This is a genomic window from Rhodanobacter sp. Root627 (assembly GCF_001427835.1).
GTDB lineage: Bacteria > Pseudomonadota > Gammaproteobacteria > Xanthomonadales > Rhodanobacteraceae > Rhodanobacter > Rhodanobacter ginsenosidimutans.
Window position 1 is genome coordinate 114,144 of the sequence record NZ_LMGW01000002.1, and the last position, 112,240, is coordinate 226,383.

The 112,240-nt window shown below is 66.7% G+C and carries 108 protein-coding genes (1 of these 108 running past the window's edge); 51 read left to right on the forward strand and 57 right to left on the reverse strand.

The genetic code is table 11. The features are described from left to right. From ASD68_RS07910 to rapA, 3 genes are all read left to right on the forward strand, one after another. Positions 1-1,739, forward strand: partial view of a catecholate siderophore receptor Fiu gene (locus ASD68_RS07910; RefSeq protein WP_056605472.1) — the 3' portion only. Its footprint begins 589 nt before the window's first position; 1,739 of the gene's 2,328 nt are visible here — the last part of the coding sequence; its start codon lies beyond the left edge, outside the window; the stop codon is at positions 1,737-1,739. A gap of 189 nt (positions 1,740-1,928) precedes the next feature. Further along, positions 1,929-2,609, forward strand: coding sequence for a Fe2+-dependent dioxygenase (locus tag ASD68_RS07915; RefSeq protein ID WP_056605475.1), 681 nt, complete (start codon positions 1,929-1,931; stop codon positions 2,607-2,609). A 103-nt stretch (positions 2,610-2,712) separates the two neighbouring features. Continuing rightward, on the forward strand, positions 2,713-5,553 hold the full coding sequence (gene rapA / locus ASD68_RS07920) for an RNA polymerase-associated protein RapA (RefSeq protein ID WP_056605477.1): 2,841 nt from the start codon (positions 2,713-2,715) through the stop codon (positions 5,551-5,553). Between the two features lie 102 nt (positions 5,554-5,655). On the opposite strand, the gene ASD68_RS07925 is transcribed toward rapA, so the two are convergent. The 4 genes from ASD68_RS07925 to ASD68_RS07940 all read right to left on the reverse strand — a co-directional run bounded on the left by ASD68_RS07925 (position 5,656) and on the right by ASD68_RS07940 (position 9,661). Then, on the reverse strand, positions 5,656-6,300 hold the full coding sequence (locus ASD68_RS07925) for a rhomboid family intramembrane serine protease (protein WP_056605480.1): 645 nt from the start codon (positions 6,298-6,300) through the stop codon (positions 5,656-5,658). 172 nt (positions 6,301-6,472) lie between these two features. Beyond that, positions 6,473-7,177: a C40 family peptidase gene (locus ASD68_RS07930; protein ID WP_056605483.1), complete on the reverse strand. Its 705-nt coding sequence runs from the start codon at positions 7,175-7,177 to the stop codon at positions 6,473-6,475. A 216-nt stretch (positions 7,178-7,393) separates the two neighbouring features. Next, positions 7,394-8,113 (reverse strand): YggS family pyridoxal phosphate-dependent enzyme, encoded by a 720-nt coding sequence (locus ASD68_RS07935; protein WP_056605486.1) that lies wholly within the window; start codon positions 8,111-8,113, stop codon positions 7,394-7,396. A 93-nt stretch (positions 8,114-8,206) separates the two neighbouring features. Further along, positions 8,207-9,661 (reverse strand): M20 family metallopeptidase, encoded by a 1,455-nt coding sequence (locus ASD68_RS07940; RefSeq protein WP_056605489.1) that lies wholly within the window; start codon positions 9,659-9,661, stop codon positions 8,207-8,209. A gap of 498 nt (positions 9,662-10,159) precedes the next feature. Between ASD68_RS07940 and ASD68_RS07945 the strand changes: the two genes are divergently transcribed. From ASD68_RS07945 to ASD68_RS07955, 3 genes are all read left to right on the forward strand, one after another. Further along, on the forward strand, positions 10,160-10,474 hold the full coding sequence (locus ASD68_RS07945; RefSeq protein ID WP_056605492.1) for a helix-hairpin-helix domain-containing protein: 315 nt from the start codon (positions 10,160-10,162) through the stop codon (positions 10,472-10,474). 163 nt (positions 10,475-10,637) lie between these two features. Beyond that, positions 10,638-11,123: an SET domain-containing protein gene (locus ASD68_RS07950; RefSeq protein WP_056605495.1), complete on the forward strand. Its 486-nt coding sequence runs from the start codon at positions 10,638-10,640 to the stop codon at positions 11,121-11,123. Then, positions 11,116-11,655, forward strand: coding sequence for a GNAT family N-acetyltransferase (locus ASD68_RS07955; RefSeq protein ID WP_056081356.1), 540 nt, complete (start codon positions 11,116-11,118; stop codon positions 11,653-11,655). Before ASD68_RS07950 ends, ASD68_RS07955 begins: the two co-directional genes overlap by 8 nt. Before the next feature lie 12 nt (positions 11,656-11,667). Here the strand turns inward: ASD68_RS07955 and ASD68_RS07960 are convergent, their stop codons facing one another. From ASD68_RS07960 to ASD68_RS07980, 5 genes are read right to left on the reverse strand one after another with little or no spacing between them, the layout of a single operon-like run. Continuing rightward, entirely contained in the window at positions 11,668-13,332 is a 1,665-nt protein-coding gene (locus ASD68_RS07960) for a sulfite reductase subunit alpha (RefSeq protein WP_056605498.1), read from the reverse strand. Next, on the reverse strand, positions 13,329-14,363 hold the full coding sequence (locus ASD68_RS07965) for an FAD:protein FMN transferase (RefSeq protein ID WP_056605501.1): 1,035 nt from the start codon (positions 14,361-14,363) through the stop codon (positions 13,329-13,331). The genes ASD68_RS07960 and ASD68_RS07965 overlap by 4 nt, the downstream gene beginning before the upstream one ends. Positions 14,364-14,366: 3 nt before the next feature. Continuing rightward, positions 14,367-15,179: a DUF4198 domain-containing protein gene (locus tag ASD68_RS07970; protein WP_056605504.1), complete on the reverse strand. Its 813-nt coding sequence runs from the start codon at positions 15,177-15,179 to the stop codon at positions 14,367-14,369. A gap of 24 nt (positions 15,180-15,203) precedes the next feature. After that, positions 15,204-15,719, reverse strand: coding sequence for a DUF2271 domain-containing protein (locus tag ASD68_RS07975; RefSeq protein ID WP_056607387.1), 516 nt, complete (start codon positions 15,717-15,719; stop codon positions 15,204-15,206). A gap of 14 nt (positions 15,720-15,733) precedes the next feature. Then, the gene (locus ASD68_RS07980; RefSeq protein WP_056605507.1) at positions 15,734-16,378 is read right to left on the reverse strand and encodes a PepSY-associated TM helix domain-containing protein; all 645 of its coding nucleotides are present in this window, start codon (positions 16,376-16,378) and stop codon (positions 15,734-15,736) included. Positions 16,379-16,562: 184 nt separating this feature from the next. Here ASD68_RS07980 and ASD68_RS17270 point away from each other — a divergent pair, with 184 nt between their 5' ends. The 4 genes from ASD68_RS17270 (at position 16,563) to ASD68_RS08000 (ending at position 22,926) form a co-directional block, all read left to right on the forward strand. Beyond that, the gene (locus ASD68_RS17270; RefSeq protein ID WP_235578682.1) at positions 16,563-17,105 is read left to right on the forward strand and encodes a response regulator; all 543 of its coding nucleotides are present in this window, start codon (positions 16,563-16,565) and stop codon (positions 17,103-17,105) included. A gap of 318 nt (positions 17,106-17,423) precedes the next feature. Beyond that, positions 17,424-18,749, forward strand: coding sequence for a TolC family protein (locus tag ASD68_RS07990; protein WP_200945392.1), 1,326 nt, complete (start codon positions 17,424-17,426; stop codon positions 18,747-18,749). Then, positions 18,746-19,864 (forward strand): efflux RND transporter periplasmic adaptor subunit, encoded by a 1,119-nt coding sequence (locus ASD68_RS07995; protein WP_056605513.1) that lies wholly within the window; start codon positions 18,746-18,748, stop codon positions 19,862-19,864. Before ASD68_RS07990 ends, ASD68_RS07995 begins: the two co-directional genes overlap by 4 nt. Continuing rightward, positions 19,861-22,926: an efflux RND transporter permease subunit gene (locus ASD68_RS08000; RefSeq protein ID WP_056605516.1), complete on the forward strand. Its 3,066-nt coding sequence runs from the start codon at positions 19,861-19,863 to the stop codon at positions 22,924-22,926. The genes ASD68_RS07995 and ASD68_RS08000 overlap by 4 nt, the downstream gene beginning before the upstream one ends. 99 nt (positions 22,927-23,025) lie before the next feature. On the opposite strand, the gene ASD68_RS08005 is transcribed toward ASD68_RS08000, so the two are convergent. From ASD68_RS08005 to ASD68_RS08015, 3 genes are all read right to left on the reverse strand, one after another. Next, positions 23,026-24,192, reverse strand: a complete 1,167-nt coding sequence (locus ASD68_RS08005) for a glycosyltransferase family 9 protein (protein ID WP_056605518.1) — start codon at positions 24,190-24,192, stop codon at positions 23,026-23,028. Positions 24,193-24,299: 107 nt separating this feature from the next. Then, the gene (locus ASD68_RS08010; protein WP_200945357.1) at positions 24,300-24,629 is read right to left on the reverse strand and encodes a non-heme iron oxygenase ferredoxin subunit; all 330 of its coding nucleotides are present in this window, start codon (positions 24,627-24,629) and stop codon (positions 24,300-24,302) included. Further along, positions 24,626-25,174 (reverse strand): GNAT family N-acetyltransferase, encoded by a 549-nt coding sequence (locus ASD68_RS08015; RefSeq protein ID WP_056607393.1) that lies wholly within the window; start codon positions 25,172-25,174, stop codon positions 24,626-24,628. The genes ASD68_RS08010 and ASD68_RS08015 overlap by 4 nt, the downstream gene beginning before the upstream one ends. 136 nt (positions 25,175-25,310) lie before the next feature. On the opposite strand from ASD68_RS08015, the gene ASD68_RS08020 reads away from it, so the two are divergent. Beyond that, positions 25,311-27,347: a M13 family metallopeptidase gene (locus ASD68_RS08020; RefSeq protein ID WP_056605521.1), complete on the forward strand. Its 2,037-nt coding sequence runs from the start codon at positions 25,311-25,313 to the stop codon at positions 27,345-27,347. Positions 27,348-27,604: 257 nt separating this feature from the next. Here the strand turns inward: ASD68_RS08020 and panE are convergent, their stop codons facing one another. Beyond that, positions 27,605-28,540 (reverse strand): 2-dehydropantoate 2-reductase, encoded by a 936-nt coding sequence (panE, locus tag ASD68_RS08025; protein ID WP_056605524.1) that lies wholly within the window; start codon positions 28,538-28,540, stop codon positions 27,605-27,607. A 545-nt stretch (positions 28,541-29,085) separates the two neighbouring features. Between panE and ASD68_RS08030 the strand changes: the two genes are divergently transcribed. From ASD68_RS08030 to ASD68_RS08050, 5 genes are all read left to right on the forward strand, one after another. Then, complete coding sequence (locus tag ASD68_RS08030) at positions 29,086-29,625, forward strand: spore coat U domain-containing protein (protein ID WP_056605527.1); 540 nt, start codon at positions 29,086-29,088, stop codon at positions 29,623-29,625. A 4-nt stretch (positions 29,626-29,629) separates the two neighbouring features. Continuing rightward, positions 29,630-30,352 (forward strand): fimbria/pilus periplasmic chaperone, encoded by a 723-nt coding sequence (locus ASD68_RS08035; protein ID WP_056605530.1) that lies wholly within the window; start codon positions 29,630-29,632, stop codon positions 30,350-30,352. Between the two features lie 168 nt (positions 30,353-30,520). Beyond that, on the forward strand, positions 30,521-33,676 hold the full coding sequence (locus ASD68_RS08040; RefSeq protein ID WP_162247412.1) for a fimbria/pilus outer membrane usher protein: 3,156 nt from the start codon (positions 30,521-30,523) through the stop codon (positions 33,674-33,676). A 68-nt stretch (positions 33,677-33,744) separates the two neighbouring features. After that, a complete protein-coding gene (locus ASD68_RS08045; protein WP_235578683.1) occupies positions 33,745-34,146 on the forward strand; it encodes a spore coat U domain-containing protein in 402 nt (133 codons plus the stop codon). A 95-nt stretch (positions 34,147-34,241) separates the two neighbouring features. After that, positions 34,242-34,979, forward strand: a complete 738-nt coding sequence (locus ASD68_RS08050) for a DNA-formamidopyrimidine glycosylase family protein (protein ID WP_056605540.1) — start codon at positions 34,242-34,244, stop codon at positions 34,977-34,979. On the opposite strand, the gene ASD68_RS08055 is transcribed toward ASD68_RS08050, so the two are convergent. From ASD68_RS08055 to ASD68_RS08080, 6 genes are all read right to left on the reverse strand, one after another. Further along, positions 34,964-36,376, reverse strand: a complete 1,413-nt coding sequence (locus tag ASD68_RS08055; protein WP_056605542.1) for a pyridoxal-dependent decarboxylase — start codon at positions 36,374-36,376, stop codon at positions 34,964-34,966. The two genes, ASD68_RS08050 and ASD68_RS08055, sit on opposite strands and share 16 nt — an antisense overlap. 46 nt (positions 36,377-36,422) lie before the next feature. Continuing rightward, on the reverse strand, positions 36,423-37,667 hold the full coding sequence (locus tag ASD68_RS08060; RefSeq protein WP_056605544.1) for a cysteine desulfurase: 1,245 nt from the start codon (positions 37,665-37,667) through the stop codon (positions 36,423-36,425). Between the two features lie 136 nt (positions 37,668-37,803). Continuing rightward, a complete protein-coding gene (sufD, locus tag ASD68_RS08065; RefSeq protein ID WP_056605547.1) occupies positions 37,804-39,108 on the reverse strand; it encodes a Fe-S cluster assembly protein SufD in 1,305 nt (434 codons plus the stop codon). After that, positions 39,105-39,869 carry a Fe-S cluster assembly ATPase SufC gene (gene sufC / locus ASD68_RS08070; protein ID WP_056605550.1) on the reverse strand — a complete coding sequence of 255 codons (765 nt, stop codon included), beginning with the start codon at positions 39,867-39,869 and terminating at the stop codon, positions 39,105-39,107. The genes sufD and sufC overlap by 4 nt, the downstream gene beginning before the upstream one ends. 140 nt (positions 39,870-40,009) lie before the next feature. Beyond that, a complete protein-coding gene (gene sufB / locus ASD68_RS08075) occupies positions 40,010-41,476 on the reverse strand; it encodes a Fe-S cluster assembly protein SufB (RefSeq protein ID WP_156458369.1) in 1,467 nt (488 codons plus the stop codon). A gap of 8 nt (positions 41,477-41,484) precedes the next feature. Continuing rightward, the gene (locus ASD68_RS08080) at positions 41,485-41,961 is read right to left on the reverse strand and encodes an SUF system Fe-S cluster assembly regulator (RefSeq protein ID WP_056605557.1); all 477 of its coding nucleotides are present in this window, start codon (positions 41,959-41,961) and stop codon (positions 41,485-41,487) included. A gap of 228 nt (positions 41,962-42,189) precedes the next feature. On the opposite strand from ASD68_RS08080, the gene ASD68_RS08085 reads away from it, so the two are divergent. The 4 genes from ASD68_RS08085 (at position 42,190) to murU (ending at position 45,741) form a co-directional block, all read left to right on the forward strand. After that, entirely contained in the window at positions 42,190-42,528 is a 339-nt protein-coding gene (locus ASD68_RS08085; protein WP_007082881.1) for a P-II family nitrogen regulator, read from the forward strand. Positions 42,529-42,583: 55 nt separating this feature from the next. Further along, on the forward strand, positions 42,584-43,882 hold the full coding sequence (locus ASD68_RS08090; RefSeq protein WP_082520187.1) for an ammonium transporter: 1,299 nt from the start codon (positions 42,584-42,586) through the stop codon (positions 43,880-43,882). Between the two features lie 111 nt (positions 43,883-43,993). After that, positions 43,994-45,040, forward strand: a complete 1,047-nt coding sequence (locus ASD68_RS08095) for a phosphotransferase (protein ID WP_056605560.1) — start codon at positions 43,994-43,996, stop codon at positions 45,038-45,040. After that, complete coding sequence (gene murU, locus ASD68_RS08100; protein WP_056605563.1) at positions 45,037-45,741, forward strand: N-acetylmuramate alpha-1-phosphate uridylyltransferase MurU; 705 nt, start codon at positions 45,037-45,039, stop codon at positions 45,739-45,741. Before ASD68_RS08095 ends, murU begins: the two co-directional genes overlap by 4 nt. A 971-nt stretch (positions 45,742-46,712) precedes the next feature. On the opposite strand, the gene ASD68_RS08105 is transcribed toward murU, so the two are convergent. Continuing rightward, positions 46,713-47,198 carry a peptidylprolyl isomerase gene (locus tag ASD68_RS08105; protein ID WP_056081423.1) on the reverse strand — a complete coding sequence of 162 codons (486 nt, stop codon included), beginning with the start codon at positions 47,196-47,198 and terminating at the stop codon, positions 46,713-46,715. Between the two features lie 186 nt (positions 47,199-47,384). On the opposite strand from ASD68_RS08105, the gene ASD68_RS08110 reads away from it, so the two are divergent. Together ASD68_RS08110 and ASD68_RS08115 are read left to right on the forward strand one after the other, a co-directional pair. Next, complete coding sequence (locus ASD68_RS08110; RefSeq protein ID WP_056605566.1) at positions 47,385-48,065, forward strand: class I SAM-dependent methyltransferase; 681 nt, start codon at positions 47,385-47,387, stop codon at positions 48,063-48,065. Between the two features lie 117 nt (positions 48,066-48,182). Next, on the forward strand, positions 48,183-49,499 hold the full coding sequence (locus ASD68_RS08115; RefSeq protein ID WP_056605569.1) for a DEAD/DEAH box helicase: 1,317 nt from the start codon (positions 48,183-48,185) through the stop codon (positions 49,497-49,499). 88 nt (positions 49,500-49,587) lie between these two features. On the opposite strand, the gene fghA is transcribed toward ASD68_RS08115, so the two are convergent. Next, a complete protein-coding gene (gene fghA / locus ASD68_RS08120) occupies positions 49,588-50,430 on the reverse strand; it encodes an S-formylglutathione hydrolase (protein WP_056605572.1) in 843 nt (280 codons plus the stop codon). Between the two features lie 155 nt (positions 50,431-50,585). On the opposite strand from fghA, the gene ASD68_RS08125 reads away from it, so the two are divergent. Next, positions 50,586-52,454: a DEAD/DEAH box helicase gene (locus ASD68_RS08125; protein WP_056605575.1), complete on the forward strand. Its 1,869-nt coding sequence runs from the start codon at positions 50,586-50,588 to the stop codon at positions 52,452-52,454. Between the two features lie 102 nt (positions 52,455-52,556). Here ASD68_RS08125 and ASD68_RS08130 read toward each other — a convergent pair whose 3' ends face one another. The 6 genes from ASD68_RS08130 to ASD68_RS08155 form a co-directional block, all read right to left on the reverse strand. Further along, on the reverse strand, positions 52,557-52,943 hold the full coding sequence (locus tag ASD68_RS08130; RefSeq protein ID WP_056607395.1) for a YkgJ family cysteine cluster protein: 387 nt from the start codon (positions 52,941-52,943) through the stop codon (positions 52,557-52,559). A gap of 89 nt (positions 52,944-53,032) precedes the next feature. Further along, the gene (arsB, locus tag ASD68_RS08135; protein WP_056605578.1) at positions 53,033-54,127 is read right to left on the reverse strand and encodes an ACR3 family arsenite efflux transporter; all 1,095 of its coding nucleotides are present in this window, start codon (positions 54,125-54,127) and stop codon (positions 53,033-53,035) included. Next, positions 54,124-54,627: an arsenate reductase ArsC gene (locus ASD68_RS08140; RefSeq protein ID WP_056607397.1), complete on the reverse strand. Its 504-nt coding sequence runs from the start codon at positions 54,625-54,627 to the stop codon at positions 54,124-54,126. Before ASD68_RS08140 ends, arsB begins: the two co-directional genes overlap by 4 nt. Beyond that, a complete protein-coding gene (locus ASD68_RS08145) occupies positions 54,627-55,097 on the reverse strand; it encodes an ArsI/CadI family heavy metal resistance metalloenzyme (protein ID WP_056605581.1) in 471 nt (156 codons plus the stop codon). Before ASD68_RS08145 ends, ASD68_RS08140 begins: the two co-directional genes overlap by 1 nt. Further along, a complete protein-coding gene (locus ASD68_RS08150; RefSeq protein WP_235578684.1) occupies positions 55,094-55,501 on the reverse strand; it encodes a metalloregulator ArsR/SmtB family transcription factor in 408 nt (135 codons plus the stop codon). The genes ASD68_RS08145 and ASD68_RS08150 overlap by 4 nt, the downstream gene beginning before the upstream one ends. A 151-nt stretch (positions 55,502-55,652) precedes the next feature. Then, positions 55,653-56,513: a neutral zinc metallopeptidase gene (locus ASD68_RS08155; RefSeq protein ID WP_056081454.1), complete on the reverse strand. Its 861-nt coding sequence runs from the start codon at positions 56,511-56,513 to the stop codon at positions 55,653-55,655. 128 nt (positions 56,514-56,641) lie between these two features. Between ASD68_RS08155 and ASD68_RS08160 the strand changes: the two genes are divergently transcribed. After that, the gene (locus ASD68_RS08160; RefSeq protein ID WP_056605586.1) at positions 56,642-57,034 is read left to right on the forward strand and encodes an MAPEG family protein; all 393 of its coding nucleotides are present in this window, start codon (positions 56,642-56,644) and stop codon (positions 57,032-57,034) included. 43 nt (positions 57,035-57,077) lie between these two features. Then, positions 57,078-57,920: a CPBP family intramembrane glutamic endopeptidase gene (locus ASD68_RS08165; protein WP_056605589.1), complete on the forward strand. Its 843-nt coding sequence runs from the start codon at positions 57,078-57,080 to the stop codon at positions 57,918-57,920. On the opposite strand, the gene ASD68_RS08170 is transcribed toward ASD68_RS08165, so the two are convergent. The 7 genes from ASD68_RS08170 to ASD68_RS08200 form a co-directional block, all read right to left on the reverse strand. Then, complete coding sequence (locus ASD68_RS08170) at positions 57,904-58,473, reverse strand: Maf family protein (protein ID WP_056605592.1); 570 nt, start codon at positions 58,471-58,473, stop codon at positions 57,904-57,906. The genes ASD68_RS08165 and ASD68_RS08170 overlap by 17 nt on opposite strands. A 3-nt stretch (positions 58,474-58,476) precedes the next feature. Next, positions 58,477-58,926, reverse strand: coding sequence for a GNAT family N-acetyltransferase (locus ASD68_RS08175; RefSeq protein WP_056081464.1), 450 nt, complete (start codon positions 58,924-58,926; stop codon positions 58,477-58,479). Between the two features lie 122 nt (positions 58,927-59,048). After that, entirely contained in the window at positions 59,049-59,519 is a 471-nt protein-coding gene (gene rlmH, locus ASD68_RS08180) for a 23S rRNA (pseudouridine(1915)-N(3))-methyltransferase RlmH (protein WP_056607399.1), read from the reverse strand. A gap of 250 nt (positions 59,520-59,769) precedes the next feature. Next, on the reverse strand, positions 59,770-60,159 hold the full coding sequence (gene rsfS, locus ASD68_RS08185) for a ribosome silencing factor (RefSeq protein WP_082520188.1): 390 nt from the start codon (positions 60,157-60,159) through the stop codon (positions 59,770-59,772). A 193-nt stretch (positions 60,160-60,352) separates the two neighbouring features. Continuing rightward, complete coding sequence (locus ASD68_RS08190) at positions 60,353-60,757, reverse strand: pentapeptide MXKDX repeat protein (protein WP_235578685.1); 405 nt, start codon at positions 60,755-60,757, stop codon at positions 60,353-60,355. Between the two features lie 7 nt (positions 60,758-60,764). Then, a complete protein-coding gene (locus ASD68_RS08195; protein ID WP_056083992.1) occupies positions 60,765-61,418 on the reverse strand; it encodes an NrsF family protein in 654 nt (217 codons plus the stop codon). Between the two features lie 5 nt (positions 61,419-61,423). Then, positions 61,424-62,008, reverse strand: coding sequence for a sigma-70 family RNA polymerase sigma factor (locus ASD68_RS08200; protein ID WP_200945358.1), 585 nt, complete (start codon positions 62,006-62,008; stop codon positions 61,424-61,426). A 202-nt stretch (positions 62,009-62,210) separates the two neighbouring features. Here ASD68_RS08200 and ASD68_RS08205 point away from each other — a divergent pair, with 202 nt between their 5' ends. From ASD68_RS08205 to ASD68_RS08230, 6 genes are all read left to right on the forward strand, one after another. After that, the gene (locus ASD68_RS08205) at positions 62,211-63,932 is read left to right on the forward strand and encodes a cytochrome c biogenesis protein DipZ (RefSeq protein ID WP_056605599.1); all 1,722 of its coding nucleotides are present in this window, start codon (positions 62,211-62,213) and stop codon (positions 63,930-63,932) included. 130 nt (positions 63,933-64,062) lie between these two features. Then, positions 64,063-64,662: a peptide-methionine (R)-S-oxide reductase MsrB gene (gene msrB / locus ASD68_RS08210; protein ID WP_056605601.1), complete on the forward strand. Its 600-nt coding sequence runs from the start codon at positions 64,063-64,065 to the stop codon at positions 64,660-64,662. Positions 64,663-64,957: 295 nt separating this feature from the next. After that, positions 64,958-67,126 carry a TonB-dependent siderophore receptor gene (locus ASD68_RS08215; protein ID WP_056605604.1) on the forward strand — a complete coding sequence of 723 codons (2,169 nt, stop codon included), beginning with the start codon at positions 64,958-64,960 and terminating at the stop codon, positions 67,124-67,126. A gap of 9 nt (positions 67,127-67,135) precedes the next feature. After that, positions 67,136-67,423: a hypothetical protein gene (locus ASD68_RS08220; protein ID WP_056605607.1), complete on the forward strand. Its 288-nt coding sequence runs from the start codon at positions 67,136-67,138 to the stop codon at positions 67,421-67,423. A 43-nt stretch (positions 67,424-67,466) separates the two neighbouring features. Next, the gene (locus ASD68_RS08225; protein ID WP_056081482.1) at positions 67,467-67,730 is read left to right on the forward strand and encodes a hypothetical protein; all 264 of its coding nucleotides are present in this window, start codon (positions 67,467-67,469) and stop codon (positions 67,728-67,730) included. A gap of 24 nt (positions 67,731-67,754) precedes the next feature. Further along, on the forward strand, positions 67,755-69,317 hold the full coding sequence (locus tag ASD68_RS08230; RefSeq protein WP_056605610.1) for a PepSY-associated TM helix domain-containing protein: 1,563 nt from the start codon (positions 67,755-67,757) through the stop codon (positions 69,315-69,317). A 7-nt stretch (positions 69,318-69,324) separates the two neighbouring features. Here ASD68_RS08230 and nadD read toward each other — a convergent pair whose 3' ends face one another. The 8 genes from nadD to ASD68_RS08270 form a co-directional block, all read right to left on the reverse strand. Further along, positions 69,325-69,957: a nicotinate-nucleotide adenylyltransferase gene (gene nadD, locus ASD68_RS08235; RefSeq protein WP_056605613.1), complete on the reverse strand. Its 633-nt coding sequence runs from the start codon at positions 69,955-69,957 to the stop codon at positions 69,325-69,327. Between the two features lie 7 nt (positions 69,958-69,964). After that, on the reverse strand, positions 69,965-70,975 hold the full coding sequence (gene holA, locus ASD68_RS08240; RefSeq protein WP_056605616.1) for a DNA polymerase III subunit delta: 1,011 nt from the start codon (positions 70,973-70,975) through the stop codon (positions 69,965-69,967). Then, positions 70,975-71,520: an LPS assembly lipoprotein LptE gene (gene lptE / locus ASD68_RS08245; protein ID WP_056607402.1), complete on the reverse strand. Its 546-nt coding sequence runs from the start codon at positions 71,518-71,520 to the stop codon at positions 70,975-70,977. The genes holA and lptE overlap by 1 nt, the downstream gene beginning before the upstream one ends. A 4-nt stretch (positions 71,521-71,524) precedes the next feature. Beyond that, positions 71,525-74,299, reverse strand: coding sequence for a leucine--tRNA ligase (leuS, locus tag ASD68_RS08250; RefSeq protein ID WP_156458370.1), 2,775 nt, complete (start codon positions 74,297-74,299; stop codon positions 71,525-71,527). Between the two features lie 105 nt (positions 74,300-74,404). Then, complete coding sequence (locus ASD68_RS08255; protein ID WP_056605619.1) at positions 74,405-75,016, reverse strand: PqiC family protein; 612 nt, start codon at positions 75,014-75,016, stop codon at positions 74,405-74,407. Next, complete coding sequence (locus tag ASD68_RS08260; protein WP_056605622.1) at positions 75,013-76,713, reverse strand: MlaD family protein; 1,701 nt, start codon at positions 76,711-76,713, stop codon at positions 75,013-75,015. The genes ASD68_RS08255 and ASD68_RS08260 overlap by 4 nt, the downstream gene beginning before the upstream one ends. Continuing rightward, the gene (locus tag ASD68_RS08265; RefSeq protein WP_056081515.1) at positions 76,706-77,344 is read right to left on the reverse strand and encodes a paraquat-inducible protein A; all 639 of its coding nucleotides are present in this window, start codon (positions 77,342-77,344) and stop codon (positions 76,706-76,708) included. The genes ASD68_RS08260 and ASD68_RS08265 overlap by 8 nt, the downstream gene beginning before the upstream one ends. Next, positions 77,341-77,952, reverse strand: coding sequence for a paraquat-inducible protein A (locus tag ASD68_RS08270; protein WP_056081519.1), 612 nt, complete (start codon positions 77,950-77,952; stop codon positions 77,341-77,343). The genes ASD68_RS08265 and ASD68_RS08270 overlap by 4 nt, the downstream gene beginning before the upstream one ends. A 143-nt stretch (positions 77,953-78,095) precedes the next feature. On the opposite strand from ASD68_RS08270, the gene trxA reads away from it, so the two are divergent. Then, the gene (gene trxA / locus ASD68_RS08275; protein WP_056605625.1) at positions 78,096-78,959 is read left to right on the forward strand and encodes a thioredoxin; all 864 of its coding nucleotides are present in this window, start codon (positions 78,096-78,098) and stop codon (positions 78,957-78,959) included. Positions 78,960-79,150: 191 nt separating this feature from the next. Continuing rightward, positions 79,151-79,603, forward strand: a complete 453-nt coding sequence (locus tag ASD68_RS08280) for a DUF4442 domain-containing protein (protein ID WP_056605628.1) — start codon at positions 79,151-79,153, stop codon at positions 79,601-79,603. 156 nt (positions 79,604-79,759) lie between these two features. Here ASD68_RS08280 and ASD68_RS08285 read toward each other — a convergent pair whose 3' ends face one another. The 6 genes from ASD68_RS08285 to ASD68_RS08310 form a co-directional block, all read right to left on the reverse strand. Beyond that, on the reverse strand, positions 79,760-80,782 hold the full coding sequence (locus ASD68_RS08285) for a LacI family DNA-binding transcriptional regulator (protein ID WP_056081527.1): 1,023 nt from the start codon (positions 80,780-80,782) through the stop codon (positions 79,760-79,762). A gap of 111 nt (positions 80,783-80,893) precedes the next feature. After that, positions 80,894-82,711 carry a DNA helicase RecQ gene (gene recQ / locus ASD68_RS08290; protein ID WP_056081530.1) on the reverse strand — a complete coding sequence of 606 codons (1,818 nt, stop codon included), beginning with the start codon at positions 82,709-82,711 and terminating at the stop codon, positions 80,894-80,896. A 99-nt stretch (positions 82,712-82,810) separates the two neighbouring features. After that, a complete protein-coding gene (locus tag ASD68_RS08295) occupies positions 82,811-84,781 on the reverse strand; it encodes a hypothetical protein (protein WP_056605632.1) in 1,971 nt (656 codons plus the stop codon). Beyond that, positions 84,778-85,389 carry a hypothetical protein gene (locus ASD68_RS16600; RefSeq protein WP_235578686.1) on the reverse strand — a complete coding sequence of 204 codons (612 nt, stop codon included), beginning with the start codon at positions 85,387-85,389 and terminating at the stop codon, positions 84,778-84,780. The genes ASD68_RS08295 and ASD68_RS16600 overlap by 4 nt, the downstream gene beginning before the upstream one ends. A gap of 71 nt (positions 85,390-85,460) precedes the next feature. Then, entirely contained in the window at positions 85,461-87,257 is a 1,797-nt protein-coding gene (locus ASD68_RS08305) for a type IV secretory system conjugative DNA transfer family protein (RefSeq protein WP_056605638.1), read from the reverse strand. 130 nt (positions 87,258-87,387) lie between these two features. Continuing rightward, positions 87,388-87,729 carry an MGMT family protein gene (locus ASD68_RS08310; RefSeq protein ID WP_056605641.1) on the reverse strand — a complete coding sequence of 114 codons (342 nt, stop codon included), beginning with the start codon at positions 87,727-87,729 and terminating at the stop codon, positions 87,388-87,390. Between the two features lie 68 nt (positions 87,730-87,797). Here ASD68_RS08310 and ASD68_RS08315 point away from each other — a divergent pair, with 68 nt between their 5' ends. Then, entirely contained in the window at positions 87,798-88,202 is a 405-nt protein-coding gene (locus tag ASD68_RS08315; protein ID WP_007082579.1) for a hypothetical protein, read from the forward strand. 6 nt (positions 88,203-88,208) lie between these two features. On the opposite strand, the gene ASD68_RS08320 is transcribed toward ASD68_RS08315, so the two are convergent. Then, positions 88,209-89,321, reverse strand: a complete 1,113-nt coding sequence (locus ASD68_RS08320) for an inorganic phosphate transporter (RefSeq protein ID WP_056081545.1) — start codon at positions 89,319-89,321, stop codon at positions 88,209-88,211. An 85-nt stretch (positions 89,322-89,406) separates the two neighbouring features. Then, complete coding sequence (locus tag ASD68_RS08325; protein WP_007082581.1) at positions 89,407-90,036, reverse strand: hypothetical protein; 630 nt, start codon at positions 90,034-90,036, stop codon at positions 89,407-89,409. Positions 90,037-90,172: 136 nt separating this feature from the next. On the opposite strand from ASD68_RS08325, the gene ASD68_RS08330 reads away from it, so the two are divergent. After that, positions 90,173-91,492, forward strand: coding sequence for a hemolysin family protein (locus ASD68_RS08330; protein WP_056081549.1), 1,320 nt, complete (start codon positions 90,173-90,175; stop codon positions 91,490-91,492). A gap of 221 nt (positions 91,493-91,713) precedes the next feature. Here the strand turns inward: ASD68_RS08330 and ASD68_RS08335 are convergent, their stop codons facing one another. Continuing rightward, positions 91,714-92,478, reverse strand: coding sequence for an RNA methyltransferase (locus ASD68_RS08335; RefSeq protein ID WP_056081551.1), 765 nt, complete (start codon positions 92,476-92,478; stop codon positions 91,714-91,716). A 182-nt stretch (positions 92,479-92,660) separates the two neighbouring features. Between ASD68_RS08335 and ASD68_RS08340 the strand changes: the two genes are divergently transcribed. Beyond that, entirely contained in the window at positions 92,661-93,464 is an 804-nt protein-coding gene (locus ASD68_RS08340; RefSeq protein ID WP_056081554.1) for an inositol monophosphatase family protein, read from the forward strand. 73 nt (positions 93,465-93,537) lie between these two features. Here ASD68_RS08340 and hda read toward each other — a convergent pair whose 3' ends face one another. The 3 genes from hda to ASD68_RS08355 are packed head-to-tail and all read right to left on the reverse strand — an operon-like array spanning position 93,538 to position 96,412. After that, positions 93,538-94,239, reverse strand: coding sequence for a DnaA regulatory inactivator Hda (hda, locus tag ASD68_RS08345; RefSeq protein WP_056605644.1), 702 nt, complete (start codon positions 94,237-94,239; stop codon positions 93,538-93,540). After that, positions 94,236-95,399: an AI-2E family transporter gene (locus tag ASD68_RS08350; protein ID WP_056607406.1), complete on the reverse strand. Its 1,164-nt coding sequence runs from the start codon at positions 95,397-95,399 to the stop codon at positions 94,236-94,238. The genes hda and ASD68_RS08350 overlap by 4 nt, the downstream gene beginning before the upstream one ends. A gap of 29 nt (positions 95,400-95,428) precedes the next feature. Next, the gene (locus tag ASD68_RS08355) at positions 95,429-96,412 is read right to left on the reverse strand and encodes a DUF2066 domain-containing protein (RefSeq protein WP_056605647.1); all 984 of its coding nucleotides are present in this window, start codon (positions 96,410-96,412) and stop codon (positions 95,429-95,431) included. A gap of 158 nt (positions 96,413-96,570) precedes the next feature. Here ASD68_RS08355 and purM point away from each other — a divergent pair, with 158 nt between their 5' ends. From purM to ASD68_RS08370, 3 genes are read left to right on the forward strand one after another with little or no spacing between them, the layout of a single operon-like run. After that, the gene (purM, locus tag ASD68_RS08360; protein ID WP_056605650.1) at positions 96,571-97,605 is read left to right on the forward strand and encodes a phosphoribosylformylglycinamidine cyclo-ligase; all 1,035 of its coding nucleotides are present in this window, start codon (positions 96,571-96,573) and stop codon (positions 97,603-97,605) included. 54 nt (positions 97,606-97,659) lie between these two features. Next, complete coding sequence (gene purN, locus ASD68_RS08365; RefSeq protein WP_056607409.1) at positions 97,660-98,328, forward strand: phosphoribosylglycinamide formyltransferase; 669 nt, start codon at positions 97,660-97,662, stop codon at positions 98,326-98,328. Between the two features lie 35 nt (positions 98,329-98,363). After that, on the forward strand, positions 98,364-99,077 hold the full coding sequence (locus tag ASD68_RS08370) for a DUF3108 domain-containing protein (RefSeq protein WP_056081566.1): 714 nt from the start codon (positions 98,364-98,366) through the stop codon (positions 99,075-99,077). Between the two features lie 120 nt (positions 99,078-99,197). On the opposite strand, the gene murA is transcribed toward ASD68_RS08370, so the two are convergent. Together murA and ASD68_RS08380 are read right to left on the reverse strand one after the other, a co-directional pair. Beyond that, positions 99,198-100,457 carry a UDP-N-acetylglucosamine 1-carboxyvinyltransferase gene (gene murA, locus ASD68_RS08375; RefSeq protein ID WP_056081568.1) on the reverse strand — a complete coding sequence of 420 codons (1,260 nt, stop codon included), beginning with the start codon at positions 100,455-100,457 and terminating at the stop codon, positions 99,198-99,200. Between the two features lie 39 nt (positions 100,458-100,496). Continuing rightward, positions 100,497-100,733, reverse strand: a complete 237-nt coding sequence (locus ASD68_RS08380; RefSeq protein WP_056605653.1) for a BolA/IbaG family iron-sulfur metabolism protein — start codon at positions 100,731-100,733, stop codon at positions 100,497-100,499. A 177-nt stretch (positions 100,734-100,910) separates the two neighbouring features. Between ASD68_RS08380 and ASD68_RS08385 the strand changes: the two genes are divergently transcribed. From ASD68_RS08385 to ptsP, 12 genes are all read left to right on the forward strand, one after another. Continuing rightward, positions 100,911-101,921 (forward strand): KpsF/GutQ family sugar-phosphate isomerase, encoded by a 1,011-nt coding sequence (locus tag ASD68_RS08385; protein ID WP_056081574.1) that lies wholly within the window; start codon positions 100,911-100,913, stop codon positions 101,919-101,921. A 38-nt stretch (positions 101,922-101,959) separates the two neighbouring features. Then, the gene (locus tag ASD68_RS08390) at positions 101,960-102,508 is read left to right on the forward strand and encodes an HAD-IIIA family hydrolase (protein ID WP_056081578.1); all 549 of its coding nucleotides are present in this window, start codon (positions 101,960-101,962) and stop codon (positions 102,506-102,508) included. After that, complete coding sequence (gene lptC / locus ASD68_RS08395) at positions 102,505-103,101, forward strand: LPS export ABC transporter periplasmic protein LptC (RefSeq protein ID WP_056605656.1); 597 nt, start codon at positions 102,505-102,507, stop codon at positions 103,099-103,101. The genes ASD68_RS08390 and lptC overlap by 4 nt, the downstream gene beginning before the upstream one ends. Further along, a complete protein-coding gene (lptA, locus tag ASD68_RS08400; RefSeq protein ID WP_056605659.1) occupies positions 103,064-103,687 on the forward strand; it encodes a lipopolysaccharide transport periplasmic protein LptA in 624 nt (207 codons plus the stop codon). The genes lptC and lptA overlap by 38 nt, the downstream gene beginning before the upstream one ends. A gap of 3 nt (positions 103,688-103,690) precedes the next feature. Next, entirely contained in the window at positions 103,691-104,410 is a 720-nt protein-coding gene (gene lptB / locus ASD68_RS08405; RefSeq protein WP_056081587.1) for an LPS export ABC transporter ATP-binding protein, read from the forward strand. Positions 104,411-104,510: 100 nt separating this feature from the next. Then, entirely contained in the window at positions 104,511-105,971 is a 1,461-nt protein-coding gene (locus ASD68_RS08410) for an RNA polymerase factor sigma-54 (protein ID WP_056081590.1), read from the forward strand. Between the two features lie 138 nt (positions 105,972-106,109). Continuing rightward, positions 106,110-106,433, forward strand: a complete 324-nt coding sequence (gene raiA / locus ASD68_RS08415; RefSeq protein WP_056081593.1) for a ribosome-associated translation inhibitor RaiA — start codon at positions 106,110-106,112, stop codon at positions 106,431-106,433. A 253-nt stretch (positions 106,434-106,686) separates the two neighbouring features. Continuing rightward, a complete protein-coding gene (gene hprK, locus ASD68_RS08420; RefSeq protein WP_056605662.1) occupies positions 106,687-107,637 on the forward strand; it encodes an HPr(Ser) kinase/phosphatase in 951 nt (316 codons plus the stop codon). A gap of 4 nt (positions 107,638-107,641) precedes the next feature. Continuing rightward, positions 107,642-108,547: an RNase adapter RapZ gene (gene rapZ / locus ASD68_RS08425; RefSeq protein ID WP_056081598.1), complete on the forward strand. Its 906-nt coding sequence runs from the start codon at positions 107,642-107,644 to the stop codon at positions 108,545-108,547. Positions 108,548-108,620: 73 nt separating this feature from the next. Then, on the forward strand, positions 108,621-109,013 hold the full coding sequence (locus tag ASD68_RS08430) for a PTS fructose transporter subunit IIA (RefSeq protein WP_007082602.1): 393 nt from the start codon (positions 108,621-108,623) through the stop codon (positions 109,011-109,013). An 8-nt stretch (positions 109,014-109,021) separates the two neighbouring features. Next, the gene (locus ASD68_RS08435) at positions 109,022-109,291 is read left to right on the forward strand and encodes an HPr family phosphocarrier protein (RefSeq protein WP_056081601.1); all 270 of its coding nucleotides are present in this window, start codon (positions 109,022-109,024) and stop codon (positions 109,289-109,291) included. A 144-nt stretch (positions 109,292-109,435) separates the two neighbouring features. Continuing rightward, positions 109,436-111,175 carry a phosphoenolpyruvate--protein phosphotransferase gene (gene ptsP / locus ASD68_RS08440; RefSeq protein ID WP_056605664.1) on the forward strand — a complete coding sequence of 580 codons (1,740 nt, stop codon included), beginning with the start codon at positions 109,436-109,438 and terminating at the stop codon, positions 111,173-111,175. A gap of 146 nt (positions 111,176-111,321) precedes the next feature. On the opposite strand, the gene ASD68_RS08445 is transcribed toward ptsP, so the two are convergent. Next, positions 111,322-112,206 (reverse strand): LysR family transcriptional regulator, encoded by an 885-nt coding sequence (locus ASD68_RS08445; protein WP_056607410.1) that lies wholly within the window; start codon positions 112,204-112,206, stop codon positions 111,322-111,324. Between the last annotated feature and the right edge of the window lie 34 nt (positions 112,207-112,240).

The window sequence follows — 112,240 nt, forward strand, 5'->3', positions numbered from 1 at the left end:
TCTCCGGCTCGGTGTCCTACGGCGACGCCAACCGCAAGCGCGTCACCGCCGACTGGAACCAGGCGATCGGCGAACACGCCGGTTTTCGCCTCAACGTGCTGGGCCAGGATGGCGGCGTCAGCGGCCGTGACGGCGTCCAGGACAACCGCTGGGGCGTCGCACCATCGCTGGCCTTCGGCCTGGGCACGCCCACCCGCGTCTACCTGAACCTGCTGCACGTGAAGCAGAACAACGTGCCCGACGGCGGCGTGGCGACCATCGGCCTGCCCGGTTACCGCAGCCCCGATCCGGACGCCCGGCCGTGGCTGGACAACGCGCCACGCGTCGACCCGGAGAATTTCTACGGCACCGATGCCGACCACGACCACGTCAAGGCCGACATGGCGACGGTGCGCGTCGAGCACGATTTCGCCAACGGCGCCACGCTGCACAACACCACCCGCTGGGGAAGGACGCATCAGGACTATTTGCTGACCTCCTTCATGTACAGCACCGCCAACTTGGTCACGCCCGACCCGGCTGATCCATCCACCTGGACCGTGGCGCGCAGCAACCCCACGTTCAAGGACAACACCAACACCATCCTCACCAACCAGACCAATGTCACGGCGACGTTCCACACCGGCGCGGTGGAGCACGCGCTCAGCACCGGCATCGAGCTGACCCGCGAAAAACTGTCGACCACCGGCATCGCCGTGCTCAACGGCAGCACCTGGACGCCGGCGAACATCTATCACCCCACGCCGCACGCCACCGGCCTGGCCTGGGGCCGCAACAACGCCGACAGTAACGGCAAGACCACCACCGAAGCGGCGTATGCGTTCGATACCCTGAAGTTCGGCGAACAGTGGCTGCTCACCGGCGGCCTGCGCCTGGACCATTACAAGACCGAATTCACCAGCCGCGTGCCGTGCGGTGGCCGCCGCGGACCGGACTGCGGGGCGCTTGCCACAGGCACCGCGGTGCCTGGCGTCAACGCCACCGTTTCGGACAACCTGCTCAACTGGAAGCTGGGCGTGGTGTACAAGCCCGCCGCCAACGGCAGCATCTACGCCGATTACGCGGTGTCCGCCCAGCCGCCCGGCGGCGCGCAGCTGCAGCTGAGCTCATCGGCCAACAGCGCCGACAACCCCGCGTTCGATCCGCAGAAGGCGCGCACCGCCGAACTCGGCACCAAGTGGGATCTGCTGGGCGAAAACCTGCTGGTCAGCGCGGCCGTCTATCGCACGGAAGTCAGCAACGATATCGCCCAGGGCGATGACGGGCTGTACTACCAGACGGCGAAGAAGCGCGTCAGCGGCGTGGAGCTCACCGCGGTGGGCAAGCTGACCGAGCGCTGGTCGGTCAGCACCGGCTTCACCACCATGGACACCAAGGTACTCAAGGGCACGGTGGTTTCGCAGGACGGCTCCGACGATCTGGCGTACACCCCGAAGTATGCGTTCACCGCCTGGACCACCTACCAGTTGCCGTTCGGCCTCTCCCTCGCCGGCGGCGCGCGTTACGCGGGCCAGTTGAAGCGCGGCACCGATGGCGCCGTGGGCACGCCCAACTACACCAAGTCGTATACCGTCTTCGATGCGATGGCCGGCTACACGATCAACAAGCATTTCGACCTGCAGTTGAACGTCTACAATCTGTTCGACAAGACCTATGTGTCGGCCATCAACAAGAGCGGTTACCGCTATACGCCCGGCACGCCGCGATCGGCGATGCTGACGGCCAATTTCCGGTTTTGATGAAGGCCGGGCGTTGAACGGGGAGAATCCTTTCAAGCCGTTCACCCTGAGCGTAGCCGCGCAGCGGCGAAGTCGAAGGGGCTCCAGCACCAGGCTTCGACTCCGCCGCTACGCGGCTACGCCCAGCCCGAACGGTTGAGCGATACGCTTCTTCCCGATTCCCGTTCCTGCTCACCGACGGAACCGCCCATGCTCCTGCACATCCCCGCCGTTCTCGCACCCGATCAGATCACCCGACTGCGGGCCGCGCTGAGTACCGCCGACTGGGTCGACGGCCGCGAGACGGTGGGCGCGCAGGGCGCGAAGGTGAAGCGCAACCGGCAATTGCCCGATGGCTCGCCGCTGCGGCGGCAACTGGGCCGCGTCGTGCTCGATGCGCTGGCGAAGCACCCGCTCTATCACGCCGCCGCGCTGCCGTTGCGCACGCTGGCGCCGCGCTTCAACCGCTACGAGGGCGGCGGCGAATACGGTTTCCATGTGGACGGCGCGGTGATGGCGCTGGATGGTGAGGGCGCGCAGATTCGCAGCGATGTTTCCTGCACGCTGTTTCTCAACGACCCGCAGGAGTACGACGGCGGCGAGCTGATCGTCAGCGACACCTACGGCGAGCACGAGGTGAAGCTGCCCGCGGGCGACCTCATCGTCTACCCCTCGAGCAGCCTGCACCGCGTGGCGCCCGTCACGCGTGGCGCGCGCATCGCCTCGTTTTTCTGGGTGCAAAGCCTGATCCGCGACGACAGCCGCCGTCGCCTGCTGTTCGAGCTGGACGGCTCGATCCAGGCACTGACCGCCAGCGGCGCCGACGCCACCGCCGTGCTGCAACTGACCGGCATCTACCACAACTTGCTCCGCCAATGGGCCGAGACCTGAGCAACCAGGACGTGCGACATCGCGCCGATCCGCATCACAACGGTTCCCAGCAGGGACCGCGCGGCGGATAATCGTCGGCCCTCGAATGCAACACGGCGGCGCAATGTTCGTACCTGGTCAACGCTGGATATCCTCTGCCGAACCCGAATTGGGCCTGGGCACCGTCTTGCGCGTCGAAGGACGCGGCGTACAGGTGCTGTTTGCCAAGGCCGGGGTGCTGCGTCCGTACGCGATCGACTCGGCGCCGCTGTTACGGGCGGAGTTTCGCGCCGGGCAGCGGGTGGCCGGCAAGGGCATCGCGTTTCTGGTCGAGCGGGTGGAAATCCGCGACGAGTTGCTGATCTACCGCGGCGAAGGCCGCGAACTGGAAGAAGGCCAGCTCGACGACGAGCAGAGCGTGAGCCAGGCCGATGATCGCCTGATCGGCGGACGCACCGACCCGGTGGCGCAGTTCGAGCTGCGGCTTGACGGCATGCAACGGCGCGCGCTGGCGCGCCGTTCACCCAGTTGGGGCCTGGCCGCCGCCCGCATCGGGCTGGTGCCGCACCAGTTGCGCGTGGCCGGCATCGCTTCGGCACGACGCCCGCCGCGCGTGCTGCTGGCCGACGAAGTGGGCCTGGGCAAGACCATCGAGGCGGGCATGATCATCGCCCGCCAGCTCGCCACCGGCCGCGCCTCGCGTGTGCTGTTGCTGCTGCCCGACACGCTGGTCTACCAGTGGTTCGTGGAGTTGCTGCGTCGCTTCAACCTCAGCTTTGCGATCTACGACGAGGAGCGTTGCGAGGCACTCGAACAAGCGGGCGAACACGGCAATCCGTTCGAGGACGAGCAACTGGTGATCGCCGATTTCGGCTTTCTGGAAAACTCGCCCAAGTACGCCCAGCAGTTGCTTGAGGCGCCGTGGGATCTGCTGGTGGTGGACGAAGCGCACCATCTGGCGTGGTCGCCCACGGAGGCCAGCCCGCGCTACACGATGGTGGAAAAACTTGCAGCGGTGATCCCCGGCGTGATCCTGCTCACCGCCACGCCGGAGCAGCTCGGCCGCAGCGGCCACTTCGCCCGGCTGCGTCTGCTCGACCCGCAGCGCTACCACGATCTGGACGGCTATCTGGCCGAATCGGACAGCTACCAGGCACTGTCGAAAGTGGCCGACCGCCTGCTCGACGGCGAGCCGCTGGACGACAACCAGCGCGCCGCCCTGGCCGACGCCTTCCGTGGCGACGGCGCACTCACCGCGCTGCTGGCCGACTCGACCAAGCCGGCCAACGCGCGTGAGCTGCTGGCCGCGCTGATCGACCGCCACGGCACCGGCCGCGCGATGTTCCGCAACAACCGCGCTGGCGTGGGCGGCTTTCCGCAGCGCGCGCCGGTATGGCACCTGCTGGATGCGGACGATATCGACGAGGCCACCCGGCAATCGCTGCTGGCCGAATTCCACGCCGACATCCAGCAGCCGGCCGGATTGATCGAGGTGGATTACAGCGCCGACCCGCGCGTGGATGCGCTGATCGCCCTGCTCGACGCGCACCCGCAGGACAAGTTCCTGCTGATCTGCCGCAGCCAGGCCAAGGTGCTGGCGCTGGAGGAAGTGCTGCGTATGCGCAGCGGCGTAGGCCTGGCGCGTTTCCACGAGGGCCTGGGCATCGTGCAGCGCGACCGCAATGCGGCGTTCTTCGCGCAGCCCGACGGCGCGCGACTGCTGCTGTGTTCGGAGATCGGCTCGGAAGGACGCAACTTCCAGTTCGCCCATCGGCTGGTGCTGTGGGATCTGCCGCTGGACCCGGACCTGCTGGAACAGCGCATCGGCCGGCTCGACCGCATCGGCCAGCAGCACGACATCGCCATCCATGTCATCGCCGTGGCCGACAGCGCCCAGCACATGCTGGCGCGCTGGTATGACGAGGGCGTGGACGCGTTCCGCCACAGCCCCGCCGACGGCCGCGAACTGCTGCGCCGCTATGGCGCGACGCTGACCGAACTGGCCGAGGAGCATGCCCGCGGCGACGACAACCGCGACCAGGAATTCGAGGCGCTGCTGGCCGAAACCCGCGCCAGCCACGAGGAGCTGGCCGAGCTGATCCGCGGCGGCCGCGACCACCTGCTGGAACTGGCCGCCAGCCGCGACCTGCACGCCGACGAATTGCAGCAGGCATTCGCGCGCGAGGACAACGACCCCAGCCGCGACGCCTTCATCCAGCGCCTGTTGGAAGCGTTCGGCATCCACCCCGAGGAGCTGGGTGGCCAGGTGCTGCTGCTCGATCCGCAATACCTGTCCACCGACGCCCTGCCCGGTTTTGCCGAGGGCCCGCAATCCGTCACCTTCAGCCGCGACGTGGCGCTGGCGCGCGAGGAGCTGCCGCTGCTGCGGCTCGACCACCCGCTGGTGGCCGGCGCGCTGGACCTGGCGCTGTCCGGCGAACAGGGCAACGCCGCCTTCATGGTGGACGACGTGCTGCCGCCGCGCACCGCGTTGTTGCAGGCGGTGTTCGTGCTGGAGTGCGTGGCCGACCGCAGGCTGGACGCGGAACGTTTCCTGCCCAGCCTGCCGATCATCGTCACGGTCGACACCAGGCTGGCCGAGCGCGCCGATTTCACCCCCAGCGAAGTGGCCTTGCGCAAGGCCGCCGATCGCAACATCGAGGTGGCGCGCTACCGCAAATTCCTGGGCAAGCTGGTGCCGCCGATGCTGGAGCGCGCCGAAACACTGGCCACCAACCGCGGCCAGTCACGCATTGACGAAGCGCTGGCGCTGGCCACCGAGACGCTCGATGCGGAACTGTCGCGGTTGCTGGCCCTACGTGCGGTGAATCCGTCGGTGAGCGACGCGGAAATCGCCGCCGTTACCGACGAGCGCACCCAGTTGCTGGCCGCGCTGCCGCTGTCGCGGCTGCGCCTGGACGCGGTGCGCTTCGTGGTCAGCGCGGATTTCCTGGCCCTGCGTTGACCTGTGGGAGCGGCTTCAGCCGCGATGCTCTTTCTCAGTGCCTGGAGAAGAGCAAGAGCATCGCGGCTGAAGCCGCTCCCACAAAAAACCGGCCCGGCAACGTCAACGCAGCAGCCTGCCCTTGGGCTTGACCGGCAGCCGCCCGCGCCAGTACTGGATCAACACATAGCCGCCCACCATGCCGCCCAGGTGCGCGAAATGCGCCACGCCGGCCTGGGTGCCGGTGACGCCCATCACCAGTTCCACCAGCGCGTAGCCGATCACGAACAGCCACGCGGGCATCGGTACCGGCAGGAACATCAGCATCACTTTCTCGTGCGGGTACAGCATGCCGAAGGCCAGCAGCAGCCCGAACACCGCGCCTGACGCGCCCAGCGTGGGATAGAAGCCGTGGGTGAACCACTGCACCACGATCAGCTGCGCCACCGCCGCCACGATGGCGCAGACGAAGTAATAGATGACGAAGTTGCGCGCGCCGAAGGTGCGCTCGATGACGCCGCCAAACATGTACAGCGCGATCATGTTGAACAGGATGTGGGTTACGCCGCCATGCATGAATGCATAGGTGATCAGTTGCCACGGCTCGAACCCCTGAATATCCGCATACGGCGACGGACCCATTGGCCACAGCGCTAAATATTGGGTCAATGCCAAGCTGGTGGAATCGTGCGTCAACAACTGCAGCAGGAACACCACGACATTGGCGATCAGCAGGTTGCGGGTGACGGGCGGCAGGTTCAAAGGCATGCGGCGGATTCCAGGAAGCAGGTGGCAAGCATGACAGCAGACGCGCCATGGGCGGCGCGCGCATCAACCCAGTGAGATGGGGCGGCCACGGCGATGGCACAAGCAGCGGGCGGGGCGTGAAAACCAAAAGCCGCCTTGCGGCGGCTTCATGCGGTGCGGCGACAGTGGTGGATCAACCGTTGTGCGCGGCCATCGCCATCGCTTCCGGACGCTTGGCGCCCACGAAACGCTTGGCCCAGTAGCCGGTCTCCAGGCTGGAGATTTCCACCGACTTGCCGGTGGTGGGCGAGTGGATGAAGCGGCCGTCGGAGATGTAGATGCCCACATGCGAGACACGGTGCTTGCCGCTCGTGCGGAAGAACACCAGGTCGCCGGGCTTCATGTCGGCGCGCTTGACCTTCAACCCGGCCAGGAACTGCGCCGCGGAATTGGTCGGCAACTGCATGCCCACCGCGTGGGCAAACACGTAACGCACGAAACCACTGCAATCGAAACCGGTCGAGGGGTCGCGGCCGCCACGTACATAACGGGTATCGCGCAGCTTCATCGCCATCGCGATCAAGGCCTTGCGCAGGTCGGTGACGCCGACGACGTCTTCCGCCTCTTCGTCCGCGGCAGTCGCCATATCCGGCTTGATCGGCTTGACCGGCGCGACGTGGGCCACGTTGCGGTGGGCCAGCAGTGCAGGGAACGCGGCGGCATCGGCGCCGGCCAGGGACACGCTGGCGAAGATCGGCAACGGCGCTACGGCCGGGGCGGCAGCGGTGGTGGCGGGCTGAACATCGATATAGGCGCTATGCGTGACGGCAGCATGCAGCGAACCGCAGAGTGATGCGGCAACAACGGCCGCAGCAACGGTCAATCGGTGGCTTGGCATGCGGGACTATCCCCTTTTGCGGTTCACGGACTGTCACCGAACGGTGTCGATGACGTGACGAAGGGGTGAACTTAGCAAAGGGAGATAGGCCGTATGTTCGATCCGGGTTAACTGAACTCCGTCGTTTCGGGTTTCCGAGACGGCGCGCACAGTTGGAATGGACTGATTCGACAGGGAAAATCGTCGCACGCCGGCTGAGATCTGGGCGAACCGCCTTCAGCCGGCAGCAGGTATGACCGTCGGCTGGGGGCGCTGGCCGAAGATCGCCGTGCCGATCCGTATCTCGGTGGCGCCCTCGGCGATCGCCAGCGGGAAATCGCCGCTCATGCCCATCGACAGCCGCGGCAGATCGTGCCCGCGGGCCGCCGCCTGGTCGCGCAGCTCGCGCAACTGGCGGAAACAGCCGCGAACCACGCGCGGATCGTCGGAATGGGTGGCCAGCGTCATCAGCCCGCGCGGGCGCAGGGTCGGGTAGTCGCGCAAGCTGTCCAGGAACGCCGGCAGCTGCGCTGGCTCCAGCCCGTACTTGCTTTCCTCGGCGGCGGTCTTGACCTGCACCAGCACGTCGATCGCCCGCCCCGCGGCCACCAGTTGCCGGTGCAGCGCCACGGCAAGTTGCGGCCGGTCCAGCGATTGCACTTCGCTGGCCAGCCGCGCCACGTCATGGGCCTTGTTGGTTTGCAGGTGGCCAATCACCACCCACTCGATGCCGCAGCCATCCAGCGCGGCAGCCTTGTCGCGGATTTCCTGCACCCTGTTCTCGCCGAAGCGACGCAAGCCCAGCGCCATCGCGGCGCGAACGGTCTCGGCGTCGAAGGTCTTGCTGACCGGCAGGATCGTCACCCCGGCCGGATCGCGCCCGGCGGCATGGCAGGCTTCGTCCACGCGCCGACGGACGTCGGCCCAGTTGGCGGCGAGATAGGTGGGGTCTGGCAACGTTGGAATCTCCTTTGAAGCGAGGAGTGATGGGTGAGGGAAAGCCGGGTAACGCGTGCCCTCCCTCATTCCCCTTGGCTCACTTCTCCGCCGTCACGCCTTGCCGCCGTTCTCGCCATGCCGCGCCACCACCTCGGCCACCACCATGCTCACCTTCTTGCCGGTGGGGATGTGCAGGAACTCGTTCGGGCCATGCGCGTTGGAGTGCGGCCCCAGCACGCCGGTGATCAGGAACTGCGCCTTGGGGAATTTCTCGCCCAGCATGCCCATGAACGGGATGCTGCCGCCCTCGCCCATGTAGGTGGCGGGCGCGCCGAAGTAGTGCTGCGAGGCGTCGTCCACCGCCTGCTCCAGCCACGGCGACAGCGCCGGCGCGTTCCAGCCGCTGCCGTCCTTCTCCAGGTCGAAGCTGACCTTGGCGCCGTACGGCGGGTCCTTTTCCAGCAGTTGCTTCACGAACTCGCCGGCCTTGGCGCCGCTCAGCGTGGGCGGCACGCGCAGGCTCAGCTTCACCGCGGTCTTCGGGCGCAGCACGTTGCCGGCGCTTTCCAGCGGCGGGATGCCGCCGATGCCGGTGACCGCCAGCTGCGGGCGCCAGGTGCGGTTGAGCACCAGCTCGGACAGGTCGTCGGTGACCGGCTGCATGCCTTCCACCCACGGGAACTTGTTGAAGATTTCCTCGCCCAGCACCTCGGCCGAATGCTTCGCCTGCTCGACGCGATGCGGCGGGATGTCGACGTACAGTTCCTTCGGCTTGATCGCGCCGGTGGACGGGTCCTCCAGCCGCGACAGCAAGTCGCGCAGGATGCGGAAGCTGGACGGCACCACGCCGGAGGCGTCGCCCGAATGCACGCCCTCCTCCAGCACCTGCACGGTGAGGTTGCCGCCGGTCATGCCGCGCAAGGACGTGGTCAGCCACAGCTGGTCATAGTTGCCGCAACCGGAATCCAGGCACACCACCAGCGACGGGCTGCCGATGCGGGCGGCCAGGTGGTCGACGTAATGCGGCAGGTCGTAGCTGCCCGACTCCTCGCAGGCCTCGATCATGATCACGCAGCGGGCGTGGGCAATGCCCTGGTCGTGCAGCGCCAGCAGCGCGGCCAGCGAGCCGAAGATGGCGTAGCCGTCGTCGGCGCCGCCGCGGCCGTACAGCTTGTCGCCCTTGAGCACCGGCGTCCACGGGCCAAGCCCGTCGGCCCAGCCGGTCATTTCCGGTTGCTTGTCGAGGTGGCCGTACAGCATCACGGTGTCGTCGCTTTGGCCGGAGGTCGGCGCGCCGTTCGCACCGCAGGCGGGAATGTCGATGTAGATCAGTGGCGTACGCTTTTCCAGCCGCACCACTTCCAGGGTGGCGCCGGGAAGCTTCTCCAGCTTGGCGCGGGCCCAGGTTTCCATCAGCCGCACCGCCGCATCCATGTGGCCGTGCTCGGCCCACTGCGCGTCGAACATCGGCGACTTGTTGGGAATACGAATGTATTCAACCAACTGCGGCACGATTTCGGCATCCCACAGGTCACCGACGTAGCGGGAAAGGCGGGCAGTATCCATCGCGAAACTCCAACAGCGGCAAATGCGCATTCTATCAGTGGCCCAGGGCAATGCTGACCAAGTATCGCCGCCGTCATGATGACTGGAAGGCCCGCAGGTGGTGTTGCGTGGCGCCGGCAAGACTGGCCGTCTTGTCAAGCCGCGCGGCACCGCCTGCGGGCCTTCCAGTCATCACCTCACCATTTCAGATTCAACAGGTTGAGGCCCATCCTCTCTGTCCGCAGGCCTTCGGTCCGCCGCCTCGACAGACGGCCAGTCTGTCTTCGCCGACGGCCCTGTGCCCTGCGAACAGAGAGGATGGGTGACGGCGGCGATACTTGATCAGCGTTGCCCTAGGTTGCCCCTGCGCCGACGTGTCGTAAGTCATGCCTCACAGTTCTCCACGCATGACGCGCACGGCCTGTCTGCGCGCGGTCCGGCTGTGCCCGCCGCGCGAAGCGGCCAGTGTGGGGAGGCGGCCATCGGCGCCGCCTCGATTCTTTCGCAAGGAGCAAACCCATGATCCGCAAACTCGCCACCCTCGCCTTCGTCGCCCTGGTCTCCCTGCCCGCGCTGGCGTTCGCCGCCACGCCGGTCAATATCAACCAGGCCGACGCACCCACCATTGCCAAGTCGCTGGACGGCATCGGCACTTCGCGCGCCGAGGCCATCGTGGCCTGGCGCGATGCCCACGGCCCGTTCAAGAAGGCGGACGACCTGCGCCACGTCAAGGGCATCGGCAAGGCCACCATCGAGCGCAACCGCGACGCCATCCTGCTGGCCGATACCGCCGCAGCGCCGGCCGTGCACAAGAACGCCACCCGCAAAGAGTGACCCTTTCCTTTGCCCCCTCCCCTGCGTCAGCAAGGGAGGGCTGGGGAGGGGTCGCTCTTGATCTTCCCCTCCGGACCAGGCGCCGCCCCGCTCCCGCCCCCCCAACGTCCACCCATCGCACCGCTGCGCTAAACTCGCGCGCCCTGCTGCCGTTGTACTGGACATGATCCTGCCGCGTTACCACGTTGCCGCCTCCGCCATACCCGGTGCAGGCAAGGGCCTGTTTCTCGATGAACCCGTCGCCGCGGGCCGCGTACTGACCGCGCCCGACGGCATCGACCGCACCTTTCGCCACGCCGAAATCGCCGCCTCACCCGCGCTGAGCGCCCAATGGCACACCAGCGCGCGCTGGTTCGAGGATCGCTACACGCTGTCGCCGGACTGGCCCGACGAGTGCTACATCAACCACAGCTTCGCGCCAAACGGGCTATGGCACCTGGGCTTCGTGTTCGCGCTGGCCGACCTGCCCGCAGGAACCGAGCTGACGGTGGATTACCGCCACCTGCTGCCGCCGGGCCAGAGCGAGGATTTTGCCGATTCGGTGACAGGTGAGATAATTACCGGCTTGCCCTGGCACGAGAGTCTTGCCAGCACTACCCAGGCGCTGGCCCGTTTGCTGGCCGCCACCGACGCTGACCGTGATGTTTGACATTCCTACCCTCCAAACGGCGCGCTTGCGCCTGACCGCGCTCACCGAGCGTCACTTCGACGATTACGCCGCCATGCTGGCCAATCCCGAAAGCACGCGCTGGGTCGGCGACGGCCAACCGCTGGACCGCACCAACGCCTGGCGTTCGCTGGCGATGCTGCTGGGCCACTGGCAGTTGCGCGGTTGCGGCATGTGGGCGCTGGAGCTGAAAAGCACCGGCGAGTTCATCGGCCGCGTGGGTTTCATGTACCCGGAAGGCTGGCCGGATCTGGAGCTGGGCTGGATGCTGAAACCCGAACACCAGCACATGGGTTACGCCACCGAGGCAGGCAACGCCGCGCTGGATTTCGTGTGGAACCGCCTGCACGCGCCGCGGGTGATCAGCCTGGTGCGGATCGGCAACGAAGCCTCCGACCGGCTGGCCGAACGGCTCGGCGGCGAGCATATCGAAGACATGGATTTCTACGGCAGCCACAGCCACGTGTTTGCCTACTACCCGCCCCATCGCGAGCATCGCCGCGCCTACGCGTAAGTGCCGCGCACTTCAGTAAACGTCGCGGCGATAACGGCCTGTTTCGCGCAACTGCTCGACGGCCGTCTCACCCAGCACCTCGCACAACACCGCATCCACCGCCGGCGCCATGCCCTGCAGGCTGCCGCAGACCTGGATCGCCGCCCCGGCCGCCACCCATTCGCGCAACGTGCCCGCCTGCTCATGCAGGCGCCGCTGCACGTAGATGCGCTCGGCCTGTTCGCGCGACCAGGCAAAATCCGCGCGTTCCAGCTGGCCCTGAGCCAGCCAGCGGTTGATCTCGTCACGGTAGGGCAAGTCGTGCGCCTGCTGACGTTCGCCGTACAGCAGCCAGTTGCGGTAGCGGCCTGCATCGATCCGCTCCTTCAGCAACGCGCGCAGGGCGGCCATGCCGGTGCCGTTGCCGATCAGGATCAGCGGCCGCGCATCGGCGGGCGCATGGAAGGCGGCGTTGCGGCGCACGCGCAGGGCGATCTCGCTTCCGATCGGCGCATGCATGGTCAGCCAGCCCGAGCCGATGCCCGGCGTTCCATCCGGCGTGTTCTGCTGGCGCACCAGCAGGTGGATGGCACCATCGGCCGGTACCGAGGCGATCGAATATTCGCGGTGCGGCAACAGTTGCAGCCGGGCCGCCACCGCAGCCTCGTCCAACCCCGTCATCTCGCCGGGCACCGGCAGGCGACAGCGTGCCAGCAGGCTGGACAGGGTCAGTGATTCCTTTCCAAACATCACCATGGCGTTGCCGTCGAGCGCGTGCGCCGACAGCCACTGGACCACGTCGGCGGGCGCATGCCGCGGCCCGATGTCCACCAGGTCGCCAGCCTGCCAAGACACCGCGCCGTGCAGCGGTCGCAAGGCCAGATGGAAGCAGGGGCCGCCCAGGCTGCCGGCATTGAGTAGTTGCCGTTCCGCCAGCTGCCATGGCTGATAGCGCGGCGGCTGCCAATCCGGCAGGTCGCGCACGTCGCACAGCGCGGCCAGATGGTGCTGCCAATGGCGCAGCGCGGCGGCGTCCTCGTCGTCCACTTCCACCGGATCAAACAGCGCCTGCGCGCCGCTGGCCCGCAGCCAGCGCTGCAACTGGCGGCCGAAACCGCAGAACTCGTCGTAGTCGCTGTCGCCCAGCGCCAGCAGGCCGTAACGCACGCCGGCCAGATCCGCCGCGTTCGCCATCGCCTGATGGGCGAAGGCGACGGCCATGTCCGGCGGCTCGCCATCACCGGTGGTACTGACCACGAACAGCGCACGCGAGGTATCGCGCAGGGCCGCCAAGGTCGACGCGTCGATCGCATCCACGCGCGACGGCACGCCCGCCGTCTGCAGGCTTTGCCAGGTTTGTCGCGCCAGTTGCTCGGCCAGGCCGGTCTGGCTGGCGTAGAACACGCGCACCGTATCCGCCGCCGGCGCGGGTGCCGCCGCGGTTTGCGCTGCCGGGGCGGCCGCTACGGTTTCACCGCCTTCGGTCCGTCCGCGGCGGTGACGGAACCAGCCCACCAGCGCCATCCAGCTGCCCAGCAATCCTGCCGCAGCCAGCCAGCAGTGGCGGCCCGGATCGTGCCACTGCACCGCTTCGACGCGGCAGTACCACAGCAGTGCGGCCAGCAGGCCGAACGTCGCCAGCAACATGCCGTTACTGACGGCGGCGAGCCGGCCGAACGTGTCGTGATCGCGTTTCATCGGCGCACCACCGCAGCGAATGCCGGCGACATCCGCTGCACGAAACCATCGGCCGTGCGCACGATCATCAACACGGCCAGGCCGTGCGCCCGCGCGTACGCCATGCCCTTGTCGGCGCCCATCACGCTGAGCGTGGTGCCCAGCGGATCGGCTTGCATGCACTCGTCCGCCAGCACGCTCACCGAAGCCACTTCGTGCGGCACCGGGTAACCGCTGCGCGGATCGATGTGGTGCGAGTAGTAGCGGCCGCCGTCCTCGAACACGTGGCGGTAGTCGCCCGAGGTGGCGATGGCGTGCTCGTCCAGTGCGACGGTGTCGATCAGTTCATCGGCATCGACCACCGCGCCGGCCGCCGCGTCCGGGCGCTCGATGCCCACCCGCCACACGCTGCCGTCCGGCTTGCGTCCATGCGCCCGCAGCTCGCCGCCGACCTCCACCAGATACGCCTCCACGCCCATCCGCTGCAGGTAGCCCGCGACCTGATCCACGCCATAGCCCTTGGCCACCGCGGACAGATCCAGGTACACGCTGCCCGGCTGGCGCACGCGGCGGGTGGCGGGATCGATCTGCACTTTCCACCAGCCCACCCGTGTCTGCGCCGCTGCGATCGCCTGCGCCGTGGGTGGATGACGCGGGCGCTGGTCGGGGCCGAAACCCCACAGGTTCACCAGCGGCCCTACGGTGGGGTCGTAAGCGCCGTCGCTGTCCTTCGCCAGTTGCAGCGCATGCCGCAGCACGGTGAAGAATTCCGGCGGCAGCTGCTGCCAGCTGCCGGCCGGCGCGCGGTTGAAGCGCGACAGGTCGGAGTCCGGCTTGTACGTGCTCATCTGGCCATCCACCCGATCCAGCTCAGCCTGGATGCCCCGCTGCAACACGTCCGTGGCGTGCGTCGGCGACAGCTCCACCAGTACCGACCAGGTGGTGCCCATGGTTCGCCCATGCAGGCGCTGCAGTTCCGCCGCCGCGACGGGTGCGGCCGCAATCAATGCAATGAGGAAAACCAGGCAGGCGAGCAGACGGAACCGCATCATCGATTACTCGGGCAAGACCTCGAGCGTGGCGGTGTACGACAGCCGGCGCTTGCTGGCCTGCTTCACGCCGGCCTTGTCGTCCTGCGTGGCCGCGTTGACCCAATACATGCCCGGGTGCGGCCAGGTCAGCGTGAACCGGCCGTCCGCGCCGGTCTGCGCGGTCATCTCCTCCTGCGCATTGCGGTAGCGGGTGGCGCCGGCGATGGCGCTGACCTTGAGGCCCGCGGCCGGCTTGCCGTCCAGCAGCAACTGGAACGTGGCCGGCTCGCCTTCCACCAGATCGGTAACGCCGGAAACCGGCACCAGTTCCAGCCCCTGCCCGCTGGGCTTCAGCGCGGTGGCGTTGGGCTTGCCGTTGGTGACGAAGGTTTCCACGCGACTGCTGGAGGCGGTGACCTCGACGTCCTTCGCGCCTGCAGGAATCGCCGTGGCCAGCTCAGCGGCATCGCCGCGCCAGCGCTTCTTCTGGCCGTTCAACTCATAACGGGCGAACAGGCCCCGGTTCACCAGCGCCAGCTTGTAGGTGCCTTGCTGGCTCAGCTCGACGTCGAACACGCTGCGGTATTTGCCGGTGGCCGCGTTCTGCGGTTTGGCCGTCTGGCCGTCCGGCGCAGTGATCACCAGCTGCTCCAGCGGAGCCGCGTGGTGATCGGGGAAAAACAGGTCGTTGGAGATCGCCGCGTCCACCGTCACCCACGGGTCGGCACCGGCCACGTTGGTGGCCGAGGGCACCATCCACATCTTGTGCGCCTGGGCCGCCAGCGGCGTGGCGATGGCGGCGGCAAGGACGATCCATTTCAGTGTGCGCTTGTGCATGTTCGCTCCAGGGTTCGGCATGTTCTAGGGGTTGAGGTCGAGACTGACGGCGCCGAGTTCGCTGCTGCCTTGCGCGCTCAGGTGTTGGGTTGCGCTGACCGGCCAGGTGAACGGCAAGCGCACCACTTCGCGACCACCGACTTCGCGCGCGGCCTCGACCACCAGCGTGTAATCGCCCGGCGCCAGCGTGCCCAGCGGCGCCTGGCCGTCGACGAACTTCAGCTGGTACTGTCCGGCCGGCCGGGTGGCGCCGGATACGCCATCGACCGGCAGCGACAGTTCGCGGCCACCGCGTCGCCACCATTGGCGCAGGTCGGGTAGCCACTTGGTGCCGGCGCCTTCCTTGCTGTCTTTCTGTGCGTACCACGCCGCGAGCTGGGCGGCCACGCTGCGGTCGGCGCGCTCGATCCAGATGGCGGCGTAGGGCCGGTGGTACTCGGCCACCTTCTGCTCCGGAATCTGCACGGTAAGGTCCAGCTCGGCCGCCGCCAGCGGCGTGGCCAGCAACAGCGCGAGGGTGCAACACAGCAAACGACGCATGGGCATGAATCCCGTCAGTGAATGAAAAGCAACGCCAGCAACGCGGGCAGCACCAGCCCCAGCGCCACCAGCGGCCAGGTGGATACGCGGCGCGCGGCGTGGAACTTCAGCAGGAACAGCCCGGTGATCGAAAACACCAGGCAGGCCAGCGCGAAGACATCGATGAACCAGCCCCACACCGGCCCGGCATGGCGGCCCTTGTGCAGGTCGTTGAGGTAGGCCACCGCGCCGCGACGGGTCACCTCGAATTCCACCGCGCCGCTGGCGCGATCGATGCTGAGCCAGCCATCGCCGCCGGGGCGCGGCAGCGACAGATAGATCTCGTCCGCCGACCATTCGCCCGCACGGCCGGCAACATGGGCCGACAGGGATTCATCCAGCCAATCGGCCACCGCGTCCGGCAACGGCGCCGCCTTGCGCGCATCCTCACCCGTCACCATCGCCAGCAGCGCCGGCGGCAACGTCGCCGCGCGGTCGACGACCTTCGGCGTGGCCTCGATCTGCCGCGCGTGATTCAGGGTGATGCCGGTCAGCGCGAACAGCAGCAGACCGATCAGGCACAGCGCCGAGCTGATCCAGTGCCATTGATAGAGCTGGCGCATCCAGAACGCACGGCGTTGCGGGCGAATTGAATCGGCAGATGCTTGCAGCTGAGCCATGGTTATCCGTAGTTCGCACACCCGCACTCACGCCGGGAACTGCGGCGAACAGGCAGGGTCAGGATGAGCGCACACTCGCCTCGGGCGAGCGCGCCGACTGGTGCATATTAGACAGTAAATAAGAATCAATCTCAACTTCAAGCGCCCTGAAACAGCCCGTGGTTTCCCACCTTGCGGAGTAACCATGCGAATTCTTCTGGCCGAAGACGATGGCTCCATCGCCGAAGGCATCAGTGCGTCGCTGCGCCATGGCGGCCACACCGTGGATCACGCCGCGCGCGGCAATCTCGCCGATGCGGCGTTGCGCGAGCACGACTACGACCTGGTGGTACTGGACCCGGGCCTGCCCGCGCTCGACGGCAGTGAAGTGTTGCGCCGGTTGCACTGTCGCGGCACCAGCATGCCGGTATTGGTGGTGGCTGCACGCGATGGCCTGGCCGAACGTATCCGCGTGCTCGACCTGGGTGCGGCTCATCTGCAGCAGGTCGACCTGGCCGGCCATGCCTTCGCACGAGCCGATACGGCCGGCGCGCCAGTTCTGCTCCAGCACTTCCCAACCGGGGCGGCCGAAACGATCGAGCAGCGAGTCGATCACATCCTCGACGGAAATGGTGCCGTCGAAATCGCACAGGATGGTCCAGCCGGATACGGGCATCGCGAGCTCACATCGGCAGCAGTCCAGCAAAGCTTAGGAAGGCTGCCTTCCTGCGCCTTTCCTGGTTTCTAAGCCAACGAAAAGCTGGCGCGCGTAGCGTCGCCCGATAGAAACCAGCGGGCTTGCTGGCCGGGAGGGTGTGGACATGCGCGCTGCCAATCCTGTTGTTCGGCCTCGACAATCGCCACTGATCATCGAATGGCTGCCAGGCGGCTTCCAGATCGGCTTCATCCATCATTTCACGTGACCACCAGAATCCGCCCGCCGCACGCCAACCCTCGTCGCACGCGTACCGATCCGGTCGCGACACCCACCGCCGTGCGCCCGCGCCCGGCCGTTCGCAGCCGTTCACTTCGCCACGGCATCCGCATAGGCCTGTTGATCGGCACCATGCTGATCCTGACCGGCTGCGCCACCTACTCCGCACTGCCGCTGGGCGACGGGCACGGCGCCTCCAGCGTGGCGCAACTCACGGCGCCGACGTCGGCGATGCCGCTGCCCGTGCTGTCGACCCATCGCTTCGATCCGTCCGATGGCCTGGATGCAACCGAGCTGGCGATGCTGGCGGTGGCGAACAGCCCGGCGCTGAAACTCCGGCGCGACGAACTGGGGCTGGCCCGCGCGCAGGCGTTCGCGGCCGGCCTGCTGCCCGACCCGCAGCTGAGTCTGGGTGCGGATTTTCCGCAGCACTCCGGGCCGGGCCTGAGCAAGGCATTCAACCTCGGCATCAGCGAGGACATCAGCGCGCTGCTCACGCGCTCCTCGCGCACAGCCGAGGCGCGCAGCCACGTCGAGCAGGTCAACCTGGAGCTGCTGTGGGCGGAATGGCAGACGGTGACGCAGGCGCGCCAGCTGTTCGACCAAGTCGTCGCGTTGCGCGCGCAACAACATCGGTTGCAGCTGGAAGCGGATGCGCTGGCGCCGGTGGACCGCCATGTGCAAATGGCGCTGCAAGAAGGCAACCTCAGCTACGACACGGCCAGCGCCGGGCTCAATGCCGACGCCGACGTGCGCAAACGCCTCGGCGACACGGCAACACAATTGCACCAGGCGCAGAGCGATCTGCACGTGTTGCTGGGGCTGGCCGCCAGCGCGCCGATCGAACTGGTGGAGGGCACCGATCCCGTTCAACCCACTGCCGCGCAAATCCAGCAGGCATTGACCGACCTGCCCGCGCGGCGGCCTGACCTGCTCGCGCTGAAGGCCGGCTATGCGGCGCAAGACGCAGCGCTGCGCGGCGCCATCCTGGCGCAATTCCCCGCGCTTACGCTGGGCTTCAACACCGCACGCGACACCAGCGCCGTGTACACCAAGGGTTTCAGCATCGGCATCAACCTGCCCTTGTTCAACCGCAACCGCGGCAACATCGCGATCGAACGCGCCACCCGCGTGCAGCTGAAGGATGCGTACGACGAGCGCGTGCTCACCGCCCGCAGCGACGTGGCGCGGCTGCAGGCCGACCTGGCCACGCTGGATGCGCAACGCGCGCCACTCGTCGCCCACGTTGGCCAGCTGGACGCGGCGCGGCGCGCAGCCGAAACGGCGTGGCGCGGGCAGTTGCTGGATTGGCCCACCTACCTTGCCATCCGCAGCAACGCGCTCAGCGCCGACCTCGATCTGCTCAGCTTCCGTCAGCAGCGCACCAGCGCTGCCGTTGCACTGCAGGCGCTGCTGGGCAGCGCCGACATTCCCGTCGCCAGGAAATCTTCCCCATGATTCGCCGCTACGTGACCTCATACCTCGGCGCCCTGGCCGTGCTCGGCTTGCTGGCCGGCTGCGACGGTGCCAGCCCACCCCAGCCCACTGACGACAGCAACACGGTGACTGTCACCACCATGACGCCGCGGCAGCAGCTGTTCCACGACACGATCGAGGCCATCGGCACGGCCGTGGGCGATCCGAACCGCGCGCGCACCTTGAGCCTGGCCCATGGCGGCCAGGTCGTCAGCGTGGCCGCCAATGCGGGGCAACGCGTGCAGCGTGGCGCGACACTGTTGACCATCAGTCCCGACCCGACGACGCGCCAGGCCTTCCAGCAGGCGCAGACGGCGCTGGAGCTGGCGCGCGGCGACCTGCAGCGCACCGAAAAACTTGTCGTGCAGCGGCTGGCCACGCAATCCCAGCTGGCCGCCGCCCGCAAGAGCCTGGCTGATGCGCAGGCCGCACTGGAGGCCCAGAAGGCTATCGGCGGCAGCAGCGCCAGCGAAGCGGTAACGGCACCGGCCGACGGCGTGGTGACCGCGTTGCGTGTGGGCCTGGGTGAGCGCGTGGCGGCGAACGCGCCGCTGTTGGATTTCACGCCGGCACACGCCCTGGTGGCGCAACTCGGCGTGCAGCCGCAAAGCGGCGGGAAGCTGAAGGCGGGCATGCCGGTGCAATTGAAGAGCGTCTACGCGCCCGCGGAAACTTTTGTCGGCACGCTGCGCATGGTCGGCCAATCCATCGATCCGCAGAGCCATCTGCTGCCCGCGCAGGTCGAGCTGCCAGCCAGTACGGGCACCAGGCTGCTGGCCGGCACGGCCGTGACTGCGCAGATCGACGCCGGCAATTTCCGCGCATGGGCCGTGCCGCGCAAGGCCGTGCTGCACGACGACCAGGGCGACTATCTGTTTCAGGTGCACGATGGCCACGCCAAGCGCGTCGACGTGACGGTGCGCAGCCCCGATGGCGACACCGTCGGGGTGCAGGGATCGATCGACCCACGTGCGCCGATCGTGGTGCTTGGCGTCTACGAACTCGGTGATGGTGACGCGGTAACGGTCAGCGCGCCGAAGGACGGCGTAGCGGCCGCCGCCATGCAGCCCCCAGCCAGCTCGAGTTCGTCGACGTGAACTTCAGCCTGTGGATGCAGCGGCATCGCCGCTCGTTGCTGTTCCTGGTTTTCATGCTGGCCGTGGGCGGCATCGCCAGCGCGTTCTTCATGCCGGTGGCGCTGTTTCCCGACGTCGCCTTTCCGCGGGTGCAGATGAGCCTCGATGCGGGCGACCGGCCAGCCGACCAGATGGCCATCCAGGTGACCACGCCGGTTGAAGTGGCGGTGCGTCGGGTACGTGGCGTGCGCGATGTGAAGTCCACCACCAGTCGTGGCAGTGCGCAGATCGAGGTCAGTTTCGACTGGGGCTTCGACATGAACGCGGCGCTGCAGGAGATCAACGGCGCCGCCAGCCAGGTGCTGGCGCAGCTGCCCGCCGGCACGCAGCTGACCACCCGGCGGATGGACCCCACCACCTTCCCCGAACTCGGCTTCAGCCTGCGCTCGCACACGCTGTCGCCAAGCGACCTGCATGACCTGGCCCAGTACCAGTTGCGGCCGTTGCTCAGCTCCGTCACCGGTGTGGCGAACGTCGACGTGCAAGGCGGCGCCGCGGCCGAATTCCATGCCGACGTGGACCCACAGAAGTTGCGCGCGCTGGACCTGAGCCTGGCCGACGTGACCACGGCGGTGAGCCACGCGGCCACGATCCAGGCGATGGGCCGCGTGTCGGATCACTACAAGCTGTACCTGCTGCTGGCCGACAACCAACCGACCACGCTTGCCGCGCTGGGCGACATCGTGGTGCGGGCGAACCTGGGTGGCGTCATTCGCCTGAAGGATGTGGCGCGGGTCAGCCTCGGCCATGTGCCGCAGTGGATCCGGGTCAACGCCGACGGCCAGAACGCGGTGCTGCTGCAGGTCTATCAGCAACCCGGCGGTAACAGCGTGCAGATCGCCAGGGACGTGAGGCAGAGGCTGGCCGACTACGCGCCGCAACTGCCCGCGGGCGTGCACATCGCTAACTGGTACGACCAGACCCAGCTGGTGACGGCGGCGGCCGGCAGCGTGCGCGATGCGATCCTGATCGGCATCGTGCTGGCGGGCCTGGTGCTGTTCGTGTTCCTGCGCAACACGCGGGTGATCCTGATCGCGCTGATCGTGGTGCCGGCGGTGCTGGCCATCACCATGCTGCTGCTGTCCGTGCTGGGCATGAGTTTCAACATGATGACCCTGGGCGGCATGGCGGCCGCCGTGGGCCTGATCATCGACGACATCATCGTGATGCTGGAACACATCATGCGCCGGGTTGCCGGCGGTGCCGGCGAGATCCACCAGCGCGTGGCCGAAGCGGCGTGGGAATTCACCCGGCCGCTGAGCGGTTCCAGCGCCGCCACCATCGTGATCTTCCTGCCGCTGGCGTTCCTGACCGGCGTCACCGGCGCGTTCTTCAAGGCGCTGTCGCTGACCATGGCCAGCGCGCTGATCATTTCCTACCTGCTGACCTGGGTGGCGGTGCCACTGCTGGCCGAGCGCTTTCTCGATCGGAAACATCTTGCCGAGCCCACGCAAGACCGATTCGCCCGCCGCATGATGGCCGGCTACCAGAACACGCTGGCGCGCGGGTTGAAGCGGCCGTGGCTGGTGCTGATCATCATCGTCCCGCTGCTCGCGCTTGGCGGCCTGGCTTTCACCCAGGTCGGCTCCGGCTTCATGCCGAAGATGGACGAGGGCGGTTTCATCCTCGATTACCTGTCGCCGCCGGGCACCTCGCTGGAGGAAACCGACCGCCTGCTGCACCAGGTCGAAACCATCATCCGCGCCAATCCCGATGTCGACACCTATTCGCGGCGCACCGGCCTGCAACTCGGCGGCGGCCTGACCGAAGCGAACACCGGTGATTTCTTCGTGCGCCTGAAAAACGGCGCGCGGCCCTCGACCGAGCAGGTGATGGAAACGGTACGCAGCCAGATAGATAAGCAGGTGCCGGGGCTGGACGTCGACGTGGCGCAGTTGATGGAGGACCTGATCGGCGACCTGGTCGCGGTGCCGCAACCGATCGACGTGCAGCTTTCCGGTGCCGATGCCGCCACCTTGAACGTCACCGCGAAAAAAGTCGCCGCAAGAATCCGCAGGATCGATGGCGTGGTCAGCGTGCTCGACGGCATCAACCCGGCCGGCGACGCGCTGACCATCAAGGTGGACGAAACCAGGGCCGCACTCGAAGGGCTCGACCCGGTCAGCGTCACCGACCAGGTGGCCGCGGCAGTCGACGGCACGGTCGCCGCCAGCATGCCCGAGGGCGACAAGCTGGTGGGCGTGCGCGTGCGGCTGCCGGAAAGCGCGCATCGGCGCATCGAGCAGATCAACCAGTTGCTGATCCGCGCCCCCGATGGCCACATGGTGCCGCTGTCGCGCGTGGCCACCATCACCCCCGTGCAGGGCCAGCCGGAGATCACGCGGATCAACCTGAAGCGGACGGTCTCGGTGACCGGCCGCCTCAGCGGCCGCAGCCTGGGCGCCGCCGCCGCCGATGTGAAAAAGGTGATGAGCACCCCGGGCCTGCTGCCCAGGGGCGTGGTCTATCAGCTGGGCGGCACTTATCAGCAGCAGCAACAGGCGTTTCGCGGATTGATGATCGTGATGGCAGCGGCGATCGCGCTGGTGTTCACCCTGCTGCTGTTCCTGTACGAAAGTTTCCGCGTGGCCATCACCATCCTGGCGATGCCGCTGCTGGCCATTCCCGCCGTGTTCGTGGGGCTGTGGGTTACCGGCATCGAGCTCAACATCTCGGCGATGATGGGCATGACGATGATCGTCGGCATCGTCACCGAGCTGGCGATCTTCTATTTCTCGGAGCTGCAGGAAGCGGAGAAGGAACACGAACTGCACGCCGCACTGCACGCGGCCGGCGAACACCGCACCCGGCCGATCCTGATGTCCACGCTGGCGGCGGTCCTGACCCTGCTGCCGCTGGCGCTTGCCATCGGCCGGGGTTCGCAGATGCAGCAGCCGCTGGCCATCGCGATCATCTCCGGCATGCTGGTGCAGCTGCCGCTGGTGCTGCTGGTGATGCCGGTGCTGTATGCGCTGCTGCGTCGCCGCGACAACACGCAGGGTCCGGATTCGACGCGTCAGTGACGCAGCTCGACCGCGCCGCGTTCGGGCGTTGGCGGTGTGCTGACCGCGGGACGATCGTGATCGCATCCGGCGTGGATTCGCACCGCGTGGCGAGGCAGGTCAGCCCCGCGACGACGTGCCGCCGGCCACCTGTTTCGGCGAGAGCTTCGCGCACCATTCGGCGGCGGCTGTCGCCACCACCACGGCATGCATCCCGCGGGTATCCAGCGCGGCGTTGGCACCGCCGCAAGGCGCGTACTTGGTCGGGTCGGTCACCGAAAACAAGCCAAGCGTCGGCGTGCCGCTGGCGGCAGCCAGGTGCATGACGCCGCAGTCGGCGCTGATGAAGCCATCCATGCAGGCAATCATCGCGGCCAGCCGGCGCAGGTTCTGCGAGTAGAACGGCGTCAGCCGCGACCCCAGTTGCGAGTGCCCATGCGCGGCCAGCAAATCCACCAGTTGCACTTGCGGGCACAACGCCTGGAACGTGTCCACGAACTGGTTCCACCAGCTTTCGCTGTAACACTTGGCGCCGGTGGCATTGGGGAAGATCGCCACCGTCATGCTGTGCGACCCACGCGACGCGCCACAAACGCGGCCCATGACCTTGGCCGCCTCCTGTATTTCGCGCGGCGTCAGATCGAGATTGAGTGGCGGGTAATCCGCACGCGTGGGGCCGGCATATGCCTGGCGCAGCAGGAAAACACTTCGATCGGCGAGATGGCGCGGCCATGCCAGCGCATGCCATGCCGACCCCGGATTCATCCTCGGGTCCGGAAACCCCAGTTTGTATCGCGCGTGCGACAGGGCCAGCGCGATCCGCCCGGACTGCGACCCATGGCAGGCGTCGATGGCCAGATCGTAATGACACCGCCGCAGCGCCCGCAACGCGCGTATCGAAACCCACAGATGGCGGGCGATCTTCTGCGGCAGCACGAACACCTCGTGCACGCTGAACCGGTTGTCGTAGAGGCAGGCGGTGGCGTGGCTGCCCAGAATGTCGATCTCGGCACCCGGGTACAGCGTCTCGACCTCGGCGATCAGCGGACTGATCAACACGCTGTTGCCAAGCCGATGGTTCGGCCGGCAGACCAGTACCCGATGGATGCCGACCGTCGGCAGACCACCCGGCTCGCACAAGCCACGGCCCACCTTGCGAAACATGTGGCCAAGCACCCGCGCCACCGAATCCCGCCGCCACGCATCCCAGGGGAACGAACGTCGGAAAGCGCGCGGCAACGAGGGTCGCGCAATGGTGACGTGGCGAGCGAAGGGCGCGATAGTCATGACCAAAGCATGAAACCGCTCGCTTTCAATCTGCTTACGCTGGTGTGTGCTGGACGTTAACGCCGGCGCGCATTCTCGCTACGCCTGCAACACCGCGACCCGGGGCTTTACCGGTCGTCGCGGGTCCAGATGGCGCCGTCTTCCTCGCGCACGGGGAAGCTGGCAATCGGCTCGTACGCCGGTGGTTTCGTCACCGCGCCGGTGCGCACGTCGAAGCGCGCGCCGTGGCGCGGGCATTCCACTTCGAAACCGAATACCTCGCCGCCGGCAAGATCGCCGCCGTCGTGGGTGCAGGTGTCTTCGATGGCATACAGCGCGCCGTCGATGTTGTACACGGCGATCGGCGTGTCGCCATCCCACACGACCTTGTACTCGCCGGGCAGGAAATCGCTGCGCGTGCCAACGCGGATCCAGTCGTGCACGTTCCAGTCGCTCATGCCGCGGCCTCCGTCAGGTTCTTCAGCAGTACTTCGAAGCGCAGGTCGTCGCGGCGGGGGATGCCGAAACGCTCGTCGCCATACGGGAACGGCTCGAACTGGCCGGTGCGCTGGTAGCCGCGACGGCCATACCAGGCGATGAGTTCATCGCGCTGCACGATCACCGTCATGCGCAACGTGACGCAGCCCCAGGTTTCGCCCACGATGCGCTCGGCCTCGGCCAGCACGCGTTTGCCCAGGCCCGCCCCCTGCGCCAGCGGGTCGACGGCGAACATGCCGAAATAGCCGCTGTCGCCGCGTTGTTCCAGCTGGCAGCAGGCCATCAACTTGCCATCGCGTTCGGCCAGCAGCAGCTGGCTGTGCGGCCCGGCGATCAATGTCAGCACGTCATCGACATTGGTTCGCCGGCCATCGAGCAGGTTGGATTCGGTGGTCCAGCCGCGCAGGCCGGATTCGCCGCGATAGGCGGATTCCACCAGGTCGACAATGGCGGCGGCATCGGCGGCGCGCGCCGTGCGAAAGGTCAGGGCTTCAGTTTCCGTCATGCCCGACATGATAGTGGGCGGCCGCGTTCCGCCACCATGACCTGCGGCATGACCTTGGGCACTTCTGGCACCCTGCGTTGCTGCCTACGGTGCGGTTTCGACATTGACCATGCGCCGCGCGCACCCAGGAGATTCCATGACCTTCCGCATCGTCCGGCCGCTCGCCCTCGCCATCGGACTGGCCCTGTCCGTCCCGGTCGTCGCCGCATCGCACAGCGCGTTCGACGTGAGCGAGATCGACACCACGCTCAACGCCTGCAACGACTTCAACGGCTACGTCAACGCCAAGTGGGTGGCGGCCAACCCGATTCCGGACGACCGCACCCGCTGGGGCTCGTTCGACCTGCTGCGCGAAGACAGCCTGAACGTGCAGCGCACCATCGTGGAGAACGCCGCGCACCACGCGGCCACCGCGAAGCCCGGCTCGATCGAGCAGAAAATCGGCTACCTGTACGCGTCGGGCATGGACGAGGCCGCCATCGACAAAGCCGGCTTTGCACCGATCAAGCCTCGCCTGGCGCAGATCGCCGCGCTGCGCGACAGCGACGACGTGGTGCGCTACATCCGCGACAGCCATGCGCAGGGCGAGCCGGTACTGTTCCGCTTCGGCGGCAATGCCGACTTCAAGGATTCCAACCGGCAGATCGCCTACGCCAACCAGGGCGGCCTGGGCCTGCCCACGGCGGACTATTACCGCAAACCCGAACAGGCGGCGATCCGCAGCGCCTACGTGAAGCACATCGCCAGACTGTTCGAACTCACCGGCACCGCCAGCGCCGACGCGCAACGCCAGGCCACCGCCGTGCTGGCCTTCGAAACCCGTCTTGCCGCCGCCTCGCTGGTACCCGTGCAATTGCGCCAGCCGGAAAACCGCTACCACTACGTCAGCCTCGCCGAGGCCGACAAGGTGACGCCGAGCTTCGACTGGGCCGCCTTCTTCAAGACACAGAACGCCAACGTCACCGACGGCTTCTCGCTGTCGCAGCCGAAGTTTTTCGCCGAAGTGCAGCAGATGCTCGGCGACGAGCCGGTCGCCACCTGGCAGGCCTACCTGCGTTATCACGCCATCGACAACGCAGCGCCCTACTTGTCCACACCGTTCCAGCAGGCGGATTTCGCATTCCACGAGCAGGCGCTGAACGGGCAGAAAGACATCAAGCCACGCTGGAAACGCGTGCTGGAAGCCACCAACGATGCGATGGGCATGGCGCTGGGCCAACTCTACGTGGCCGACCATTTCTCGCCGGTGGCCAAGCAGCGCGCCCAGCAACTGGTCGACAACCTGCGTGCCGCCTTCCGCACCCGCATCGAACAGCTGCCGTGGATGAGCGATGCCACCAAGCAGAAGGCGCTGCAGAAATGGGCCACCTTCGTGCCCAAGATCGGTTACCCGGACAAGTGGCGTGACTGGTCCGGGCTGACGCTGGCGCCGGACAACTACTACGCCAACATGCAGGCCGCGTCGAAGTTCGACCACGACTACCGCATGGCCAAGATCGGCAAGCCGGTGGATCGCGACGAATGGGGCATGACGCCGCAGACGGTGAATGCGTATTACAGCGCGCAGAAAAACGAGATCGTGTTTCCCGCGGCGATCCTGCAGCCGCCGTTCTTCGACGCCAACGCGGATGACGCGATCAACTACGGCGGCATCGGCGCCGTGATCGGCCACGAGATGGGCCACGGCTACGACGACCAGGGTAGCAAGTTCGATGCGCAGGGCAACAACGTCAACTGGTGGACCGACGCCGACCGCGCCGCATTCGAGGCACGCACCAAAAAGCTGGGCGCGCAATTCGACGCCTACGAACCGCTGCCCGGCAAACACGTCAACGGCCAGCTGACGATGGGCGAAAACATCGGTGATCTGGGCGGGCTCAACGCGGCCTACACCGCGCTGCAGATGGCATTGTCGAAAAACCCGGCCGAGGCCAACCGCAAGATAGACGGCTATACGCAAGACCAGCGCTTCTTCCTCAACTGGGCGCGCGTGTGGCGCGGCAACATCCGCCCCAAGGCACAACTCACCCTGCTCAACACCGACCCGCACGCGCCCGCACCATTCCGCGCCATCGGCGCACCATCGAACATGCCGGAATTCGCCAGGGCATTTCAGTGCAAGCGCGGCGACGCGATGGTGCGCGATGGGGAGAAGCAGGTGAAGATCTGGTAGGCGACGTGGTTTGCTGACCGACTTACCGTCCGGGCTGCGCGGTTGCGAAAATCGGAGGACCCGCTTGCTTCCCCTGCGTAGCGGGGGAAGCTGCCCGGAGGGCTGATGGGGGCGCTCCTCAGTCGGCGTAAAAAGCCAACAGCGGCGCGGCTTTTGCCGCGTGCCCCTTCCGCCTTCCGGCACCTTTCCCCCGCAAGCGGGGGAAGGAACAGCATCGCGCTTCGCGACTGCTCAGACCGACCGGCGAGCGCTCAGGGTCAGACTGATCGCGTCTCCGCCATGCCCGCCTCGTACACCTTCAGATTCGCGTAAACCACCGCCAGCAGCGACGACGTGGCGTGTTGCGAATCAGCTCGCGCCAGCATGTCGCCGATGACGTGATCGGCCTCGATCGCATGGCCATGTTGCAGGTCGCGCAGCATCGACGCGGTTAGGCTCGAACCGGCTTCGGTGAGTATCCCGCGGGCACGTTGCAACGTGGCCTCGCCCGGCGCATGCCCGGCGCGTTCCGCCACCACGCGGCACTCTTCCAGCAGCGCCAACGCCGCCGCGGTGCCACCGGGTGCGGCGACGATATCGCCGACCGGGCCGCGCATCAGGCAGGTGATGCCGGCCAGCGACGCCAGGAACACCCATTTGTCCCACATGTCCTGCAGCACGTGCTGGCTGGGGCGGGCGTCGAAACCGGCATCGCTCAGCTCGCCCGTGATGCGCTGCATGCGTTCGGATGCGCTGCCGTCGCGTTCGCCAAAGGTGAGGCCGTGCGTCTGGTTCAGATGCCGCACGGCGCCGTCCCCATCCAGCGTGGCGGCGATCACGCACTGCCCGCCCAGCACATGCTGTGCGCCGAAACGCGCCTCCAGCAGATCGAGCTGGCGCATGCCGTTCAACAACGGAAGGATCGCGGTATCCGGCCCCACCGCCGACGCCATGTCGGCCATTGCCTGTTCCAGGCCGTAGGCCTTGCAGCTGAGCAGGATCAGGTCGTACGGCTCGCGCAGCGCCGCCGCCACTACGGTCGGCGGCGCCGGCAGGTTCACATCGCCGGCGAAGCTGTGGATCGCCAGGCCATGCTGCGCCAGTTGCGCCGCACGGCGCTCGCGCACCAGGAAGGTGACATCGCGCCCGTGCTGCAGCAGACGCCCGCCGAAATAACCGCCGGTGGCACCGGCACCGATAACCAGAATACGCATGACTCAGACTCCGTGGAGGTTGTGGTCGATGGATGCGTCCGACCGACTGCATGACATCTTCCCACTCCACGCACATTGATTCGCATTTGGAAACATTGGTGGTTTGTGCCAGTCGCGGTATGGCCAATGGCAAGCGAATAGCGCCGGGGGAACGAGGCAAGCATTCGAATATGAAGGCGGCGAAACAAGCGCGAGAATTTCCATCCATTGAGTGCACCAACCCCGTGACTTTCAACCGTCTGTCTTTCCACGCGAACTCAAGAGTTTTTCTTCGACGCCGATGAATTGACGAGGGAGATACCCATTCAACGCCAAGCAACGGACCGGCCTCCCCCATATCCGAAGAAAATGAGATGTGTGTCACATTTTTTCTGGCTGGAGATTTTCATGTAGCCGGAAATTCGCGTTTTAGCCTGCTTCTTGCATCGGATTTCAAGCCGGTCTGGCACACCATCAGACGACACGTTTTCGACAATTCCTTCAACCGCGGTACTTCGTTGACCCAGCCTCGATGGCGGTCACATTACTTGCAGGGGAAAACAAACATGCAAACCAAAACCCGCTTTACCCGCTCCACCGTCGCCGCGGCGCTGATCGTGGCGTTTGCTGCCGTCAGCGGCACGGCCATCGCCGGCACCGACACCGATAATCTGTCCGTTACCGCCACCGTCAGTGCGAACTGCACCGTCGATTCGACCACGGCGGTAGCCTTTGGCACCTACGATCCGGTGACGACTAACGCGAGCGACGCACTCACGAGTTCGGGCACAATCAATACCACCTGCACCAGTGGCTCCGATGCGACCATCACACTCGGTCAGGGCGAGAATTTCGACACTGGGTCCACGGATGCCGTGCCGCTTCGTCGAATGGTTGGCGCTGTCAACGGCCAGTTTCTCTCCTATGAGTTATGCCAGGACAGCGTCACCTGCTCCATGGCTTGGGGCAATGATGCAACGACCGGGAAATCAATCACGGGCTCCGGCACCTCGGATTCCGTCACCGTGTACGGATCCGTGGCGGGCGCCCAGAACGTCGCAGCGGACTCCTATTCCGACAACGTAGTAGTCACTGTGACGTTCTGACACCATGAAAGCGATTTTCCCCCAGGCCGCTTGCGGCCTGGTTCTTTTCGCGGTCACCGTCAGTTCGGTGATCGCCGGATCGTTCCAGGTCAGCCCGGTATCGGCCACATTGACCCGAGGCCAGCCGGTCAGCGCGCTGACCGTGCGCAATACGGGTACGGAAGCGGCGGTGATCCAGCTCGAAGCCGTGGCCTGGTCGCAGCCGGACGGGAGAGATCAGTACGCTCCGGCCGTGGACATCCTGGCGACCCCGCCCATTTTCACCATCGCCCCAGGGGGCACCCAAGTGATCCGGGTGGGATCGCGGCGGCCGCCCGACACCACCGAACGCGCTTATCGGCTGTTCCTGCGTGAAGTGCCATCGCCCCCCAAGCCCGGTTTCAGCGGCTTGCGGATGAGCTTGCAGATAAGCCTGCCGATTTTCGTACTCCAGGATGTCGCGGTGGCGCCACAACTGGAGTGGCAGATGGAGAATACCGCTGCGGGCCAGACCTTGATCCACGTGACCAATCGTGGTCAGAAGCACGCCCGCCTGAGCAGATTCAAGCTATCCACCACCTTGGGCAACAAACCCCTGCCCATGGAGGACCACGTCGTTTACGTGCTGCCCGGTGCCACGCACGATTGGCTGTTGAACACCCCGATCGCGCCCGGCAGCAAACTGCATCTTGCTGCGCAGTCCGATGGCCGCAGCATGCAGACCGACCTGATCGTGGCCGAAAAGTAAGCGGGCCGTGGTCCAGACGCCGCCATTGCAGTCCGAACGGGTGCGATCCGCGCCCAGTGGAAGATGACGCGTTCGGGGCCCGCCGCAGCCACGCCCATTTCCCCGCGTGTTGGCCTGCCTGCCGACCTCCGTCGTTCTTTCGTACCCGCGCACAGAACCAGTGCCGCCGTGGCATGTCTTGCCGTGCTGTTGGCCACTGTGCCCGATACGTCGAAGGCGGCGGTCGAGGTGCAGGCTGTACGTGTGGGTTTGGATACGGAACACACCCGGCTGGTGCTGGAATCGGACAAGCCGATCCGCGCCCGGATGGAGCGTGATGCACGTACCGGCGCGCTGGTCGTCGATCTCGATGACGTGTCCATGGGGCAGACCCTCGCCGGCCTGGGCAAGGCGATCGGTGCGAACAATCCCTTCATCGCCGGTGTCCGGCTTTCTCCCACAGGCACTGGCACGCGGATGGAGCTGACCGCGCCGACGAGCATCACGCCGCGGATATTCAACCTGCGCTCCGGCGGTGGGCACGCTGACCGTCTGGTGATGGATTTCTACCGCGATCCGGCGGAACCAGGGCAGGAAAACTCCACCGTCGGACTGATCCCCTCCGACGCTGCGGCAACGCCTGCGGCAACGGGCGTGGTCCACGTGAGCACCGTCCAGGCAGCACTGGTACCGGACCGCATCCGGCTGGTGCTGGAGTCTGACCGCCCCATCCAAGCCCGTGTCATCAACCCGACCGAGCCCGGTGAAACGCTCGCCGTCGACCTGGGGGACGTTGTGCTGGATGCGGTATTGCAAAGCCTGTCGGACAAGATCAGGCGCAACCCGTTCCTGACGTCGATCCGATTCAGTCGCGATGCGGCTGTTACGCGCATGGATCTGACCACGCCGACCGCCATCGCCCTGCAGATTTTCCATCTCGCACCGGTCAACAACCACACCTATCGGCTTGTGGTGGACATCGTTCCAACCGTGACCATGTCGGTACCTCCGCTGGATACGCCACCCGCATCTGTGGACGCGGTCTCCAGTACGGCGGTGGCGACGCCAGCGCCGATGCCGCCTGCACCTGTCGCTGCGCCACCACAGAATACGAGCGACTCCCTGACGGAAGCCTGGTTCGAGGTGCATGTGAATGGCATGCCCGAGGACACCGTGCTGGTGCTGCAGGATGCCAATCGCAATGTACTGGTTCGCGCCGCCGACCTCGAACGCTGGCGCATCCCGGTCGCCGACGTCGCCGTAGTCACCCATGGTGCGGACGATTACCTTCCGCTGTCGGCGATCGCGGGGCTGACTTATCGGATCGACTCGTCGCAAGGCACACTGCTGCTGGACGTATCGGCGAGCCGGTTCGCAGCCACCCATTTCAGCGGCATCTCGCGCGCCGCCGACCAGCCGATGCCTTCGCCGCCTGGCGGCTACGTCAATTACGACATCTTCGGCGCACGCGGCGCGCATGGGTCGTCGCACGTCAACGCGTTGCTGGACGCAGGCGTATTCGGCAGCTGGGGCTCCGGTTCGAGCACGTTCCTGGCGCGCCATCGTGATGGCAGCAATCGGACGCTGCGCCTGGACACCACCTGGACCCACGACCGCCCGGCGGACATGGCCAGCCTGCGCTTTGGCGACGTGATCAGCGCGCCCAGCAGTTGGGGCCGTGGCGTGCGGTTCGGCGGCGTGCAGTGGGGCACCAACTTTGCGACCCAGCCGGGCTTCATCAGCTTTCCGCTGCCCACGCTGGACGGCGTGGCCGCGGAACCGTCCACCGTGGATTTCTACGTCAACAACGTCCTGCGACTGCGGCGCAACGTGCCCAGCGGGCCGTTCACCATCCAGGATCTCCCCATCGTCACCGGCCAGGGCGACATCCGCATGGTGGTGCGCGACATGCTGGGTCGCGAGCAAGTGGTGACCCAACCGTTCTACGCAAGCGGCGGCTTGCTGGCGGCGGGGCTGCGCGATTATTCCTATGAACTGGGTTTCGAGCGCGAAAATTACGGCCGGGTCAGCAACGACTACGGACGGCTGGTTGCCGCCGCCACCGAGCGACGTGGCTTCTCCGACAGCTTCACCGGCGAGCTGCATGTGGAGGCCACGCACGATCAGCAGACCCTGGGCATCGGCAGCACCGTGTTGCTGGGCAATGTCGGCGTGCTGACGGCATCGGTGGCCGGCAGCCACGACCGTGCCGGCACGGGCGCGCTGATGGAGCTGGGCATCCAGCATCAGTCGCGCTACCTCAGTTACGGTGCGCGCACCCGGGTGACCACCGACGGCTTCACCCAGCTGGGCTACCTGCCGACGACACATCCACCGCGGCAGACGTCCAGCGCCTTCGTGAGTATGTCCGCCGGCCGCGTCGGCTCGCTGAGCCTGAATTACACGTACCAGGATCTTCGCGACCAGGACGACGTCGAGCTGGTCGGCCTCAGCTACAGCCGTTCGCTCGGCTGGCTTGGTTATCTCTCGCTGTCGGCACTACGCTTTCTTGGCGACGATCCCGCGCCACTGTTCTCACTCAACCTCACCGTGCCGTTGGGCGCGGCCGACAGCGTCAGTTTCAGCGGTCAGAGCCGCGCCAGCGACAGCCACGGCAGCGTGCAGTATCGGCGTAGCCTGCCGGTGGGTACCGGCGTGGGCTATCGCCTGCAGGCGGGGCTTGCCGCGAACGATCCGCGCCAGGCCGACCTCACTTTGCAGAACGACGTAGGTACGTACAGCGTTGGCGTTGCATCGAACCCGGACGGGCAGGCATATCGGATGGGCGTCCGCGGCGGCATCGCGCTGCTGAGTGGCAAGGTATTTCCCAGCCGCCACATCGATGGCAGCTTTGCGGTAGTCCAGGTGCCCGGTTTTGCCGACGTGCGCGTCTACGCCGACAATCAGCAAGTCGCCACCACTGACAGCGATGGTTACGCGCTGGTGCCGCGCCTGCGCCCATATCAGAAAAACCCGATCCGCATCGAACAGGCCGACTTGCCGATGGACGCGCAGATCACGGGTCTGCAACTCGATGCCGTGCCGTACTACCAAAGCGCATTGGCGCTGACCTTCCCCGTCACGCGTTCGCGCGGCGCGATCGTCGTCATCAAACTCGATGACGGCAGTGCCCTGCCGGCCGGGGCCGAAGTGACCGTCGATGGCAGCACGATGGCTTTCCCGGTCGGCCTGCGCGGCGAGGTTTACCTGACCGGGCTGGACGAAACCAGCCGCCTGCACGCCACCTGGAACGGACAGAGCTGCGACATGACGATAAGCTTCCCCGATACCAACGACCCACTGCCCCGCCTGGGGCCGGTCACCTGCCAGGGGATCGATCCATGAACCCTTCACCGTGCGGACAGGTTGCCTTTCACCCCGCGCGCCGGCGTCTTGCGCGCCTGCTGGGCGCCATGGGAATGCTTGCGATCGCGCCGCTTCACGCAGCCACCTGCAGCCTCAGCGTCCAGCCACTGGCTTTCGGCAACTACGACTTCCAGAGCAGCCAGGATCTGGAGAGTGTCGGTCACGTCATCGTGACCTGCGATGTCAGCAGCAGTTTCACCATCGCGCTGAGCCCAGGCAACGGCAGCTTCGCCGTACGCAGCATGCAGAACGGCGCGCACCAGCTCTTCTACAACCTCTACACCGACCCCACGCGAACCATGGTCTGGGGCGATGGCAGTGGCGGCAGCACGGTGGTTGGCGACAGTGGCATCGAGGTGGACCGGGCCGTGTACGGAAGCGTGCCCGCGGGGCAAAACCCGTATATCGGCGTGTACAACGACGCGATCACCGTGACGCTTTCCTTCTGAGCGACAGCCACGGGGCGGTGCGCCGTGCAGGCCTTCACTCCCCCTCAGCACCCGTCCGAACAGAATGCACCGGTCGTCGCTGCGCAGAAACTCCCATGCCGGAAGGTCCGTCCATCGTCATCCTGCGCGAGGAAACGGCCCGCTTCGTCGGCCAGCGCATCCTCACGGCCGAAGGCAACGCGAAGATCGACATGACGCGGCTGCCGGGCAAGCGCATCGAAAGTCTGCGCAGTTTCGGCAAGCAGACGCTGATCGAACTCCCCGACGTCACCATCCGCATCCACCTGCTGATGTTCGGCAGTTACCGCATCAACGAACACAAGGATGCGGCACCGCGGCTGGGTCTGGGTTTCGACAATGGCGAGCTGAACTTCTATAGCTGCTCGGTGCGCTTGCTGGACGGCGACCTGGACGAACTCTACGACTGGCGCGGCGACGTGATGTCGGAGGCGTGGGACCCCGCGCTGGCCCGGCGCAAGTTGCGCGCGATGCCCGACACGCTGGTCTGCGATGCGCTGCTGGACCAGAACGTGTTCGCCGGCGTCGGCAACATCATCAAGAACGAGGTGCTGTACCGCATCCACGTGCATCCCCTGTCCACCGTGGGCGCTTTGCCGCCGCGCAAGCTGGGTGAACTGGTGAAGCAGGCGCGCGAATACAGCTTCGAATTTTTGGCGTGGAAGAAGGCGTATGTGCTGCGCAAGCACTGGCTGGTGCACAACCGGAAATGCTGCCCGCGCCATGACATACCGTTGACCCGCGCGTATCTCGGCAAGACCAACCGGCGCACGTTCTTTTGCGAGAAGTGCCAGAAACGCTACGGCGACGGATGAACCGCCGCAGTCGCCAGCCGTTTCAGCGCCACATAGGTCTGCTCGACATCGGCATCGGTGGTGCGCCAGTTGCACAGCGCCGCGCGCAGCATCGGCTGGCCGTCCAGCACCGATGGCGAAAGGTACGCGGTGCCGTCCTCATGCAACGCCTTGTGCAGCCGCTGCAGGGCCGCCGCATCGCCGTTGGCCAGCGTGAAGCACACCACGTTGAGCCGCACCGGCGCGGCCAGCCGGAACAGCGGATCGGCCGCCAGCAATTCACCCAGGTAACGGGCCGACGCGCAGTTGCGTTCGACCAGCTCGGCGTGGCCCTCGCGGCCGTAGGCCAGCAGCGTCATCCACAGTGGCAGGGCGCGGAAGCGGCGGGAGTTCTCCGGCGCCAGATGCAGGTAGTTGTCCTCCACCGCCAACGGCGCCGGCAGGTAGGCCGAGCGGTTCTGGAAGACTTCCAGTTGCAGTGGCAAATGCGCGGTGTACGTCAGCGCGCAGTCGTAGGGCACGTTGAGCCATTTATGCGCATCCACGGTCACCGAATCGGCGGCCTCGATACCCGCCAGCAGGCCGCGATACTTGTCGGAAGCCGCGGCAATGCCGCCGAACGCGGCATCCACGTGCAGCCAGAACGGGTGGCGCGCCTTCAAGGCGGCGATGGCCGCGAGGTCGTCGAAATCCACCGTGTTCACCGTGCCGGCGCTGGCCACCACGGTACACGGCGCACCGCCGTGTGCCGCCAGTGCGCGTTCGAGCGCAGCCACGTCCAGCGCCTCGCGCCCCGGCAGCAAGGGCAGCGCATGCAATTGCCCATGACCGATGCCAGTCATGCTCAACGCCTTCGATGTACTCGAATGGCTCGCGCCGGCAAACACCGCCATTGGCGGCAAACCCCACACACCGTCGACGGCGACATCGCGGCCATGCTGTTTGCCGTACCACTGCCGCGCCAGCGCCATACCCACGTAGTTGGCCATGGTGGCGCCGGTGACGCACAGGCCCGTCCAGTGTTCCGGCCAATGCAGCAGCTGGCGTAGCAAGTCCACCGCCTGCGCCTCGATCGCTGCCGCGCCGGTGTCGCCGTTGCGCTGGGCGTTCTGGTCGTAGCTGCTCACCAGCCAGTCGGCCGCCAGCGCAGCCGGCGTGGCGCCACCGACCACGAAACCGAAATAGCGCGGGCCCGGGCTGCCGGACATCAGTGGCACCCAATCCTGCTCGAAACGCTGCAGCGCGGCGTGCGCGCCAAGGCCGTGCGTCGGCAGAGGTGTGCGCAATGACAGATCGGCCGGCAGGTTGGCCGCGACCGAACGTTGCGGCAGTTCGTGCAGATAGGTGCCGGCCATCTCGCGAGCACGATCAAGGATGGCGTCGAAGTCGGCGAGGTCGCTGCTCAGCATGGGATGCATGGATTCGCCCTTGGAAAAACGCGGTCTGCCGATGGCTTCGCCACAGTCACATCAGCAGCTTGCGCACCTTCAGCAAGGCCACCACGAACGCGTCGATTTCCTCACGCGTGTTGTAGAACGCCAGCGATGCCCGCAGCGTGGCGGGCACCCCGTAGAACTGCATCAGCGGATGGGCGCAGTGATGGCCCGAGCGCACAGCTACGCCCTGCAGGTCGAGCAGCGTGGCCATGTCGCTGGCCTGTGCACCGTCGAGCAGGAACGAGATCACCGGCTCCTTCTGCGCCGCCTCGCCGAAAATGCGCAGGCCCGGTACTTCGCGCAGGCGTTCGGTGGCGTAGGTCAGCAGTTGCTGCTCCCACGCGTGGATCGCCTCGAAACCCAGCGAATCGTAATAGTCGATAGCTGCGCTCAAGCCCACGAAGCCGGCGATGTTCGGCGTGCCGGCCTCGAACTTGTGCGGCACGTCGGCGAAGGTGGTGCCACTGAAACGCACTTCGCGGATCATGTCGCCGCCGCCGAAGAACGGCGGCATCGCCTCCAGGTGTTCGCGCTTCGCCCACAGCGCGCCGGTGCCGGTGGGGCCCAGCATCTTGTGGCCGGTGATGGCGTAGAAATCGCAACCCAGCGCCTGCACGTCCACCGGCCGGTGCGGTACCGCCTGCGAGCCATCCACCAATAGCGGGATGCCACGCTTGTGGCATGCCTTGGCGATCTCGCGTACGGGGTTCACCGTGCCCAGCACGTTGGAGACGTGCGCCACGCAGGCCAGTTTCACCTCTGGCGTGAGCATGGCGATGTATTGCTCCACGTCCAGTTCGCCGCGCTCGTTGATCGGCGCAGCCTTCACCGTGGCGCCGCTGCGCGCGGCCACCAGCTGCCACGGCACGATGTTGGCGTGATGCTCCATCACCGTGGTGAGGATGGCGTCGCCGGGTTCAAGCCGCGGCAGCGCATAGCTGTAGGCCACCAGGTTGATCGACTGGGTGGTGCCGGAAGTGAGGATCAGTTCATCGCGCGACGGCGCGTTGATGAAACGCGCCAGCTTGTCGCGCGCGCCTTCGTACGCCGCGGTGGATTCCTCGCCCAGCTGGTGCACCGCGCGCGCCACGTTGGCGTTGTGGCGGCGGTAATGCTCGTCCATCGCCTCGATCACCGAGGCCGGTTTCTGGCTGGTGTTGGCGTTGTCGAAATACACCAACGGCTTGCCGTGCACGCTGCGCGTCAGCAGCGGGAAATCCGCGCGGACGCGCTGGACGTCGAAGACGGTGGAAGGCGTGGGTTGTGCATTCATCTTCGATGTTTTCCGTGGGTGGCCTCCTCCCCTGCTTCGCAGGAGAGGGTTGGGGAGGGGTTCGCTCTTGATCTTGAAAGTCAAAAGCGTAACCCCTCCCCGCCTCCCCCTGCAGAGCAGGGGGAGGAGCAAAGCTTCAAGCGGGGAGTTGGTCGATCAGCAGCGACGACAAGTGCTCGCGCAATGCCGCGTTCGGCAGATCGTCAAGCACGGTCCGACAGAACGCCGCCGTCAGCAACGCCCGCGCCTCGGCCAGTGGAATGCCGCGCGAACGCAGGTAAAACAGCGAGCGTTCGTCGAGCTGGCCCACCGTGGCGCCGTGTGCCGCTTTCACCTCGTCGGCGTAGATCTCGAGCTCGGGCTTGGTGTCGATCTCGGCGCTGCCGGACAGCAGCAGGTTCTTGTTGCTGAGACTGGCATCGCTGCCATCGGCACCGGGCGCCACCACGATCGCGCCGCGGAATACACCACGGGCGCGATCGCTGGCCACGCCGCGCCAGGTCGAGCTGGAGGCGGTGTTCAGCGCCTGGTGACGGATCGCCAGCTGCGTGTCCACATGCTGGCGGCCATGCGGCATGAACACGCCGCGGGTTTCCAGTTGCGCACCATCGCCGATCAGTTCGGCACGCAGGTCATGCCGCACCAACGCACCGCCCAGTTCGGCCAGATGCAGCGTGGCGTGGGCACGTGCGTGCAGACGCAAGCCGGTGCGGCGGATCAGGCTGGCGCCGCTGGCGGCCTGCTGCAGCACGGTGTGGTGCAGGTGCGCGCCTTCGCGCAATTCGATGTCGCCGACCACGGTGGAAAGATGTGCCTGCTCGCCGCTGGCCAGATGATGCTCGACCAGCGTCAGCGCGGCACCCTCGCCCAGTTCGATCACGTTGCGCAGATGCCAGGCCAAGTCGCCCTCGGCAGGCGCGCCCAGGAAGACAAGATGCAGCGGCGCGTCGATCTTCACGCCATCGGCCACGCGCAACACGGCGCCGTCGCGGGCGTGCGCCGCGTTGATCTGGGTGAACGCCTCATCGGCTTCGTAATGCCGGCGCGACAGCACGAAACGCAAAGGGTCCGGATCGGCATGCAACGCCTGCGACAGCGGCTGCAGCGTGAGGCCGGCCGGCAAGGCGTCCAGTGCGGACAAGTCGGCGCGGAACGCGCCATTGACGAACACCAGCCGCGCACCATCGACACCGGGCAATGCCAGCGCCGACGGATCGACCGCGCGCGTCAGTGCGGCCGCGTCGCCATCGACGAACGGCCGCCGCGCCAGGCCGCGCAGCGCGGTGTACTTCCACGCCTCCACCCGCGCCAGCGGCAGGCCGCCAGCGACGAAGACCTCGCGGTTGTCGCGCCGCATCGCATCCAGCCAGGCGATGCCGCTGACGGGCAGCGGTGCATCGACCAGTGAGGCGACCAGCGGCAGCAGTGCCGGCTCGCTCATGCCGATGCCCTCGCCGGCTGGCGTTCGGCCAGGCCGGCGTAGCCGTGGGCCTCAAGCTTCAGCGCCAGCGACTTGTCGCCGGTTTCCACGATGCGCCCGCCGGCCAGCACGTGCACCACGTCGGGTACCACGTAGTCGAGCAGGCGTTGGTAGTGGGTGATCATCAGGAACGCGCGATCGGGCGAACGCAGCGCGTTGACGCCGTCGGCCACGTGCTTCAGCGCGTCGATGTCCAGGCCCGAGTCGGTCTCGTCGAGGATCGCCAGTTGCGGCTCGAGCACCGCCATCTGGAAGATCTCGTTGCGCTTCTTTTCGCCGCCGGAAAAACCTTCATTGACGGCGCGGTGCAGCAGCTCGTCGGAGATCTGCATCACCTTCAGCTTCTCGCGCACCAGCTTCAGGAACTGCATCGAATCGAGCTCCTTCTCGCCGCGCGACTTGCGCTGCGCGTTGAGCGCCGCGCGCAGGAAATAGGTGTTGTTGACGCCGGGGATTTCCACCGGGTACTGGAACGCCAGGAACACGCCGGCGGCGGCGCGCTCCTCCGGCGCCAGCGCCAGCAGGTCGACGCCGTTGTAGGTCACGGTGCCCGCGGTGACTTCGTAGCCGTCGCGACCGGAGAGCACATTGCCCAGCGTGGATTTGCCCGCGCCATTCGGCCCCATGATGGCGTGCACCTCACCCGCATTCACGGTGAGGCTGAGCCCCTTGAGGATTTCCTTGCCCTCGACACGGGCGTGCAGGTTTTCGATTTTAAGCATGTCTGTTCCTGGTTTCTTTAGCCCCTCTCCCATTGGGAGAGGGGTTGGGGTGAGGGTTCGGGCTCGCGCAAACGTCTGTGCAAGCCCTGTACCCTCATCCGCCCTTCGGGCACCTTCTCCCGGAGGGAGAAGGGAATTCGTCAGCCAACGGCGCCTTCCAACGACACCTCAAGCAGCTTCTTCGCCTCCACCGCGAATTCCATCGGCAGTTCGCGGAAGACCTGCTTGCAGAAGCCGTCGACGATCATCGACACCGCGTCTTCCTCGGCGATGCCGCGGCTGCGGCAATAGAACATCTGGTCGTCGGAGATCTTCGAGGTGGTGGCTTCGTGCTCGACGATGGCGGTGGGATTTTTCACTTCCATGTAGGGGAAGGTGTGTGCGCCGCATTGCTTGCCGATCAGCAGGCTGTCGCACTGGGTGTAGTTGCGCGCGTTGTCGGCGCCCTTCTCCATCTTCACCAGGCCGCGGTAGCTGTTGGAGCTCTTGCCGGCGCTGATGCCCTTGGAGACGATCTTGGACTTGGTGTGCTTGCCAAGATGGATCATCTTGGTGCCGGTGTCGGCCTGCTGGAAATGGTGGGTCAGTGCCACCGAGTAGAACTCGCCCACCGAGCGGTCGCCGCGCAGGATCACGCTGGGATATTTCCAGGTGATCGCCGAGCCGGTTTCCACCTGGGTCCAGCAGATCTTGCTGTCGTCGCCGCGGCAATCGCCGCGCTTGGTGACGAAGTTGTAGATGCCGCCCACGCCGTTCTCGTCGCCGGGGTACCAGTTCTGCACGGTGGAGTATTTGATCTTGGCGCCTTCCAGCGCCACCAGCTCGACCACCGCCGCATGCAGCTGGTTTTCGTCGCGCTTGGGCGCGGTGCAGCCTTCCAGGTAGGACACGTGGGCGCCCTCCTCGGCCACGATCAGGGTGCGTTCGAACTGGCCGGTGTTCTGCGCGTTGATGCGGAAATACGTGCTCAATTCCATCGGGCAACGCACGCCCCTGGGAATGAACACGAAGCTGCCGTCGGAGAACACCGCCGAATTCAGCGCGGCGAAGAAGTTGTCGCCGGTTGGCACCACGCTGCCCAGGTATTTCCGCACGATCTCGGGGTATTCGCGGATCGCCTCGCTCATCGAGCAGAACAGCACGCCGGCGTCGGCCAGCTGCTTGCGGAAGGTGGTGCCGACGGAGACCGAGTCGAACACCGCATCCACCGCCACGCCGGCCAGCGCGGCGCGCTCGTGCAGCGGAATGCCGAGCTTCTCGTAGGTTTCCAGCAGCGCCGGGTCGACATCGTCCAGCGATTTGGGCTGCTTCTTGGGCGCGGCGTAATAGCTGATCGCCTGGTAGTCGATCGGGTCGATGTTGAGCTTGGCCCAATCGGGTTTCGGCATGGTCAGCCAATGGCGAAAAGCTTCCAGCCGCCACTCGGTCATCCACTCCGGCTCGCGCTTGACCGCGGAAATCGCGCGGACGGTGTCCTCGTCCAGGCCCGGCGGCAGGCCGGTCATCTCGATGTCGGTGACGAAGCCGGCGGCGTAGCTGCGGCCCAGGGCTTCGGCCACATCCACATTGTCGCGGAGCGTGGTGGCAGTGCTGCTTTCGATGGTCATGGCGTCTTTCATTCCGTGGTGGCCGCGCCGGCGGGGATGGGCGCGCTCTCGATCACTTGCATGGCGATGCGGCGTTTCTTCGGCGGCGGTTTCATCATGTCGGCCAGGCTTACCGCGCGCAGTGCGTCGTCCAGCACGTGGTTGATCTGTTGCCAGCTGCCGCGCACGCCGCATTGCGCCTCGCGGTCGCACTGGCCTTCGGCGATGCTGCATTCGGTCATGCCCAGCGGGCCTTCCAGCGCCTCGACGATTTCGGCCAGCGAAATCTCGGTGGCGGGCCGGGCCAGCCGGTAACCGCCGTTGGCGCCGCGAAACGATTCCACCAGCGTGGCGTGCCCCAGCGCCTTCAGCAATTTGCTCACCGTGGGCAGCTCCAGCCGGGTTTCTTCGGCGATCTGCACGGCGCTGTGCACGTGGTCCGGGTGGGTGGCGATGAAGGCCATTACCACGGTGGCGTAATCGGTCAATCGGCTGACGCGGAGCATGGAAACCGGCCGGATTCAATCGGGACCAAAATGGTACTGATTAGCGCCGTCGCGGTCAATGCCGCTGCAGCGCACCATCGGGGGGAAAGCATGGATCGCAATGCCCGATCACCGTGCAAATTTTCGCGCGGGTAAGCCGCAAGTCATTGAAAAACATGTTGCCGGCCGGGTACGACGAGGTGGCACGCATCGTGCTGATTCCGAAGCCTCACCGCCGAGGAAACTGCCATGAAGTGGATCACAGCCATCATCAAGCCTTTCACCCTGGACAGCGTGCACGAGGCCCTGTCGGAAGCAGGCGTGCAAGGCATGACCGTCACCGAAGTGAAGGGTTTCGGCCGACAGCGCGGCCATACCGAGCTGTATCGCGGCGCCGAATACGTGGTCGATTTCCTGCCCAAGCTGAAGGTCGAGGTCGCGGTGGCCGACGAGCAGCTCGAGCAGGTGATCGAGGCGATCAGCGGCGCCGCCCGCACCGGCAAGATCGGCGACGGCAAGGTCTTCGTCAGCGATCTGGAACAGGCCATCCGTATCCGTACCCAGGAGTCCGACGTCGATGCGCTCTGAAACGGGATTTGGAATTCGGGATTCGGGATTCGGCCGCCGCCTCGGAGTGCGGTGCATGCTGGCGCTTGCCGGCGGCCTGCTGGCGTTGCCGGCGATGGCGCAGACAGCGGCCGCGCCGGACAGCGGTGACACCGCCTGGATGCTGACCGCCACCATGCTGGTGCTGCTGATGACGATACCGGGGCTGGCGCTGTTCTACGGCGGCATGGTGCGGGCCAAGAACCTGCTGTCGGTGTTGATGCAGTGTTTCGCCATCACCGCGCTGGTGAGCGTGCTGTGGCTGCTGTACGGCTACAGCATGGCGTTCAGCACCGAGGGCATGCAGGCCGGCGTCACCAACCTGCACTCGTTCATCGGCGGTCTGGACCGCGCGATGTTCGCGGGGATGACGCCAGCCAGCCTCTATGCCCATGTGCCGGAAAGCGTGTTCGCCATGTTCCAGCTCACGTTCGCCATCATCACGCCGGCACTGATCGTGGGCGCGGTGGCCGAGCGCATGAAGTTCTCGGCACTGATGCTGTTCACCATCGGCTGGTTCACCTTTGCCTACCTGCCGATGGCGCACATGGTGTGGGGCGGCCCCGGCTCGTTCCTGGGCGACATCGGCGTGCTGGATTTTGCCGGCGGCACGGTGGTGCACATCAACGCCGGCATCGCCGGCCTGGTGGCCTGCCTGGTACTGGGCAAGCGCCGCGGCTATCCGCACGCACCCATGCCGCCGCACAACCTGGGCTACACCCTGATCGGCGCCAGCATGCTGTGGCTGGGCTGGTTCGGCTTCAACGCGGGCTCGGCCGTCGCCGCCAACGGCACCGCCGGCATGGCGATGCTGGTGACGCAGATCGCCACCGCCGCCGCCGCGCTGGGCTGGATGGGCGTGGAATGGATCATCCACCGCCGCGCCAGCGTGCTGGGCATCGCGTCCGGTGCGGTGGCCGGGCTGGTGGCGATCACCCCCGCCGCCGGCACCATCGGCCCCGGCGGCGCGCTGATCCTTGGAGCATCGGCGGGCGTGATCTGCTTCTTCTGCGCCACTCGCCTGAAGCACTACTTCGGCTATGACGACAGCCTGGACGTGTTCGGCGTGCACGCCGTGGCCGGCATCGTGGGCGCCCTGCTCACCGGCCCGTTCGCGGCGGCGGCGCTGGGCGGCTTCGGCGCCGTCGAGCATCCGTGGCTGCAGCTGTGGATCCAGGCCAAGGGCGTGGGCTTCACCGTGCTGTGGAGCGGTGCGCTGACCTGGTTGGTGCTCAAGCTGATCGACTGGACCATCGGCCTGCGCGTCGATGAGGAACAGGAGCAGATCGGCCTGGATCTGGCGCTGCACGAGGAGCGCGCCTACAACCTGTCGTAAGCAACGGTCATGGAGATGGGTAGCGGACGGTCGACGGATCGACAAGAATCGTCCGCTGCCCTCTTCTCCGGAGTAACCCTTGCGCACCCACCTTCAATCCGATCTCGCGCGATGAGCTCCGGCCTTCCGGACCGCGCCGCCAGCCGCCTCGCCTGGACCCGCGACGTACTCGCCGACCCCGGGCTGACGCTGGAGTCCGCTTCCGCCGACGCCAGCTTCCGCAGCTATTGGCGAACCCGCCATGCGGGGCAGAGCTGGATCGTGATGGATTCACCGCCGGCGCTGGAAGACCCCGCGCCGTGGCTGGCCATCGGTACCCGCCTGGCCGCTGCCGGCCTGCATGTGCCGACGGTACGCGCGCAGGATCTGCAGCAAGGCTTCCTGCTGATCGAGGACCTGGGCTCGCAGCTGTACCTGCCTGCGTTGAACGACGCCACTGTGGACGCCCTGTACGGCGACGCGTTGCGCGCGCTGCTGCACATGCAGCGCGACGTGGATACTGCGGGCATGCAGCGCTACACCCGCGACTTCCTGCTGCGCGAGCTGGAAATCATGCCCGAATGGTTTCTGCGCCGGCATCTGGGCCACACCCCGACCTGTGCTGAATGGGACGTGCTGGAAGCGGGCTTCACCACGCTGCTGCACAACGCGCTGGCGCAGCCGCAAGGCTTCGTGCATCGCGATTACCACAGCCGCAACCTGCTGATCGTGCCGCACGACCAGCCGCAGAACATCGCCACGCGATTACCCAACCCCGGCATCATCGACTACCAGGGCGCGCTGATCGGCCCGATCACCTACGACCTCGCCTCGCTGTTGCGCGACTGCTATATCGCGTGGGATCGCCAGCGGGTGGAAGCGTGGGCGGACGGCTATCGGCTGCACCTGCAAACCGCCCAGTTGATCGACGGCTCGGTGGACCGCGGCCAGTTCCTGCGCTGGTTCGACCTGACCGGCCTGCAGCGCCACATCAAGGTGCTCGGCATCTTCTGTCGCCTCTGCTATCGCGACGGCAAACCCGGCTACCTCGACGACCTGCCGCGCGTATACGACTACGTCATCGACATCGCCGCGCGTTACCCCGAGCTGGCCGACTTCGCTGCGCTGCTGCAACGCTGTGTGGGGATGCGTGACCTGCGCCAGGTGACGGCCGCATGAGACATGCACTGATCTTCGCGGCCGGCCGCGGTGAACGCATGCGGCCGCTGACCGACACCACGCCCAAGCCGTTGCTGCCAGTGGGCGGCAAACCGCTGATCGTCTGGCACCTGGAAAAGCTGGCCGCCGCCGGCGTGAACTACGTGGTGATCAACACCTCGCACCTGGCCGAACAATTCCCCACCGCTCTGGGCGACGGTTCGCGCTGGGGCCTGCGCATCCGCTATGCCTACGAAGGCGCGGAGCCGCTGGAAACCGGTGGCGGCATGCTCAATGCGCTGTCACTGCTGGGCGATGCACCCTTCATCGCCATCAGCGGCGACATCTGGACCGACGCCGACTTCACCACCTTGCCGCTTGAACCGACCGGTCTCGCCCACCTGTTGCTGGTCGACAACCCACCCCATCATCCCGACGGCGATTTCGCGCTGGATGCACAAGGGCTGGCGCACGACACGGGCACCCCGCGGCTGACCTTCAGCGGCATCGGCGTCTACCGCCCACAGCTGTTGAACAACTGGCGTGATGTGGTGGAGGCGACGGATACCCAACCACCCCGCTTCAAGCTTGCCCCGCTGTTGCGCGCAGCGATGGCTGACGCTGCGGTCACCGGAACTCATTTTCGCGGTACCTGGACTGACGTGGGCACGCCGCAGCGGCTGCAGGAATTGGGGCAGACCTTGGACTCCAGGCAAACCTAACTCGCCGTGTAAGAGCGCACCCTGTGCGCGATGCTTTTGATGTTGCTTTGCGCATTTGTGGGAGCGACTTCAGTCGCGATGCTTTTTGATTTGGTGTGGTTTAGAGCAAAGAGCTTTCGATCGCCTGCGGCGCTCGAGTCACTTTCTCTTTGCGTGCTCAAAGAGAAAGTAACCAAAGAGAAAGAGCACCCCGCTTACGCGCCTTGCGGACATCCTGTCCGCAAGGTCCGCGTGCGGGCTACGGGGTTTGTCGACAGGGCATCTTCGCCCGCCCGCCGCTTCAGAGGGGCCCCGGGTAGAGCAGCGCGCCATCGTGGCGCGCACTCGGTGCGCAGCGGCTGCGCCGCTGCGAGAGCGTCGCCGCATGAAGCTCTGCTTTTTTCCTCACCGTCCGATCGCCCTGAGCGTAGCCGCGCAGCGGCGGAGTTGAAGGGTGAAGTCGAGCGGCCCCTTCGACTCCGGCCTTCGGCCTACGCTCAGGGAGAACGGCTGAGGTAGGCGGCTTTGCTTTCGCCTTTTGCTTTCGCCTTTTGCTCTTGCCTTTGCCTTGGCTTCATCCCGAGTACGGGCCAGGATGGTCCGTCGCTCTACCCGGGGCCCCTGTCAGGATGCCGATGCCTTTTCGCCAGCACATGGATGTGCTGTCGAAAAGCCCGACCCCGACTCACGGACTTGCCGGGCAGGAGCCCGGCAAGCGCCAAGCGGGGTGGCCTTTCTCTTTGGTTACTTTCTCTTTGGCCACGCAAAGAGAAAGTAACTCGGCTGCCGTAGGCAGACGAAAGCTCTTCCTCGGAGGCCACATCCAAGAGCAAAGGCGTCGCGACTGAAGTCGCTCCTACAGAAAGCCAAAGAACAAGAGCATCGCGGCCAAAGCCGCTTCCACAAGGACCGACGGACCGCCGCCCGTTCGGCAACCGCAAAACAAAAACGGCACCGCGAGGTGCCGTTTTTGTTTCATCAGAAGCGCAGGCTCAGTGTGCCGCAGCGTCCGGCGCATGGGCGTGGCCGTGCTTCAGCTCGTCCTCGGTCGGCTCGCGCACTTCGCTGATGCTCACGTCGAAATGCAGCGTCTGGCCGGCCATCGGGTGGTTCATGTCCACGTCGATGGTGCTCATGCCCACCTTGTGCACGGTGACCGCGCGCTGGCCGCCTTCCTTCATCCGCAGCACGGTGACGTCGCCGGGCTTGAGGCGGTTGGCCTGCGGCACGTACTTCTTCGACAGGCGCTGGACCTGGCCTTCCTGGCGCACACCGTAGCCTTCCTCCGGTGACACGTCGACCGCCAGCGTCTCGCCGGCTTCGTGGCCTTCCAGTGCTGTTTCCAGCCCCGGAATCAGCTGGCCGTGGCCCAGCAAAATCCACAGCTGCTGATCGCGATCGCGCGAGCTTTCCACCGCTTCGCCGTTCACCGTGAGGGTGTAGTGGAACGCGATGACCTTGTCCTTGCCAGCCTTCATTGCCTGTCTCGTCGATGGGAACAAACGACGGATTCTAGCTTACCCTTGGCTCGCCGGGACCCTGCGGGGGCACCTCGCCGCCGCCGGCCATCATCCGCCCGTCACGCCGCAGCCGGACATTGCAAGGCGCAGTGCCTGCCGTAACTGGTAAATGGCGGCGCTTCCCCCACTGCAATGGAGACAGGCATGGCGCTCGATCGCGCACAGCGAAACGACATCGCCCACCATTACGCCCACCGCGGCCACCAATGGTATGCGCGCTGGAAACTCGCCTGCGATCCGGCCTACGGCGCCGTGGACCCTCTGTTGCGCGGCTCGTCGCTGCCGCTGCTCGACATCGGTTGCGGCATCGGCCTGCTGGGCCAATACCTGCACGCTGCGGGGATACGGGCGCCTTACATCGGCGTCGACCACGACCCGCGCAAGATCACCGCGGCACGCGAAGCCGCTGCGGCTGCAGGGCTTGGCGATCAGATGGACCTGCGCTGCGCCGATGCCGCCACGCTGCCACCGGTGCATGGCCACGTGGCGCTGCTGGACGTGCTGCACTACCTGGGCGCCGCGCAGCAGCAGGCGTTGTTGCAGGTGGCCATCGCGCATCTGGCACCGGCGGGCACGCTGGTGATCCGCAATGTCCTGCGCGAACCCAACTGGCGTTTCCACGCCACCCGGGTGGAGGAATTCTTCCTGCGGGTGTCGGGCTGGATTCCCGGCGGCGCGCAGCATTACCCCCGTGCGCAGGAACTGTGCGCGCCGCTGCGCCAGGCCGGCCTCGACGTGCAGGTGGGTTCCCTGCGTGGTCGCACGCCGTACAACAGCTATCTGCTGGTGGCCCGATTTCACGACACGGAACAAAAACGCGCGTGAGCGGCCCCAACCCGTTATACTCGGCGGCGCAGTCCCCCTGATTGCTGCGGCATTGCCGCCCTTTCCCCCTTAGTCTGCAACACGGTATGAACACTCCGGGTTGCTCAGGAGTGTTACATGTCTTTTGATTCGCTGGGCCTTGCGCCCGCGTTGTTGCGTGCGCTTGCCGAATACGGCTACACGCAGGCTACCCCGATCCAGGCCGCCGCCATTCCCGCCGCGCTGGAAGGCCACGATCTGCTCGCCGCCGCCCAGACCGGCACCGGCAAGACCGCCGCGTTCGCGCTGCCGTTGCTGCAGAAGCTTTCCACCAGCGGTCAGACCATGACGCGCCGCCCGCGCGCGCTGATCCTCACCCCCACCCGCGAGCTGGCCGCGCAGATCCACGACAACATGCGCAGCTACGGCAAGCACATCCAGGTCAGCGCCACCACCATCTTCGGCGGCGTCAGCATGGGCCCGCAGATCAACGCGCTGCGTCGTGGCGTGGACGTCGTCATTGCCACCCCCGGTCGATTGATGGACCACATGCAGCAGCGCACGCTGGACCTGTCCGCGGTGGAGACGCTGGTGCTGGATGAAGCCGACCGCATGCTGGACATGGGCTTCCTGCCGGCCCTGAAGCGCATCCTGCAGTCGGTGCCGAAGCGCCGCCAGACGCTGCTGTTCTCGGCCACCTTCGCGCCGGCGATCAAGACGCTGGCGATGGAGTTCATGCACAACCCGAAGGAGATCTCGGTCTCCGCGCCGAACACCGTCACCACCCTGGTCAGCCACCAGGTGCATCCGGTCGACGCCGCGCGCAAGCGCGACCTGCTGCTGCACGTGCTGTCGCAGGACAGCCGCCGCCAGACCCTGGTGTTCAGCCGCACCAAGCATGGCGCCGACAAGCTGGTGACGTACCTCAACGCCTCGGGCCTGCGCAGCGCCGCGATCCACGGCAACAAGAGCCAGAACGCCCGCACCCGCGCGCTCAGCGATTTCAAGAGCGGCCGCGTCACCGTACTGGTGGCCACCGACATCGCCGCCCGCGGCATCGACATCGAGCAGTTGCCGATCGTGATCAACTTCGACCTGCCCTCGGTGGCCGAGGATTACGTGCACCGTATCGGCCGCACCGGCCGCGCCGGCATGGAAGGCCTGGCGCTGTCGCTGGTCAGCCATGACGAGAGCGGCCTGCTGTACGACATCCGCAAGCTGCTGAAGCAGGAGATCGCGGTCACCGCCGTGACCGGTTTCGAGCCGTCCGCGCCGCTGCGCATCGATGCCGGCGCGCCGCGTCCGAAGCAGGGTGGCGGCGGTCAGCGTCAGCCGCGCCAGGGCAAGCCCTCCGGCTCGGCCCGCCCGAACGGCTACGCCGCGCAAGGCCGTGGCGAGCATGCCGCCGGCAACCAGCGTCGTCGCTCCAGCCATCGGCCTGCTGCCAAGGCTTGACCGTAATTTGTAGGAGCGGCTTCAGCCGCGACCGCCCTTCCATCGAACCGGAGAGCGTCGCGGCTGAAGCCGCTCCTACATTGGTTGGCTATGCCAGCGCCTCGGCGTGATGGCGCAGGTGATCGTCGATGAAGCTGCTGATGAACCAATAGCTGTGGTCGTAGCCGGCGTGTCGGCGCAGCAGCAGCGGCTGGCCGGCTTCGGCGCAGGCCTGGTCGAACAGCTCGGGTTTCAGTTGGGCTTCCAGGAACGTATCCGCTTCGCCCTGATCGATCAGGATCGTGCCGGGAAAGGTTTGCCGCCGCACCAGTTCGCAGGCGTCGTAACCGGCCCAGGCTTCCGGGTTTTCGCCCAGGTAACGCGGCAACGCCTTGCGCCCCCACGGCACCTGGCTGGGTGCCACGATGGGCGCGAAGGCGGAAACCGAGCGGTAACGCGCGGGATGTTTCAGCGCGATGGTCAGCGCTCCGTGACCGCCCATGGAATGGCCGCAGATGCCGCTTCGCGTGGTATCGGCGGGGAAGTTGGCGGCGATCAACGCGGGCAGTTCATCGACCACGTAGCTGTGCATGCGGAAGCGCGCTGACCACGGCGCCTGCGTGGCATCGACATAGAAACCCGCGCCTTCGCCGAATTCCCAGTCGCCGGTGGCGCCGTCGAAACTGGTGTCGCGCGGGCTGGTGTCGGGCATCACCAGGATCAGCCCCAGCTCCGCGGCCAACCGCTGCGCGCCGGCCTTGATGGCGGCGGTTTCCTCGGTGCAGGTGAGCCCGGCCAGGAAATACAGCACCGGGCAAGGCCGATATTCGGCCTGCGGCGGCTGGTACAGCGCGAAACGCATCGGTCCGGCGCAAGCCGTCGAGGCGTGGCGATAAAACCCCTGCACACCGCCGTGACAGCGGTGGCGGGACATTGTTTCAAGCGTGCTCATCGTGATTCCTGTGGGTCCCGATGTGCCGAGCATATCCGCGCGTGGCTGAAGCACCCGTTCAGCCCGCGCCCGTAACGCGGCGCCAGCAGGCCTGATAGAATGGCCGGCTTGCGCGCCGCCTCTCCGACGCTGCTTTCTGTTTTGAGGTACCCCCCATGTCATCCCCCGTTTCCGACAACGCCCCGGTTCCGTCCGGCTTCGGCGCACTTGCGCTGCATCCCGATGTTCTGCGCGTGCTGGCCGATGTTGGCTATGAATCGCCCTCGCCGATCCAGGCCGCCACCATCCCGCCGCTGCTGGAAGGCCGCGACGTGCTGGGCCAGGCGCAGACCGGCACCGGCAAGACCGCCGCGTTCGCGCTGCCGATCCTGTCGCGCATCACCCCGCGCGCCGGCAAGCCACAGGCGCTGGTGCTGGCGCCCACGCGCGAGCTGGCCATCCAGGTGGCTGAAGCGTTCCAGCGCTACGCCGCGCACATCCCCGGTTTCCAGGTGCTGCCGATTTACGGCGGCCAGAGCTACGGCCCGCAATTGCACGCGCTCAAGCGCGGCGTGCACGTGGTGGTGGGTACGCCCGGGCGCGTGATCGATCACCTGGACAAGGGCACGCTCGATCTCTCCGAGCTGCGTTTCCTGGTGCTCGACGAAGCCGACGAAATGCTGCGCATGGGCTTTATCGACGACGTCGAGAAAGTGCTGCAGGCCACACCGCCCGAGCGCCAGGTGGCGCTGTTCTCGGCCACCATGCCCACGGTGATCCGCAAGATCGCCCAGCGCCATCTGAAGGATCCGGTCGAGGTCATCATCAAGTCCTCCACCACCACCGCGGCCAACATCCACCAGCGCTACTGGTTTGTCAGCGGCATGCACAAGCTCGATGCGATGACACGCATCCTCGAAGCCGAGCCGTTCGACGCGATGATCATCTTCGCGCGCACCAAGCAGGCCACCGAGGAGCTGGCCGGCAAGCTGCAGGCACGCGGCCTGGCCGCTGCCGCGATCAACGGCGACATCGCCCAGGCGCAGCGCGAGCGGGTGATCCAGCAGCTGAAGGACGGCAAGCTCGACATCCTGGTGGCCACCGACGTGGCCGCCCGCGGCCTCGACGTGGAGCGCATCAGCCACGTACTGAACTACGACATCCCGTACGACACCGAGAGCTATGTGCACCGCATCGGCCGTACCGGTCGCGCCGGGCGCAACGGCGAGGCGATCCTTTTCGTCAGCCCGCGCGAGCGCGGCATGCTGCACGCGATCGAGCGCGCCACGCGCCAGCCGATCGAGCAGATGCAGCTGCCGTCGGTGGAAGTGGTCAACGACGTGCGCATCGGCAAATTCAAGCAGCGCATCAGCGATACCCTGGCCGTGGGCGAGCTGGGCGATTTCCAGAAACTGATCGAGCAGTACGAGCAGGAATACAACGTACCCGCGATCGAGATCGCCGCCGCGCTGGCGCGCATCGCGCAAGGCGACCAGCCGCTGCTGCTGGCACCGCCGCCGAAGCGCGAGAAGTACGAGCCGGCCACGCGCGAGCGCAGCGATCGCACCTCGCGTGAACGCAGCGACGCCCGCGCACCGCGCGAGCACAAGCCGCACCTTCACGAGCGCGCCGCACACGATCGCGCCGGACAGCAGCAGGCACCGCGCGAATTCGGCCAGCGCCCCGTGCGCGCCCACGCCACCGAGCAGGGCAAGCGCACCTACCGCATCGAGGTGGGCCACGAACACGGCGTGAAACCGGGCAACATCATCGGTGCGATCGCCAACGAAGCCGGCCTGGACAGCCAGTACATCGGCCGCCTCAGCATCCGCGACCACTACAGCCTGATCGACCTGCCCGACGGCATGCCGCCGGAAGTGTTCGATCACCTGAAAAAGGTGTGGGTGGTGCAGCAGCAACTGCGCATCCACGAATGGGACGGCAACGACACCGCATCCAGCAACGCGCCGCCCACGCGCAAGCCTGGCGGCTACAAAAAGCCCGGCGGCTTCAAGCCCGGCGGCAAGCCGCCGCATCGGCGGTAAGCCGCCCACTTTGTGGGAGCGGCTTCAGCCGCGATGCTTTTGCCTTGGAGCTTCAGGGCAAGAGCGTCGCGACTGAAGTCGCTCCCACAGGTCCATCAGGATTCAGGCGCTTTGCGGCAACGGCGGCGTGTCCGCCGTAGACGGGTCCAGCCAGTCCTGCGGCGTCAGCACCGCCAACCCGTGCGCAAGTCTTGCCTTGTCGCATTGCGGGCTGACCGCACCGAATTCCCACGACGGCGCCACCTCGCGACACACCGATGGCCGTTGCGGATAGATTCTGCAATGCGCCGCCTCGCCCACCGTGCCCTGCAATGCGGTGCAGCGCGGCGCCGCGGCATAGGTGCCGCGCATGGCCAACCGGTGCGGATCGAGTTTTTCGGTAAGTTCGACCGGTACCATGCCACCGAGGAACGGCTCGGCTTCCGACCAGTGAAACGCCACGCGGAAATGCGCGCAGCAGGCGCCACAACGCAGGCAGGGATGATCCATCGAACGAACCAGGGCGCACCCCGAGGCGCGCAGCCGGCGCATTCTAGAACGTGCCGCGTTCGCGTGACAGGGGATCCATGCAAGCCGGGTCAGGCGCGATTTCGGTCGCTTCCTGTCGCCGCAAACGACCCCGCACCGGCAAACCAGCCTTCCGTCCGGTTCACGATGCGCACCACCGACAGCATCACCGGCACTTCGACCAGCACCCCCACCACCGTCGCCAGCGCGGCGCCGGAGCGCAGGCCGAACACGCTGATGGCGGCGGCGACGGCCAGCTCGAAGAAATTGCTGGCCCCGATGAGCGCAGCCGGCCCGGCGACGCAGTGCGGCACCTTCAGCCAGCGGCTGAGGCCGTAGGCGATACCGGCGTTGAGATAGACCTGGATGATGATCGGCACGGCGAGCATGGCGATGATCAGCGGCTGCGCCAGGATCGCCTCGCCCTGGAAGCCGAACAGCAACACCAGCGTGGCGAGCAAGGCGATGGTCGACAGCGGATCCATGCGTTTCAGCGTCGCCTCCAGGGCCGCGTGCCCGCCGCGGCGCAACAGGCTGGCACGCCACGACTGCGCCACCACCACCGGCACCACGATGTAGAGCAACACCGACAGCAGCAGCGTGCCCCACGGCACATGGATCGAGGCCACACCCAGCAGCAGCGCCACGATCGGCGCAAACGCGACCACCATGATGGTGTCGTTGAGCGCCACCTGCGCCAGCGTGAAATTCGGCTCGCCGCCACACAACCGCGACCACACGAAAACCATCGCCGTGCATGGCGCCGCCGCCAGCAGGATCAACCCGGCGATGTACGAATCATGCTGATCGAGCGGCAGCCAACCGGCAAACACATGCCGCACGAACAGCCAGCCCAGCAAGGCCATCGAAAACGGCTTGATCGCCCAGTTCACCAGCAAGGTGACGCCGATGCCGCGCACCTGATGGCGCACGCCCGCCAGTTGTGCAAAATCGACCTTGAGCAGCATCGGCACGATCATCAACCACACCAGCCCGGCCACCGGCAGGTTGATGTGCTGGATTTCCGCACGCGCCAGGGCCGCGAACACCCCGGGCAATCCGTGCCCAAGCGCAATGCCGACCACGATGCACAACCCGACCCATAGGCTGAGGTAACGGGCGAAGCGGCCGATCGGCGCAGGCGCGGCGAGCACCGCGTCGCTCATGCGGATTCCACCTTGCCGATGTCACGCAACGCCTGCTGCAACGTCGTGCGATCGAGCGTTTCCAGCGGCAGCGCCAGCAACTGCTCGATGCGCTGGCGCAGCATCGCCCAGGCCGACTGGAATGCGCTCCGGCGCTGCGCGTCGGAGCCTTGCACGCCTGCCGGATCGGGCACGCCCCAATGCGCGCTCACCGGCTGGCCGGGCCAGATCGGGCACACCTCGCCGGCCGCGTTGTCGCAAACGGTGATCACGATATCGATCGCCGGCGCATCCGGCCCGGCAAACTCGTCCCAGGATTTGCTGCGCAATGGCGCGGCGTAGCCGAACGTGCGCGCCAGCTCCGCCGCGATCGGCTGCACCGCGCCACTGGGAAAACTGCCGGCGCTGAATGCCTGGAAGCGGCCCTCGCCCAGCACATTGAGCAAGGCCTCGGCCATCACGCTGCGGGCGGAATTGCCGGTGCAGAGGAACAGAACATTGATCGGTGGGCGCGTGACCATCAGCAGCAACCCTCGCCCGCGTTCGGGCCGCATCCGGCGGCGAGGCCTTTCGTGGTCGCCGGGCCGCAACACGAGGCGCCGGTTTCGTTCGGGGCACTGGTGTACGTGGTTGCCTCGCCATGCGTGTGGAAACTTTCCCAGCGCACGCCCTGCGGATCCTCGGCCCAGAACTTGTCGGAGTGGGCGTAGCAGCAGGTGGTGCCCTGTTCCGCCAGCGCCACCGCGTCGGCTGCCTGCAGGCGTGCGCCGATGGCAGCCAGGTCGGCGGGATCGCCCGCTTGCAAACCCAGGTGATCGACGCCGGGCTGGCGGCCGCGTTGCGAGATCGCGAAGTTGACGCGCGGATCGTCCAGCATCCATTTGGCGTAATCGGGTCGGGTCACATCCGGAGCCGCACCGAACAGCGTGGTGTAGAAGCGGATGCTGTCGTCCAGCCGCGCGACATTGAGATGCACGTGGAAGCGTTTCATGGTTTTTTCCGTGGAGGTTTGCATGCCACCGTCGTGCAGCCATCGGCCGCCGCCGAGCCCGCGCAGCAGTTTTTGGTGAGGAAGCCGAGCAGGCTGTTCATCTGCGTGTAGCGCGCGCGGCACTGGATGACGCGACCACGGCGCTCGTCGCTGACCATGCCGGCACGACGCAATACGTGCAGATGACTGGTCAGGGTCGCGCCGGCCAGGCCGGTTGCGGCGGCCAGCTCGCCCACCGAAAGGCCTTCATCGCCCGCCTCCACCAGCAGGCGGAACAGGTTCAGGCGATGTTCCTGCGCGAGCGCCGCGAGACAGGCGAGAGCTTCTTTTGGTTTCATATTTCTAAAATTATAGAAATAATAAAAAGCCGTCAAGCGCCCGCCGAAAAACCGAAAGGTCGGCATTCGCGATTTGCAGAAGCAGGAGCATCGCCCGCGGGCGGGCGCCTATAGGGCATGCGCAACTTGTGGGAGCGATTTCAGTCGCGATGCTTTTGGAATGCCGAGGCGAAAGGCACCGCGGCTGAAACCGCTCCCACAGGGATGCTGCCGGTGTTCAGAGCGCGCCGGCAAACGTGTCGCACTGGTCCATGTCGCCGCTGTCGAAGCCGGTCTTGAACCAGTGCACGCGCTGCGCCGAGGTGCCGTGGGTGAAAGTGTCCGGCCGCACGCGTCCCTGCGCCTGTTGCTGCAAGGTGTCGTCGCCGATATGGCTGGCGGCGTTCAGCGCCTCCTCGATGTCGCCCGGCTGCAGCCACTGCAGACGTTGCTGGCTGTGATTGGCCCACACGCCCGCGTAGCAGTCGGCCTGCAGTTCCTGTCGCACCGAAAGTCCGCTGGCGCCCTCCATCGGCGCACCGCGGCGACGGGCGGCATCGGTGCGGGCGAACACACCGGTGAGGTTCTGCACGTGGTGGCCCACCTCGTGCGCGATCACGTAGGCGCGGGCGAAATCGCCGGATGACTGCAGTTCGTCCTGCAACTGCTGGAAAAAGGCCAGGTCGAGATAAACCTTCTGGTCGCCGGGGCAATAGAACGGCCCCACCGCCGTGGTGGCGCCGCCGCAGGCCGTGTTTACGCCGCCACTGAAGATGTGCAGCTTCGGCTCCACGTAGGTGGCGCCATGGGCCTGGAAGATCGCGCCCCAGGTCTGTTCGGTGGAATGCAGGATGGCGCTGACGAATGCCTTCTGCTCCGGATCGACCTGGGTCGGCACGCTGTTCTGGGAGCCGGAATCCAGCGCGGCGCCGCCCTGATCCAGCAGCGCCATCGGGTTCTTGAAGAAGATCCAGCCGATCAGGGCCATCACCACCAGCCCGCCCAGACCCATGCCGCGGCCGCCGCCGAAACGCCTTCCGCCGCCGCCACCGCTGCCGACTTCGATGTTGCTGCTGCTGCCGCCTTTGCGCCAATCCATGAGAAACCTCGTTGAGCGATGCATGCGTCGGAGTACGCACGGCGAAGATAGCGACTGACGGGTGATCGCGCCATGCACGCGCACCGGCGTGGCCGCTACAGTAGGGGCTACTTCCCGAGGAGCCGCCCATGACCCATCTGCCCGCGCTGGTGACCCTGCTCACCGTATTGCTGTTGTCCGGCACCATGTTCATGGTCGGCAAGATGCGTGGGCGCCACGGCATCAAGGCGCCCGCAACCAGCGGCCATCCGGCCTTCGACCGCGCCTACCGCGTGCAGATGAACACGCTGGAAGGCGCGGTGATGTTTCTGCCCACGCTGTGGCTGGCGGCCACGTACGGCTTCAGTGGCTGGGCCGGCATCGCGGGCCTGGTCTGGGTGGTGGGCCGCGTGTGGTACGCGTGGAGCTACATGAAAGACCCCGCTTCGCGTGGGCCGGGCTTCGCCGTCGCCATGATGGCCTGGGTGGTCTTGCTGGTGATGGCGGCGATCGGCGTGTGCCGCGCGCTGGTGCTGGGCTGACAGCCGTGGCCGGATACGGGCACCACGCCAGGCACGCAGGCTGATGGAAACGGCGCCGGACGCCACCCCGCCCTTGCCGCCCTCACGCCCATGGCCGGTGCCCGTGCTACGGGCGCCCGGCCTGCTGACGGCGCTGGGTTTCATCGCGCTGTACTTCCTGCTGCAGGCCACGGTGGGCGCGCTGGTGGCGTTCGTGCTTGGCCTGTGGCTCGGCCTGCGTGCCGGTCTGCAGCATCTGGCCTACGACGCCAAGACCATCGGACACCAGGTGCGGACCCTGCTGGGACAGCCGGATGCGCGCGCCGCGATGGTCATGCTGGTGTTGTGCGTGGCGGCCGGGTCGATGCTGTGGCTGGTGCATCGCAAATGGCCGCGGCTATGGTCGCTGGCGTCACCGCCGGGTTTCGCCGTGGCGCGGCCGGTGCAACCGCTGTTCTACCTGCTGGCCATTGTCATCGGCCTGGCCGCACCGGTGCTGGGCGGCTGGCTGACCCAGTTGCTGGCGCACGGCCACAAGGTGCCGCAGGACATCCAGCGGGTCGGCGCCGAAGCGGCGTTGTCGCTGCGGGTGGCGCTGATGGTCATCGTGGTGACGGTCGGCCCGCTGGTGGAGGAGCTGCTCTTTCGCGGCATGCTGCTGTCGGCGTTGATGCGGCGACTGCGCGTGGGCTGGGCGGTGGCCGCGTGCTCGCTGTTGTTCGCCCTGGTGCACCTGCCCGACCTGGGTTTCCTGTGGTACGCGCTGCCCGGCCTGGCATTGCTGGCGGCAGCGCTGGCGTGGCTGCGCTTGCGCTCGGGTTCGATCTGGCCGGCGGTGATGGCGCATGGCGTCAACAACCTGCTGGCGGTGGCGGCGTGGTTTCTGGCAGTCAAGCCTGCGGGTTGATGCCGAAGCCACGCAGCAGGCGCGCGGTCTCGAACAGCGGCAGGCCCATCACGCCGGAATAGCTGCCCTCGAGGTGTTCGATCAACACCGCGCCACGGCCCTGGATCGCATACGCGCCGGCCTTGCCGAACGGCTCGCCGGTGGCCACATAGACGGCTATATCGTTCTCGTCCAGCGTGGCGAAACGCACCTGCGATACGCAGACGGCACACTCCTGCCGTCCGCCGCTCAGCGCCCAGACTGCGGAGATCACCGCATGCGTGCGCCCGCTCAGGCGACGCAGCATGGCCGCGGCATCGACCGCATCGCGCGGCTTGCCGAACACGTCGTCGCCCAGCACCACTTCGGTATCCGCACCCAGTACCACGCCACCCGGCTTCACCAGCAGCGCGCCCGCGGCGGCCTTGTCGCGCGCCACGCGGCTTACGTAAGCCTGCGGTGTTTCGCCGGCGGCGCGCTGCTCGGGCACATCGACATCCAGCACGTCGAACGCCACGCCAAGCTGCTGCAACAACTGGTGCCGGCGCGGGGATTTGGAGGCGAGATGGAGCATGGGTCAGAGCGTCAGGTTGTAATCGCAGAACTGCTGGTCGCGCTGCCAACCCAGCGACGCGTACAACGCCTGCGCCGAGGCGTTGTCGCGCGCGGTCGACAGCGACAGGCTGGCGGCGCCCAGCGCGCGGGCGTGGTCGGCGGCGGCCGTCAGCAAGGCGGCGGCCACGCCCTGGCGGCGTACGCGCAGCAACACGAACACATCGTTGAGCACATAGGTGCGCACCGTGCGCACCGACGAAAACAGCGGATAAAGCTGCACGAAACCTACCCCTTCGCGCTGCGGGTCGAGCGCCAGCAGGATCAGCGATTCATGGTGGCGGAAGCGTTCGGCCAGGAACTCACGCGCCCGCGACAAGTCGCCCGGCTGACCGTAGAACTGGCGATATTCGTCGAACAACGGCGCCAGCTTGTCGAGATGGTGGATGGTGGCCTGGCAGATATGGAATGACATGGGGCGGGATTCGGGATTCGGGATTCGGGATTCGGGATTCGGGAGCATACCTTCACGCGCGGCGGCTTTTGCCTTTGCTGTTGCCTTTACCATTCCCCATTCCGATTCCCCATTCCCGGCACTCAAGCTCGATGATACGGATGCCCGGCCATGATCGTGGTGGCCCGGTACAGCTGTTCGGCCAGCACCAGTCGCACCAGCATGTGCGGCAAGGTCAGCGGGCCCAGCGACCAGGTCTGGTCGGCGCGGGCCAGCACGTCGGGCGCGTGGCCATCGGGGCCGCCGATCAGGAAGGCCAGGTCGCGCCCGGCCATGCGCCATTGCGCCAGCTGCTCGGCCAGCGCTTCGCTGGACCAGGGCTTGCCGCCGCCATCGAGTGCTATCACATGGGTATCGCGCGGCAGCGCAGCGAGAATCGCGGCGCCTTCGTCCTGCATCGCCCGCGCATCGTCGCGACCCTTGCCGCGCGTGCCGGGCTTCAACTCCAGCAACTCCAGCGGCAGCTCATGAGACAGGCGCTTGCGGTATTCGGCAAAACCCTCGGCCACCCAGCCAGGCATGCGCTCACCGACAGCAATGATGCGCGCGCGCATCATTGCTGTCGAAAAGCTAAACCCGGCGCGCAGCGCCCTCGTTCGCCTCCTCTCCCCCTTGGGGAGAGGATTGAGGAGAGGGTGCCGGGCTTACCGGAAAATCCATCGAAGCTGCTCTTCGCTTCGTGGCAGGCCTGTCGCAAGAATGCCCCCTCTCCCCAGCCCTCCTCCACCCGCAAGGGGACTCCCTTCGGTCGCCGCAGGGGAGAGGGAGAAAAAACGCGCAAGGCGGAGGATCGACGTCGCGAGTTCACCCAGCCTGCGCCGCTTCGCTTTCATCCTCATCGCGATCACCCACCGTCCACAGCCGCTCCAGGCCGTAGAACTCGCGGATGCGCGGCAGCATCACGTGCACGATCACGTCGCCCAGGTCCACCAGCACCCACTCGCCTTCGCCCTCGCCTTCCACGCCCAGCGGATGCACGCCCGCTTTCTTGGCGAATTTCTGGACTTCGTCGGCAATGGATTTGACGTGGCGGGCCGATGTGCCGGAGGCGATCACCAGCAGGTCGGCGATGGAGGTTTTGCCGCGGACGTCGATCTCGCGCACGTCCTTGGCTTTCAATTCGTCCAGCGCGTCGACGACGGATTGACGCAGGGTGGCCGTGGTGACGGCCTTGTTGGTGCGGGCAGTACTCAAAAGGGAGAGCCTCGATGGCGGTATCGCTGCGCAAAATGGCGCAGCCGCAGTATACCGTCCCGGCCGCAAAGGGAAGTCAAGGCGGCCATGCCGCCGCACGGTGACCGTGCGGCGGCGTGGGGCTGGCCCGAAAACGACGCTCAAACAGGCCTGGCTGTTCGCGGCAGCGCTACACCAGCCCAGCGCGGCGCGTTCAGCCGCCCATCTTCCCGTCGGTTTTCTTCATGCCGGCTTTTTTCATGGCGCCCATCTTTCCGGCGTCGTGCTTCATGGCACCGTGGTGCATGGCATCCATCTTCATGCCGTCTTTCTGCATGCTGTTTTTCTGCATGGCGTCGTGCGACATGGCGCCCTTCATGGCGTTCGCGTGCATGGCATCGCCGTGCACCATCGCGGTGCTGGAACTGGGGGCCATCGCGTCCTGTGCGAAAGCCGAGGTAAAGGCGAGGCCACTGGCGGCGAGGATCAGGGCGGCAAACAACGTGGTTTTCATGGCGTTGACTCCTGCAGGAAAGGGATGGAGACGGGCGTCTCCATCCCTTTCTTCGCCAGCGTCGCGACCGTGGTTACGTCCTGGATCGTTGCCGCCAGCCCGCAAGCACCGCTCAGTGCCTCGACAGCAATCGCCCACCCATGGCGGCATTCGCCGCCACCACCACGACCACGGCGGCGGCGTGGGCCAGCAGGTCGGTGGCGGCGGCGCCGTAGGCGTGGCAGATCTCCAGCAGGCTGGCCGAGGCCGCCGCGCTGGCCAGGCCGATCAGCACCGCGGTGAGCACCGGCCGCAACGGGCAGGCGCGGCGCAGCAGCCAGATCAGCAGGGCCGACAGCGGGATCGAGAAGGCCAGGATGAAATACAGGCAGTCGGGCGCGGGATGGGTGCGGGTCAACTGCGCCGCTGGCTCCACCCAGGTACGCAGGCAACCCAGGCCGCTGGCGCCGATCCACAGCAGGGCCGGCGGTAGCGGCAGCCAGGCCCATATCGCCCGCCGCCCGGGCATGCCCGAGACGAACGCCGCCCACGCCGCGCAGATCGCGGTAAGCACCGCACCGGCGGTGGCCCAGCCCATGTCCGGCGACGCCTGCCAGCGCTCCATCGCGATGCCGGTGCCGTAGCGCAGCAGCAAGGCCACGGCCAGCGCAGCCACCACCAGCAGCCACCCCAGCGTACGCAGCCACGGCGGCGGCAACCGGCGCACCGGCACCAGGCCAGCGCCCAGCGCGTGGATCAGGGTTTCATGGCGGGGTGAGTCGGACATGCTGCTCAAGGTTCTCCGTTGAAATGGCGGCGCAACGATTTCAGCCCGCGATGCAGGTTCACTTTCAGCGAGCCGGCGCTTCGCCCGGTCTGCCCGGAGGCTTCGGCCAGTGTGCGTTCGCGCAAGCCCAGTTGTTCGACCGCCTCGCGCTGGCCCGGCGGCAATTCATCGATGGCCGCGCGCAGGCGTTGCGCGTCCTGCTGGCGCTCGCTGGCGGCGCTGGCATCGTCGGCGTCGGGGTGGCGATCCAGCGCGAACTCGTCGTGCAGCTCGCGGCTGTCGCGACGCCCGCGGCTGCGCAGCGCATCGATGGCGCGGCGGCTGGCGATGGCATTGAGCCAGGCGTCGTACGAGCGCGACGGATCGTAGGTATGGCGCACGCGATCCACGGTGATCAGGGTTTCCTGCACCACGTCATCGACGTGATCCCGCGCCACACCCTGCCGCCGTGCGGCCGCGCGGATCAGCGGGATCGAGTCGGCCAGCAGCTTCTCGTACGCGATCCGATCGCCGGCCTGCGCGGCCGCCATCCACGCCGCCCGCCGCTGGTCGGCGGTTTCGATGGCGCTGGTGGCGGGGCTGGCTGGCACGCGGTATCTGACGCTCGATCGACGGGGGAGCGCATCATCAGAGACCATCGGGCCCGCGGCGGTCAAGGGCTGCAACATTTTCTCCGACCAGACTTTCTCACCCTGCATTCGCTGCGCACGCGACCAGGGTTACCTCGTCACCGCATGTAACCGCACAGCGCCGCCCGACGAATAGCTGACAAACCCCTCGCGGACGACGCTCATGCTCGTACTGATCATTGCCTACCTCGGCGGCGTGCTGACCATCCTCAGCCCCTGCATCCTGCCGGTGCTGCCCTTCGTGTTTGCCCGCTCGGACCGCCCGTTCAAGCGCAACGGCCTGCCGATGCTGCTGGGCATGGCGATCACGTTTGCGGCAGTGGCCACGCTGGCGGCGCTGGGCGGCGGCTGGGTCATCCACGCCAACCAGTACGGCCGTTACGTGGCGATGCTGGTGCTGGCGTTCCTGGGCCTGGCGCTGCTGTCCACGCGGGTGGCCGAGTGGATCAGCCGGCCATTCGTGGCGCTGGGCGGACGGCTGACCCGGCAGGCGGGCGAGCGCGATTCGATCTGGGCCTCCGCCGGCCTGGGCGTCGCCACCGGCCTGCTGTGGGCGCCGTGCGCGGGGCCGATCCTGGGCCTGCTGCTGACCGGCGCGGCGTTGAACGGCGCCAGCGTGCAGACCACCCTGTTGCTGCTGACCTACGCCGCCGGCGCCGCCACCTCGCTGGGCCTGGCGTTGCTGCTGGGCGGCAAGGTGTTCGCGCTGATGAAGCGCTCGCTGGGCGCGGGTGAATGGGTGCGTCGCGGACTGGGCGCGCTGGTGCTGTGCGGCGTGGCGGCGATCGCGCTGGGCCTGGATACCGGCCTGCTGACGCGCGTATCGCTGGCCAGCACCGGCGGCATCGAGCAGAAGCTGCTGGATGCGGTGCGGCCGGCGCCGGTGAACGCCGCCACCGTGGTGAAACCCGGCGAGCCCTTGCCGGTGGAAGGCGAGCTGCCGTCGCTGGCCGGCGCCACGCAGTGGCTCAACAGCCCGCCGCTGACCGCGCAGTCGCTGCGCGGCAAGGTGGTGCTGGTGGATTTCTGGACCTACTCCTGCATCAACTGCCTGCGTTCGCTGCCCTACGTGCGCGGCTGGGCCGACAAGTACAAGGACCACGGCCTGGTGGTGATCGGCGTGCACGCGCCAGAGTTCGCGTTCGAGAAAGACCCGGCCAACGTGGCCAAGGCGGTGAAGGACCTGGGCGTGGATTACCCGGTGGCGCTGGATAACAACTACGCCATCTGGCAAGGCTTCAACAATCAATACTGGCCGGCGCATTACTTCATCGACGCCCAGGGCCGCATCCGGCACCACCATTTCGGCGAGGGCGCCTACCCGGAAAGCGAGGACGTGATCCGCCGGTTGCTGAGCGACGCTGGCTACAAGAACCTGCCCGGCGGCTATGTCAGCGCGGACCACCGCGGCGTGGAAGCGGCCGATTCGGGTGATGCCACCCGCTCGCCCGAGACCTACGTGGGCTACGCCCGCGCCCGCAACTTCGTCGGCGGTCGGGTCGCCCATGACGACGCCTGGAACTACCGCGCGCCCGACGCGCTGGGCACCAACCAGTGGTCGCTGGACGGCCGCTGGAACGTGCACGCGGAAAACGCGCAACTGCTGCAGGCCGGGGGCAGCATCGTCTACCGCTTCCGCGGCCGCGACCTGCATCTGGTGCTGGGCCCGGCCAGCGACGGCAAGCCCGTGCGCTTCCGCGTCACCCTCGACGGCAAGGCGCCCGGCGCCGACCACGGCATGGATACCGACGCCGGGGGCAACGGCGTCATCACCGGCCAGCGGCTGTACCAGCTGGTGCGCCAGGCCAACGGCAGCGGCGAGCGGGTGTTCGAGATCACCTTCCTCGACCCGGGTGTACAGGCGTTCGCGTTCACCTTCGGCTGAGGAAACGCCCACCAATCCCCCTGTAGGAGCGACTTCAGTCGCGACCGCTTTTCGCGGACCCAAGCCAAGAGCGTCGCGGCTGAAGCCGCTCCTACAGAAGTGCCGATCCACGTCCCAACGGAGGCAAGCCATGTCACGCATCGATGAAACCCTCGCGATGGATCGGCGCCGCTTTCTGCGCGCCGCACTGACCGGCGGCGCCGTGCTGGCGGTGGGCGGTGGCCTGCTGGCGCCGAGGTTGTTCGCGGCCGCCGCTACACCGGCCGGCAAGCCGGGCAAGGTGTTGCTGGAGATTTTCGCCGACGACGGCCGCGACCTCGGCGCGCGCGAGGTGCCCAGGTTGGTGCTCAGCCATGCGCAGTGGCGGCAGCGGCTGTCGCCGCAGGCGTTCGGCATCCTGCGCCAGGCGGGTACCGAGCGGGCGTTCACCGGCGCCTATTGGAACCTGTTCGCGCCCGGCCTGTACCGCTGCGCCGGGTGCGGCACCGCGCTGTACGACGCAGCCACCAAGTTCCACTCCGGCACCGGCTGGCCCAGCTTCTACCAGCCGATCGCCCGCACCAATGTCACCCGCCACAGCGACCACCAGTTCGGCATGCAACGCACGGCCATCAACTGCGTCTGCTGCGGCGGCCACTTGGGCCATGTCTTCAACGACGGCCCGCGCCCCACCGGCCTGCGCTACTGCATGAACTCGGCCGCGCTGCACTTCATTCCGCACGCCGCCTGAGCCCAGCCCAGCACGTCACGATGCGGGTGCGCTGAAACGACGCACCCCGACCGAAGCGCGCCACGCCTTGCGTGGCGTGCGTTCCCGCGTGGATCCCCCGCAAAAAGTGACGCGGGCGCAATTGCCGTCCGTCGCGCCCACTTCTACAATAAGAATCATTCTCACTTCCGATACGCCGGTTGCTCACCGTCGTATTGGCAGTGCGGAAACAACCTCGCGCGCCTGGCGCGGTCGATCCATCGACCACGCGGCGCTTGCGCGGCTGCCTCTCCCACGTCTCAGAAACAGGGCCTCCATGTCATCGTCCCCCGCTCCGACCGCCGCTGCGCGCCGCCACTCATCCCTACACCGTGCCATCCGCGCCGCCCTGCTCGGCGTGCCGCTGCTCGCCGCACTGGCGATGGTGACTCCGGCCCACGCCGATGACGCCGACGCCGCATCCACACCGCAATCCGCCACCGCGCTGTCGGGCGTGCAGGTCACGGCGCCGATCGCGCGGGAAAGCGATTCGGTCACCAAGACCGACACGCCGATCATCGAGATCCCGCAGTCGGTGTCGGTGATCACCGCCGAGCAACTGAGCCAGCGCGGCATCCAGGGCATCGAGGAAGCCGTGTGGTACACCGCCGGCGCGCAGGGCGGCGGCTACGGTGCCGACGCACGCAGCGACTGGATGCTGGTGCGCGGCTTCACTCCCGCCCGCTATCTCGATGGCCTGGCGCTGCCCGAAGGCTCGGGCACCAGCATCACCCGTATCGAGCCGTACGGGCTGGAGCGGCTGGAGGTGATCAAGGGCCCGTCGTCGGTGGTCTATGGCGCGATGCCGCCCGGCGGCATGGTCAACATGGTCAGCAAGCGCCCCACCGCGCAGCCGCTGCACGAGGTAGGCGTGGAGGTGGGCAGTTTCGACCTGCGCCAGGGCACGTTCGATTTCGCCGGCCCGCTGAACGATGCGGGCACGCTGCTGTATCGCCTCACCGGCCTGGCCCGCAACAGCGACACCATGACCGACTACATCAAGGACGACCGCTACTACCTCGCCCCCGCGCTGACCTGGAAGCCGGACGACAACACCTCGCTGACCGTGCTGTCGCGCTACCAGAAGGCCGAGACCGCCTCCGGCGCCGGCTTCCTGCCCGCGGAAGGCACCTTGCTGCCCAGCCCGCACGGCAAGATCCCGCGCGACCGCTTCACCGGCGAGCCGGGCCAGAACGACTACGACAAGACGCTGGCCTCGATCGGCTACGAATTCCACCACGATTTCGCCAACGGCCTGGCGTTCAACCAGAACCTGCGCTACGGCACCGCCGACGTGGACAACAACGGCGCCAACGTGGGTGCGTTCGGCCTGCTCGGCGACGGCCGCACCCTGCTGCGCTACCTGTTCCCGAACGAGAACCACACCAAGACCTTCGGCGTCGACAACAACCTGCAATACGTGTTCGACAACGGCCGCGTGCAGCACACGCTGCTGGCCGGCGTGGACTACCGCCGCGCCAATGACGACTACGCCTCCGCGTTCGACTTCGGCGTTGGCGGGCTGGACGTGTTCGACCCGGTCTACGGCAGCCCGGTCACCGTGCCTGCGTACACCGTCCACACCGTGCAGGTGCAGTCGCAATTGGGCGTCTACCTGCAGGACCAGATCAAGGTCGGCCGCTGGAGCATCACCGCGGGCGGGCGCCAGGATCATGTCCGCACCGACACCGACAACCAGCTGGCCGGCACCAGCGCCGGTCAGACCGACCGCGCGTTCTCCGGCCGCGTGGGCGTCAACTACCTGTTCGACAACGGACTGGCACCGTACGTGTCGTGGTCGCATTCGTTCCAGCCCACGGTAGGCACGAACTTCGGCGGCAACGCGTTCAAACCCACCACCGGCGACCAGTACGAAGCCGGCCTGAAATACCAGCCCGCCGGCGGCAACGGCCTGGTCACCCTGGCGGCCTACCAGATCACCCAGCAGAACTCGCTGACGGTCGACCCGAACCACGCACTGTTCCAGGTGCAGCAGGGCGAAACGCGGTTGCGCGGCGTGGAGCTGGAAGGCCGCTGGAATCTCGGCACGCACCTGGCCATCTACGGCGGCTACACCTGGAGCGATTCGGAAGTCACCCGCACCAACGACCTGCCCTCGCTGGGCAAGCAGATCGCGCTGCTGCCCGAACAGCAGGCCTCGCTGGGGCTCGATTACACCGTAGTCGCCGGGCCGCTGGCCGGGCTGGGCTTCGGCGGCGGCGTGCGTTACATCGGCAGCCATTACGGCGACATCTACAACGAGTGGAAAACGCCCTCGTACACCTTGTTCGACGCCGCCGTGCATTACGACGTGGGCGACTGGCGGCTGCAGTTGAACGCCAGCAACCTGTTCGACAAGGAGTACGTCTCCGCCTGCAACAGCGCCGCGTGGTGCTACTACGGCTACGAGCGCAGCGTGACCGCCAGCGCGCGCTACCGCTGGTAAGGTGGCGCGATGATCAGCCTGCTCGGCTTCGTGCTCGCGGTGTGCGCCGCCATCGCCTGGTACGCCGGCTCGCCGCATTGCATGTGGTCCGCGCTGCGTGGCTACCCGCGGGTGGCACGCAGCGCCGGCAGCGTCTTGATGCTGCTGTCGCTGGCGTGCTGGATCGGTGCGGCGGGCATCGCGGTCGGGCTGTGTGCCACGCTGGCCAGCGGCATGCTGGGCTTGATGGCGCAGCCGTGGCTGGCGATGTTCTTCGGCACGCCGTCCGCGGATGTCACCGCAGTGGAGAAAGAGTGATGTGCAACGGGGATAATCCCCACGCCGGCGAGGTATCGCACTGATGTGGGCGCGCGCCAGCGCCGGTGTGCTGCCGGGTTTCTTTCTCGCCGCCGCGCTGGTCGGGCTGGGTTGCTGGCTGCTGCCTGGTGCATGGCAGTCGACTATCGTGGTGGGTCTGCTGGCGTTTTTCCCGGTGTGGATCGGCGTGATCTGCGCGGCGTTCCGTTTCCCCAGTGGCGCTCGCGCGTGGCGCTGGCTGAGTGCGCTGGCGCTGCTCGGGCTGGGCCTGCTGTGGTTGTTGCAGCTGTCCGGCTGGGTCCGCTGAGGTTGTCACCATGAAGTTGCCCACATGAAATTGAAGCCCGCCACCTTGCGCACCTTCACCAGCCTGCATTCGTGGATGGGGCTGGTGGCCGGGTTCGCGCTGTTCGTGGCGTTCTATGCCGGCGCGATCACGGTGTTCCAGCCGGATGTGCAGCGCTGGGCGAACCCGCATGCCACGCCGTCGACCGCCACGCTGGCCGATGCGCAACAGCTGCTCGATGAGGTGCTGGCGCAGCACCCCGAAGCGCGCGATCACGTGGGCATGACCTTTCCCGGCTACGAGCTGGCGCAGCCGATGGCCTACTGGCAGGACGGCGACGGCACCTGGCTGTTTGCCTCGCCGGGCAACACCACCGGCAGCACCGTCGAACCCGGCGTCGCACCGCTGCCCGAACTGATCAACGAGCTGCATTACGCGCTGGGCATTCCGCAGGTGGGCACCTGGTTGATGGGCGTGGTCAGCCTGCTGTACGGCGTGGCGCTGGTGTCCGGTTTCGTGATCCACCTGCCGCGGCTGGCGAAAGATCTGTTCGCGCTGCGCCCCGGGCGCAATCTCAAGCGCTTCTGGCAGGACACGCACAACGTCATCGGCGTGCTGAGCCTGCCGTTCCACGTGATGTTTGCCATCACCGGCGCGGTGCTGTGCCTGCTGCTGGTGGCGATGCTGGCGCTGAATCCGCTGATCTACGAGGGCAAACTGATGGCGGCCTCGGCAGCGGCGATGAATACCGCACCGACCGTCGCCAAGGCTGGCGTCGCGGCACCACTGGCGCCACTGGCCGCGTGGCATGCGCGCTCGATCGCGGTGGCCCGCGAGCATGGCGAGGCTGCGTTCCAGCCGGGTTATCTCAAGCTGGCCCATGCCGGTGACGCGCACGCCGTGGTCGAGATCACCGGCAGTTCACCGCAAGCGCTGGGCGGTGGCTCGGTGGCGCTGGATGCGGTCAGCGGCGCGGTGCTGGCGACGCAGCTGCCGGGTTCACGCGACGCCAATCACGCCACCCTGGCCGCCGCGTATGCGCTGCATTTCGCCGATTACGGCGGCGCCGCCGTGCGCTGGCTGTACTTCCTGCTGGGGCTGGGCGGGGCCTTCCTGTTCTATTCCGGCAACCTGCTGTGGATCGAATCGCGCCGCAAGCGACGGCAGGCGGAACAGGGCCGTGCACAACTGGGCATGGCGCGCGCCACGGTGGGCATCTGCATCGGTGTTTGCGTGGCGATTTCCGCCGCGTTCGTGGCGGCGCAGATCCTGCCCATGCTGGGTTGGGACGTGGCTGCCGGTCAGCGCTGGGTCTGCTTCGCGAGCTGGGCCTTGTGCGCGCTGTGGGCCGCACGACGGGCGCCAGTGAAGGCGGCGCGCGAGCTGCTGTGGCTGGCGGCGCTCGTTACCGCACTCGTGCCAGTGGTCCACGGCATCGCCACCGGCTGGTGGCTGTGGCGCAGCGCGGCGGCGGGGCATGGCGCGTTGTTCGCCATCGATGCGGGCGCGCTGGCGATGGCGTTCGCCTTTGCCTCGCTGGCCCGTGCCGTGGCGCGGCGGGCGCGTCGCGATCAACCGAACAGCGTGTGGGCCAGCACGGCGGCCTGAGCCGTCGCTACTGCCGATACGGCGCCAGCAGCGCGGGATCGTCGAACACACCGCACGGCAGCAGATAGCGTGGGTCCCGCCCCGCCGCCAGCAACTCGCGGATGCGGGTGGCCGAGATTTCCAGCGGCGTCACCGCCAGCTCGATGACCCTGCCCGCCGGCTGATCGCGCAACGCATCCGCCGTGGTGACGCGACGACCGGTCACCGCCTCTTCCAGCTCGGGCGGCAGGATCGATGAAACGCCGGGCCGGCTGAGCACGCCGATGTGCGCAACCTCGAACAACTCGCGCCAGCGATCCCAGCTGGCGAGGTTGGAGAACGCATCGGCGCCGATCAGCAGCACCAGCGGTCGCGCGCCCTGCTCGGCGCGCAGGCCGGTCAAGGTGTCGACGGTAAACGAGGGACCTGCGCGATCCAGCTCGCGTGTATCCAGACTCAATCGCGACTGACCCTGCAGCGCGGCACGCAGGATCGCCACGCGCTGCGCGGCGCTGGCGATCGGCGGCTGGCGGTGCGGCGGAATGCTGGCGGGCAGCAGCCGCACCTCGGCATCCAGCAGTTCGGCCGCCTCCCAAGCCACGCTGAGGTGGCCCAGATGCACGGGGTCGAAGGTGCCGCCGAAGAGCGCGAGGGGCTTCACGCCGAGGTTACGCCAGCGCCCGCGCGGCGTGCGGTTCGGCGATGGCGGCGATGAGGCGTTCGGCTTCCTGCCACGGGTTGCCGGCTTCGCGGCCTTTCACCATGCGGTCGATGCGCGAGGCACGGGCCAGGCATTGCAGCCAATGATCGCGCGGGGCGCGGCGCAGGGCCTGGCGGAACAGTTGCTCGCGCGCCTGCCACAAGCGTTCGGCCTTGGCCTGCGCCGCGAAGTTCTGCGCGTTGGCCAGCCGCAACGCCAACTGCAATTGATTCACCAGCCAGCCCATCAGCGCCAGCAACTCGTCGCCTTCCGAACGCAGGCCGGCGAGAATGCGCAGCGCGCGGGCGCCATCGCCCAGGAAGGCTGCGTCGGTGAGCTTGAACACGTCGTAGCGGGCGCTGTCGGCCACCAGCGTTTCCATCTCGGCGGCGTCGATGCGGCCCTCGCCGTGCAGTACGGCCAGCTTGTCGATCTCCTGCGCGGCGGCCAGCAGGTTGCCTTCGACGCGCTCGGCCAGCAGCGCGATGGCGTCAGGCGTGGCAGACAAGCCGCGCGAGGCCAGCCGCGCACCGATCCAGCTGCTCCACTCGCCGGGCCGCGGCGCATTGAACACCACCATGGTGCCGCTGGTGTCCAGCTTGCGGCTCCAGGCACCATCGTGCTTGCTGCTCCACTCCATCGCGGTAACCAGCAGGGTCACGTCCGGCGGTGGATCGGCACAGAACGCGGTGATTGCCTTGGCGCCCTCGACACCCGGCCGGCCGGTGGGCAGGCGCAGGTCGATCAGGCGTCGGCTGGCGAACAGCGACATGCTGGCGCCGGCACGGGCCAGGTCGTTCCAGTCGAAATGCTGGCCCACGTCGAACACCTCGCGTTCGCCGTAGCCCAGTTCACGGGCACGTGCACGCAAGGCGTCGGCCGCTTCCAGCACCAGCAACTGCTCGCCGGCCAGCATGTACACCGCGTCCAGGCGATCGGCCGCCAGCGCCTTCTGCCATTGGCCGGGACTCAGCGGCATCAGTGCGTGCTGGCAGCCGGTGCCGGCGCGGCCAGCTGGTGTTTGCTGGCGGCCTGCAGCCGGAACAGGATCGCCTGCACCATGTCATCGTTGAGGCTGCGCTGGATTTCCTGCACCTGCGATGCATCGCCGATGGTGTTGCTTGCGTCGTAGCTGTACTCGCGCGACATGGTGATCGTCTGCGTCGGCACCAGCGCATTGCCGGCGCCGTCGACCACGTCGAACCTCACCTCGTAACGGATCGCGTACTCGGTGATGCGCACGTAGCCGCCGGCCGATACCTGGTCGGTGCTGAACGCCGCTACCGGCACCCGCAGCTCGGCGATGCCGGGCCCGCTGGCGTCCTCGATGGTGACGCCGGAATGTTGCAGCGCACGGGTGAGGTTGCGCTGGAAATCGCCGCCGCGCATGTCCAGGTGCACGTGCTGCATCGACGCCGGCAGCGCAGCTGTTTCGCGTAAATGGAAGCCGCAGGCGGTCACCGCCATCGCCGCCAGCAACATCAGCAAAGGACGAAATAGACGGCCGGACTGGGTGAGGTTCATGGGTTCATCCTGCAACGATGTTGACGATCTTGCCGGGCACCACGATGACCTTGCGCACGGTCATCTCCTGCAGAAAGTTGACCACCTGCGGCTGTGCGCGTGCCAGCGCCTCGGCCTCTTCCTTCGAGGCGCCCGCGGGCAGCTCGATGGTGGCGCGCAGCTTGCCGTTGATCTGCACCGCCAGGGTCACGCTGTCGCGCACCAGCGCGCTGGTATCCACCTGCGGCCAGGTCGCGTCTTCCAACACGGTTTCGGCATGACCCAGCAGTTGCCACAGCGCATGGCTGACGTGCGGCACCACCGGGTTCAACAGCAGCACCATCGCCTCCAGCGCCTCGTGGCGCACGGCGCGGCCTTGCTCACTGTCGTCGTTGAACTTGTTCAGCGCGTTCAGCAGTTCCATCAACGCCGCGATCGCGGTGTTGAACGCGTGGCGGCGACCGAAATCGTCGCTGACTTTCTGGATGGTTTCGTGAAGCTGGCGGCGCAGGGCTTTCTGGCCGGCATCCAGCGCGGCGGGATCGACCACCGCGTGATCAGGCCCCGCGACGTGCGTGCTCACTTCACGCCATAGCCGCTTCAGGAACCGGGCCATGCCTTCCACGCCGGCTTCGCTCCATTCCAGCGACTGCTCCGGCGGCGCGGCGAACATCGAGAACAGGCGCACGGTGTCGGCGCCGTATTTCTCCACCATGGTCTGCGGGTCGATGCCGTTGTTCTTCGATTTGGACATCTTTTCGATGCCGCCGATCTGCACCGGCTGGCCGTCCGCAACCAGCACCGCGCCGGTGACGCGACCGCGCTCGTCGCGCTGCACTTCGACCGCGGACGGGTTGATCCAGTCCTTCGAGCCGTCGGCGTTGTCGCGATAGAACGTCTCGGCGATCACCATGCCCTGGCACAGCAGGTTTTGCGCTGGCTCGTCCGAATGCACCAGGCCCGCGTCGCGCAAAAGCTTGTGATAGAAGCGGAAGTACAGCAGGTGCAGGATGGCGTGCTCGATGCCGCCGATGTATTGGTCTACCGGCAGCCAGTAGTTGGCGCGCGCATCGACCTGGCCCTGGGCGCCGGGGCTGGTGTAGCGGGCGTAGTACCAGCTCGATTCCATGAAGGTGTCGAAGGTGTCGGTTTCGCGCTCGGCCGCCCCGCCGCATTGCGGGCAGGAGCACTTGCGCCACTCGGGGTCGGCCTTGATCGGCGAGCCCGTGCCCATCAGCACCACGTCCTCGGGCAACACCACCGGCAACTGGTCTTCCGGCACCGGCACCGCGCCGCAGGCGGCGCAGTAGATCACCGGGATCGGGCAGCCCCAGTAGCGCTGGCGGCTGACGCCCCAGTCACGCAGGCGCCAGTTGACCCGGCGCGAACCGCGGCCGTCGGCTTCCAGACGCGTGGCCAGTGCGGCCAGCGCCTGGTCGAAATCCATGCCGTCGTATTCGCCGGAATTGACCAGCACGCCGCGCTCGGTGAACGCGCACTGGGTCAGGATGCGCTGCTCGAAATCCTCGACCACCTGTACCGCGGATCGGGTGTCGTAGGCATCGGTGTCGCCGCCGCCGAGTGCCGCCCGCATCGGGTCGGCACCGACGCCGCGCGACAGGTCATGGCCGATTTCGCGCACCGCGTCGAGCACGCTGCGGTCGACCACCACCATCTTGATCGGCAGCAGATAGCGCTGGGCGAATTCCCAGTCGCGCTGGTCGTGGGCGGGCACCGCCATCACCGCGCCGGTGCCGTAGCCCATCAGCACGAAGTTGGCCACCCATACCGGCACCGGTTCGCCGGTGACCGGGTGGATCGCGCGCAGGCCGGTGTCCATGCCGCGCTTGTCCTGGGTCTCCAGCTCGGCCTCGGAGACACCGCCGTGTTTCAGCTCGGCGATGAAGCTCGCCAGTTTCTCGTTGTCCTGCGCCGCCTTCAGCGCCAGCGGATGCTCGGCGGCGATCGACAGGAAGGTCACGCCCATCAGCGTGTCGGGACGGGTGGTGAACACGCTCAGCGGCTCGGCTTCGCCCTCGACCGCGAAGTGGATTTCCAGCCCTTCGCTGCGGCCGATCCAGTTGCGCTGCATGGTTTTCACCGCGTCGGGCCAGCCCGGCAGCGTGTCCAGGCCGTCCAGCAGGTCCTGCGCGTAATCGGTGATCTTCAGGAACCACTGCGGGATCTCGCGCTTTTCCACCACCGCGCCGGAGCGCCAGCCGCGGCCGTCGATCACCTGCTCGTTGGCAAGCACGGTCTGGTCGACCGGGTCCCAGTTCACCACCGCGTTCTTGCGGTAGGCCAGGCCCTTTTTCAGCAGCCGGGTGAACATCAACTGTTCCCAGCGGTAGTAATCCGGGTGGCAGGTGGCGAATTCGCGGGTCCAGTCGATCGCGTAGCCCAGCGACTTCAGCTGGCTGCGCATGTGGTCGATGTTGGCGTAGGTCCACTTGGCCGGCGCGGTGTGGTTCTTGATGGCGGCGTTTTCGGCGGGCAGGCCGAACGCGTCCCAGCCCATCGGCTGCAGCACGTTTTTGCCCTGCATGCGCTGGTAGCGGCTGATGACGTCGCTGATGGTGTAGTTGCGCACGTGGCCCATGTGCAGCGCGCCGGAGGGGTACGGCAGCATCGACAGGCAATAGAACTTCGGCCGGCTGTCGTCTTCGCTGACTTCGTACGCGTGCTGGGCATTCCAGTACTGCTGCGCCGCCGCCTCCACGGCCTGCGGGCGATATCCCTGCCCGGTGGCGTCCTGGGTGGCGTCCTGGCGGGGGGAGTTCGGGTCTTGAATGTCCTGCATGATTCCGGTGCCGTTGTGCAATGAGCCCAGCCTGGCGAAAGCCGGCTGCAGCGAACGGATCAGACTAGCCCAGCGCAGCCCCTGCGCCAAGCCTGCGGCGCACCGTCACGCCGCCGGGCAGGCCGCTTTCTGCCCGTCCGCCAGCGCACGCGCGGCGGTGGCGATCTGCGCTGCGATCTGCGCGATCGCCCGTTGATGGCCCTGCACCAGCGCGGGATAGCCCGCCCCGACGACCTCGCGAACGCGGGTGGTGCAGGCCAGCGCGGCGGGCGAATCGCCGGCGGCCGCACGCACGCTCCAGGCCGCGTCGATCAGCGCGTAGGCGCCGGGCGCGGAATCGAAGCGGCGTACGTCCAGCTTGATCCGCAGCCGCGGCTTTTCGCCGGCCGCCATGCCGCTGAGGTCGGCGCCATGCAGTTGCCGCACCAGGTCCGCCGACAATGCGCCGCGCACCTCGTCGGCCAGCGGCGCGATCCAGCGCTCGCTGCCCAACAGCGCCACACCCTGGCCGCCTTCGCGCACCACCAGCTGCGGTTGATCCACCTGCGCTGGCACGTTCACCGGCATCAGTTCGAACGACAGCGGTGAGGCGGCGGCCACCGGTTCCGATCCACCGGCCGGTGCCACCAAGGTGTAGTAATGCAGCGGCGCGGAGGCGCACCCGGCCAGCAGCAGACCCAGGGTCAGCCCATGCAGGCGTGTTCGGATACGGATCATGGCTGGCTCCCCTGGCCGGGTTGGACGGTGGGTTCGGGCGCGGCACTGGCGGGCGTGCTGGCGGGCTTGTCGTCGGCGCGGCCGCGGATCAGGGCCTCGGGATGACCACCGAGGTAATCGGTGAGCACGCGCAGTGAACGCGCCATGCGCTGTACCTGCTGCAAGGTCGAGTTGAGGTTCTGCTGCAACGGCGAGTCGCCGGACAGCGCATCGTCGGCCGTGCCCATGGTCTTCTTAACACCCTCGAGCGTGTCGCGGAACGCCGGCAGGGTCTGCGCGTTGACCTGCTTGAGCGTGCTATTGAGGCTGGCCAGGGTCTGGTCCAGATGCTTGCCAATGCTCTCGAACGGGATCTTGTCGAGCTTGGCGACGATGCCCGCCAGTTGCTCCTGCAGCTTGTCGAAACTGCCCGGCGCGGTGGGGATGGTCAGCGGCGTGGCATTGGCGTCGAAGGCCACCTTCGGCGTATGCGGCACGAAGTCGAGCGCCACGTACAACTGGCCGGTCAGCAGGTTGCCGGTGCGTGCCTGCGCGCGCAGGCCATGGGCGATCAGCGGCGCCATCAACTGCGCCAGGTCGGCCTTTTCACCGCGTGCCTTGGCCAACGCCTCCAGCTTGTCGTAGGCGCTGCCCAGACGCTGGGGATAGACCACCGCGCCCACCACCACCGGGAAACGACCCTTCTTCTCGTCGTAGTCCAGCCGCACCGACACCACCTTGCCGATGTTGATGCCCAGGAACTCCACCGGTGCATCCACCGCCAGCCCACGCACCGATTGCTCGAAGCGCATGCGCAAGTAGCGCGGCTCGCCATCGGGTGGCGCCATCGCCAGGGCGCGCTCGCTGAACAGCCTGTATTCCGTGTCTTCCGCCGCCGGCGTGCTGTCATGCGGCCCCGGCGGGTCCTGGAAGGCCACGCCACCGGCCAGCACCGTGGCCAGCGACTGGGTGTTGAGTTTCAGGCCGTTGGCGCCGATCGACACGTCCACACCGCTGGCATTCCAGAAGCGGGAATCGGTGGTGACGAAGCGGTCGTTGGGGCCGTCCACGAAGATGTTCAGCGAGACGCCCTTGCCATCCTTGTCCAGCTGGTACGACGCCACGCGGCCCACCTGGATGCGCCGGTAGTAGACCGGCGAGCCGATGTCCAGCGAACCGAGATCGTCGCTGTGCAGGACGAAGCTGCGGCCCGGTGCGCCGTGGTTGACGGCCGGCGGGCTCTCCAGGCCCTTGAAGGTGTACCGCGACTCCTTCGAATCGCCCACGTCCGCGCCGATGAACGCGCCTGACAGCAGCGTGTCGATGCCGGACACGCCGCCCAGGCCAATGCGCGGGCGCACCACCCAGAAGCGGGTATCGCGGGTGGCGAAACCTTCGGCGCTCTTCTCCAGCGCCACCCGCACCAGCACATGGCTGCGGTCTTCGCTGAGCCGGATCTTGCTGACCCGGCCGATCACCACGTTCTTGTATTTCACCGGCGTCTTGCCGGCATCCAGGCCTTCGGCGCTCTGGAAGCTGATGGTGACTTCGGGGCCGGCCTGCAGCCAGCTGTTGACCACCAGCGACAACGCGATCACGGCCGCCAGCACCGGGATCAGCCAGATCAGCGAAACGCTGACGCGCCGACGCTTCACCACCGGCCGCGGCAGGTTCTCGCGCTCGGGCAGGTCCTGATCAGTGCGGTTTTCGTCAGTCATCGGTGTCCTTGCCGTCCCAGATCAATCGTGGATCGAAGCTCATCGAAGCCAGCATGGTCAAGACCACGGTCAGGCCGAAATAAATCACCCCGGGCAACGGTTCCACCCGGCTCAATACGCTGAAGCGCACCAGCGCGGTCAGCAGTGAAACCACGAACACATCCAGCATCGACCAGTAGCCCACCAGCTCCACCAGCCGGTACAGGCCGGCGCGCTGCTGCCGCGCCCAGTTGCTGCCGCGCCGGCTGCTGACCAGCAGCGTGCCCAGGGCCAGGAACTTCAGCATGGGCACCACGATGCTGGCGGTGAACACGATGATCGCCAGGTTCGGCGATCCATTCTTCCACAACTCCACCACGCCGCTGATGATGGTGTTGTCGTCGATGTCGTTGAGGCTGGCGGTGCGCATGATCGGCACCACGTTGGCGGGGATGTACATGATGAAGGCGGCAATCAGCAGCGCCCACGTACGCGAATAGCTGGCCGGCTTGCGCCGATGCAGCGCCACGCCGCAGCGCGGGCATGCCACGACCTCGGCCGCACCGGCAGCGGCATGCGCATCGCGGCACACCAGCCCGCACACATGGCAGCCGATCAGGCCCAGCTCGGCCGCGCGCGGCAACGCGTTCATGCAGCGACCTCGGGTGTACGCCACAACTGTCGCAGATCGATGCCGGCGAACACGGTGATCAGCACGGTCAACACCGCGTAGGCATAGATACCCGGCTCCGGTGTCACGTCGAAATACGTGTGCGCCTTGACGATCGCCACCAGCGCGCCCAGCACGAACACCTCGCTCATCGTCCACGGGTTCAGGTAATGCAACCCCACCATCATCGGCACGAAGCCCGGCGCGCGACGGCCTTGCCGGGCAAACCACAGCAGCCAGCCCAGCTGCAGCATCTTCAGCAACGGCAGGAAAAACAGCGTGGCCGCCACCAGCACCGAGACGATGCCCGCGTCCTCGCGCCACATCGCGATGATCACGCCCCACAACGTGGAGCTGCTGTGCTGGCCGCTGAGCCCCAGCATCACGATCGGCCACATGTTGGCCTGCACGAACACGATCAGCGCGGTGACGATCAGCGCCAGCATCGCGTTCGTGCTCAACCGGTAATGGCGCTGCAACACCTTGCCGCAACGCGCGCAACGCGCCACCTCGCCGCGCGAAAGCGCCAGCCGCTGGTGCACCGTGTCGCAATGTTCGCAGACGATCAACGCTTCGGACGTCGTGCCCATGCACTCCAACCCCTGCCGGCCGCGGATGCGGCGACCGCGCAATTCTCGCAAATCCGCCGTGAACGCGCTCAGATGCGGTCGCGCGGTTGATATGCTGGGCGGCGCCCTGATCTGAATCGGCATCCGCCAAGCTGGAGTTACCCGTGACTGACGCCCCCACATTGCCTGTTGTTTTCGACGTCGATACGCAGACCTTCGAAGCCGATGTATTGCAGGCCTCGCTGACCACACCCGTGCTGGTGGATTTCTGGGCGCCCTGGTGCGAGCCGTGCAAGACGCTGGGGCCGATGCTGGAAAAGCTCGCCGCCGAGTACAACGGCGCCTTCCGGCTGGGCAAGGTCGACGTGGACCAGCAGCAGGAACTGGCCGGCATGTTCGGCATCAAGAGCATCCCCACCGTGGTGATGGTGAAGGACGGCCAGGTGCTGGACGGCTTCGCCGGCGCACTGCCGGAAGGCCAGCTGCGCGAGTTCCTGTCGCGCCACGTGCAGCCGCTGGAAGCCACCGATGACGGGCTGGACGACGCCACCCCGGAAACCCCCGAGCAGGCGCTGGGGCGCATCCAGCAGGCGATCGCCGCCGAGCCGGACAAGGCCGAGCTGAAACTCGACCTGGCCCTGGCCCTGCTGCGCGTCGGCCAGAGCGCCGCCGCCGAAGCGGAACTGGCCGCTCTGCCCGTCAACCTGGCCACCGACGCCCGCGCCGTACGCCTGCGCAGCGAGCTGGATCTGGCCCATGCGCTGAAAGGCGCGCCCGAGCTGACTACGCTGCAGCAACGCGTGGAAGCCGACGGCAACGACTGGGAAGCACGCGACCAGTTGGGCGTGCGCCTGTTGCTCGAAGGCGACGTCGAAGCCGGCCTCGACCAGTTTCTGGTCATCCTGCAGAAGGCACGGGACTGGAACGACGGCCAGGCCAAGAAGCGTCTGCTTGCCGCGTTTACCACGCTGGATGATGCGGACGTGGTGGGCCGCTACCGGCGCAAGATGGCGTCGCTGTTGTTTTGATGGTTTGAGGAGCAGCACGAGCGTCGCTCCTCACCGATCACCCTGAGCGTAGCCGCGCAGCGGTGAAGTCGAAGGGCATGGCCGAGGAAGACTTCGACTTCGCCGCTGCGCGGCTACGCTCAGTCCGAACGGTTGGAGGGAATGCTTCCCGCCCCATTCTCGCGTCCATCTCTCCCAATCACCGAGCCCTCATGCGCGCCTCCACCTTCCGTCGCCTGTTCAACCTCTGGCCGCCGTTCCTGTGCAACAGCATGCGGCTGCAAATGCTCAGCGACGACTGGCGCGAGGCGCGCGTGGTATTGCGCCTGCGCCCGTGGAATCGCAACTATGTGAAAAGCCAGTTCGGCGGCAACCTGTTCGCGATGACCGACCCGTTCTGGATGCTGCTGGTGATGCACCAGTTGGGCAGCGACTACTACGTATGGGACAAGGCCGCCGCGATCGACTTCGTGGCACCCGGGCGCGAGGACGTCTACGCGCATTTCAAGCTGGAACCGGCCGTGGTGGATGAATTGCGCGCCGCGGCGGCGAACGGCGAAAAGGTGCTGCGCTGGTTCGAAACCGAGGTGGTCACCGCCAGTGGCAAGGTGATCGCCCGCGTGCGCAAGCAGATCTACGTGCGGCTGAAGCCGAAGGCGCGCTGAGCGGGCGGCAGGCCCTGCAGGAGCGGCTCCAGCCGCGACCGCTTTTCACTGCGCAGGACGGAAACAAGAGCATCGCGGCTAAAGCCGCTCCTACAACCGATCTTCGGGATTCCTGGCGATCCTTCCGTCATCCGACGGAAAACACACAAACAGCCATCATCCCCCGCTCGAACGCCGCACCATCAGCTTCACCGGCAGCACCGCGCTTTCCACCGGCTCGCCACGGATCTGGCTCAGCAGGCTGTCCACCAGCACTTCGCCGGCACGCTTGGTGTCCTGCAGCACCGTGGTCAGCGGCGGGCTGACGAAGCTGGCGGTGGCAATGTCGTCGAAGCCGGCCAGTGCGACATCCTGGGGCACCTGCAGGCCGTGGTCGCCCAGCGCATGCAGGGCGCCGATGGCGATCAGATCGCTGGCGGCGAACACCGCGTCATACGGCGTGGCGCGGCTGATCAGCGTGCGCATCGCCTCGTAGCCCGATTGCTCGGTGCTTTCGGCGTTGACCTGCAGCGAGGCCTCGACCGGCAAACCCGCCCGTTGCAAGGCATCGACGTAACCGCGGTAGCGCTCGAAGAACTCCGGGTAGTGGCTGGTCGCGTCGCCCAGGAAGGCGATGCGGCGACGGCCGCGTTCCAGCAGGTGCTCGGCCACCGCCTGGCCGCCGCGAAAGTTGTCGCACCCGATGGAAACGCCGGGCTGGTTGGGCAACACCGCGCCCCAGCGCACGAAATGCGTGCCCTGCGCCACCAGCTTTTCCAGCTTGTCGCGATAGGCCAGGTAATCGCCGTAACCCAGCAGGATGATGCCATCGGCTTTCTTGCTGTCGGCGAAATCGGCATGCCAGTCGCGCGAGAACTGCTGGAACGAAATCAGCAGGTCGTAGCCCTGCCGCGCGCAGGCGCGGGTGATCGAGCCCAGCATCGACAGGAAGAACGGATTGATATGCGACTCATCCGCCGTGGGGTCCTCGAAGAACAGCAACGCCAGCGTGCCCGAGTACATGCGGCGCAGGCTGGAGGCGTTCTTGTCCACCGTGTAGTTGAGCTGGTCGGCCGCGGCCTGGATGCGCCGGCGGGTTTCCGCGCTGACCAGGGTGCTGCCACTGAGCGCCCGCGACACCGTGGCCTGGGAAACCCCGGCCAGGTGGGCGATGTCGAGCGATGTGGCTTTTCTTTTCATCCGCGGTCGATCCGGGAAAACTGGCCAGAAGGCGGCGCCCCATCCGGATGCCGGCGGGCTGTCTTCGAATCCTAGCTGTTTTGCCCGAGGCGCGGGGCGAGGCCCGCCCGCCTATTCCTGCGCGTTGATCACCGCCAGGAAATCACGGCCATAGCGCTTCAGCTTGGCTTCGCCCACGCCACTGATGGTGGCCAGTTCGTCTTCGGTGGTGGGCAATGCGCGCAGCATCGCCAGCAAGGTGGCGTCGTGGAAAACCACGTACGGCGGCACGCCCTGCTGTTTGGCCAGTTGCGTGCGCACGGCGCGCAAGGCATCCCACATGTCCTGCTCGTAAGCCTCGATGCCCAGACTGCCGCCGCCCGTGACCAGCTTGCTGTCGCGGCGACGACGGGCAGCGCGCTCGGGCCGCGCATCCTCGCGCAGCTTCACCGATTGGCCGCCGCTGAGCACACCACGGCTGGCGGCGGTAAGGCGCAGGGTGCCATAGCCTTCGGCATCGGCCTCCAGCAAACCGGCGGCGAGCAACTGGCGGAACACCGAGCGCCACTGCTTCTCGTCCATGTCCGCGCCGACGCCGAAGGTGCTGAGCTGGTGATGGCCCAGGCTGCGCACGCGCTCGGTTTCCTCGCCGCGCAGAATGTCGATGACATGGCCCGAACCAAAACGCTGGCCGCTGCGGTACACCGCCGACAGCGCCTTCTGCGCGGGCACGGTGGCATCCCAGGTTTTAGGTGGCGCGATGCAGTTGTCGCAATGACCGCAGGGGCCCGGATAACTTTCACCGAACGCGCCCAGCAGCAACTGCCGACGGCAATCGGTGGCTTCGGCATACGCCAGCAGCGATTCCAGCTTCTGCCGCTCCACCCGCTTGCGCTCATCGGCCGATTCGGACTGCGCGATCATCTGGCTCATGGTGACCACGTCGGACAGCCCGTAGATCATCCACGCTTCGGCCGGCAAACCATCACGACCGGCGCGGCCGGTTTCCTGGTAATAGCCCTCGATGCTGCGCGGCAAATCCAGATGCGCCACGAAGCGCACGTCGGGCTTGTCGATACCCATGCCGAACGCCACCGTGGCGACCATCACCACGCCGTCCTCGCGCAGGAAGCGCTTCTGGTTTTTCGCACGCGTCGCCGCATCCAGCCCGGCGTGGTACGGCAGCGCCTCCACGCCCGATTCGGCCAGCCACGCGGTGGTGTCGTCCACCTTGCGCCGGCTGAGGCAATACACGATGCCCGATTCGCCCTGATGTCCCAGCAGGAATTCGCCCAGCTGGCGCTTGGCGTTGTGGCGCAGGCCCACCCGGTAGCCGATGTTGGGCCGATCGAAACTGGATACGAACTGGCGCGCGTTCTGCAGCGACAACCGCTCCACGATCTCCTCGCGCGTGCGCGGGTCGGCGGTGGCGGTGAGCGCGATGCGTGGCACCTGCGGAAAACGCTGCTGCAGGATCGCCAGCTCACGGTATTCGGGTCGGAAATCGTGGCCCCACTGCGAGACGCAATGCGCCTCGTCGATGGCGAACAACGCCACTTCGGTGCGCTCAAGCTGAGCCAGGAACCGGCCGGTGAGCAGCCGCTCCGGCGCCACGTAAAGCAGATTCAGCTCGCCCGCTTCCAGCTGCCGCTCCACCTCGCGCTGCTCGGCGGCCGCCAGGCTGGAATTGAGAAACGCCGCGGCCACGCCCGCTTCGCGCAACGCGTCAACCTGGTCCTGCATCAGCGCAATCAACGGCGACACCACGATGCCCGTGCCCTGACGCAGCAGCGCCGGCACCTGGTAGCAAAGCGATTTGCCGCCGCCCGTGGGCATCAGCACCAGCGCATCGCCGCCTTCGCTGAGATGCTCCACCACGGCCTGTTGCTGGCCGCGGAAACTGGAATAACCGAAAACGCTTTGCAGCAGGTCGAGAGCGGGGGAAGTCATCCTGCAATGCTAGCAAACCGCGGGGTGGCGTCTGTCGGCGGATGGCGCACGCATCGTTCAGCCATGGCGTGCCGACGACGGCGATTTCGCCTGCGCGAGTTACCGCCCGGCGAGCCCCGGCCCCTGCTGGATAGCCGCGCTTTGCGACGTGGCCCAACCCGCCATTTGCGGCTGCTGATCGTATTGCTGGATCTGCAGGATGGATTGCTGCGGCTGGGGTGACGGGACCCTCAAATCGACGCTGGCCGGCGTGGCCAACATGCCCGATCCCCGGAACAGCATTTGACCACCCGCCCGGTCGAAATGGACCTGTTGCAGGTTATGCGCCGTGATCTCGTGCGCATGACATGCAGCCGTGAATTGCAGCAAACGGGCTTCCGAAGCATCAGGGATACGTCGATGCAGCTCGTTGTAAAGCGCATGGTTGGTACCGTCTGGACGGCGCGGATCGCTGACCTCGTGAGCCGGATCGGCCGGAACGACGGCGCGGACCTGGTCGGGTAAAGACTCGGCCGGCTGCGAGGCCGCTGGCGTCTGTCCAAACCACCGTCCTGGATGTGACAAGGTGTCATAGGCTTCGCCAGCGGCTTGCTCCGCCGCATCAATCCCATGTGACATCGTCCGTTTGGCGTCTGAATAGGCATGACCGACGGCATCCATCATCTCTCCGAGCCGCGCGTGGTTTTCGATAGAGCTATCGATACGGTGCACGAGGGTCGCCTCGGCCTGATGCACCCCGGATTGCACCGCACTGGCATAGGCATGAACGCCTTGTTCCACGCCATGCTTGAGTTCCTGCCCCAACCCGGCAACGAATTGACCCGTAGCGTGAGCGGCCTGGCCGGCGAGGTGGCTGGTCCGCGCCAGCCCCTCCGCTTCGACATGCGTAGCAAAACCAAGAGCCTTCGCACCCAGGGCGACACCACCGGCAACGCCTGGGTCCAGCGGCGCAGCTGCCCAGGCGATACGTGAAGCCTCATCTGCCCGCTGCTGCACGGCGTGCCCCGTCGAGCGGATACCATCCGCCAACTGATCAGCACCCCGCTGCACGTACTGGCCGCCAGCCTGAGACAAGACACTGCCCTGCTCCAAGGCACCCGTGGCGCCCTCGACGACGCGGTTGTGCTCCAGCGCATCCCGGATCGATGAATCAACCAGGGATGCGTGATATTCCATCAGCTGCTGCTGCATCCGTGGAGACAAGTGCGCGTAAGTGGATTCCAGATTCAGATGTTCCGTACTGTTCAATGCCACCGCCAATTCGGCGCGCGAGTCGTACACATCACCTCGGAAATGGTCGATGGCGGCCTTGTTTTCCGCGTAATTTTTCCTGGCGTGCGCCATGTTCTCCGGCTTCAACACGCTATCCGGGCCGGTGAAATGGGTACCGCTGTGATCACCCAGGCTCATGGCTAGCAACGGGTTTGGCCCGATCACACCTGGATCTGCATCGAGGTAGCGTGCACCACGCAGTTTCGTCAGATCCTGATCACTAGCGAGTGTCACCACCTGTCCATAGTGGCGACTGGCTGCACTTACCGGGTCGCCAGCCATCACATAATTGATGACCCTGTCGCCACCCTCAGGCAGACCGTAGCCCAGGTCTACGGCGCCGTACCCATTGATCGTCATGCCTCGCAGCCCGAATTCCGACGCCAGAACCTCGACCTCCGCACCTGCCAGGGAGTGACCGGCGAGTGTGATCTTGTCCCTGGGAACACCCGCCTTTTCGGCTTTGTCGAGTATTTCTCTGACGAAAGAGCGTGCGTCGTCCATTTGTGGATTGACGCGATCCCTGACCATCCGGTAATCGGCAATGGCGTCCTTTACCGTGACACTGGTGTGATGCAAGACATCCGGATCCGTGCCGCGAGGGGCGATGATGATTTCACCCGTAGCCACGCTTTGGTAGGCGGTGCCATGAAATCCACTTGGACTCACCGCATAGCCGAACACCCTGTATTTGTGATCATGCAAATCCACTTCCTTTTGCTTGCTCACCTGTATCCGCGAGCGATCCTCATAAGCATCAACGGCCGCAGCAGCAGAAACTTCCGGATCAAGGCTCATGGATTAGCCTCTTTTATAGTCAAAGTAACTGGAAAGAAGCCATCAGGATTCTTCTTATATTCAGGCCTCGTGACGGAGAAAGCGGGCGCACTGTCCAGATCTTTCACCTGTTCGGAAAGATCGCTTTTTCTAAAATAATCAGTTTGCGGAGATCTAAGAGCCTCATCCACCAACTGGGATGAGCCGAATCCAACTCCGTCCACCTTGAAGTCAGGCGCAACTTGAGTCGCATCCCAGTGACAAACCCCCTTTCCAAAATAATCATCATCTCGCAAGGCGTCTCGATAAAAATACCCACGCCACGTGTTTCTTCCAATGGGCACCATTTCAAAATCGTAACTGGTATTCGGAACGTTGCGACCTCCAGTAAAGGTATCTTGGGGCACGCACTCCGCATTGACGACATCAAAAAAAACCACGCCCTTTACTGAGTCCCACGGTCCGGGCAAATCCACTGTGGCGGTAACTTCATAGCGTTTGACGGGATGAGGATTTTTCTCTGGATTCTTCGGGTCACCGTGCATGGCGGAGCATCCTGTGGTCAGAGCGATGGTCAAAATGAGTGCGGCAGCGGCTCTAAGCGGCATCGTAAGGATCCTTTCGGCCATGATGGAGCTCCTCGTTGGACGGCAGGCGAGGACGGAACGATACGACACCGAGCCTCCTTTTTTGTTGATTCCTAGCTTGCCAGCCATTGGGCTTCCTTCGCGTCATTCGGACGGATGACATCCTTCGTGGACGCGTCCTTCTGCTGCATGCTTGCCGTCGCTACCTTGATCACCGCCGGCGCCACGCCAGCCCGCTGCTTGAGCTGCTTGTCCCTGAAATACCAGTTCTTCCTGGCGCGGATCGGTTTGCAGCCTTCGTAGAAGATCAGCTCGTCGTCAGCGGGGAGTTCCTTGATTTCCTGAGGCAGGAACAGGGCGCGCTTTTCTTCGGTGTGGTTGATCGAGACCTGGTTGGTGCCGCGGCCGCGGCTGGTGCTGCGGTGTTCCTTGCGGATGGTCTTGTAGCCGAGCATTTCGCTGTATTCGTTGGCGTCACTCTGTTCACGCGGGGCGAACACGATTTGCGCGCCGTGGTTGGTGATGAAGTTCTGCGCGTCGTCGTCACCGTAGGCCGAGCGCAGCTGGGCGCGGCTCTGCACGATGCACAGGTCGCGCACGCCGTAGCTGGCGGAGATCGAGATGCGCTTGGCCCAGACGTCCATCCGGCCCATGGCGGTGAATTCATCCATCAGCAGCAGCATCTGGTGTTTCAGTTCCGGCTCCTCGCCCAGTTGTTTCGTGAGATTGCCGCCGATCACCGTGCTGAAGAAGATGTTGAGCAGCTTGCTGCTTTCGTCCAGCTTGTTGGTGGGGATGATGACGTACAGCGTGGTGGGCCGTTTGCGCAGGCTGGCCACGTCGATGTCGGTGGCGTTGGTGGCGGCGGCCAGGATGGGGCTGAGGAACTGCTGCAGCGGCGCCTGCATGGTGGCGAGGACGGAGGAGAAGGTCTGTTCGGCCAGGCCGGCGAGGTTGCCGAATACGGTGCGGGTCTGGGCGCTGACGAAGGCGTAGCGCGGGTCCTTCAGGATGATCTGCAACATCTCCCGGGTGCCCTGGCCGTCGGCGCCGCTGGACAGGCGCAGGATGCGCTCGAAGCTGGGGAAACCTTCGTGGGTATTGGGGTGCATGTCCGGCAGGCCGCTGCGGCAGCCGTGATCCCAGCCCTCGAACAGGAACGACGCGAAGGCGGTGAAGGCGGCGCGGCTCTGTGCGGTCCAGAACGGGTCCTTGCCGGCTTCGTCCGGGTACAGGATGGCGGCGATGGTCTGGATCTCGCCGATGCGCTTGCCCGGGTCCATCCCCGCCAGCGGCGTCATCGGGTTGAAGCGATGGGTGTTGCCCGCCTCGTCGTACGGCGCCCAGACGCGGATGGCGTGGCCTTGCGCCTGGCGCCAGCCGCTGGTGGCCTTGAACAGCTCGCCCTTGAGGTCCAGCACCACCATCGATTCCTGGTACGAGAGCAGTACCGGGATGGCGACGCTGGTGGTCTTGCCCGAGCGGGTCGGGCTGATGGTGATGACGTGCTGGGCGCCGCCCAACCACAGGTAGCGGCCCTTGTACGAGCCGATGAGGATGCTTTGCGGGGTCTGCGTGAGCAGCCCGGCCTTTTTCAGGTCGGACAACGTGGCGAAGCGGGCATCACCATGGAGGGAGGCGGATCGGGTCTTCAGCAGCGGAATCAGCGCACCGGCCCACGCCAGCAACGGCAGGCCGAAACCGATGGCGCCGCTGAGCTTGATCCGGGAAGCGAAGGGCGCGAACTGCGGCAGATCCATCGCCTGCAGGTATTGCCACCAGGTGTTCCAGGCCAGCGACGTATCGCGCAGGCCGAGCAGAAGCAACACCAGCCAGTTCGAGAGAAACCATCCGCCGACCAGCCCCACCAACAGCAACGCCAACACCCAACCCAGCTTGTTCCGGCTCATCCCTGGCCTCCCCCGCATGTGGATTTTCGATGCTGGTGGAACCGCTTCCGTCGTGTCAATGCGTCGATAGCGCCTCACGCTGTCGGCGTTGGATGAAGCTTCGCGTAGTGACGATCAGGTCCGGGAATCCTCAATCCCCCGGCATGCCCCACAGCGCCCGGTCCAGGTCGCCATCCAGGCCGAAACGGGACAGCGGCACGCGGCCGCCTTTTACCTCGACGCCCTCGGCACGCAACCGCTGGCATTGTTCGCGAAAGCCGTCACTGTCGCGCGGCAGCGCGATCTGGCCGCTGGCGCGAAGCACGCGGTACCACGGCAGCTCCAGTCCGTCCGGTGTTTCACCCAGCAGCTTGCCCACCAGCCGCGCCCGCCCCGGCAGCCCGGCGCGGGCCGCGATGGCGCCATAACTGGCCACGCGGCCGGGCGGAATGGCGGCGATCGCGGCATAGATGCGGCGGGCGGCATCGCTCATGGTTCACAAGACGCAAGCGGGGGGACGTGGCAGAGTACCAGTGTTCGCTCGCCACCCCGGAAGCCTCCATGCGCCATTTCGAAGCCGTGCGTTCGCATATCGGCAGCCACTACGCGCTGCGCCACAACGACCCCTACCTGATCAGTTTCGACCTGGGGCTGGCGAAGGATCGTTACCAGGGCATCTACCTGGCGGAGCTGGAAGGCGAGGACGGTCGCCGCTACCTGCGTATTTCCACCCCGGTGGGGCCGCTGGCGGGTATCGATCCCAACCGCTGCCTGCGCTTCAACTGGCTGCAGCGCACGGGGTTTCTCGCGGTCACCGACCTGGACGGCTCGCCCTACCTGCATCTGTGCGAAAACCGCCCGTACGAGACGCTGGACGAAGGCGAGCTGCAACGGCTGATCAGCGAACTGGGCTCGCTGGGCGACGAACTGGAGCAGGTGATCGCCGCCGACAGCGATTCGCTGTAACGAACGTCAGGACAGTGCGTGGGCCACCAGCACCAGGCCGTACGCCAGCAACGCGGTGATCGGCAGGGTCAGGATCCACGCCCAGACCATCCGCTCCACCACCGACCAGCGGATCGCATTGAAGCGCTTGGCCGCGCCCACGCCCATGATCGAGGCCGACACGTTGTGCGTGGTCGACACCGGGATGCCGAAGGCCGAAGCCACGAAAATCACGAAGGCCGAGCCGGTTTCCGCGGCAAAACCATTGATCGGATGCAGCTTGACCATCTTGTGGCCCAGCGTCTTGATGATGCGCCAGCCACCGCCGGCGGTGCCCGCGGCCATGGTCAGCGCGGAGACCACTTTCACCCAGACGGGAATCGCGAAACCGCCGGCGGGATCACCGTCGATGCGCAGGAAATCCAGCCATTCAGGCAGGTGATCGAACTGATGCGCGGCGGTGGCGCCGGCCAGGGCCAACGCGATGATGCCCATGCTTTTCTGGGCGTCGTTCATGCCATGCGCCACGCCCATGGCGCTGGCCGACACGATCTGCGCCTTGCCGAAGAACGAGTTCACGAACGGTGTGCGGCCAAACCGGCGCAGCCAGCCCTGCCGATTGGCGAACCAGGCCAGCAACGCGTACAGCCCGCCCATCAACGCGAAGCTGAGGATGAAACCGGCCAGGGGCGAATAGACCATCGGCAGGATGACCTTGGGAATCACGCCTTCGCCTCGCGCAAAGCCGTTCTGCGCCCAGATCACCGCCGAAAAATTGTTGTCTGCCGCCGCCAGCGCCGCACCCACCAGCGAGCCGACCAGCGCATGGCTGGAGCTGGAGGGCAGGCCCAGCCACCAGGTGATGAGGTTCCAGATGATCGCCGACAGCAATGCGCAGATCAGGATCTGCGAACTCATCTCCAGCACGCCGGCGTTGATCAGGCCCGAGGCGATGGTGGCGGCCACCGCCGTGCCCATCAGCGCGCCGATCAGGTTGGTGCCGGCCGCCAGCAACACGGCTTGCCCCGGCGTCAGCACCTTGGTCGCCACCACGGTGGCGATCGAGTTGGCGGTGTCGTGAAAACCGTTGATGTAGGTGAAGACCAGCGCGATCACCACCACCGCGATCACCAGGGTCATGGCCGGTATCCGGTGTGAAGCGGGCAAGTAGTCGTCGCGGTCGCGCGCCGGCGGAAGAACAAGGCAAGGGACACGGCGAAAGCCCTCAGGAGTTCTTCAGCACGATCGAATAGACGATGTTGCCCACGTCACGGCATTTGTCGATCGCCTTCTCGATCAGCTCGAACAGGTCCTTGGCCAGCACCGCGCGCATCACGTCGCCGCCCTCCACATACAACGTGCGGTACGGCGCCAGCAGCATGCGGTCGCCTTCCGACTCCAGCGCCTGCAGGCGATCCTGCAGCTTCTTGACCGGATCGATGCGCAGGCCGCGGCGCAGCTCGCCGATCATCTCCACCACCACGGCGCTGGAGCGCTCCAGCACCAGCGCGCGCTGGGCGAAATCCACGCCGTCGAGGCGATCGGCCACGATCTCGAAGCGTTCGGCGAATTTCTCCACCGTCTTGGGAATCTTGTACAGCGCCGAGTTCAACGCCTCGATGTCCTCGCGATCCAGCGCGGTGACGAAGGTGTTCACCAGGCCCTCGCTGATCTGCGCGGCCAGCTCCTTTTCGCGGGCACGGGTGGCGGTGAAGCCGGCCATCACCGAGCCTTTGCCGGGGTTGGTGAGCAAATCGTGCAGGGCCTTGGCACTTTCATGGGCGGCGCCGGCGCTCTGTTCGAGCAAGCCGTAGAATTTGTCGCCTTTTCCGAAAATCGTCTGCAGTGAAAACATGCGGCCTTGCCTGGAGGAAGCGGAATAGTGGAATGTTACAGGACACACGCCCCGTACGGTTACGCCCGCAAAAGGTGAACTGCGGGCCTCGCTGCCCTTACACTGCCCCCATGCCTCCGCCCCCAACCCCGCCGCGATGCTGATCGAAATCGCGCTCGTCTTCGTGCTGGCACTCTGCAACGGCTTCTTCGCGCTGTCGGAGATGGCGCTGGTCGTCTCCCGCAAGGGCCGCTTCAAGCAGATGGCGAAAACCAGCCGCGGCGCCGCCCTGGCGCTGCGTCACGCCGAATCGCCGGAGCACTTCCTGTCGACCGTGCAGGTGGGCATCACCCTGGTGATGCTGATCACCGGCGCCGTGGCCGGCGATGCACTGGGCGCCCACATCGCCAACGCACTGCGCGGCGACAACGTGGCCTGGCTGCTCCCCTATGCCCGCATTATCGGCATCGTGTTGGGTTTCGTGCTGATCTCGTTCATCCAGATCGTCATCGGTGAACTGGTGCCCAAGCGGCTGGCGCTGGCGGCGCCGGAGAAAGTCTCCGTCATCGTGGCGTTCCCGATGCTGCTGCTGTCGCGCCTCACGGCGCCTTTCGTGTGGTTGCTGAACATCTCCAGCAATCTGCTGCTGCGGATGCTGCGGATCAACCAGCAGGGCCGCGGCGTGGTTACCGAGGAGGAGATTCGCCTGCTGGTGGCCGAAAGCGCCGAGCAGGGCGTGCTGGACGCCGACGAACACAACATGGTCAACCGCGTGCTGCGGCTGGGCGACCGCACGGTGGACAGCGTGATGACCCCGCGCATGCGCATCGCCTGGCTGGATATCGCCGGCACCCGCGAGGAAAACGTGGAAGTGCTGCGCCAGACGCCCTACTCGCGCTACCCGGTATACCGCGGCGACGAGAGCGAGGTGGTGGGCGTGGTCGAGGTCAAGCGCCTGCTGTACAGCTTCGCCCAGGGCCGCCCGGAGTTGTTCAGCCACCTGTCCAAACCGCTGTTCGTGCCCGCCACGGCCCGCGCGCTGGATCTGCTGGAGGAATTCCGCGATGCCGAGACGCCGCTGGCGCTGGTGGTGGATGAATACGGCGACATCGAGGGCGTGGTCACCGTCAACGACCTGCTGGCGGCCGTGGTCGGCGCCAGCCAGATCGGCCACGGCGGCAGCGATGACCACTCGCCGATCGTGCAGCGCGAAGACGGCAGCTGGCTGATCGACGGCAGCCTGCCCACCGACGACCTGCGCGAACTGCTGCAACTGAACCATCTGCCCGGCGAAGACGAACACGACTTCCGCACCGCCGCGGGCATGGTAATGGCTGCACTGGGCCACATCCCGCAAACCGGCGAAACCTTCACCTGGCACGGCATCCGCGTCGAGGTGGTGGACCTGGACGGCGCGCGGATCGACAAGCTGCTGGTGACGCTGGAGCCGACGTTCGAGGCGTCGGAGGACGAGTAGGTCAGGAGCTGCCCCCATCCGCCCTGTCGGGCACCTTCCCCCGCAAGCGGGGGAAGGGAAACCTGGGAGCGTGCAGCAAACCTGCTGTTCCTTCCCCCGCTTGCGGGAGAAGGTGCCCACTGCGAAGGCAGGATGCCGAAGCGAACGGCGAAGCCGGCCCGTAGGGCGTGCCGCAGGAGCGGCACGTAAAGGCGGAAGAGGGCGCTTTTCGCCCTCGCCGCTCAGCCCTTCTTCACCCCGGCCAACCCCGCCATCCGCTGCGCATCGGCCAATATCCCGTGCAGCATGCGCAGTTCGCGTTCATCCATCTGAGCGCGCTGGAACAGCTTGCGCAGCCGCAGCATGATCGTGGTCGGCGTGCGGCCCTTGTGGAAATCGATGTCGTCCAGCGTCCGCGACAGATGATCGTAGAACTGTTCCATCTGGATCGCGTCGGCGGGCGGCTCGTCATGCACGGGCGGCGGTGGCGCCGGCGTTTCCTGCAGCATGGCGATGCGCAGCTCGTAGGCCATCACCTGCACCGCCTGCGACAGGTTGAGCGAGCTGAAATCATCCACGCTGGGGATGCGCACCATCGCGTGGCAATGCGCCAACTCCTCGTTTTCCAGCCCGGTGCGCTCGTTGCCGAACACCATGGCCACCTGCTCGCCGCGTGCGGCGGCGGCCAGTGCCTGCGCGGCGGCCTCGCGCGGCGAGATTTCCGGCAGGTTCACCCCGCGCCTTCGCGCGGACAAACCCAGTGCCAGATTGCTGCCGGCCAGGCCATCGACCAGGGTGCGATGGATGCCGGCGGCATCCAGCACCGCGTCGGCGCCCGCGGCCAGCGCGGTGGCGTCCGGGTCGGGAAAGCGCGCGGGCAGGACCAGATCCAGTCGCTCGAAACCCATCGTGCGGATCGCCCGCGCAGCACTGCCGATATTGCCCGGGTGCGAAGTGCGCACGAGCACGAAGCGCAGGCGGGCGGCGAGGTCGAGGGTATCGGTCATGGGGTGTGGGCGGTGAAAGAAAGCCTGCAAGCATAGTGCGAAGCCCGACACGGCACGAATGCGGCGGGCCGACGCCAGCCTTCCGTCTTCGATGCACCGGGCGCCCTCGCCCGCCGCCGCCCCATCGCGCCTCTGCTAGAATGCGCGGTCGCAACCCCGCTCTCTTCCAAAGTCGAAACCCCATGGCCCGACCCCACGTCACGATCGCGGCGCGCGCCGCGCGTTCCGCAGGCAACATCATCCTGCGCTACATGAACCGCATCGACGGCCTCAACGTCGTCGAGAAGCAGCAGCTGGATTTCGTCTCCGAAGTCGACAAGCTGGCCGAGGCGGAGATCATCAAGGAACTGCGCCGCGCCTATCCCGACCACGCGATCCTGGCCGAGGAAAGCGGCGCCATCGGCAAGGGTCCGCTTACCTGGGTAATCGACCCGCTGGACGGCACCCACAACTACCTGCGCGGCATCCCGCACTTCAGTGTGTCGATCGCGCTGCTGGAAAAGGGTGTGCCGATCCACGCCGTGGTGTTCGATCCCCTGCGCGACGAGCTGTACACCGCCAGCAAGGGCGACGGCGCCTACCTCAACGACCGCCGCATGCGCGTGGGCAAGCGCGAGAACCTGGGCGGCGCGATGATCGCCACCGGCTTCCCGTTCCGCCAGCGCCAACATCTGGTGCCGCAACTGGACATGACCCGCGCCATCCTCGGCCAGGCCGAGGACATCCGTCGCTCCGGCTCCGCCGCGCTGGACCTGGCCTACGTTGCCGCCGGCCGCTACGACGGCTTTTTCGAGATCGGCCTGAAACCCTGGGACATGGCCGCCGGCGTGCTGCTGGTGCACGAGGCGGGCGGACGCTACTGCGACTTCGCTGGCCGCGACGGCATCCCCGCCAGCGGCAACATCATCGCCGGCAACCTGCACGTGGCCAAGGCGATGGTGGACGCGATCGGACAACAGGCGACGCCGGAACTGCTCAAGGCCTGAGCCACGTTTCATCGACACATCGAAGGCGCCGCAAGGCGCCTTTCTTGTGCGGATTCGTCCGCAGGGTTTGCGCCTACGGTTCGGCGGCGTCGCGCAGGAAATCGCGCAGGAACGGCACGGTGATCCGCCGCTGCGCGGCCAGTGAGGCCTGGTCGAGTTTGTCCAGCAGGTCGAGCAAGGCGCCCAGGTCGCGGGCGTAGCGGGAAAACAGCCAGTCCAGCACCGCGTCGTCCAGCTGGATACCACGCAGCACGGCCTGGCTTTTCAGCACCTCGCGGCGATCCGCGTCGTCCAGCGGTTTCAGCGTGAACCGGGTGCAGGCGCCCAGGCGCGAGCGTAGATCGGGCAGGCCCAAGGCCAGTTGCGCCACGCCGGCTTCGGCGGCGAACAGCAGGGCACCGCCTTCGGCGCGGGTACGATTGTAGAGGTCGAACAGGGCGTGCTCGGCATCGCGATCGCCGGCGATGGCCTGCAGGCCATCCAGCGCCAGCAGTTCGCTGCCGGCGACACCACGCAGGGCGGCGGCGCGGTCGACCTGGCTGGTCAGCGGCAGGTATTGCACGGTACGCCCGAGCGCGCTGGCGGCATGGCAGGCGGCGATCAGCAGATGGCTCTTGCCGCTGCCGGTCGGGCCGCCCAGATAAACCCACGGTGCGCCGGGCTGGCGCGCCAGCGCCTCCACCGCGGCCAGCGCCGCCGCGTTGGTACCGGCGTGGAAATGCTCGAAACGCTGGCGCCGCGGCCAGCGCAGCGCCAGCGGCAACTGCGGAATCATGGGGTTGTTCCGTCGTCCGGTGGCGTCGCGATGTTCGATTCGACGTCGCCGTCGCCGTGCACGCTGACCTCGACTTCGGCAATCACCGGGTCGTCCGGCCCGGCCTCGTTGTACAGCTCGCTCATGCGATAGCGTTCGAGCAGGTAGCGCAACAGCACCATGATCACCGACGCCGCCGGCAGCGCCAGCAGCACACCGAGGAAACCGAACAGGTAGCCACCGGCCAGCACCGCGAAGATCACCGCCACCGGGTGCAGGCCGATCTTGTCGCCCACCAGTTTGGGCACCAGCACATAGCCTTCCAGCAACTGGCCCAGCACGAACACGCCGCACACCAGCAGCACGTGCATCCAGTCGCCGTATTGCACCAGCACGGCCACGATCGCGGCCACGAAACCGATGATGAAACCCAGGTACGGCACGAAGCTGAGCAGACCCGCGACCATGCCGATCAGCGGCCCCACGGTGAGCCCGACCACGCCCAGCCCGGCGCCGTAGAACACGCCCAGCGCCAGCATCACCAGCAACTGGCCGCGCACGAATGCGCCCAGGATGCTGTCCGACTCGCGCGCCAGGTGCGCGATGGTGGGCTGGATCGAGCGCGGCAACATGCGGTCGATGGTGGCCACCAGCCGATCCCAGTCGCGCAGCAGGTAGAACGCCACCACCGGGATCAGCACCAGGTTGGTCAGCCACATCGCGATACCCAGGCCCGAGCGCGACACCCGCCCCAGCACGGTCGCGGTGACGGTGCCGATGGAGCCGATGTGGGCCTTGATCGCCTCCAGCAGGCGGTCGCTGTCGAAGGTGTCCGGGTCCAGGTGCAGCCGATCGCGCAGCCACGGCCAGGCGATGTCCTGCGCCCAGTCGCCGTAGCGCGGCAGGTTCTCGATGAGGTTTTCCACCTGCCGCGCGATCAGCGGAATCAGCAGCAGCAACACGCCGCAGACCACCAGCAACAGCACCACGAACACCACCGTGGCGGCCCATATGCGCTTCAGGCCCAGCCGCTCCAGCCGGTCGGCCAGCGGGTCACCCAGGTAGGCCAGCATGGCGGCCACCGCGAACGGCATCAGTACCGGCGCCAGCAGCCAGATCAGCCAGCCGATGATCGCGATGATCGCCAGCATCTGCCAGCGGTGCGAGGTGTCCTGGTTCACGAGTCGTTTCCCGGCGCCATCGACGGACATCAATGCAGCCAGCGCAGGCTGGCATCGGCGCCATCGTGCGGCGCATCCAGCAGCAGGCGTCCGCCGGCGGCCAGGCTGGTGGCCAGTGCCGCCGCCGGCAGCGCCGCCCTGATCTCCAGCATGATGCCGTCATCCTGCGCGCCCAGCGTGGTCACGCCGCGCACGGTGGGGTCGGCGTTGAGCATCGACAGCAGGTTGGCATACGCCATGGCCGAACCCACCCCATCCACCCACAGCCGGCTGGTGCTGACGGTGGCGCTGACCACATTGAGTTGCTGGCCCACGCGACCGACGGCGCCGGTGCCGGCATCGGCCAGCACGGCGTCTTCGGTAGCGCCCTGATTGCTCCAGCGCTGCGCTTTCCCGCCGGACACCAGCACCCAGTCACCACCGCCGTCATGCAGGTTGCCGAGCAGGACCAGCCCGGTGTGATATTGCTGGTTGATCGACGCCAGCGCGGCCGGGTCCGCCGCGGCCACACGCGCCAGGTCCGGCGTGCTGGCAGGGGCGGGATACACCACGCCGGTGCCGCCCGCCGTTACTGCCTGGGCCAGGCTGCCCAGGTCGTCCTGCTGCAACAACTGGCCGTCGCTGCCCTTCACTAGCAACAGTACGGGCGGTTTCACGCCGGCGCGGGAGACACCCAGTGTGTCGATCAACCGCCGTACCGCGCCGGGTTCGAAATTTACCTGCAGCGAAAGGCCGCCGCCGTCCGCCTTGGCGTACTGGAACTGCTGCACCAGCGAGCGCGCCTTGCCCAGCGCGTCGGCGTAACCGGCCTTGTTGCGCAGATCCTGCCCGCCCGCCACGCGTACCAGCACCTGCCCCAGCGCCGTGGCAAACGCCTCGTCGCGCTGGGCGCTGCTGGTGTCGCTGACCGGTACCGTGACCGAATACGGCGAACCCGGGACCTGCGCGTGCAGCGGCGACCACGCCACAAACGCCAGCAACAGGGCGACAATCGACAGACGGGGCAGGCGCATAAGCATGGATTCTTGGCGGACAACTGCGGGAAGTCTGCCCAATCGCGCTGCCAGCGTCCATGACAGCCATGGCGGATATGGAAAAGTCCGCGCCGCCAACGGCCAGCCGCCGCCACATAACTGCTAAACTTGCGCGTTTCATCCAGCCGGTTTACGCCATGTCAGACGCCCTCACCTACCGCGCCGCCGGCGTCGACATCGACGCGGGCAATGCCCTGGTCGAACGCATCAAGCCACTGGTCAAGCGCACGCAGCGCCCGGAAGTGATGGGCGGGCTGGGCGGCTTCGGCGGCCTGTTCGACCTCTCCGGCCGCTATAAGGAGCCCGTGCTGGTGTCGGGCACCGACGGCGTCGGCACCAAGCTGAAGCTGGCGCAGATCCTCGGCCGCCACGACACCATCGGCATCGACCTGGTCGGCATGTGCGTCAACGACGTGCTGGTGCAGGGCGCCGAGCCGCTGTTCTTCCTCGATTATTTCGCCACCGGCAAGCTGGACGTGGACACCGCCGCGGCCGTGGTCGGCGGCATTGCCAAGGGCTGCGAACTGGCCGGCTGCGCCCTGATCGGCGGCGAGACGGCCGAAATGCCCGACATGTATCCACCGGGCGAGTACGACCTGGCCGGCTTCACCGTGGGCGCGGTGGAAAAATCGCAGATGCTCAGCGGCGCCGGCATCGTCGCCGGCGACGTGATCCTGGGCGTGGCCTCGTCCGGCCCGCATTCCAACGGCTATTCGCTGATCCGCAAGATCCTGGAGCGCGCCGGCAAACCGTTGGACATGGACCTCGGCGGTGTGAAGCTGGCCGATGCGCTGATGGCGCCAACCACGATTTACGTGAAGCCGATGCTGGAACTGCTGCGCGCGCAGTCGGATCAGGTGCACGGCATGGCCCACATCACCGGCGGCGGGCTGAAGGAAAACATCATCCGCGTGGTGCCTGACGGTCTGGGCATCGCGCTGCAGGCGTCGGCGTTGACTTTGCCGCCGGTGTTCGATTGGCTGATGCGCGAGGGCAACGTGGCGCGCGAGGAAATGTGGCGCACGTTCAACTGCGGCGTGGGTTTCACGGTGATCCTGCCGGCCGACGCGGTGGCTGCGGCCTCGGCGCTGCTGGCCTCGCACGGTCTGGCCAGCGCGGTGATCGGCGAAGTGGTAACCGCTTCGGGCGACGAGCGCGTGCGGATCGGCTGAGTACCCACGTTGATCGCCACGCTTTCTTCCACCAACGCCACTGACGCAGGCCAGGTGAGCGCGACTCCGCTCAAGGTCGCCGTGCTCGCCTCCGGTCGCGGCAGCAATCTTGCGGCCTTGCTGGCCGCGCGCGACCGCGGCGAACTGCCGGTGGATTTCGTGCTGGTGGGCAGCGACAAAGCCAGCGCGCATGCCTTGCAACTGGCCAAAGCGGCGGGCATCGCCACGCTGGCGCTGAGCCCGCGCAACTACCCGGACCGGCGCAGCTTCGACCTGGACCTGCTGGCCCGCATCGCCGCCAGCGGCGCCGACATACTGGTGCTGGCCGGCTTCATGCGGGTGCTGGATGGCGAAGCGCTGGCACCGTGGATCGGCCGCGTGATCAATATTCACCCCTCGCTGCTGCCCAAGTACCGCGGCCTGCACACCCACCGTCGTGCGCTGGAAGCCGGCGACCGCGAGCACGGTGCCAGCGTGCATTACGTCACCGCCGAACTCGACGGCGGCCCGCTGATCGCCCAGGCCCGCATCACCGTCCACCCCGACGACGACGAAGACACGCTGGCGCAGCGGCTGCTGCCGCTGGAACACCGCCTGCTGCCCACCGTGCTGAGCCTGATGGCGAGCCGCCGCCTGCGCTGGAGCGACGACGGCGCGCAACTGGATGGCCAGCCGCTGCGCACCCCGCTGGCCCTGGGCGAGCACGGCCTGCACCTGCCTTGACGCGCGGTTCAGCCCGGCCGCGGCAGACTCGGCCGATGATCATCCGCTCCCTGTTCGTTCCGCTTGTTGGCGCTGCGCTGCTGTTCGGCAGCACGGCCATGGCCGCTGCCGCCAAAACGCCCACGGCCTTTACCGCCACCTATCGCGTCACCCAGGGCGGCATGCCCCTGGGCGACGCCAAGGTCACCTTGCGCCCGGCCGGCGACGGCGAATGGGTCTACAGCAAGAGCATCAAAGGCAGTGGCGGCATGGCAGCGCTGCTGGCGGCCAATCTTGAGGAAAGCTCGCGTTTCCGCTGGAAAGGTGTCGCGCCGGAGGCGGTCAGCTACGACTACCAGCTGACGTCGGCGATCAAGAGCAAGCAACGCCACCTGCGGGTGGACTGGGCGAAAAAGCAGGTCAGCGTGGACGAAGGCAAGGGCGCAAACACCTACCCGGCCGCGCCCGGCATGGTGGAGCGCAACACCCTGGCGCTGGCCATCGGCATGGCCCTGCGTGATGGCAGCAAGAACCTGGCGTTGCCGGTGGCCGTCAAGCAGCAAGTCGAAACCCAGAACTTCAAGGTGACCGGCAAGGAGACCATCAAGGTGCCGGCCGGCAGCTTCGACGCCGAACGGGTCGAACGCACCGATGCCGATCGCGGCTTCAGCGCCTGGTACGTGCCCGACCAGTACCCGCTGCCGGTGAAGCTGTCGCAGCACGATGGCGGCAACGTGGAGATGGAGTTGCTGAGCTACCGCGCCGACTGAGGCGTTGCCTTTTGTAGGAGCGCACCCTGTGCGCGATGCTTTCCGTCACGTCGGGCGAGAGCATCACGCACGGGGTGTGCTCCTACAACGCCGGTAATGACCGGCGCGGCACCCGCTGGCTCAGTTCGGCAGCCGGCGAATCTTCGCGCCCAGGGTGCCGAGCTTCTCCTCGATGTTCTCGTAGCCGCGATCGATGTGGTACACGCGATCGACGGTGGTGTCGCCGTGAGCCACCAGGCCGGCCAGCACCAGGCAGGCCGAGGCGCGCAGGTCGGTGGCCATGATCGGCGCACCGCTCATCTGGCCGACGCCCTTGATCACCGCGGTGTTGCCTTCCAGGTGGATGTCCGCCCCCAGCCGCTGCAGCTCGTGCGCGTGCATGAAACGGTTCTCGAACACGGTCTCGGTAATCACGCCGGTACCCTCGGCCACGCAGTTGAGCGCGGTGAACTGCGCCTGCATGTCGGTGGGGAACGCGGGATACGGTGCGGTGCTGATGTTGACCGCCTTCGGCCGCCGCCCGCCCATGTCCAGCTCGATCCAGTCGTCGCCGGTGGAAATGTGCGCACCGGCCTCTTCCAGCTTGGACAGCACCGCATCCAGCGTGTTGGCGCGCGCATGCCGTGCCCGTACCTTGCCGCCGGTGATGGCCGCGCCGACCAGGAAGGTGCCGGTCTCGATGCGGTCGGGCAGCACCTGGTAGTCGGTGCCGTGCAGCCGCTCCACGCCGTGGATCACCAGCGTGGAGGAACCGATGCCCTCGATCTGCGCGCCCATCGCGATCAGGCAATGCGCCAAGTCGACCACCTCGGGCTCCTGCGCCGCGTTCTCGATCACCGTGGTGCCCTGGGCCAGGGTGGCGGCCATCATGATGTTCTCGGTACCGGTGACGGTGACCATGTCCATCAGCACGCGCGCGCCCTTGAGCCGCTTGGCGCGCGCCTTGATGTAGCCGTTTTCCACACTGATGTCCGCGCCCAGCGCGCGCAGGCCGCGGATGTGCTGATCCACCGGCCGCGAACCGATCGCGCAGCCACCGGGCAGCGACACCTCGGCCTGGCCGAAGCGCGCCACCAGCGGGCCCAGCACCAGGATCGAGGCGCGCATGGTGCGCACCAGGTCGTACGGCGCCACGCAGGTATTGGTGGTGCGCGGGTCGATATGCATCTTCATGCGATCGTCCAGCACCAGTTGCACGCCCATCTGGCCCAGCAGCTCGATGAAGGTGGTGACGTCGTGCAGGTGCGGCACGTTGCCCACGCTCACCGGCTCGTCGGCCAGCAGGCAGGCGGCGAGGATGGGCAGCACGGCGTTTTTCGCACCGGAAATGCCCACGTCGCCGTGGAGCGGCGTGCCACCGCTAATCAGGATCTTGGCCATCGTTGTCCTTCGAAAAGATGTATCGGAAGCGCGGCGACTTCAGCGGCGCGCCGCTTCCTCGGACGTCAGCGTTGTCAGGGCCAGTGCGTGAATTTCCCCACCCATCAGCTCACCCAGTGTGGCGTATACCATCCGGTGGCGGGCCAGCGGCAGTTTGCCCGCGAATTGATCGGCAACCACGGTGGCCTCGAAATGGACGCCATCGGCGCCACTGACCTCGGCCCGCGCGCCCGGCAACCCGGCTTCGATCAGCGATTTGATGCGGTCAGTATCCATGGACTTCACGACTGATGGCACATAACCGGGGCAATTCGACCCTGCCCAACGGCTTATGACTGTAAAATGCGAATCGGCCATGATAGTGGAAATTTCATGTCGCAGAAACGACGATGAGCCGTCTCGTCGCCCGGCCGACCGGCAATACGCCACGATGACTCCCTTATTCGAGCTCCCATGAACGCACGCATCGCCCCGCCTGCCACCGTCGCGCTGCAGCCCGACGCCATCATTCGCCATGCGCGGGCCGTGATCGCGACCGAGGCGGAGGCCATCGGCGCGCTGGAGCCGCGCATCGGCACCGATTTCGTGGAAGCGTGCCGGCTGATCCTGAACTGCCACGGCCGCGTGGTGGTTACCGGCATGGGCAAATCCGGGCATGTGGCGCGCAAGATCGCCGCCACCCTGGCCTCCACCGGCACGCCGTCGTTCTACGTGCACCCGGGCGAGGCCAGCCACGGCGACCTGGGCATGATCATGCCGCAGGACATCGTGCTGGCGCTGTCCTATTCCGGCGAAACCGACGAGGTGCTGTTCATCCTGCCCACGCTCAAACGCGAGGGGATACCGCTGATCGCGATCACCGGCAAACCCGGCTCCTCGCTGGCGCGGCAGGCCGACGTGCACCTGGACGGCAGCATCAGCTGCGAAGCCTGCCCGCTGGGTCTGGCGCCCACCACCAGCACCACCGCGGCACTGGTGCTGGGTGACGCCCTGGCCATCGCCTTGCTGGAAGCGCGCGGGTTCACCTCGGACGATTTCGCCCGCTCGCACCCGGCCGGCAGCCTGGGGCGCCGTCTGCTGCTGCGGATCAGCGACGTGATGCACACCGGCGAGGAGATCCCTCGGGTGGCGCCGGACGTCAGCCTCACCACCGCGCTGGTCGAGATGACCCGCAAGCACCTGGGCATGACTGCCGTGGTGGATGCCGACGACCGCCTGCTGGGCGTGTTCACCGACGGCGACCTGCGTCGTGCGCTGGATGACGTGGGCGTGGACCTGCGCGGTGCCACCGTCACCGAACTGATGACCCGCGGCCCCAAGACCATCGGCCCGGAGAAGCTGGCGGCCGAGGCGGCGCAACTGATGGAAAAGCACCAGATTCACGCCCTGCTGGTGGTCGACGCCGACCAGCGCGTGGTCGGCGCGCTGAATATTCATGACCTGCTGCGTGCCCGCGTGGTTTGATGGGGTCTTCGACCGCGTTCGCCAACCACCCATCACGCATGACCGACAGCTATCTCGCCCACCTCCCCGCCGACCTGCTCGCCCGCGCCGCCGCCATCCGGCTGGCGGTGTTCGACGTGGACGGCACCCTGACCGATGGCCACCTGCATTACAGCGAGGACGGCCGCGAAACCAAGGTCTTCCACGTGCATGACGGGCTGGGCCTGAAGCGGCTGCAGGCCAACGGCGTGCAGGTGGCCATCATCACCGCGCGAATCAGCCACCCCGTGGCGCTGCGCGCCGAGGAGCTGGACATCGCCCACGTCTACCAGGGCCAGGGCGACAAGCGCGCCTGCCTGCGCGAACTGCTCGAAGCGCTGAAGCTGACACCGGCGCAGGCCGCCTTCGTGGGCGACGACCTGCCCGATCTGGCCCCGATGCGCATGGCCGGGCTGGCGGTGGCCGTGGCCAACGCGCATCCCTGGCTGGCCGCGCAGGCGCACTGGCAAACCAGCCGCCGCGGCGGCGAGGGTGCGGCGCGCGAAGTGTGCGACCTGATCCTGCTGGCCCAGGGCAAGGCCGACGCGGAGCGGGAGCGCTGGCAGTGAATATCCGCCGCTACCTGCGCGACCGCCGCCTGCCGGTGGCGATCGTGGGGCTGGGGCTGGCTGCGGGGCTTGCCCAGACCTTGCTGTGGTGGATGGGCCCGCCGCCGAAAACCAACGACTTCGTGGGCCCGCCGCGTTCCGGCTACACGCTCACCGATGCCCGCGTCACGAAATACAACACCGAAGGCCTGGCCGCCTTCCACCTGACGGCGCCGCACGTCGAACGGCGCGAAGGCGACGATTCGCTGTACATCAACTCGCCCACCTTCGACCTGCCATCGAACCAACCCGGCGTGCCGGACTGGAAAGGCGAATCGCTGTACGGCTGGGTCGACAAGGGCGGCACGACGCTGAAATTGCAGGGCCCCGTCTACATGCACCGGGCCGCCTACGACGACACCCCCGCCACCGAGCTGCGCAGCGCCGACATCACCGCCTGGCCCAAGGACAACCGCATGCAGACGGCGGCAGCGGCGCAGATGGTGCAAGGGGGCACTAGAATCACCGGTCTTGGCATGCGTGCCAACCTCAACGACAAACACCTGGAGCTGCTCGATGACGTCCACGCCACGTTCCCGCCGCGCAAGCGCTAGCGCCGCCTGGCTCGTGCTGGGTCTGCTTGCGCTGTCGCCAGCCTTCGCCAAACAGAGCGACCGCGACCAACCGATGCAGGTCGACGCCAAGCACTTCGATGGTTTCCAGAAGCCGAACACGGTCAGCACCCTGACCGGCAGCGTGGTGATCCGCCAGGGCTCGCTCAAGGCCACCGGCGCCGAGGCCAAGGTCCACTTCGATGGCGAAAGCCAGATCGACCGTGTCGTCATCACCGGCAACCCCGCCCACCTCGAACAGCTCGACGACAACGGCAACCTGATGCAGGGCGAGGCGGCCACCATCGACTACCACGCCGCCAAGGATTACGCCGTGCTGTCCGGCAACGCCGTGGTGAAACAGAAAGGGCGCGGCGAAGCGCGCGGCGACACCCTCACCTACAACACGCAAACCAGCCAGATGACCGGCGAAAGCAACGGCGACGGCATGGTCCACATGACCTTCCAGCCCAAGGCCCGCGCCGCAACCACGCCCGCCGACAAACCCGCCGCCGCCGCACCGGCGCCAGCCAGCACGGTCGCCGCGCCCGCTCCGGAGCAAAGCAGCGCCACGCCGGGAACGCCGTAACCGATGCTGTCCGCCGAAGGTCTGCAAAAGAGTTTCCGCGCGCGCAAGGTCGTGCGCGATTTCGGTTTTTCGATCCGTGAAGGCGAGGTCGTGGGCCTGCTGGGCCCCAACGGCGCCGGCAAGACCACCTGTTTCTACATGGTGGTTGGACTGATCGAAGCCGATGCCGGCAGCATCAAGCTCGACCAGCAGGACATCACCGGTCTGCCCATGCACGCGCGGGCCAAGCTGGGCATCGGCTACCTGCCGCAGGAAGCCTCGGTGTTCCGCCGGCTCAGCGTGGCGGACAACATCATGGCGGTGCTGGAACTGCGCGCCGGGCTGGATGCGAACCAGCGCGGCACCGAGCTGGAAAACCTGCTCGACGAATTGAAGATCGCCCACATCGCCGGGCAGAAAGGCATCAGCCTGTCCGGTGGCGAGCGGCGGCGCGTGGAAATCGCCCGGGCGCTGGCGGCCAAACCGCGCTACATGCTGCTGGACGAGCCGTTCGCCGGCGTCGACCCCATCTCGGTGGGCGAAATCCAGCGCATCGTGCGTCACCTGAAAGAACGTGGCATCGGCGTACTGATCACCGACCACAACGTGCGCGAAACCCTGGGCATCTGCGATCGCGCGTACATCCTGAACGACGGCGAGGTGCTGTCGCGCGGCACGCCCGCGCATATCCTGGCCGACGAAAAGGTGCGCGAGGTTTACCTGGGGCGCGAATTCCGGCTCTGAGGGGCGCGTTCGTCCGACCGGGCCGAACACCACTATCACGCTCTGGTCGCTTCGGCAGCGACCGGTTAGGATGGTTGCGAGCTCACTCGATCAAGTTGGCATGAAACCCGCATTACAGTTTCGCCTTCATCAGCAGCTGACCCTCACGCCGCAATTGCAGCAGGCGATCCGGTTGCTGCAGTTGTCGCAGCTGGAACTCGAAGCGGAACTGCGACAGATCGCCGAAGGCAACCCGCTGCTGGAATTCGCCGACGAGGCCGAGGAAGAAGCAGCGGACGACGAAGACGACTACGCGGCCGCCGAAAGCGTCGCCGATACGGCCAGCGTCGAACACGATGTGAACGATCCGGCCGACGACTGGGCCGACACCGGCGGCACGGCGGAATCGCCGATCGACTTCTCCAGCAGCAACAGCAGCGTCAGCAGCTCACCCGGCTCGCGCGGGGATGAGGATTTCGAACCGCAGAACGCGGCGCCGGAAACCTTGCAGCAACACCTGATGTGGCAGCTCAACCTGTCCCCGTTCAACCCGCGCCAGCATGCCATCGCCACCGTGCTGATCGACGCGCTGAACCCCGCCGGCTACCTCGCCGAAGGGCTGGATGCCGTGCTGGCGGCCCTGCCCGCCAGCCTCGACGCCAGCATCGAGGAGATCGAGGTGGTGCGCCGCCTGCTGCAGGGTTTCGACCCGGTCGGCGTGGCCAGCCTGGACCTGCGCGATTGCCTGCGGGTGCAACTGGAACAGTTCGACCCGGACACACCCCACCGCGACCTGGCCTTGCGGCTGATCGACGGCGAGCTGGAATTGCTGGCACGCAACGACATCGCCAAGCTGGCCCGCCACCTGCGCGCCAGCGAGGAAGACGTGGCCGGCGCGGCCTTGCTGATCCGCAGCCTGGACCCGCGCCCCGGCGCCGCGCTGGACACCACACCGGTCGAATACGTGGCGCCGGATGTCTACGCCCTGCGCGACGGCAACCACTGGCGCGTGAGCCTGAACGCCGACGCCCAGCCGCGGCTGGGGCTGAACCAGCATTACTGTGGCCTGATCGCGCAGGCTCGCGGCGAGGACGCCAGCTGGATGCGCGGCCAGTTGCAGGAGGCCCGCTGGCTGATCAAGAGCCTGGAGTCGCGCGCCGAAACGCTGATGAAAGTGGCCAACGCCATCGTGCGCCAGCAAAGCGCCTTCCTCGACTACGGCCCCGAAGCCATGCGCCCGCTGGTGCTGCGCGAGGTAGCCGAAGAAGTGGGCATGCACGAATCGACCATTTCACGCGTCACCACGCGCAAATACATGCACACGCCACGCGGCACCTTCGAGCTGAAATATTTCTTCTCCAGCGGCGTATCCACCGAGGACGGCGGCAGCGCCTCGGCCACCGCCATCCAGGCCATGCTGCGCAAGCTGATCGATGCCGAGGACAGCCGCAAACCGCTGTCCGACCAGGCCATTGCCGAAGAATTGCAACGCCGCGGCATTCAGGTAGCGCGCCGCACCGTGGCCAAATACCGGGAGGGCTTGCGCATACCCAGCTCCAGCGAACGCCAGCGCGCCAGCTAGCTGACCAACAGGCTCGCGGGGGAACTTGCCCGCGCCGGAAACGTCCCCACTACATGAGTGTGATTCATCAGACATGCCGGCCCCACGCGGCATGTCCACCCGCCGCGCAACGCGGCACTGCACCAGAGGAGGCGACCCATGCAACTCCAACTCAGCGGCCAGCAGATTGAAGTCACCCCGGCCTTGCGCGATCACGTCAACGGCAAGATTGACCGTCTCACCCGCCTCGACGAGAAGCTGATCGGCCTGGCCGTCGTACTGGCCGTGGACAAGCTGCAACAGCGTGCCTCGGGCACCCTCACCACCACCGGAGCCACCTTGCACGCAGAGGCTGCCGAAGCCGACATGTATGCCTCGATCGACGTGCTGTTCGACAAGCTGGTCGACCAGTTGCGCAAACATCGCCAGAAAGTCAGCAACAAGCATCAGCGCCAGGCGCGCGAGGAACGCCAGTACGGTTGAGCCTCGACGGCTGACCCGCAACAAACGGCGGCAACGCGGCTGGAGTTCACCGCGTTGCCGCCGAGCCCAGCCCTCCATCATGGCAACGCAAGGCAACAGGCTCCCCACCCGTTCACCCCGAAAAGGGGCGCACGCCGAAGCCCTCATCGGCACCAGGAAGCCATCCCGTCCAGACGCCGTTTCCGCCAAGCTGGCACAATGTCCGTTCACCGACGCGGCATCTCGCCCGGCCGGGAATGCGAGGGACATACGCTTGGATCGGCTCAGCGCGCGCCAACTCTACGACAACGTCTACGAGCGCATGGCCCTGCGCTGGGTGTCGGGCATGCGTGGCGAATCGCGCGCCCTGGAGCCCGGCGTGGCGCAGGCGCGACGGCCGTCACTGGTCGGTTACCTCAACGTCATCTACCCGAACAAGATCCAGATCATCGGCACCGAGGAGCTGAATTTCCTTGATGCACTGGATTCGCGCCAGCGCTGGGAGGTGATCCACAAGATCGCCGCGCACCAGCCGGTGGCGCTGATCGTCACCAAGGACCAATCGGTGCCTTCGGACCTGCGCGAAGTGGCCGAGGAAACCAACACCCCGTTGTGGAGCAGCACCAAGCGCGGCCACGAACTGCTGACCTACCTGCAATACCACCTGGCGCGCATGCTGGCGGCCAAGGCCACCCTGCACGGCGTGTTCCTGGAAGTATTTTCCATCGGCGTGCTGATCACCGGCGAGGCCGGCTCGGGCAAGAGCGAGCTGGCGCTGGAACTGATCAGCCGTGGCCACCGCCTGGTGGCCGACGACGCCACCGACTTCACCCTCATCGCGCCGGACGTGATCGACGGCACCTGCCCCGAGCTGCTGCAGGACCTGCTGGAAGTGCGCGGGCTGGGCGTGCTGAACGTGCGCGAGATGTTCGGCCATACAGCCGTAAAGACGTCCAAATACCTGCGTCTCATCGTGCACCTCAAGCCTCTGCGCGATGGCGAGGAAGTGGACGCCATGACCCGCATCACCGGCGACATCGGCCATCGCGACATCCTCGACGTAGCGGTGCCGATGATCACCATTCCCGTGGCCTCGGGCCGCAACCTCTCGGTGCTGGTCGAGGCGGCGGTCCGCAACCACGCACTGAAAAGCAAGGGCATCGACCCGGCACAGACCTTCATCGACCGCCAGGCGCACCAGATGCACCGACTGCCCCCATGGTGAACCCATGAACGACGAAAACACTCCCCTGCTCAATCCTCTCGTCGACCCGCACGAGATCCACCTGATCGTGCTCACCGGCGTTTCCGGCGGCGGCAAGACGGTAGCGCTGCGCGCGCTGGAAGACCTGGATTTCTACTGCGTGGACAACCTGCCCACCACCCTGGTGGCGCCGCTGGTGAACGCGGTGATCCAGGGCAAGGGCGGCAACCATCGGCGCATCGCGGTGGGCGTGGACGTGCGCAACCGGGGCGTCGATTTCGCGCAGATGCCGAACGTGCTGTCCGAGCTGGCCGGCGCCGGCGTGCAGGTGCACCTGATCTTCATCGATTGCCGCGACGAGGTGCTGATCAAGCGCTACTCGGAAACCCGTCGCCGCCATCCGCTGGCATCGCGGGGGCGTTCGCTGGGCGACGCGATCACCGAGGAGCGTCGCCTGCTGCGCCCGCTGATGGCGATCGCCGAAAAGGTCATCGACTCCAGCGAACTGAACGTGCACCAGCTGCGGCGCCTGGTGGCCACCGGCTATGCGCAGGCCACCGAGGGCCTGACCCTGATGTTCCAGTCGTTCGCGTTCAAGCGCGGCCTGCCGCTGGATTCCGACTTCGTGTTCGACGCGCGCTGCCTGCCCAACCCGCACTGGCAGCCGCACCTGCGGCCACTGTCGGGCAAGGACGCGCCGGTGCGCGAATTCCTCGAGGCCGAACCCCTGGTAGGCGAGTATTTCGCGGACACCGCGCGCTGGCTGGATGCATGGTTGCCGCGCTTCGAGCAGGACGACCGCAGCTACGTCACCATCTCCATCGGCTGCACCGGCGGGCGCCATCGGTCGGTGTACCTGGTGGAAAAACTGGCGGCGCATTACCGTCATCGCCGCGACGGCGTGTTGACCTTCCATCGCGAGCTGGATTGATCACGATGTCCCGGCAAAACGCCATCACCCCGGCCTCCGATAAAGGCTTCACCGTGCTTGCGGGGCAGCGGGCATGAGCGTCGGCGTCCTGCTGATGACCCACGAGGCGGTCGGCCATGCGCTGATTTCCGCCACGCACCACGTCATGCCGAAGCTGCCGCTGCGGGTGATGGCGGTGGAGATTCCGCCGCAGGCCGATCCGGACGTGATGCGCACCCTCACCGCGCGGCATGCACGCGAGCTGGACGAGGGTGATGGTGTGCTGGTGCTGGCCGATCTCTATGGCGCCACGCCGTGCAACATCGGCCTGTCACTGGGCGCGCTGGGCGTCCATCTGCGTTGCGTGTCGGGGCTCAACCTGCCGATGCTGCTGCGCGTACTCAACTATGCAGACAAATCGCTGGACGAACTGGCCGAGATCGCGGCCAGCGGCGGCCGCGGAGGAATTTTCATCGATCATGCGTAACCCTATTTATGCTTGAACAGGACATCGTGGTATCGAACCGGCTCGGCCTGCACGCGCGCGCCTCGGCCAAGCTGGTACAACTGGTGCAGGGCTTCAAAGCCACCGTATGGCTGGTCAACCGAGGCCGCGAGGTCAACGCGCAGAGCATCATGGGCGTGATGATGCTGGCCGCCGGCATGGGCACGCCGCTGACCATCCGCGCCGACGGCCCGGACGAGGAGGCGGCACTGGCCGCCGTGGCTGAACTGTTCGAGCGCAAATTCGACGAGGGGGCGTGAGATGCGGGGAATCGGGAATAGGGAATCGGGAATGGTGGAAAGCGGAGTGCGCGCGAGCGCCCTGCTTGCCGCAAAAGCCCGGCTGTCCGCTTTTCCGATTCCCCATTCCCCATTCCCCATTCCCGGCGCCACAAGAGGCGCCAAGTGAGACACCTCCTCCCCGGCACGATCGCGGCGCGCGGCATGGCGTTGGGCCGGGCGCGGCTGGTGCAGCCCAGCCGTTACGCCGTCGATACCCGGCCGCTGGCCGACGAGGAGATCGAAGGCGAGCTGGAGAACCTGCATCGCGCGCTGGACATGGCGCGGCAGGAGTTGCGCGACTTGCGCGGCAAGTTGCAGGGCGCGCTGGCGCGCGAGGTCAACGAGTTCATCGACGCGCACAGCCTGCTGCTGGATGACGCGGAGCTGTTGCGCGGGCTGGACGAACTGGTACGTGTGGGCCATTACCGCGCCGGCGCCGCGTTGAAAAAGCAGCGCGAGAAGCTGTCGGCGATGTTCGAGGCGATGGACGACCCCTACCTGCGCAGCCGCAAGGAAGACGTCGAGCAGGTCATCAACCGGGTGATCGCCGCGTTGCAGCGGCAGACCAGCCCGGAGGAGCGCAAGCTGGCCGCGCGGGTCGGCGAGATCCTCATTGCCGATTCCATTGCGCCCGCCGACATGGCGCAGCTGGCCGGCAATGGCCTGCTCGGCGTGGTCGCCAGTTCCGGCAGTGCGTATTCGCACAGCGCGATCCTGGCACGCAGCCTGGGCCTGCCGATGCTGGTGGGCACGCGCGACGCGCTGTCGCACATCCACGACGACGACCTGCTGCTGCTGGATGCGGAGCGCGGCGAAGCGGTGGTGCATCCCGCCGCGCAGGACCTGGCCCGCTATCGCGCCTGGCAGCGCGAGGCGGTCATCGAAGGCCGCCGCCTGGCCCTGCTGGCGAACGCGCCCACGCGCACCCGCGACGGCCTGGACATCCGCCTGCTCGCCAACGCCGAGAGCCCCGCCGACGTGGCGCTGGCGCGCACCCGCGGCGCCGATGGCGTGGGGCTTTACCGCACCGAATTCCTGTTCCTGCGGCACAAGGATCTGCCCTCCGAGGACGAGCAGTTCATCGCCTATCGTGACCTGGTGCTGGGCATGGGCGGCCTGCCCGTCACCATCCGCACGCTCGACCTGGGCGCCGACAAGGCCGACGCGGCCGGGCTGGTGATGCAGGGCGAGGAAAACCCCGCGCTGGGCGTACGCGGCGTGCGGCTGTCGCTGCGCTATCCGGCGGTGTTCTCCACCCAGATCCGCGCCATCCTGCGGGCGGCCTGCTACGGCCCGGTGCGCGTGCTGGTGCCGATGGTGACCCAGCCCGATGAACTCATCGCGGTACGCACACTGTTCAAGCTGGCGCGACAGGAGCTGAAGCGCGAGAACATCGACCTGCCCGAGAAGCTTCCGCTGGGCGCGATGATCGAAGTGCCCGCCGCGGCGATCAACGTGCGCGCGCTGATCGAGCACGCCGACTTCCTGGCCATCGGCACCAACGACCTGGCGCAATACGTGCTGGCCGCCGATCGCGGCAACGACGCGCTGGACAACATCTACAGCCCGCTGCAGCCCGCGCTGCTGCGGGTGCTGTCGCACGTGATCGGCGCTGGCCGGCGCGCCGGCAAACCGGTGAGCCTGTGCGGCGAGATCGGCGGCGACGTGAACTTCACCGCCCTGCTGCTGGCACTGGGACTGTGCGAATTCAGCATGCACCCCGGCCAGATCCTGCTGGTGCGCGACCGCCTGGCCACGCTGGATCGCAGCGCCCTGCGCCATCACGCGCCGCGCCTGCTGCGCGCCCACACCCACGAACAAGTCGCCGCCCTGCTGGCCGAGATCAGCGACGCCGCCGCCTGAATACCTGTAGGAGCGACTTCAGTCGCGACGCTTTTCTTCGGTGTTCGGTGCCCCTCTCCCGCAAGCGGGAGAGGGGCGAAAGAGCAGGAGCATCGCGACTGAAGTCGCTCCCACAGAAGCCGCCCCGAAAAAGCGGCGGGAGTGCTTCAGCGGCCGGTGGCGGCGTCACGCAGAAATGCATCCAGCAAGGCGCCGCGGTATTTTTCCTTGTGCAGCAACAGCGACAGTTTGCGGCGCAGGTCGAGGAACGGGGTTTTCAGCGCCTTCAGCCGGCCAGTAGCCAGCGCGTCGGTCAGCGCCACCTCGGGCAGGCAGGCGATGCCCAGTCCCGCCGCCACGGCCTGCTTGATCGCCTCGATCTGATCCAGCTCCAGCACGGTTTCGCCGGGCGGCAATTGCGACAGCACGCGCTCGCTGGTGGCACGAGTGGCCGAGCCCGGCTCGCGCAGCACCCAGCGAGCGCCCACGAAATCGGCGGGCTTCAATCCACGTTTGCGCGCCAGCGGATGGTCCGGCGGCGCGCACACAACCAGCCGGTCATCGCGCCAGGGGCGTATCTCCAGCGAGGGATGCGTCACCGGGCCCTCGACGCAGCCCACGTCGAGGCTGTGGTCGATCACGGCGGCGGCGATCGTGGCGGTGTTGCCCACGCGCAGGCGCACGGCCACCTGCGGGTGCGCGCGCACGAAATCGCCCAGCAGTTCACCCACCCGATAATTGCCCACGCTGTTGCTGGCGCCGATGCGCAGCTCGCCACCCAGCTCCACGCCTTCGCCGCCGCGGCGGGCGAAGTCGGCGTGGCGTTCCAGCAGTTCCTGCGCCAGCGGCAACAATTCGCGGCCGCGGGTGTTGAGGCGCAGGCGCCCGCGCTCGCGGGCGAATACCGGCGAGCCGAGCTGCCGCTCCATTTCGGCCAGCGCCATGCTGGCGGCCGGCTGGGTCAGGTGCAGGCGTTCGGCGGCAATGCGCACGCTGCCGTGCAAGGCCACCTGCACGAAGACTTCGAGTTGCCGCGGGCTGATGTTGATCATCATTCCATCTTATACGCTGCATCAAATATTCGAA

Excerpts from the sequence above, each read along its gene's own strand:
- hda (WP_056605644.1), bottom strand. The coding sequence starts at position 94,239 with ATGATTCCGCAGTTGCCGCTGGCGCTGCGCTGGCCGCGGCGCCAGCGT.
- sufC (WP_056605550.1), bottom strand. The coding sequence starts at position 39,869 with ATGCTTAAAATCGAAAACCTGCACGCCCGTGTCGAGGGCAAGGAAATC.
- ASD68_RS08095 (WP_056605560.1), top strand. The coding sequence starts at position 43,994 with ATGAGCTCCGGCCTTCCGGACCGCGCCGCCAGCCGCCTCGCCTGGACC.
- ASD68_RS08010 (WP_200945357.1), bottom strand. The coding sequence starts at position 24,629 with ATGAGCGACTGGAACGTGCACGACTGGATCCGCGTTGGCACGCGCAGC.
- ASD68_RS08260 (WP_056605622.1), bottom strand. The coding sequence starts at position 76,713 with ATGACTGACGAAAACCGCACTGATCAGGACCTGCCCGAGCGCGAGAAC.
- ASD68_RS08080 (WP_056605557.1), bottom strand. The coding sequence starts at position 41,961 with ATGCTCCGCGTCAGCCGATTGACCGATTACGCCACCGTGGTAATGGCC.
- holA (WP_056605616.1), bottom strand. The coding sequence starts at position 70,975 with ATGCCGCTGAGTCCCGGCCAATGGCAGAAGGCGCTGGCGGCCGATCGC.
- ASD68_RS08265 (WP_056081515.1), bottom strand. The coding sequence starts at position 77,344 with ATGAACGCGTTGCCGCGCGCGGCCGAGCTGGGCCTGATCGGCTGCCAT.
- ASD68_RS08385 (WP_056081574.1), top strand. The coding sequence starts at position 100,911 with ATGAACGCACGCATCGCCCCGCCTGCCACCGTCGCGCTGCAGCCCGAC.
- ASD68_RS08140 (WP_056607397.1), bottom strand. The coding sequence starts at position 54,627 with ATGGTCACGCGCCCACCGATCAATGTTCTGTTCCTCTGCACCGGCAAT.
- ASD68_RS08340 (WP_056081554.1), top strand. The coding sequence starts at position 92,661 with ATGGCCCGACCCCACGTCACGATCGCGGCGCGCGCCGCGCGTTCCGCA.
- ASD68_RS08380 (WP_056605653.1), bottom strand. The coding sequence starts at position 100,733 with ATGGATACTGACCGCATCAAATCGCTGATCGAAGCCGGGTTGCCGGGC.
- lptB (WP_056081587.1), top strand. The coding sequence starts at position 103,691 with ATGCTGTCCGCCGAAGGTCTGCAAAAGAGTTTCCGCGCGCGCAAGGTC.
- ASD68_RS08325 (WP_007082581.1), bottom strand. The coding sequence starts at position 90,036 with ATGTTTTCACTGCAGACGATTTTCGGAAAAGGCGACAAATTCTACGGC.
- raiA (WP_056081593.1), top strand. The coding sequence starts at position 106,110 with ATGCAACTCCAACTCAGCGGCCAGCAGATTGAAGTCACCCCGGCCTTG.
- ASD68_RS08145 (WP_056605581.1), bottom strand. The coding sequence starts at position 55,097 with ATGAAACGCTTCCACGTGCATCTCAATGTCGCGCGGCTGGACGACAGC.
- ASD68_RS08430 (WP_007082602.1), top strand. The coding sequence starts at position 108,621 with ATGAGCGTCGGCGTCCTGCTGATGACCCACGAGGCGGTCGGCCATGCG.
- ASD68_RS08030 (WP_056605527.1), top strand. The coding sequence starts at position 29,086 with ATGCAAACCAAAACCCGCTTTACCCGCTCCACCGTCGCCGCGGCGCTG.
- ASD68_RS08435 (WP_056081601.1), top strand. The coding sequence starts at position 109,022 with ATGCTTGAACAGGACATCGTGGTATCGAACCGGCTCGGCCTGCACGCG.
- ASD68_RS08255 (WP_056605619.1), bottom strand. The coding sequence starts at position 75,016 with ATGATCCGTATCCGAACACGCCTGCATGGGCTGACCCTGGGTCTGCTG.
- ASD68_RS07945 (WP_056605492.1), top strand. The coding sequence starts at position 10,160 with ATGATCCGCAAACTCGCCACCCTCGCCTTCGTCGCCCTGGTCTCCCTG.
- ASD68_RS17270 (WP_235578682.1), top strand. The coding sequence starts at position 16,563 with ATGCGAATTCTTCTGGCCGAAGACGATGGCTCCATCGCCGAAGGCATC.
- ASD68_RS08085 (WP_007082881.1), top strand. The coding sequence starts at position 42,190 with ATGAAGTGGATCACAGCCATCATCAAGCCTTTCACCCTGGACAGCGTG.
- ASD68_RS08125 (WP_056605575.1), top strand. The coding sequence starts at position 50,586 with ATGTCATCCCCCGTTTCCGACAACGCCCCGGTTCCGTCCGGCTTCGGC.
- arsB (WP_056605578.1), bottom strand. The coding sequence starts at position 54,127 with ATGAGCGACGCGGTGCTCGCCGCGCCTGCGCCGATCGGCCGCTTCGCC.
- rapA (WP_056605477.1), top strand. The coding sequence starts at position 2,713 with ATGTTCGTACCTGGTCAACGCTGGATATCCTCTGCCGAACCCGAATTG.
- ASD68_RS08230 (WP_056605610.1), top strand. The coding sequence starts at position 67,755 with ATGAAATTGAAGCCCGCCACCTTGCGCACCTTCACCAGCCTGCATTCG.
- ASD68_RS08335 (WP_056081551.1), bottom strand. The coding sequence starts at position 92,478 with ATGACCGATACCCTCGACCTCGCCGCCCGCCTGCGCTTCGTGCTCGTG.
- msrB (WP_056605601.1), top strand. The coding sequence starts at position 64,063 with ATGTCACGCATCGATGAAACCCTCGCGATGGATCGGCGCCGCTTTCTG.
- ASD68_RS08225 (WP_056081482.1), top strand. The coding sequence starts at position 67,467 with ATGTGGGCGCGCGCCAGCGCCGGTGTGCTGCCGGGTTTCTTTCTCGCC.
- ASD68_RS07990 (WP_200945392.1), top strand. The coding sequence starts at position 17,424 with ATGCTGATCCTGACCGGCTGCGCCACCTACTCCGCACTGCCGCTGGGC.
- purM (WP_056605650.1), top strand. The coding sequence starts at position 96,571 with ATGTCAGACGCCCTCACCTACCGCGCCGCCGGCGTCGACATCGACGCG.
- ASD68_RS08090 (WP_082520187.1), top strand. The coding sequence starts at position 42,584 with ATGCTGGCGCTTGCCGGCGGCCTGCTGGCGTTGCCGGCGATGGCGCAG.
- rapZ (WP_056081598.1), top strand. The coding sequence starts at position 107,642 with ATGAACGACGAAAACACTCCCCTGCTCAATCCTCTCGTCGACCCGCAC.
- ASD68_RS08045 (WP_235578683.1), top strand. The coding sequence starts at position 33,745 with ATGGGAATGCTTGCGATCGCGCCGCTTCACGCAGCCACCTGCAGCCTC.
- ASD68_RS08315 (WP_007082579.1), top strand. The coding sequence starts at position 87,798 with ATGCGCCATTTCGAAGCCGTGCGTTCGCATATCGGCAGCCACTACGCG.
- ASD68_RS07955 (WP_056081356.1), top strand. The coding sequence starts at position 11,116 with ATGTTTGACATTCCTACCCTCCAAACGGCGCGCTTGCGCCTGACCGCG.
- ASD68_RS08305 (WP_056605638.1), bottom strand. The coding sequence starts at position 87,257 with ATGAGCCGGAACAAGCTGGGTTGGGTGTTGGCGTTGCTGTTGGTGGGG.
- murU (WP_056605563.1), top strand. The coding sequence starts at position 45,037 with ATGAGACATGCACTGATCTTCGCGGCCGGCCGCGGTGAACGCATGCGG.
- ASD68_RS08195 (WP_056083992.1), bottom strand. The coding sequence starts at position 61,418 with ATGTCCGACTCACCCCGCCATGAAACCCTGATCCACGCGCTGGGCGCT.
- ASD68_RS07915 (WP_056605475.1), top strand. The coding sequence starts at position 1,929 with ATGCTCCTGCACATCCCCGCCGTTCTCGCACCCGATCAGATCACCCGA.
- leuS (WP_156458370.1), bottom strand. The coding sequence starts at position 74,299 with ATGCAGGACATTCAAGACCCGAACTCCCCCCGCCAGGACGCCACCCAG.
- ASD68_RS08390 (WP_056081578.1), top strand. The coding sequence starts at position 101,960 with ATGACCGACAGCTATCTCGCCCACCTCCCCGCCGACCTGCTCGCCCGC.
- ASD68_RS08205 (WP_056605599.1), top strand. The coding sequence starts at position 62,211 with ATGCTCGTACTGATCATTGCCTACCTCGGCGGCGTGCTGACCATCCTC.
- ASD68_RS08330 (WP_056081549.1), top strand. The coding sequence starts at position 90,173 with ATGCTGATCGAAATCGCGCTCGTCTTCGTGCTGGCACTCTGCAACGGC.
- ASD68_RS07940 (WP_056605489.1), bottom strand. The coding sequence starts at position 9,661 with ATGGATACTGCCCGCCTTTCCCGCTACGTCGGTGACCTGTGGGATGCC.
- recQ (WP_056081530.1), bottom strand. The coding sequence starts at position 82,711 with ATGACTTCCCCCGCTCTCGACCTGCTGCAAAGCGTTTTCGGTTATTCC.
- sufB (WP_156458369.1), bottom strand. The coding sequence starts at position 41,476 with ATGACCATCGAAAGCAGCACTGCCACCACGCTCCGCGACAATGTGGAT.
- murA (WP_056081568.1), bottom strand. The coding sequence starts at position 100,457 with ATGGCCAAGATCCTGATTAGCGGTGGCACGCCGCTCCACGGCGACGTG.
- ASD68_RS08020 (WP_056605521.1), top strand. The coding sequence starts at position 25,311 with ATGACCTTCCGCATCGTCCGGCCGCTCGCCCTCGCCATCGGACTGGCC.
- ASD68_RS08355 (WP_056605647.1), bottom strand. The coding sequence starts at position 96,412 with ATGCGCCTGCCCCGTCTGTCGATTGTCGCCCTGTTGCTGGCGTTTGTG.
- ASD68_RS07925 (WP_056605480.1), bottom strand. The coding sequence starts at position 6,300 with ATGCCTTTGAACCTGCCGCCCGTCACCCGCAACCTGCTGATCGCCAAT.
- ASD68_RS07965 (WP_056605501.1), bottom strand. The coding sequence starts at position 14,363 with ATGATGCGGTTCCGTCTGCTCGCCTGCCTGGTTTTCCTCATTGCATTG.
- ASD68_RS07930 (WP_056605483.1), bottom strand. The coding sequence starts at position 7,177 with ATGCCAAGCCACCGATTGACCGTTGCTGCGGCCGTTGTTGCCGCATCA.
- ASD68_RS08115 (WP_056605569.1), top strand. The coding sequence starts at position 48,183 with ATGTCTTTTGATTCGCTGGGCCTTGCGCCCGCGTTGTTGCGTGCGCTT.
- ASD68_RS08175 (WP_056081464.1), bottom strand. The coding sequence starts at position 58,926 with ATGTCATTCCATATCTGCCAGGCCACCATCCACCATCTCGACAAGCTG.
- ASD68_RS08160 (WP_056605586.1), top strand. The coding sequence starts at position 56,642 with ATGACCCATCTGCCCGCGCTGGTGACCCTGCTCACCGTATTGCTGTTG.
- ASD68_RS08055 (WP_056605542.1), bottom strand. The coding sequence starts at position 36,376 with ATGCATCCCATGCTGAGCAGCGACCTCGCCGACTTCGACGCCATCCTT.
- ASD68_RS08215 (WP_056605604.1), top strand. The coding sequence starts at position 64,958 with ATGTCATCGTCCCCCGCTCCGACCGCCGCTGCGCGCCGCCACTCATCC.
- ASD68_RS08170 (WP_056605592.1), bottom strand. The coding sequence starts at position 58,473 with ATGCTCCATCTCGCCTCCAAATCCCCGCGCCGGCACCAGTTGTTGCAG.
- ASD68_RS08130 (WP_056607395.1), bottom strand. The coding sequence starts at position 52,943 with ATGGATCATCCCTGCCTGCGTTGTGGCGCCTGCTGCGCGCATTTCCGC.
- fghA (WP_056605572.1), bottom strand. The coding sequence starts at position 50,430 with ATGAGCACGCTTGAAACAATGTCCCGCCACCGCTGTCACGGCGGTGTG.
- ASD68_RS08445 (WP_056607410.1), bottom strand. The coding sequence starts at position 112,206 with ATGATCAACATCAGCCCGCGGCAACTCGAAGTCTTCGTGCAGGTGGCC.
- ASD68_RS08285 (WP_056081527.1), bottom strand. The coding sequence starts at position 80,782 with ATGAAAAGAAAAGCCACATCGCTCGACATCGCCCACCTGGCCGGGGTT.
- ASD68_RS08060 (WP_056605544.1), bottom strand. The coding sequence starts at position 37,667 with ATGAATGCACAACCCACGCCTTCCACCGTCTTCGACGTCCAGCGCGTC.
- ASD68_RS08270 (WP_056081519.1), bottom strand. The coding sequence starts at position 77,952 with ATGGGCACGACGTCCGAAGCGTTGATCGTCTGCGAACATTGCGACACG.
- ASD68_RS08410 (WP_056081590.1), top strand. The coding sequence starts at position 104,511 with ATGAAACCCGCATTACAGTTTCGCCTTCATCAGCAGCTGACCCTCACG.
- ASD68_RS08220 (WP_056605607.1), top strand. The coding sequence starts at position 67,136 with ATGATCAGCCTGCTCGGCTTCGTGCTCGCGGTGTGCGCCGCCATCGCC.
- ASD68_RS08320 (WP_056081545.1), bottom strand. The coding sequence starts at position 89,321 with ATGACCCTGGTGATCGCGGTGGTGGTGATCGCGCTGGTCTTCACCTAC.
- ASD68_RS08015 (WP_056607393.1), bottom strand. The coding sequence starts at position 25,174 with ATGACGGAAACTGAAGCCCTGACCTTTCGCACGGCGCGCGCCGCCGAT.
- ASD68_RS08165 (WP_056605589.1), top strand. The coding sequence starts at position 57,078 with ATGGAAACGGCGCCGGACGCCACCCCGCCCTTGCCGCCCTCACGCCCA.
- ASD68_RS08280 (WP_056605628.1), top strand. The coding sequence starts at position 79,151 with ATGCGCGCCTCCACCTTCCGTCGCCTGTTCAACCTCTGGCCGCCGTTC.
- ASD68_RS08310 (WP_056605641.1), bottom strand. The coding sequence starts at position 87,729 with ATGAGCGATGCCGCCCGCCGCATCTATGCCGCGATCGCCGCCATTCCG.
- ASD68_RS08155 (WP_056081454.1), bottom strand. The coding sequence starts at position 56,513 with ATGGATTGGCGCAAAGGCGGCAGCAGCAGCAACATCGAAGTCGGCAGC.
- sufD (WP_056605547.1), bottom strand. The coding sequence starts at position 39,108 with ATGAGCGAGCCGGCACTGCTGCCGCTGGTCGCCTCACTGGTCGATGCA.
- ASD68_RS08035 (WP_056605530.1), top strand. The coding sequence starts at position 29,630 with ATGAAAGCGATTTTCCCCCAGGCCGCTTGCGGCCTGGTTCTTTTCGCG.
- ASD68_RS08110 (WP_056605566.1), top strand. The coding sequence starts at position 47,385 with ATGGCGCTCGATCGCGCACAGCGAAACGACATCGCCCACCATTACGCC.
- rlmH (WP_056607399.1), bottom strand. The coding sequence starts at position 59,519 with ATGCGCGCGCGCATCATTGCTGTCGGTGAGCGCATGCCTGGCTGGGTG.
- ASD68_RS07960 (WP_056605498.1), bottom strand. The coding sequence starts at position 13,332 with ATGAAACGCGATCACGACACGTTCGGCCGGCTCGCCGCCGTCAGTAAC.
- ASD68_RS08295 (WP_056605632.1), bottom strand. The coding sequence starts at position 84,781 with ATGAGCCTTGATCCGGAAGTTTCTGCTGCTGCGGCCGTTGATGCTTAT.
- panE (WP_056605524.1), bottom strand. The coding sequence starts at position 28,540 with ATGCGTATTCTGGTTATCGGTGCCGGTGCCACCGGCGGTTATTTCGGC.
- ASD68_RS07980 (WP_056605507.1), bottom strand. The coding sequence starts at position 16,378 with ATGGCTCAGCTGCAAGCATCTGCCGATTCAATTCGCCCGCAACGCCGT.
- ASD68_RS07970 (WP_056605504.1), bottom strand. The coding sequence starts at position 15,179 with ATGCACAAGCGCACACTGAAATGGATCGTCCTTGCCGCCGCCATCGCC.
- ASD68_RS08050 (WP_056605540.1), top strand. The coding sequence starts at position 34,242 with ATGCCGGAAGGTCCGTCCATCGTCATCCTGCGCGAGGAAACGGCCCGC.
- lptE (WP_056607402.1), bottom strand. The coding sequence starts at position 71,520 with ATGAACCTCACCCAGTCCGGCCGTCTATTTCGTCCTTTGCTGATGTTG.
- ASD68_RS08105 (WP_056081423.1), bottom strand. The coding sequence starts at position 47,198 with ATGAAGGCTGGCAAGGACAAGGTCATCGCGTTCCACTACACCCTCACG.
- ASD68_RS08370 (WP_056081566.1), top strand. The coding sequence starts at position 98,364 with ATGATCATCCGCTCCCTGTTCGTTCCGCTTGTTGGCGCTGCGCTGCTG.
- ASD68_RS08150 (WP_235578684.1), bottom strand. The coding sequence starts at position 55,501 with ATGCCGACCTTTCGGTTTTTCGGCGGGCGCTTGACGGCTTTTTATTAT.
- ASD68_RS16600 (WP_235578686.1), bottom strand. The coding sequence starts at position 85,389 with ATGGCCGAAAGGATCCTTACGATGCCGCTTAGAGCCGCTGCCGCACTC.
- ASD68_RS07995 (WP_056605513.1), top strand. The coding sequence starts at position 18,746 with ATGATTCGCCGCTACGTGACCTCATACCTCGGCGCCCTGGCCGTGCTC.
- lptA (WP_056605659.1), top strand. The coding sequence starts at position 103,064 with ATGACGTCCACGCCACGTTCCCGCCGCGCAAGCGCTAGCGCCGCCTGG.
- ASD68_RS07975 (WP_056607387.1), bottom strand. The coding sequence starts at position 15,719 with ATGCGTCGTTTGCTGTGTTGCACCCTCGCGCTGTTGCTGGCCACGCCG.
- ASD68_RS07950 (WP_056605495.1), top strand. The coding sequence starts at position 10,638 with ATGATCCTGCCGCGTTACCACGTTGCCGCCTCCGCCATACCCGGTGCA.
- ASD68_RS08005 (WP_056605518.1), bottom strand. The coding sequence starts at position 24,192 with ATGACTATCGCGCCCTTCGCTCGCCACGTCACCATTGCGCGACCCTCG.